The 113,214-nt window shown below is 69.4% G+C and carries 100 protein-coding genes and 11 pseudogenes (1 of these 111 only partly in view); 45 read left to right on the top strand and 66 right to left on the bottom strand.

Annotation, left to right across the window (positions count from 1 at the left end):
• Positions 1 to 112, top strand: partial view of an NADPH-dependent FMN reductase gene (locus tag ACWFR4_RS37240; protein ID WP_453656249.1) — the final stretch only. 548 nt of this gene lie to the left of the window's left edge; only the last 112 of its 660 coding nucleotides appear in the window; the start codon falls outside the window, past its left edge; the stop codon is at positions 110 to 112.
• Positions 113 to 207: 95 nt separating this feature from the next.
• Here ACWFR4_RS37240 and ACWFR4_RS37235 read toward each other — a convergent pair whose 3' ends face one another.
• Positions 208 to 2,376, bottom strand: a complete 2,169-nt coding sequence (locus tag ACWFR4_RS37235) for a zinc ribbon domain-containing protein (RefSeq protein WP_453656248.1) — start codon at positions 2,374 to 2,376, stop codon at positions 208 to 210.
• A 740-nt stretch (positions 2,377 to 3,116) separates the two neighbouring features.
• On the opposite strand from ACWFR4_RS37235, the gene ACWFR4_RS37230 reads away from it, so the two are divergent.
• Positions 3,117 to 3,458, top strand: coding sequence for an integrase core domain-containing protein (locus tag ACWFR4_RS37230; protein ID WP_453656262.1), 342 nt, complete (start codon positions 3,117 to 3,119; stop codon positions 3,456 to 3,458).
• A 335-nt stretch (positions 3,459 to 3,793) separates the two neighbouring features.
• Positions 3,794 to 4,480, top strand: coding sequence for a hypothetical protein (locus tag ACWFR4_RS37225; RefSeq protein ID WP_453656247.1), 687 nt, complete (start codon positions 3,794 to 3,796; stop codon positions 4,478 to 4,480).
• Between the two features lie 636 nt (positions 4,481 to 5,116).
• Here the strand turns inward: ACWFR4_RS37225 and ACWFR4_RS37220 are convergent.
• The 5 genes and pseudogenes from ACWFR4_RS37220 to ACWFR4_RS37200 all read right to left on the bottom strand — a co-directional run bounded on the left by ACWFR4_RS37220 (position 5,117) and on the right by ACWFR4_RS37200 (position 9,086).
• A complete protein-coding gene (locus ACWFR4_RS37220; RefSeq protein WP_453656246.1) occupies positions 5,117 to 5,578 on the bottom strand; it encodes a pyridoxamine 5'-phosphate oxidase family protein in 462 nt (153 codons plus the stop codon).
• 132 nt (positions 5,579 to 5,710) lie between these two features.
• Positions 5,711 to 6,487: pseudogene (locus tag ACWFR4_RS37215) on the bottom strand (IS701 family transposase); the annotation flags it as partial.
• Positions 6,487 to 6,852 carry a hypothetical protein gene (locus ACWFR4_RS37210; protein WP_453656245.1) on the bottom strand — a complete coding sequence of 122 codons (366 nt, stop codon included), beginning with the start codon at positions 6,850 to 6,852 and terminating at the stop codon, positions 6,487 to 6,489. The pseudogene ACWFR4_RS37215 and the gene ACWFR4_RS37210, both read right to left, overlap by 1 nt.
• Positions 6,853 to 7,287: 435 nt before the next feature.
• Positions 7,288 to 7,518 (bottom strand): hypothetical protein, encoded by a 231-nt coding sequence (locus ACWFR4_RS37205; protein ID WP_453656244.1) that lies wholly within the window; start codon positions 7,516 to 7,518, stop codon positions 7,288 to 7,290.
• 677 nt (positions 7,519 to 8,195) lie between these two features.
• Positions 8,196 to 9,086 carry an aminoglycoside phosphotransferase family protein gene (locus tag ACWFR4_RS37200; RefSeq protein ID WP_453656261.1) on the bottom strand — a complete coding sequence of 297 codons (891 nt, stop codon included), beginning with the start codon at positions 9,084 to 9,086 and terminating at the stop codon, positions 8,196 to 8,198.
• A gap of 390 nt (positions 9,087 to 9,476) precedes the next feature.
• Between ACWFR4_RS37200 and ACWFR4_RS37195 the strand changes: the two genes are divergently transcribed.
• Positions 9,477 to 9,815 carry an STAS domain-containing protein gene (locus ACWFR4_RS37195; RefSeq protein ID WP_453656243.1) on the top strand — a complete coding sequence of 113 codons (339 nt, stop codon included), beginning with the start codon at positions 9,477 to 9,479 and terminating at the stop codon, positions 9,813 to 9,815.
• A gap of 735 nt (positions 9,816 to 10,550) precedes the next feature.
• Here ACWFR4_RS37195 and ACWFR4_RS37190 read toward each other — a convergent pair.
• From ACWFR4_RS37190 to ACWFR4_RS37175, 4 genes are all read right to left on the bottom strand, one after another.
• Complete coding sequence (locus ACWFR4_RS37190) at positions 10,551 to 10,973, bottom strand: helix-turn-helix domain-containing protein (protein ID WP_453656242.1); 423 nt, start codon at positions 10,971 to 10,973, stop codon at positions 10,551 to 10,553.
• Positions 10,973 to 11,275: a hypothetical protein gene (locus ACWFR4_RS37185; protein WP_453656241.1), complete on the bottom strand. Its 303-nt coding sequence runs from the start codon at positions 11,273 to 11,275 to the stop codon at positions 10,973 to 10,975. The genes ACWFR4_RS37190 and ACWFR4_RS37185 overlap by 1 nt, the downstream gene beginning before the upstream one ends.
• A 61-nt stretch (positions 11,276 to 11,336) precedes the next feature.
• Positions 11,337 to 11,873 carry an SMI1/KNR4 family protein gene (locus ACWFR4_RS37180; protein WP_453656240.1) on the bottom strand — a complete coding sequence of 179 codons (537 nt, stop codon included), beginning with the start codon at positions 11,871 to 11,873 and terminating at the stop codon, positions 11,337 to 11,339.
• Positions 11,874 to 12,274: 401 nt separating this feature from the next.
• Positions 12,275 to 13,006 carry a helix-turn-helix domain-containing protein gene (locus ACWFR4_RS37175; RefSeq protein WP_453656239.1) on the bottom strand — a complete coding sequence of 244 codons (732 nt, stop codon included), beginning with the start codon at positions 13,004 to 13,006 and terminating at the stop codon, positions 12,275 to 12,277.
• Between the two features lie 318 nt (positions 13,007 to 13,324).
• Here ACWFR4_RS37175 and ACWFR4_RS37170 point away from each other — a divergent pair, with 318 nt between their 5' ends.
• From ACWFR4_RS37170 to ACWFR4_RS37160, 3 genes are read left to right on the top strand one after another with little or no spacing between them, the layout of a single operon-like run.
• Positions 13,325 to 13,996, top strand: coding sequence for a DUF4097 family beta strand repeat-containing protein (locus ACWFR4_RS37170; RefSeq protein ID WP_453656238.1), 672 nt, complete (start codon positions 13,325 to 13,327; stop codon positions 13,994 to 13,996).
• A gap of 31 nt (positions 13,997 to 14,027) precedes the next feature.
• Positions 14,028 to 15,008, top strand: a complete 981-nt coding sequence (locus tag ACWFR4_RS37165) for an ATP-binding cassette domain-containing protein (protein WP_453656237.1) — start codon at positions 14,028 to 14,030, stop codon at positions 15,006 to 15,008.
• Positions 15,005 to 15,796: an ABC transporter permease gene (locus tag ACWFR4_RS37160; protein ID WP_453656236.1), complete on the top strand. Its 792-nt coding sequence runs from the start codon at positions 15,005 to 15,007 to the stop codon at positions 15,794 to 15,796. The genes ACWFR4_RS37165 and ACWFR4_RS37160 overlap by 4 nt, the downstream gene beginning before the upstream one ends.
• 826 nt (positions 15,797 to 16,622) lie before the next feature.
• Here the strand turns inward: ACWFR4_RS37160 and ACWFR4_RS37155 are convergent.
• Positions 16,623 to 16,886, bottom strand: a complete 264-nt coding sequence (locus tag ACWFR4_RS37155) for a PepSY domain-containing protein (protein ID WP_453656235.1) — start codon at positions 16,884 to 16,886, stop codon at positions 16,623 to 16,625.
• A 225-nt stretch (positions 16,887 to 17,111) separates the two neighbouring features.
• Between ACWFR4_RS37155 and ACWFR4_RS37150 the strand changes: the two genes are divergently transcribed.
• The 3 genes from ACWFR4_RS37150 (at position 17,112) to ACWFR4_RS37140 (ending at position 18,334) form a co-directional block, all read left to right on the top strand.
• A complete protein-coding gene (locus ACWFR4_RS37150; protein ID WP_453656234.1) occupies positions 17,112 to 17,375 on the top strand; it encodes a hypothetical protein in 264 nt (87 codons plus the stop codon).
• Positions 17,376 to 17,560: 185 nt separating this feature from the next.
• A complete protein-coding gene (locus ACWFR4_RS37145; RefSeq protein ID WP_453656233.1) occupies positions 17,561 to 17,941 on the top strand; it encodes a helix-turn-helix domain-containing protein in 381 nt (126 codons plus the stop codon).
• A gap of 132 nt (positions 17,942 to 18,073) precedes the next feature.
• Complete coding sequence (locus ACWFR4_RS37140; RefSeq protein WP_453656232.1) at positions 18,074 to 18,334, top strand: hypothetical protein; 261 nt, start codon at positions 18,074 to 18,076, stop codon at positions 18,332 to 18,334.
• Positions 18,335 to 18,425: 91 nt separating this feature from the next.
• On the opposite strand, the gene ACWFR4_RS37135 is transcribed toward ACWFR4_RS37140, so the two are convergent.
• Together ACWFR4_RS37135 and ACWFR4_RS37130 are read right to left on the bottom strand one after the other, a co-directional pair.
• Positions 18,426 to 18,740, bottom strand: a complete 315-nt coding sequence (locus tag ACWFR4_RS37135; protein ID WP_453656231.1) for a hypothetical protein — start codon at positions 18,738 to 18,740, stop codon at positions 18,426 to 18,428.
• 397 nt (positions 18,741 to 19,137) lie between these two features.
• Positions 19,138 to 19,461, bottom strand: coding sequence for a hypothetical protein (locus tag ACWFR4_RS37130; protein WP_453656230.1), 324 nt, complete (start codon positions 19,459 to 19,461; stop codon positions 19,138 to 19,140).
• Positions 19,462 to 19,745: 284 nt separating this feature from the next.
• Here ACWFR4_RS37130 and ACWFR4_RS37125 point away from each other — a divergent pair, with 284 nt between their 5' ends.
• From ACWFR4_RS37125 to ACWFR4_RS37095, 7 genes are all read left to right on the top strand, one after another.
• On the top strand, positions 19,746 to 19,952 hold the full coding sequence (locus tag ACWFR4_RS37125) for a hypothetical protein (RefSeq protein WP_453656229.1): 207 nt from the start codon (positions 19,746 to 19,748) through the stop codon (positions 19,950 to 19,952).
• A 30-nt stretch (positions 19,953 to 19,982) separates the two neighbouring features.
• Complete coding sequence (locus tag ACWFR4_RS37120; protein ID WP_266557025.1) at positions 19,983 to 20,195, top strand: hypothetical protein; 213 nt, start codon at positions 19,983 to 19,985, stop codon at positions 20,193 to 20,195.
• 67 nt (positions 20,196 to 20,262) lie between these two features.
• Entirely contained in the window at positions 20,263 to 22,128 is a 1,866-nt protein-coding gene (locus ACWFR4_RS37115) for a hypothetical protein (protein WP_453656228.1), read from the top strand.
• A gap of 95 nt (positions 22,129 to 22,223) precedes the next feature.
• The gene (locus ACWFR4_RS37110; protein WP_453656227.1) at positions 22,224 to 22,901 is read left to right on the top strand and encodes a hypothetical protein; all 678 of its coding nucleotides are present in this window, start codon (positions 22,224 to 22,226) and stop codon (positions 22,899 to 22,901) included.
• Between the two features lie 94 nt (positions 22,902 to 22,995).
• Entirely contained in the window at positions 22,996 to 23,298 is a 303-nt protein-coding gene (locus tag ACWFR4_RS37105; RefSeq protein ID WP_453470065.1) for a helix-turn-helix domain-containing protein, read from the top strand.
• Positions 23,298 to 23,588 carry an IS3 family transposase gene (locus ACWFR4_RS37100; protein ID WP_453656226.1) on the top strand — a complete coding sequence of 97 codons (291 nt, stop codon included), beginning with the start codon at positions 23,298 to 23,300 and terminating at the stop codon, positions 23,586 to 23,588. Before ACWFR4_RS37105 ends, ACWFR4_RS37100 begins: the two co-directional genes overlap by 1 nt.
• 13 nt (positions 23,589 to 23,601) lie before the next feature.
• Complete coding sequence (locus tag ACWFR4_RS37095; protein ID WP_453656225.1) at positions 23,602 to 23,844, top strand: hypothetical protein; 243 nt, start codon at positions 23,602 to 23,604, stop codon at positions 23,842 to 23,844.
• A 17-nt stretch (positions 23,845 to 23,861) separates the two neighbouring features.
• On the opposite strand, the gene ACWFR4_RS37090 is transcribed toward ACWFR4_RS37095, so the two are convergent.
• The 6 genes and pseudogenes from ACWFR4_RS37090 to ACWFR4_RS37065 all read right to left on the bottom strand — a co-directional run bounded on the left by ACWFR4_RS37090 (position 23,862) and on the right by ACWFR4_RS37065 (position 31,489).
• The gene (locus ACWFR4_RS37090; RefSeq protein ID WP_453656224.1) at positions 23,862 to 24,272 is read right to left on the bottom strand and encodes a helix-turn-helix domain-containing protein; all 411 of its coding nucleotides are present in this window, start codon (positions 24,270 to 24,272) and stop codon (positions 23,862 to 23,864) included.
• A gap of 923 nt (positions 24,273 to 25,195) precedes the next feature.
• Positions 25,196 to 27,694 (bottom strand): SpoIIE family protein phosphatase, encoded by a 2,499-nt coding sequence (locus ACWFR4_RS37085; protein ID WP_453656223.1) that lies wholly within the window; start codon positions 27,692 to 27,694, stop codon positions 25,196 to 25,198.
• Between the two features lie 675 nt (positions 27,695 to 28,369).
• Entirely contained in the window at positions 28,370 to 29,827 is a 1,458-nt protein-coding gene (gene tnpB / locus ACWFR4_RS37080; RefSeq protein ID WP_453656222.1) for an IS607 family element RNA-guided endonuclease TnpB, read from the bottom strand.
• Complete coding sequence (locus ACWFR4_RS37075) at positions 29,824 to 30,399, bottom strand: IS607 family transposase (protein WP_453469688.1); 576 nt, start codon at positions 30,397 to 30,399, stop codon at positions 29,824 to 29,826. The genes tnpB and ACWFR4_RS37075 overlap by 4 nt, the downstream gene beginning before the upstream one ends.
• Before the next feature lie 156 nt (positions 30,400 to 30,555).
• A pseudogene (locus ACWFR4_RS37070) lies at positions 30,556 to 30,786 on the bottom strand (ISAzo13 family transposase); the annotation flags it as partial.
• Positions 30,787 to 30,943: 157 nt separating this feature from the next.
• Positions 30,944 to 31,489 carry an AAA family ATPase gene (locus tag ACWFR4_RS37065; protein WP_453656221.1) on the bottom strand — a complete coding sequence of 182 codons (546 nt, stop codon included), beginning with the start codon at positions 31,487 to 31,489 and terminating at the stop codon, positions 30,944 to 30,946.
• Positions 31,490 to 31,769: 280 nt separating this feature from the next.
• On the opposite strand from ACWFR4_RS37065, the pseudogene ACWFR4_RS37060 reads away from it, so the two are divergent.
• From ACWFR4_RS37060 to ACWFR4_RS37035, 6 genes and pseudogenes are all read left to right on the top strand, one after another.
• Positions 31,770 to 32,028: pseudogene (locus tag ACWFR4_RS37060) on the top strand (polyphosphate kinase 2); the annotation flags it as partial.
• A 509-nt stretch (positions 32,029 to 32,537) separates the two neighbouring features.
• Positions 32,538 to 33,212, top strand: coding sequence for a snapalysin (gene snpA / locus ACWFR4_RS37055; protein ID WP_453656220.1), 675 nt, complete (start codon positions 32,538 to 32,540; stop codon positions 33,210 to 33,212).
• A gap of 870 nt (positions 33,213 to 34,082) precedes the next feature.
• A pseudogene (locus tag ACWFR4_RS37050) lies at positions 34,083 to 34,389 on the top strand (cellulose binding domain-containing protein); the annotation flags it as partial.
• Between the two features lie 83 nt (positions 34,390 to 34,472).
• Positions 34,473 to 34,984, top strand: a pseudogene (locus ACWFR4_RS37045) (glycoside hydrolase family 6 protein); the annotation flags it as partial.
• A 39-nt stretch (positions 34,985 to 35,023) separates the two neighbouring features.
• Positions 35,024 to 36,259, top strand: coding sequence for an RNA-guided endonuclease InsQ/TnpB family protein (locus ACWFR4_RS37040; protein ID WP_453656219.1), 1,236 nt, complete (start codon positions 35,024 to 35,026; stop codon positions 36,257 to 36,259).
• Positions 36,260 to 36,321: 62 nt separating this feature from the next.
• Positions 36,322 to 36,646 (top strand): annotated as a pseudogene (locus ACWFR4_RS37035) (cellulose binding domain-containing protein); the annotation flags it as partial.
• Positions 36,647 to 36,913: 267 nt separating this feature from the next.
• Here ACWFR4_RS37035 and ACWFR4_RS37030 read toward each other — a convergent pair.
• Positions 36,914 to 37,165, bottom strand: a complete 252-nt coding sequence (locus tag ACWFR4_RS37030) for a hypothetical protein (RefSeq protein WP_453656218.1) — start codon at positions 37,163 to 37,165, stop codon at positions 36,914 to 36,916.
• 353 nt (positions 37,166 to 37,518) lie between these two features.
• Between ACWFR4_RS37030 and ACWFR4_RS37025 the strand changes: the two genes are divergently transcribed.
• Positions 37,519 to 38,139, top strand: coding sequence for a hypothetical protein (locus ACWFR4_RS37025; protein WP_453656217.1), 621 nt, complete (start codon positions 37,519 to 37,521; stop codon positions 38,137 to 38,139).
• A gap of 296 nt (positions 38,140 to 38,435) precedes the next feature.
• On the opposite strand, the pseudogene ACWFR4_RS37020 reads toward ACWFR4_RS37025, so the two are convergent.
• Positions 38,436 to 38,561 (bottom strand): annotated as a pseudogene (locus ACWFR4_RS37020) (IS630 family transposase); the annotation flags it as partial.
• A 197-nt stretch (positions 38,562 to 38,758) separates the two neighbouring features.
• Positions 38,759 to 39,220 carry a MarR family winged helix-turn-helix transcriptional regulator gene (locus ACWFR4_RS37015; protein WP_453656260.1) on the bottom strand — a complete coding sequence of 154 codons (462 nt, stop codon included), beginning with the start codon at positions 39,218 to 39,220 and terminating at the stop codon, positions 38,759 to 38,761.
• Between the two features lie 56 nt (positions 39,221 to 39,276).
• On the opposite strand from ACWFR4_RS37015, the gene ACWFR4_RS37010 reads away from it, so the two are divergent.
• Both ACWFR4_RS37010 and ACWFR4_RS37005 read left to right on the top strand, forming a co-directional pair.
• Positions 39,277 to 40,110: an alpha/beta fold hydrolase gene (locus tag ACWFR4_RS37010; RefSeq protein ID WP_453656216.1), complete on the top strand. Its 834-nt coding sequence runs from the start codon at positions 39,277 to 39,279 to the stop codon at positions 40,108 to 40,110.
• A 497-nt stretch (positions 40,111 to 40,607) separates the two neighbouring features.
• Positions 40,608 to 40,739 (top strand): hypothetical protein, encoded by a 132-nt coding sequence (locus ACWFR4_RS37005; protein WP_453656215.1) that lies wholly within the window; start codon positions 40,608 to 40,610, stop codon positions 40,737 to 40,739.
• 180 nt (positions 40,740 to 40,919) lie between these two features.
• Here the strand turns inward: ACWFR4_RS37005 and ACWFR4_RS37000 are convergent, their stop codons facing one another.
• On the bottom strand, positions 40,920 to 41,255 hold the full coding sequence (locus tag ACWFR4_RS37000; protein ID WP_453656214.1) for a UBP-type zinc finger domain-containing protein: 336 nt from the start codon (positions 41,253 to 41,255) through the stop codon (positions 40,920 to 40,922).
• Positions 41,256 to 41,586: 331 nt separating this feature from the next.
• On the opposite strand from ACWFR4_RS37000, the gene ACWFR4_RS36995 reads away from it, so the two are divergent.
• Entirely contained in the window at positions 41,587 to 41,766 is a 180-nt protein-coding gene (locus ACWFR4_RS36995; RefSeq protein WP_389532208.1) for a hypothetical protein, read from the top strand.
• Positions 41,767 to 42,290: 524 nt separating this feature from the next.
• On the opposite strand, the gene ACWFR4_RS36990 is transcribed toward ACWFR4_RS36995, so the two are convergent.
• Positions 42,291 to 42,629 (bottom strand): anthrone oxygenase family protein, encoded by a 339-nt coding sequence (locus tag ACWFR4_RS36990; protein ID WP_453656213.1) that lies wholly within the window; start codon positions 42,627 to 42,629, stop codon positions 42,291 to 42,293.
• 61 nt (positions 42,630 to 42,690) lie between these two features.
• On the opposite strand from ACWFR4_RS36990, the gene ACWFR4_RS36985 reads away from it, so the two are divergent.
• The 9 genes from ACWFR4_RS36985 (at position 42,691) to ACWFR4_RS36945 (ending at position 56,166) form a co-directional block, all read left to right on the top strand.
• On the top strand, positions 42,691 to 43,791 hold the full coding sequence (locus ACWFR4_RS36985; protein WP_453656212.1) for a PP2C family protein-serine/threonine phosphatase: 1,101 nt from the start codon (positions 42,691 to 42,693) through the stop codon (positions 43,789 to 43,791).
• Positions 43,792 to 44,288: 497 nt separating this feature from the next.
• The gene (locus ACWFR4_RS36980; RefSeq protein WP_453656211.1) at positions 44,289 to 45,641 is read left to right on the top strand and encodes an ABC transporter substrate-binding protein; all 1,353 of its coding nucleotides are present in this window, start codon (positions 44,289 to 44,291) and stop codon (positions 45,639 to 45,641) included.
• The gene (locus ACWFR4_RS36975; protein ID WP_453656210.1) at positions 45,638 to 46,615 is read left to right on the top strand and encodes a carbohydrate ABC transporter permease; all 978 of its coding nucleotides are present in this window, start codon (positions 45,638 to 45,640) and stop codon (positions 46,613 to 46,615) included. Before ACWFR4_RS36980 ends, ACWFR4_RS36975 begins: the two co-directional genes overlap by 4 nt.
• Before the next feature lie 30 nt (positions 46,616 to 46,645).
• A complete protein-coding gene (locus ACWFR4_RS36970; RefSeq protein ID WP_453656209.1) occupies positions 46,646 to 47,458 on the top strand; it encodes a carbohydrate ABC transporter permease in 813 nt (270 codons plus the stop codon).
• Positions 47,459 to 47,494: 36 nt separating this feature from the next.
• Entirely contained in the window at positions 47,495 to 50,662 is a 3,168-nt protein-coding gene (locus tag ACWFR4_RS36965) for a glycoside hydrolase family 38 N-terminal domain-containing protein (protein ID WP_453656208.1), read from the top strand.
• 24 nt (positions 50,663 to 50,686) lie between these two features.
• Positions 50,687 to 52,360 carry a class I mannose-6-phosphate isomerase gene (locus tag ACWFR4_RS36960; protein ID WP_453656207.1) on the top strand — a complete coding sequence of 558 codons (1,674 nt, stop codon included), beginning with the start codon at positions 50,687 to 50,689 and terminating at the stop codon, positions 52,358 to 52,360.
• Positions 52,357 to 53,253 (top strand): ROK family protein, encoded by an 897-nt coding sequence (locus tag ACWFR4_RS36955; RefSeq protein WP_453656206.1) that lies wholly within the window; start codon positions 52,357 to 52,359, stop codon positions 53,251 to 53,253. Before ACWFR4_RS36960 ends, ACWFR4_RS36955 begins: the two co-directional genes overlap by 4 nt.
• A 17-nt stretch (positions 53,254 to 53,270) precedes the next feature.
• Complete coding sequence (locus ACWFR4_RS36950; RefSeq protein WP_453656205.1) at positions 53,271 to 54,296, top strand: LacI family DNA-binding transcriptional regulator; 1,026 nt, start codon at positions 53,271 to 53,273, stop codon at positions 54,294 to 54,296.
• A gap of 427 nt (positions 54,297 to 54,723) precedes the next feature.
• Entirely contained in the window at positions 54,724 to 56,166 is a 1,443-nt protein-coding gene (locus ACWFR4_RS36945) for an outer membrane protein assembly factor BamB family protein (protein ID WP_453656259.1), read from the top strand.
• A gap of 468 nt (positions 56,167 to 56,634) precedes the next feature.
• On the opposite strand, the gene ACWFR4_RS36940 is transcribed toward ACWFR4_RS36945, so the two are convergent.
• Positions 56,635 to 57,732: a MerR family transcriptional regulator gene (locus ACWFR4_RS36940; protein WP_453656258.1), complete on the bottom strand. Its 1,098-nt coding sequence runs from the start codon at positions 57,730 to 57,732 to the stop codon at positions 56,635 to 56,637.
• Positions 57,733 to 58,277: 545 nt separating this feature from the next.
• Between ACWFR4_RS36940 and ACWFR4_RS36935 the strand changes: the two genes are divergently transcribed.
• Positions 58,278 to 58,988: a phosphatase PAP2 family protein gene (locus ACWFR4_RS36935; protein ID WP_453656204.1), complete on the top strand. Its 711-nt coding sequence runs from the start codon at positions 58,278 to 58,280 to the stop codon at positions 58,986 to 58,988.
• A 32-nt stretch (positions 58,989 to 59,020) separates the two neighbouring features.
• On the opposite strand, the gene ACWFR4_RS36930 is transcribed toward ACWFR4_RS36935, so the two are convergent.
• The 34 genes and pseudogenes from ACWFR4_RS36930 to ACWFR4_RS36765 all read right to left on the bottom strand — a co-directional run bounded on the left by ACWFR4_RS36930 (position 59,021) and on the right by ACWFR4_RS36765 (position 99,419).
• Complete coding sequence (locus tag ACWFR4_RS36930; RefSeq protein WP_453656203.1) at positions 59,021 to 60,346, bottom strand: glutamate-1-semialdehyde 2,1-aminomutase; 1,326 nt, start codon at positions 60,344 to 60,346, stop codon at positions 59,021 to 59,023.
• 7 nt (positions 60,347 to 60,353) lie between these two features.
• Positions 60,354 to 60,905 carry a dTDP-4-dehydrorhamnose 3,5-epimerase gene (gene rfbC, locus ACWFR4_RS36925; RefSeq protein WP_453656202.1) on the bottom strand — a complete coding sequence of 184 codons (552 nt, stop codon included), beginning with the start codon at positions 60,903 to 60,905 and terminating at the stop codon, positions 60,354 to 60,356.
• Complete coding sequence (locus ACWFR4_RS36920; RefSeq protein ID WP_453656201.1) at positions 60,902 to 62,128, bottom strand: polysaccharide pyruvyl transferase family protein; 1,227 nt, start codon at positions 62,126 to 62,128, stop codon at positions 60,902 to 60,904. The genes rfbC and ACWFR4_RS36920 overlap by 4 nt, the downstream gene beginning before the upstream one ends.
• Positions 62,125 to 63,084, bottom strand: coding sequence for a glycosyltransferase family 2 protein (locus ACWFR4_RS36915; RefSeq protein WP_453656200.1), 960 nt, complete (start codon positions 63,082 to 63,084; stop codon positions 62,125 to 62,127). Before ACWFR4_RS36915 ends, ACWFR4_RS36920 begins: the two co-directional genes overlap by 4 nt.
• Positions 63,081 to 64,370 carry a hypothetical protein gene (locus ACWFR4_RS36910; RefSeq protein WP_453656199.1) on the bottom strand — a complete coding sequence of 430 codons (1,290 nt, stop codon included), beginning with the start codon at positions 64,368 to 64,370 and terminating at the stop codon, positions 63,081 to 63,083. The genes ACWFR4_RS36915 and ACWFR4_RS36910 overlap by 4 nt, the downstream gene beginning before the upstream one ends.
• A 5-nt stretch (positions 64,371 to 64,375) precedes the next feature.
• Entirely contained in the window at positions 64,376 to 65,650 is a 1,275-nt protein-coding gene (locus ACWFR4_RS36905; protein ID WP_453656198.1) for a DUF4910 domain-containing protein, read from the bottom strand.
• On the bottom strand, positions 65,647 to 66,672 hold the full coding sequence (locus ACWFR4_RS36900; protein ID WP_453656197.1) for an NAD-dependent epimerase/dehydratase family protein: 1,026 nt from the start codon (positions 66,670 to 66,672) through the stop codon (positions 65,647 to 65,649). The genes ACWFR4_RS36905 and ACWFR4_RS36900 overlap by 4 nt, the downstream gene beginning before the upstream one ends.
• A 3-nt stretch (positions 66,673 to 66,675) precedes the next feature.
• Positions 66,676 to 67,326 (bottom strand): PIG-L deacetylase family protein, encoded by a 651-nt coding sequence (locus tag ACWFR4_RS36895; protein ID WP_453656196.1) that lies wholly within the window; start codon positions 67,324 to 67,326, stop codon positions 66,676 to 66,678.
• A complete protein-coding gene (locus ACWFR4_RS36890; protein ID WP_453656195.1) occupies positions 67,323 to 68,117 on the bottom strand; it encodes a glucose-1-phosphate cytidylyltransferase in 795 nt (264 codons plus the stop codon). The genes ACWFR4_RS36895 and ACWFR4_RS36890 overlap by 4 nt, the downstream gene beginning before the upstream one ends.
• Positions 68,114 to 69,349 carry a class I SAM-dependent methyltransferase gene (locus ACWFR4_RS36885; protein WP_453656194.1) on the bottom strand — a complete coding sequence of 412 codons (1,236 nt, stop codon included), beginning with the start codon at positions 69,347 to 69,349 and terminating at the stop codon, positions 68,114 to 68,116. Before ACWFR4_RS36885 ends, ACWFR4_RS36890 begins: the two co-directional genes overlap by 4 nt.
• Entirely contained in the window at positions 69,346 to 70,587 is a 1,242-nt protein-coding gene (locus ACWFR4_RS36880) for a glycosyltransferase (protein ID WP_453656193.1), read from the bottom strand. Before ACWFR4_RS36880 ends, ACWFR4_RS36885 begins: the two co-directional genes overlap by 4 nt.
• A gap of 2 nt (positions 70,588 to 70,589) precedes the next feature.
• Positions 70,590 to 71,831: an O-antigen ligase domain-containing protein gene (locus ACWFR4_RS36875; protein ID WP_453656192.1), complete on the bottom strand. Its 1,242-nt coding sequence runs from the start codon at positions 71,829 to 71,831 to the stop codon at positions 70,590 to 70,592.
• A gap of 1 nt (position 71,832) precedes the next feature.
• Complete coding sequence (locus ACWFR4_RS36870) at positions 71,833 to 73,353, bottom strand: right-handed parallel beta-helix repeat-containing protein (protein ID WP_453656191.1); 1,521 nt, start codon at positions 73,351 to 73,353, stop codon at positions 71,833 to 71,835.
• An 8-nt stretch (positions 73,354 to 73,361) separates the two neighbouring features.
• Positions 73,362 to 75,335: an alginate lyase family protein gene (locus tag ACWFR4_RS36865; protein WP_453656190.1), complete on the bottom strand. Its 1,974-nt coding sequence runs from the start codon at positions 75,333 to 75,335 to the stop codon at positions 73,362 to 73,364.
• Entirely contained in the window at positions 75,332 to 77,509 is a 2,178-nt protein-coding gene (locus ACWFR4_RS36860; RefSeq protein WP_453656189.1) for a bi-domain-containing oxidoreductase, read from the bottom strand. Before ACWFR4_RS36860 ends, ACWFR4_RS36865 begins: the two co-directional genes overlap by 4 nt.
• A gap of 29 nt (positions 77,510 to 77,538) precedes the next feature.
• Positions 77,539 to 79,473 (bottom strand): asparagine synthase (glutamine-hydrolyzing), encoded by a 1,935-nt coding sequence (asnB, locus tag ACWFR4_RS36855; RefSeq protein ID WP_453656188.1) that lies wholly within the window; start codon positions 79,471 to 79,473, stop codon positions 77,539 to 77,541.
• A gap of 3 nt (positions 79,474 to 79,476) precedes the next feature.
• The gene (locus tag ACWFR4_RS36850; protein WP_453656187.1) at positions 79,477 to 81,003 is read right to left on the bottom strand and encodes a Wzz/FepE/Etk N-terminal domain-containing protein; all 1,527 of its coding nucleotides are present in this window, start codon (positions 81,001 to 81,003) and stop codon (positions 79,477 to 79,479) included.
• The gene (locus ACWFR4_RS36845; RefSeq protein ID WP_453656186.1) at positions 81,000 to 82,364 is read right to left on the bottom strand and encodes a Wzz/FepE/Etk N-terminal domain-containing protein; all 1,365 of its coding nucleotides are present in this window, start codon (positions 82,362 to 82,364) and stop codon (positions 81,000 to 81,002) included. The genes ACWFR4_RS36850 and ACWFR4_RS36845 overlap by 4 nt, the downstream gene beginning before the upstream one ends.
• Positions 82,361 to 83,641, bottom strand: a complete 1,281-nt coding sequence (locus tag ACWFR4_RS36840) for a glycosyltransferase family 4 protein (RefSeq protein ID WP_453656185.1) — start codon at positions 83,639 to 83,641, stop codon at positions 82,361 to 82,363. Before ACWFR4_RS36840 ends, ACWFR4_RS36845 begins: the two co-directional genes overlap by 4 nt.
• Positions 83,631 to 84,947, bottom strand: coding sequence for a nucleotide sugar dehydrogenase (locus tag ACWFR4_RS36835; protein WP_453656184.1), 1,317 nt, complete (start codon positions 84,945 to 84,947; stop codon positions 83,631 to 83,633). Before ACWFR4_RS36835 ends, ACWFR4_RS36840 begins: the two co-directional genes overlap by 11 nt.
• Positions 84,948 to 85,014: 67 nt before the next feature.
• Positions 85,015 to 86,493 (bottom strand): sugar transferase, encoded by a 1,479-nt coding sequence (locus ACWFR4_RS36830; protein ID WP_453656183.1) that lies wholly within the window; start codon positions 86,491 to 86,493, stop codon positions 85,015 to 85,017.
• Positions 86,494 to 87,345: 852 nt separating this feature from the next.
• A pseudogene (locus ACWFR4_RS36825) lies at positions 87,346 to 87,711 on the bottom strand (lipid II:glycine glycyltransferase FemX); the annotation flags it as partial.
• A gap of 115 nt (positions 87,712 to 87,826) precedes the next feature.
• A complete protein-coding gene (locus tag ACWFR4_RS36820; protein ID WP_453656182.1) occupies positions 87,827 to 88,048 on the bottom strand; it encodes a hypothetical protein in 222 nt (73 codons plus the stop codon).
• A gap of 167 nt (positions 88,049 to 88,215) precedes the next feature.
• Positions 88,216 to 88,986 carry a maleate cis-trans isomerase family protein gene (locus tag ACWFR4_RS36815; protein ID WP_453656181.1) on the bottom strand — a complete coding sequence of 257 codons (771 nt, stop codon included), beginning with the start codon at positions 88,984 to 88,986 and terminating at the stop codon, positions 88,216 to 88,218.
• Between the two features lie 60 nt (positions 88,987 to 89,046).
• Positions 89,047 to 89,544, bottom strand: coding sequence for a MarR family winged helix-turn-helix transcriptional regulator (locus tag ACWFR4_RS36810; protein ID WP_453469805.1), 498 nt, complete (start codon positions 89,542 to 89,544; stop codon positions 89,047 to 89,049).
• Entirely contained in the window at positions 89,537 to 90,424 is an 888-nt protein-coding gene (locus ACWFR4_RS36805; RefSeq protein ID WP_453656180.1) for an alpha/beta fold hydrolase, read from the bottom strand. The genes ACWFR4_RS36810 and ACWFR4_RS36805 overlap by 8 nt, the downstream gene beginning before the upstream one ends.
• A gap of 11 nt (positions 90,425 to 90,435) precedes the next feature.
• Entirely contained in the window at positions 90,436 to 91,125 is a 690-nt protein-coding gene (locus ACWFR4_RS36800; protein ID WP_453656179.1) for an isochorismatase family protein, read from the bottom strand.
• Entirely contained in the window at positions 91,122 to 91,811 is a 690-nt protein-coding gene (locus ACWFR4_RS36795) for an SRPBCC family protein (protein WP_453656178.1), read from the bottom strand. The genes ACWFR4_RS36800 and ACWFR4_RS36795 overlap by 4 nt, the downstream gene beginning before the upstream one ends.
• A complete protein-coding gene (locus ACWFR4_RS36790) occupies positions 91,802 to 92,332 on the bottom strand; it encodes a (2Fe-2S)-binding protein (RefSeq protein WP_453469606.1) in 531 nt (176 codons plus the stop codon). The genes ACWFR4_RS36795 and ACWFR4_RS36790 overlap by 10 nt, the downstream gene beginning before the upstream one ends.
• Positions 92,329 to 94,695 (bottom strand): xanthine dehydrogenase family protein molybdopterin-binding subunit, encoded by a 2,367-nt coding sequence (locus ACWFR4_RS36785; RefSeq protein WP_453656177.1) that lies wholly within the window; start codon positions 94,693 to 94,695, stop codon positions 92,329 to 92,331. The genes ACWFR4_RS36790 and ACWFR4_RS36785 overlap by 4 nt, the downstream gene beginning before the upstream one ends.
• Positions 94,692 to 95,528 (bottom strand): FAD binding domain-containing protein, encoded by an 837-nt coding sequence (locus ACWFR4_RS36780; RefSeq protein ID WP_453656176.1) that lies wholly within the window; start codon positions 95,526 to 95,528, stop codon positions 94,692 to 94,694. The genes ACWFR4_RS36785 and ACWFR4_RS36780 overlap by 4 nt, the downstream gene beginning before the upstream one ends.
• A 42-nt stretch (positions 95,529 to 95,570) precedes the next feature.
• Positions 95,571 to 96,962: an MFS transporter gene (locus ACWFR4_RS36775; protein ID WP_453656175.1), complete on the bottom strand. Its 1,392-nt coding sequence runs from the start codon at positions 96,960 to 96,962 to the stop codon at positions 95,571 to 95,573.
• A 101-nt stretch (positions 96,963 to 97,063) separates the two neighbouring features.
• Positions 97,064 to 98,335, bottom strand: coding sequence for an FAD-dependent monooxygenase (locus ACWFR4_RS36770; protein ID WP_453656174.1), 1,272 nt, complete (start codon positions 98,333 to 98,335; stop codon positions 97,064 to 97,066).
• 52 nt (positions 98,336 to 98,387) lie between these two features.
• Positions 98,388 to 99,419: a hypothetical protein gene (locus ACWFR4_RS36765; RefSeq protein ID WP_453656173.1), complete on the bottom strand. Its 1,032-nt coding sequence runs from the start codon at positions 99,417 to 99,419 to the stop codon at positions 98,388 to 98,390.
• A 521-nt stretch (positions 99,420 to 99,940) separates the two neighbouring features.
• Here ACWFR4_RS36765 and ACWFR4_RS36760 point away from each other — a divergent pair.
• Positions 99,941 to 100,068 (top strand): annotated as a pseudogene (locus ACWFR4_RS36760) (LacI family transcriptional regulator); the annotation flags it as partial.
• Positions 100,069 to 100,113: 45 nt separating this feature from the next.
• Here ACWFR4_RS36760 and ACWFR4_RS36755 read toward each other — a convergent pair.
• A pseudogene (locus tag ACWFR4_RS36755) lies at positions 100,114 to 101,097 on the bottom strand (helix-turn-helix transcriptional regulator); the annotation flags it as partial.
• Positions 101,098 to 101,190: 93 nt separating this feature from the next.
• Between ACWFR4_RS36755 and ACWFR4_RS36750 the strand changes: the two are divergent.
• Entirely contained in the window at positions 101,191 to 101,589 is a 399-nt protein-coding gene (locus ACWFR4_RS36750) for a VOC family protein (RefSeq protein ID WP_453656172.1), read from the top strand.
• Positions 101,590 to 101,712: 123 nt separating this feature from the next.
• Here the strand turns inward: ACWFR4_RS36750 and ACWFR4_RS36745 are convergent, their stop codons facing one another.
• Positions 101,713 to 102,780: a hypothetical protein gene (locus ACWFR4_RS36745; RefSeq protein ID WP_453656171.1), complete on the bottom strand. Its 1,068-nt coding sequence runs from the start codon at positions 102,778 to 102,780 to the stop codon at positions 101,713 to 101,715.
• Between the two features lie 414 nt (positions 102,781 to 103,194).
• Positions 103,195 to 103,845, bottom strand: coding sequence for a hypothetical protein (locus tag ACWFR4_RS36740; protein WP_453656170.1), 651 nt, complete (start codon positions 103,843 to 103,845; stop codon positions 103,195 to 103,197).
• Positions 103,846 to 104,004: 159 nt separating this feature from the next.
• On the opposite strand from ACWFR4_RS36740, the gene ACWFR4_RS36735 reads away from it, so the two are divergent.
• Complete coding sequence (locus ACWFR4_RS36735; protein ID WP_453656169.1) at positions 104,005 to 104,367, top strand: hypothetical protein; 363 nt, start codon at positions 104,005 to 104,007, stop codon at positions 104,365 to 104,367.
• A gap of 149 nt (positions 104,368 to 104,516) precedes the next feature.
• Here the strand turns inward: ACWFR4_RS36735 and ACWFR4_RS36730 are convergent, their stop codons facing one another.
• Positions 104,517 to 104,945 carry a hypothetical protein gene (locus ACWFR4_RS36730; protein WP_453656168.1) on the bottom strand — a complete coding sequence of 143 codons (429 nt, stop codon included), beginning with the start codon at positions 104,943 to 104,945 and terminating at the stop codon, positions 104,517 to 104,519.
• A 700-nt stretch (positions 104,946 to 105,645) separates the two neighbouring features.
• Positions 105,646 to 106,257 carry an acyl-CoA-like ligand-binding transcription factor gene (locus tag ACWFR4_RS36725; RefSeq protein WP_453469260.1) on the bottom strand — a complete coding sequence of 204 codons (612 nt, stop codon included), beginning with the start codon at positions 106,255 to 106,257 and terminating at the stop codon, positions 105,646 to 105,648.
• 123 nt (positions 106,258 to 106,380) lie between these two features.
• Between ACWFR4_RS36725 and ACWFR4_RS36720 the strand changes: the two genes are divergently transcribed.
• Positions 106,381 to 107,319: a zinc-binding dehydrogenase gene (locus tag ACWFR4_RS36720; RefSeq protein ID WP_453656167.1), complete on the top strand. Its 939-nt coding sequence runs from the start codon at positions 106,381 to 106,383 to the stop codon at positions 107,317 to 107,319.
• A gap of 73 nt (positions 107,320 to 107,392) precedes the next feature.
• Entirely contained in the window at positions 107,393 to 107,767 is a 375-nt protein-coding gene (locus ACWFR4_RS36715; RefSeq protein WP_453656166.1) for a hypothetical protein, read from the top strand.
• An 83-nt stretch (positions 107,768 to 107,850) separates the two neighbouring features.
• Here the strand turns inward: ACWFR4_RS36715 and ACWFR4_RS36710 are convergent, their stop codons facing one another.
• Both ACWFR4_RS36710 and ACWFR4_RS36705 read right to left on the bottom strand, forming a co-directional pair.
• A complete protein-coding gene (locus ACWFR4_RS36710) occupies positions 107,851 to 108,618 on the bottom strand; it encodes a FadR/GntR family transcriptional regulator (protein WP_453656165.1) in 768 nt (255 codons plus the stop codon).
• Between the two features lie 23 nt (positions 108,619 to 108,641).
• On the bottom strand, positions 108,642 to 110,069 hold the full coding sequence (locus tag ACWFR4_RS36705; RefSeq protein ID WP_453656164.1) for an amidase: 1,428 nt from the start codon (positions 110,067 to 110,069) through the stop codon (positions 108,642 to 108,644).
• 125 nt (positions 110,070 to 110,194) lie between these two features.
• On the opposite strand from ACWFR4_RS36705, the pseudogene ACWFR4_RS36700 reads away from it, so the two are divergent.
• The 3 genes and pseudogenes from ACWFR4_RS36700 to ACWFR4_RS36690 all read left to right on the top strand — a co-directional run.
• Positions 110,195 to 110,266: pseudogene (locus ACWFR4_RS36700) on the top strand (hypothetical protein); the annotation flags it as partial.
• A 100-nt stretch (positions 110,267 to 110,366) separates the two neighbouring features.
• Positions 110,367 to 112,376, top strand: a complete 2,010-nt coding sequence (locus ACWFR4_RS36695) for an aldehyde dehydrogenase family protein (protein WP_453656163.1) — start codon at positions 110,367 to 110,369, stop codon at positions 112,374 to 112,376.
• Between the two features lie 5 nt (positions 112,377 to 112,381).
• Positions 112,382 to 113,179: an SDR family NAD(P)-dependent oxidoreductase gene (locus ACWFR4_RS36690; protein ID WP_453656162.1), complete on the top strand. Its 798-nt coding sequence runs from the start codon at positions 112,382 to 112,384 to the stop codon at positions 113,177 to 113,179.
• The last annotated feature ends 35 nt before the right edge of the window (positions 113,180 to 113,214 follow it).

Genomic DNA, 113,214 nt, shown 5'->3' with positions numbered 1-113,214 from the left:
GTTCATGCGGCTGGTACGCGCCGACGTGGAGTTCGTGTGCCTGCAGCGTCGCTGGTACGAGTTCCCCGGCGATCGCACCGACGCTCCGGTCACCCGCCGGAGCGAGGACTGACCCGCGTTTGCTGACCTGCCGTTCGAGAGCATCGCCCTGCCGGACACAGTTCCCAGCAAGAGCCGAACGCCCAATCGGAGTGACAACAAGCGTCTCTAGAATTCTGTGTTTGCCTGAGTGTTCCGGGCTTTTCGGGCGCGGCGTGGCCGTGTGCGGTCGCCTTGGTGGGGTCCGAACCTCGAGGTGAGGGGGTGGACCTCGGTGGCGTGCACGTGGTGGAAGCCGGTCCGCTTGGCATTGCGGGTGCGTTGCCGACAGATTCTGTGTGAGAGCCGCTGCCTTCGGCCGGCCGGAAGGAGAGTTTCTTCTTCGGGCTGGTCGGGGGTGGGCACTCCATGACCTGGCACCGGCTGGATGGCGGCTGGTGTCTGGGTGTCATGCCCCGCCGGACGCTGAACCATGGTCCCTGTGGTGGGGGTGGTGGCGGGGACCGTACGCGCTTCGGGCATACGGCGGGAAGTCTGAGGGCCCGGGCTCAGGCCCAAGCCTGGGGTGGCGGCAGCACGGGGAATGTTGCGACGTCCCTGGCTGCTGGGCCTGCTGGGGGTGGGGTGCCCCTTGCCGGGGGTGGTGTTGGGCCTGCGCGGGTGAGGCGGGGCCTGTTCGGCCTGGCGTTGTCGGCGCAGGCGGCGGGTGGTCTTCTTCGGGCGGCGCACCACGGCGACGGTGCCTTCAACGGTGGTGCGGATGGTCCGGATCCCGGTGGCACGCTCGAGGGCGGTGTGCCTCTGGGCGAGCAGGCCGCGGGAGACGATCCGGCGGGCGGAGGCGTAGTCCCGGTCCAGCGACAGCCCGCACCGGTCGCAGTGGGCCCATTTCCAGCCGCGTTCGGTGAGTCGGTCGGGGGCGGGGTGGTGGGTGAGCCGGCTCAGGCAGCCGGGACAGATCGCGGAGGTGCCCCGGGCGGGCACGGTGACCACCACGATGCCCGCCTTCGCGGCGAGGTGGCGGATCGCCTCGGCCACCGTGCCGCGGACCTGCCCGGACAGGCGGGCGTTGCCTTTGCGGTGGCCGCGAGCCTCGAGGGTGGCGAGGTCTTCGAGGTAGATGACCCACGCGCCGAGCGCGAGCGCCTGGTCGACGGCCCAGCGGGCGGCCGCCCAGGCCAGCGCGTCGTTCAGGTGCCGGATGCGGGCACACACCCGCGCGTGCTCGATGGCCAGCGCCCTTGCCCGACCGGCGTGTTCGCCCCAGCCCAGGTGCGGGGAGCCGAGCCCGTCGGCCAGGGCCTGGCAGGAATCGCGTTTGGCGGCGAGGTGCTCACGGACCCCGCGCAGTCGGTGGAGTTTCGCGCTGATACCGGTGCCATCGAAGATCAGCGGATGCCCGTCGGTGACCACACGTTTCGCGGTGCCGCGTCCGGTGAGGCGGCCCAGGGCGCCGGTGAGCAGGGTGTTGACGCCCCAGTCGAACCCGACACCCACCGTATGGCCCGTCGCCTTGAGGACGGGTGCGGGCTTCGAGTGGGGCAGGTCGACAGCGATCCGGCCGGTGCGGGTGGGACGCAAGGTCGGGGTGTGCAGTACCGCTCCGGTGTCGACGGTGCCGGGAAGGCGGACGTCCAGCACGTGCCAGGCCCACTGCCTTCCCGTGGCGGGCGCCGCGCAGAGCGGGAGTTTGACGCGCAGCCGGGCGGTGGCTGCGTCGATCCGGACCAGGGTGACCTGCTGACGGTCCATCGCCGCAAGGAGCACCAACGGCGCTACCTGGGGCGGATCTTCCAGGGTGCACAGTCCGGCGGGCAACTGCCCGTGCTCAGCCACGAAGGCGCGGATCTGCCGGGTCCGGTTACGGATCTCCGCGCCGCTCACCCGGGCGGGCAGTGCGGCCCGCAAGGCCGTCCACTCCGTCTCGGTGCGGCGACGGGGATCGGTAGGCCAGGTGCCCAGGATCGCGGCAACGATGGTGCGCCGATGCAGGGCCAGGCGCAGGGTGCGGGCCGCGTACTCCTGCGCGCCGCGCCGTACCCGGTCCGAGACATACACCCCCGCCGGGGCCGTGACCCCGCCCGTCCACTCCAGGCGCCGCCATGCCATCCAGCCCTTGGACGGCAACACCTCGCCCCGTGCGTCGAGACCGGCGGCCAGCACGTCCAGAAAGTCTTCGTCCCACCGGGACGCCACCAGGGAACCGGTCAGGTCCTGGCTCAACCGGGCCAGAAACCCCACCCGTTCCAGCAGAACCCGCTGCCCGACCCGCTCACCCGTGACCTCCAGCACACCGCAGTAGGCAGTGCATGTGGCCGTCGCCACCAACTTAGCCACGCCGCTCACCCGCAACCCCGGCTCCAGGGGCAGGGTTCTCCATGCGACTCCCGCAACCCCGAGGCGCGATCCTTGAACACCGCGATGACCGCCCCGCAAGCCGAGGCCCGCAACTCGGCCTCCTGCGCGGCCAGTGACGACTCCTGCCCGCTGGTGCCGAGACCCTTACATACAGCGCCTCGCGTCGGTCAACAGCACCCGGACCACCGGTCAGTACCTCCAACGCCGCGCTGGAGAAACGCCGTTCTCGCCCCACCCACACCACCGGAACCTTGCCCTGGTTCGCCCACAGCCGCAGCGTGCCCGGATGTACTCCCACCCGCCGCGCAGCCACCGCCAACCGAAGAAGTTCCATGACGAGGAACCTATGACCCCGCCAACACCCGCAACCCCAGCAGGCGCGAAGATCACACCATCGCAGGAAGCGGGACGAAGTCACCCACAGACGCACGCACACTCTGATAAATAGCATCCGTAAGGATCCCTAAGCCAAAACCCCACCAGTTGAAGACCCTGCCTACGTGACAACTAACGTGCTTCGGCTCAGCACGAGGTGATGCCGAATCGATGAGGTGGAAGGTCAGGCGGCGAAGCCGATGTTCATGACGTACTCGTAGGCCCCAAAATCGGACTGGCTTCGATCACTTCTTGCGGCTCTGGTCCACTTCGTGGGCTCTGTCGCTATTTTGGTGGTAGCGGCTGGTTGATCACGGTGAGAGGAGGATGCGGCGTCGTAGGAGATCGAAGTTGGCTCGGCCGTACATCTGTCTCTTCAGCAGCTTGAACCTGAGCAAGGATCCCAGGCCTTCGCCGACCTCTACGACCAACTCGGGGTCACCCGGTCGATGGGCGCGGTCGGCACCAGCGTCGACAACGCGACCTGCGAAAGTTTCCACGCCTCCCTGAAACGCGAGACCCTCCAGGGCGCCGACGACTACGGCGACTGCGACACCTGCCGCAGGACCGTCTTTGCCTGGCTGACCCGCTACAACACCCGCCGCCGGCACTCCGCCAACGGCCACCTCAGCCCCAACGAATACGAACACCGACACCACTCCGCTCAACTCACGCTCGCCGCGTGATCAATAACCGCGTGCCCACCTTCCCGGAGGAAGGCCCGCAGCGCCGTCCGCTGGCGCCTGCCAACAGCCATCAACCTGCCGGGTCCCCCCGCATCGGCCCCAGCCCCAAAGGGCCGCCCTGCACAAAGGTTCAACCCTGAATGCAGGGTGGAACCATCACTCGATGAGAACATGAGCCATCACTCGATGGGAACATGAGCTATCACTCATGCGTACTATCGCTACGCAGCCACACCACCGTTCGCCGCGGGAGTACGTGAAAAGGCGGGTGCACCTACTTCGGTTGCACTCACGGTGGTGCGCCATTGTTCCCGAATTGAAGAGAGGCCAACACCATGACTGACAACCCCGTCACCGTCACCAGCGTGACATCTCAGTACGCCACTCAGGTCGCACAGGACCTCGAGCTCAATGCCAAAGAGCAGGAACGTATCGGCGCGGAGTTCTCCGCCCTGCAGGCGCAGTTGCGCATCCTGCAGGACGACCAGAGTGTGCTGCACAGCATCCAGAAGACGCTCGGCAGCCGACCGGCATCTGCGCCGAGCACCCCGGAGCCTTCGACGTCCCTCCCGCAGCAGGCATCCGGAAAGAACACAACTGCCCGGCGTACCCCGTCCAAGACTGCAGCCAAGGCCCCCAGCGCGAAGAAGACCACTGCGCAGGCCAAGAAGGACAAGACCCAGGGCGCGGAGCCGAAGGCGGCTACGGCATCGGCGCAGCCCACCCTGATCGCGCTCATCCGCACCCACCTCGACCAGCAGAAAGAGCCCCGTTCCGCGGCGGAGGTCACCTCGGCGCTGGCTGAGGCCCACCCCCAGCGCACCATCAAGTCGACCGTCGTGCGCACCACGCTCGAGAATCTTGTCGCCAAGAGCCAGGCTCATCGCTCGAAGCAGGGTGCCTCGGTCCTCTACACGTCAGCTGCCGTGCAGGCCACGACCCAGAAGGCCCCGGCTCCCGTGCTGCCCCGAACCGAGCAGGACAGCAGCAAGCGCGAGAAGGCCGGTGCGGTCAGTTCGTAGCCGCCCGGGACATCCGAAGAAAGCTCTCGGCGAGCAACCAAACGAAGTATCCGGGCATGAGGTCGCGGCCTGTGTCGGTGCGCCGGCCCGGTGCGGGGGCGTTCAGCCAGGCGGCCACCTCGTCGCGTAGGTGGGGGTAGGGGTCAGTGTCGCGGTGCCAGGGGGACCGTGGCACGGACAACTCCCGATCTGTTGCAGGCCTGCGATCGACCCCTCGTTGGCCGGACAGGTCTTTGTGCGCATCGCTCAGCTTCAGTGAGCACGAAACGAAGGCCGGCAAGAATGTGCAGCTCAGCAACTCCCATCCTTCTCGGAACGCTGACACCCTCTCCGCCGGCGCACCAACAGGCGCCCTTATAAGGCTTGGTTGAAGTGAGAACTCGCAGCTCGGCGTTTCAAGATCTGCTCACCCGGATTGGTCCGTGACACCACCATCAGGCCATCGCCCGGCACTGCCACAACCTCCGCTGAACCGACACCCATCACAGATCCATCAAACCCGCCCCTGACGCAACATCAGGCCCCTACACCCAGAATCATGTGCCTGACCAGTAGGAATAGCGAAACGCTGCTGGAGTATCAGTACTCCAGCTGTAGACCGTGATCCGAGAGAGGCGCGTCGGCGAAGGACGGCCGTTATTCCAGCCACATCCCGTCGCGCATGATGACTCTCCCGCGCAGTTCCGGCTCGCCGCGCCAAGCGCGCACAGTCCTCGGGACCACGCGTACATACAGAAAGGAACCCTCTTCCACGCGTGGATCCCACCCGAACTTTCCGGCGAACGCCTCTGCTGCGCCTCCGGGCACCTCCTGGTCCAAGAAGCACTCCGCCTCACCCTGCAGGAGCACCACGTCGAAGGTGTTGGGTAGCGCCAGGCGCACCCGCGGCTCTTTGCGGACGTTGCGCGCAGTCACGGAAGTGGCGCTGGTGCACATCCACACTGCTCGCCCATCCCACAAGAACCACAGCGGCACCTGGTGCGGCCCGTGATCAGGGTGAGCCGTCGACACCCATACATCCCGCTCGGTAACGAGCCGCTCCAGAGCGTCGCGCATACGCTCCGCCGTCTGCCGGCGAATGACTCCCGTGGTCTCCATGAGGACCGACCCTAGCCAAGCAGGCGCGAAGCGCGCCTGAGGCGCAGGACCTACTCCCAGCGACCGATGAACCCCTCAGCATTTTGGCTCGGGGCGACCAACTTCGGTGCTCACAGTGGCCGGTGGAAGTGCTCAGTCACACTTCTCTGCGTAATGGCCGGCTCGTGATCGCGCCTGGTGGCCGCGTCGCCAGGCGGACCAGCTGAGCCGGTGGGCCGGTGGGCCGGTGGGCCGGTGGGCCGGTGGGCCGGTGGGCCGGGCTGTGAATGGGCCGGACAGCAACAGTGATGAACAGGCGCTGCATCTCGTTGCAGGTCAGCGGGATCAGGCCGCCCGGTGTGGGGCGGTGTGCGTGTTCGTCGGCGCGGACGACGGCGAGGAAGGCATGGGCCGGCATCGCGAGGGTCACCCAGCGGGCCCAGGAAGGGTAGCCGCGGACCTGGTCCTCATCCAGTCGGGCCGGCCCCTTCTCACTTCGGAAGGTTTCCTCCACCCGCCATCTGGAACCTGCGACCTTGATCGGGGTGGCCAGAGATGCCGACGTGGTGGAGTGACAGCGGCAAGAGGCGAGTTCACCAGTGGTGCGGCGGTTGCGACGGACCAGGAGCTGGTGGTGGCCCAGTGCCACCTCGACGAGGGCGATGACGACCCAGTCGTAGAACCGCTGTCTCTTTGGGCCGCGTCCAGCCGAAAGCTCCTGCCAGGCCCTCTTCGGCACCTTCTTCACCAGCACATCAGCGCGGAACGTGCCTGCGCCGGTGACCAATTCGGCTGAGCAGGCCACCGCGAGGACATATCCGATGCCGCGGTTTTCCAGGGCGGATCGCAGTATCGGGGGTTGCCGCCGTAGACCTCGTCACCCGTGACCCAGCCGACGTGGTGTCCAGTGTCCAGGAACCGTTCGGTCATCACCCGGCCAGTTCGGCGGCGACCTGCTCTTGGGGCCGTTGGCTGTCCTGGATGAGATCGGGCAGATGCCTGCGGCCCCGGTAGCCGAGGAGGCGGGCGTACCACCGCCAGGCGCGCGCATTGTTGAAGCAGGCATCGTCGATGGCGTAGTGGGTGGCCAGCAGGTGAGCGGCGAAGTGCATCGTCGGCGCCTGCGGCGCCCCCCAGAAGATCGCGCTTGTGCGCCGTCCCAGCAGATAGAGCATGCAGGCGAAGGCGAGCGCTCCGTCGCATTCGCAGAGGTCGATCTCGTCCTCTTGCACATCGCGCAGGACGGTTTCGCATACGTCAAGCAGGTGGGCGCGCGTCGCCCTGGGATCGGCCATGAAGTCTCGCTGCACTACGAGGGTGGGCCGACCGTGCCCGGCTCGGCACCCGAACGGACGCACGGCATCGTGGCGGGCGGTGGCCGGCGGCGGGGTCGGCGCCGCCTCCTCGCTTCGCTCCGCAGAGCTCTCGCCGGCAGCGCGGCGCACGCGCGGGGACTGCCCCGTCTGGTCGGCGATCCGGTGCGCCAGGCGTCGCATGAAGTCGTCGGTTCCCCACGACAGGTCCGGTCTTAATCGCACAGTTCGTCACCGCCGGGTCGGGCTTGATCTGCATCGAGCACCGCGCCCGGTAGGGGGAAGCGACGAAATGCGGCTTCGGAGGTGCCGGAAATGCGCCGAGCGGGGGCATCGGGCCGGGACGCCGCGTGTTGTGGCACGTCAGCCGGCCACTTGGAGCGTCGCAGTTGGCCGGCCCGACGAACCCGCTGCTGGTCAGCAGTTGATGGGGGGGTTACCGGAAGCGACTCGGCAGAAGTCCGAGCCGAGTCCACCGTCGACGGTGCCGGCGTTCGGGCCGACGAAGATGAAGTCGCCGTCGGAGCCGCCGAGGATCCTGCCGTTCGCCGTGGTACCGGCGTTGGCCGTGATGGAGTCGCCGCCGGCACCGCCGGCGACGGCGCCGGCAACGATGCCGTTGATGACGATGTAGTCGCTCCCGCCCAAGCCGTCGACGCTATCGCCCAAGGCAAGGGCGCCGCAGCTGATGTAGTCGGGGCCGGCAGTACCACTGACTGTCGTACCGGACACTGGACGGCCGTTGACCGTACATGAAGCCAGGGCTTGTGCAGGCGTCGCGGTCAGGGCGAGGGGAGCGGCCACGAGGGTGGCGGCGCAGAGCGTACGCATCGCGTATCTGATCATGCAATGAGTGGTTCATGACGACTTCATGATCGCAATTCTGCTCATCGCAGACTCCACCGTCCGGGGCGCTCTGCCACCCGGACGGGCCGCCGAGACCGACGGTCAGATGACCGGCTTTACGACTGGTGTCCGAGGCGGGAGTCCGGGGCCCATCCTGCAGGTTCCCGATCCGGGAACCTGCAGGAAGACGCCGACGTACGGAAGTTCACCCGGGAACCTTCACGCCCCAGCCCGGTAAGTCCACCCGGCGCGGGCCACGTTTTCGCAGGTCAGCGAATCTCGTCGGTAGCCCGGCAGCGCACCGCGGTTGGCATGTCGCAAGTCTCGAAAGCGAGTGTTCCGTCTCAGCCGATCTGTTCCCTGTCTCAAATGATCTGGCCCGATTCGCTCGTCGTGTCAGATGATCTGTTCCCGCTGGTGCTGCTGTCGGTCGGGGCGGCAAGCGATCGTCTCTATCACGGCCTACGATCGGGGCTACATCACTCCATCGACTCCAGAATGCGGTCGAGTGTCCGGCGCCCCATTCTGCTCATCGTCGGATTGCTCTCGACGTAGTACCAGACCACACCCATCGCCTGTTGGAACGCCCATGCCTTGCCTCGCTCCCACTCCAGATCGTCACAGACCAGTGTCCGCCGGAGCACGTCCCCCGGGCCTGGCTGCAACAAATGCCAGGCACCGACCAGATCCAGCGCGGGGTCGGCCGGGCCGAAGCCGCCGGTGTCGAGCACGCCGCTGAGCCGGTCTCCCGCGACCAGTACATTGCCGGGAATCAAGTCACCATGGCTCATCACGTCGGCACCCGTGCGTGGCAACTCCCGAAAATGGCTCCACACCTGGCGCAGCCGGGGCACGTCGAGCAGCCCCTTGCTCTCCTCGAAGCACTTCGTCATCCAATCGTCGTGGTGAGCGAGAACGCCGCCACGACCCCCGCCGCTGAAAAGCCGCCCCCGCGTCTTGGCCTCCCGGAGGGCTGCGATGAAGGCCGCAAGGTCCTCGGCAAAAGCGTCCGACCCACTCGGGTCGGCATCGAAGGCGACCGTTCCCGGCAGCCATGTCTGGACCGACCACGGCATGGGGTGACCCGCTCCAGGCTTTCCCAAGGCGACGGGTTCCGGGGCAGGGAACCGAGACACCTGTGCCAGCTCCGCGCTCGCCTGGGCTTCCTGTTCCAGAACCGCCAGCGCCTCGGCAGCATCGGCCAGACGCAGCGGGAAACGTGCAGACAGGTCGTTCCCGATGCGGAAGATGGCGTTGACCGTCCCGGTCGACGAGACGAGTTGGATCGCCTTGCCGCTCCACTGAGGGAACTGTTCTTGGATCAAGGTCGCAACGATTTCGGTGGTCACGTCCACTTGGTCATCGTGCATGGTCAATCTCGCAAGCTCTTCCACTAGTCCAACCGAAACGCCGGAAGCAGACCAGATCAACTGAGACGACAGCCAGTATTCATACGCCAGAGTCCAGATCAACTGAGATTTTCGACCACCCAGGCGTCTCAACCGTTCTGGTCGCCCCAGGTCACAGCCGCAACTTCGGACCAGATCACTTGAGACGGGACAGCCACTGTCTCACTCAATCCAGTCCACGCAGGTCACGAGCGTCCTCGCCGACCAACTTCGATGCGACAGGACAGCGAGGCCCTGGACGCGGGCGTGTTCATGGATGAGGTCATGGCCAGTCGTTCGTGCATATGCGGAACGAGCGTGCGGCAGGCACGACCCGAAACCCCTCCCCAGGGCATCGCCGTTAGGCGAACCATGCACCCCGAAATTGCCATCAGCCACCGAGACGAGAAGGGCTGGACCGTCGTCGAGGTCCACGGCGAGGTCGACGCCCACACCGTGCCCCAGATCAGCAAGTACGTGAGCGCCTGTATCGAAGCGGGCCGGCATCACCTCATCGTGGACCTGGCGGGGGTGCCGTTCATGGACTCGACGGGCCTTGGACTCTTCGTCCGCATCGGAAAGCGGATCCGTACACACGCCGGTGACCTGAGGCTGGTGATCACGAACCCGGGTGTACTCCAGATCTTCCACATCACGAACCTGCACCGGTCCTTGCAGATCTACGACTCGGCGGAAGCCGCGATGGAGTGACATGAAAGGCGACGACGACAGACGCCCCGCGCCCCGCCCGCAACTGCGGGGCGCCTACCGGCTGAGCAGCTTTGAGAGCGACTGCCCATGGTGCCAGCAGCTGCGACTGCCAAGCACCGAGCACCCCCAACGGGACGGGAAGACCCGGCCACCGGGAAGGAGCGATCCTCTCTGCCTGCGATACCGGACCTCCCGCCTGGCTGAGAGCATGCGGACCGTGATGGTGACGCTCGCGACCATCACCACGGTGGTCGCCGCGGTGGTAACCGTATGGCGGACCTGACTGCCTACCCCAGGGTGAAGCGAACGGCTTGACTGAACCCAGTGTCGACCGTTCATGCCCTGACCTGCCCATTCGAGGTTCAAAAACCTCAACCCACGCAGAAGCCTGAGAAAGCGCCCCAGCTCTCGTGTCGTTCCGAGCGGGTCAGAAGTCCGGCGAGCGGCACGAGGAAGCATTCCAGGAGCGCGTCGAACAACGCCTCAGGCATAGCGGGCGGATCGGCTGCGTCGGGCCGGCAGCGGTTCGGGTTCCAGTCGTTGAACACCGACTCGAGTTCGCTCGCGTGCAAGAGCGGCAGCAGTGCGACGGCGGTCTCGATCCGGTCCAGGTGGCGGGCGAGGCCGACGACCAGGCCGGGTTCGATCCGGTGGTCTTGCGGATTGCCGGCAGGCCGGCTGCCGTCACCGTGCCCTCGGTCGCGAGTTGGGCGAGCTGCCTGGCTTCGGCCTGCTTCAGGAGGCGGGCACGCAACGCGGCGTCGGTGATATGGGCCGGCACAGCGGGCATCGCCTGGGCGAGAGCCTTCGTCCGGTGAGAAGAACCGGACGAAGGGCAGGCATGGCCGGTGCAGCCGCCGCGGCCGGTGCGGCTGGCATGGCCAGTGCGGCATAGTCGGGTTCGGGTTCGGCGGGCGGTGCGAACCTCGCGGCCAGGCCGTCAAGGAGGCAGGCGTACGTCGCGCGCGTCTCCCCCGCCGGGTCACGCCCCGTTTCCCATCCGGTGACCGTGGACGAGCTCACGCCGGGCGCCCGGGCCACCTGTGCCTTCGACAGCCCGGCCTGCTCGCGCAAGGTCCGGCGCACCTCGGAGTCGAAAAGCTCCTTATGCGGGGTGAGCGAGGCGAGCAGGGAGCCGATCGCGTCGAACTCGCTCATCACTGACCCGCTCCCTTGCCCAGGCGCCTCGCCCGGCGGTGCTCGGCCAGGGCCGGGGTGGCCGTTTCCCTGACTCGCCGCTCACCCCACCTGGTGATCTGTGCCGCTCGTCCGATCCGGCCGTGCACGGGCCGGCCGGTGACCGGGTCACGGGCCAGGTATGCGCGCAGCGCGTCGGCGACGCGGTCCCCGGCATCCTTCAACACCTCGACCGCATCAGCGAGTTCACGCTTGTCTTCGTTGATCTCCAGGAACAGCGTTTGGTGACCGGTTCCGGAGACAGCGGTGATCACCCGGCTCACGGATCTCGATGAGAAACGACGGCACTGTCGTGTCCACGAACGTGGGACCGCCAGCCTCTCGTCAGAGTGGCCGGCCGTCGAAGGCGTCGCCGGAGCCGGGCTTGAAGGTCGCGCCGAGGTCGTACTGCGCGATCCCGAAAGGTTGAAAATCGGCATCGGCAAGGACGCGGTAGAGGAACTCCGAGGTGGACATGTCGTACCGGTGCCATGCGCCGACGTCATTGGACCGCGCGAGGACGGGGTACTCGCCCGGCCGCTCGGCATCGATCAACCAGAAGTACTCGTCGGCCCATTCGGTGGAACCCCACTCAACCAGCCCCTTGCCGCCCGGCGCGTAGATCGCATAGGGCTCGACGGCGGAGACGCTTCCAAGCTTGCTGTCCCGGTCGACCGACAGGTCGACCCGCCACTGTGTCAGGAAGTCGAACGCCGGGCCCTCGTCGCGCCCCAGAAAGTAGAGGGAATCACTGAAGACTCCGCCGCCGAACACCTCGTAGAGCTCCTTGTAGTCCGCCGGCAGCGGAACCCCCAGTTCTCCCTCGACCGCCGCCCAGTCGACGGAGATCCCGAGCGACTCCCACCCGGTCAGTTCGATCACTCGCTGAACCCACATACAACAATCTTTTAGCACCGGACTTCGTTCCGGTGTCCCCCACCCCCCTCGTCGCTCAGGTCAAGATCGGCAGCTATCGCACTCAGCCGACCTTGGCAGGTTCCTCAGCCCGGGCTCGGGTGCTGCCCTGGCAAGAACCTCGGTGACTCCCAGATTTCCTGCGAGAGCCAGGGCCGGACCGTAGGTGAGCGGCCTTGGCGGACGATCGGCCGGATGCTGAATCAGCCGGGCATGCTCCAGGTGGGCCTCGAGGCAAGGAGCCCACCCTCGGTGAGGTCAGGGTCGCCCGGGCAGACACCCAGACCGACATCGACGGTGCTCTCGCGCAGCAACACCACCTGCGCACCAGCGAAGACGGCGCTACATATGTGCGGTCTGAGGGTGGTTCAGGTCGCGCTGTCCTTTGGCGGTTCGGGTTGGGCGTGGAGGATGTCGCGGGCCTGTTCCGCCGCTCGCGCGATGCTTTCGGAGACGAAGTCGAGGAAACGGGCGATGTTCTCCAGGCGCGTGGCGGCCGGAGTACCTGACCCCAGGACACCGACACCCTGCCGTGCGATGTCGACGAGGTGGGCGGTTGAGCGTGCGGAGGCCATCATCGACTGGTACATGATGTCGTTGTCCACGACATAGCGCTCACGGCGACGCTCATCACGCTCCCGCCGGATCATGCCCTGACTCTCCAAAAACGCGACCGCCTTCGAGACGGACGCAGGGCTCACCTGCAGACGCTGGACGAGTTCGGCCGCGGTCAGACTGCCCGTATCGGTGAGGGTCAGGCAGGCCATCACCCGGGCCATCATCTTCGGCGTGCCGGACTGTATGAGGACGGTCGTGAACGTCTCCTCGTACGCGCGCACCGCCTCGGCGTCACGCCCGTGCAGCTGCGCAGGCGTGCCCGGATCGCGGGACACCGGCTGCTTGCGGCGGGCCCGGTGTTCCGTCGCACGGTGGGCCAGATCCGCGCGGTAGGCGCTCGGGCCGCCGTTACGCATCACCTCGCGCGTGATGGTCGACGTCGGACGCTCCAGGTTCCTGGCGATCTCGGCATAGGCCAGGCCATCGACCAACCCCAGCGCGATCTGCTGGCGTTCCTGCTGAGTGAGTCTGCCTCCCGGCATTGCGCTCCCCTTCTCCTTCACAGCCCTGCACCGGCCCGGCGCCCATGCACGGCGTCCGGCGTCCGGCGTCCATACCCGGCAACCGTGCCCAGCAGCCAGCGTTCGCGTCCGGTGCCGGGCGGGTCGACTATAGCGTTCACTTCCATTTCATTGCAACGAACAGGGGTGCGGGCTGTTGCGTTAGAGTCCAGACCATTGCAATGAAATCTCTACAAATACCTGCGCTTATAGGGTTCTTGCGCGACAAGACCGTTGCCCAATCTTTGAATGCAACGTAGCGTTTCGCCCATCAGAAACAACGGATTCAAGGAGCACGCCATGCAGAAGTTCGACACCCCCTCCCCCGTCACCGCCGTCCTGGACATCCCCGCCGGACGCATCCGGTTCATCGCCGCCGACCGCACCGACACATGCGTCGAGATCCTGCCCGCCGACAAGTCCAAGAGCCGCGACGTCAAGGCCGCCGAACAGACCACGGCCACCTACGCCGACGGCGTCCTGCGCATCGAGGCCGCCACCGCGAAGAACCGCATCCTCGGCAACTCCGGATCCGTCGAAGTGACCGTCCAGCTGCCCGCCGGCTCCCGCATCCAGGCGAAGACCGCCGCCGCCGAACTGCGCGGTGTGGGACGCCTCGGCGACGTCACCTTCGAAGGCGCACAGGGCACGGTCAAGCTCGACGAAACCGCCAGCGCCCGCCTCACCCTCCAGGCCGGCGACATCCTCGTCGGCCGCCTGAACGGCCCCGCGCAGATCAGCACGCAAAAGGGCAACCTGAGCGTCGCCGAAGCCACCAGCGGGACCGTCGAACTGCGCACCGAGTCCGGTGACATCACCATCGGCGCCGCCCGCGGCACCTCCGCCACCCTCGACGCCGGCACCACCTACGGCCGCATCCACAACACCCTGAAGAACACCGAAGGCACCGACGCCGGGCTGAACATCCACGCCACCACCGCCCACGGCGACATCACCGCCCACAGCCTCTGACCCACCCACAGGTCTCGAAGGAGCGCCTTTCATGAGTACTTTGGCCATCGCGGCGAACGGGCTGCGCAAGTCCTACGGCGACAAGACCGTCCTCGACGGCATCGACCTGGCCGTCCCCGAGGGAACGGTGTTCGCCCTGCTCGGGCCGAACGGCGCCGGCAAGACCACCGCCGTCAACATCCTGTCCACCCTCCTCTCCCCCGATCCCGCCTCAGGCGAGATCCGCGTCGGCGGCCACGACCTCGCGACCAAGGCGCACGCGGTGCGGGCCGCGATCGGTGTCACCGGCCAGTTCTCCGCCGTCGACGGCCTGATCACCGGCGAGGAGAACATGCTCCTCATGGCCGACCTGCACCACCTGCCCAAGTCCGAAGGACGGCGCGTCGCCGCCGAGTTGCTGGAGCGCTTCGACCTCACCGACGCCGCGAAGAAGCCCGCCTCCACCTACTCCGGCGGCATGAAGCGCCGCCTCGACATCGCCATGACACTGGTCGGCAACCCCCGGATCATCTTCCTCGACGAGCCGACCACCGGCCTCGACCCCCGCGCCCGGCACAACATGTGGGGCATCATCCGCGAGCTGGTCTCCGACGGCGTCACCGTCTTCCTCACCACCCAATACCTGGACGAGGCCGACGAACTCGCCGACCGTATCGCCGTCCTCAACGACGGCAAGATCGCCGCCGAGGGCACCGCCGAGGAACTCAAGCGGCTCATCCCCGGCGGACACATCCGGCTCCGGTTCACCAACCCGGACACCTACCAGTCCGCCGCCCTCTCACTGCGCGAGGCCCACCGGGACGACGAGGCCCTCGCCCTGCAGATCCCCAGCGACGGCAGCCAGCGCGAACTGCGCACCATCCTCGACCGGCTGGACTCGGCCGGCATCGAGGCGGACGAACTGACCGTGCACACCCCCGACCTCGACGACGTGTTCTTCGCCCTCACCGGCAACGCCGGCATCCCCAACCAGCCCAACCAGCCCAACCAGTCCAAGGAGGAAACCCGATGAGCTCCCTGTCCCTCGCCGTGCGCGACTCGACCACCATGCTGCGCCGCAACCTCCTGCACGCCCGCCGCTACCCCTCCCTCACCCTCAACCTGCTGCTCACCCCGATCATGCTGCTCCTGCTCTTCGTCTACATCTTCGGCGACGTCATGAGCACCGGCATCGGCGGCAGCGGCGCCGACCGCTCCGTCTACATCGCCTACATCGTCCCCGGCCTGCTCCTCATGACGATCGGCTCCACCACCATCGGCACCGCCGTGTCCGTATCCAACGACATGACCGAGGGCATCATCGCCCGCTTCCGCACCATGGCCATCCACCGCGGCTCCGTCCTCATCGGACACGTCATCGGCAGCGTCCTGCAATCCATCGCCAGCGTGGTGCTCGTCGGAGCCGTCGCCGTGGCCATCGGATTCCGGTCAACGGACGCGACCGCCCTGGAATGGCTCGCCGCGTTCGGGCTTCTCCTCCTGTTCGCGATGGCACTCACCTGGATCGCCGTCGGCATGGGGCTGTCCAGCCCCAACGCCGAAGCCGCCAGCAACAACGCCATCCCCCTCATCCTCCTCCCCCTCCTGTCCAGCGCCTTCATCCCCACCGACACCATGCCCGGCTGGTTCCAGCCCATCGCCCAATACCAGCCCTTCACCCCCGCCATCGAAACCCTCCGCGGTCTCCTCCTCGGCAGCGAGATCGGCAACAACGGCTGGCTCACCATCGCCTGGAGCCTCGGCCTGACCGTCCTCGGCTACTACTGGTCCAAGGCGAAGTTCAACAACGACCCGAAGTAGCGCGTATGACCAGGCGGACCCACCACCCGCAAAGCCCGCACGCACCACCCCGTGCCGGCAGCACAACCCCTACCGCACCACCCAGTGGCGGCGCACCCCGACACCACGTCGGAGTACGCCGCCACACCCGCATCCCCTCAACACTCCATCAGGTACACCCACAGACCACTCCCCCAACAGCCCACCACCCGCCCCACCCACCCACGCACGCACGCATGACCAGCCCCGTGACCAGACCCGTGACCAGACCCACGGCCAGGAGCATGAGATCCCTCAATCCCGATGCCCCTCGACCAGTGCCTTCAACAGCCTCTGCAGCCCATTCCCCGCCTCCTCCAACCCGACGTGAGCAGCGTCCTGCAGAGCATCACCAGCATCATCCTCATCGGTGCCGTCACCGCGGCCATCGGCTCCCGCTCCACAAAAGCCACAACCCCAAGGTCGCCGGCAGCGTTCCGTCTCCCCGCCCCGTTCACCCCGGCATTCGCCTGGATCACGGCCGGCATCACTATGACCAGCCCGAACCCCGAAACGGCCGCCAACAACACACAACCGCCGATCCCTCCCTCTCACCTCAAACACCCTCATCCCCGCCGACACGAAGCCGGGCCGGTTCCAGCCCATCACCGAGTACCAGCCCTTCAGCCGGCTCCGGGGGAATGCTCGTCGGCATGGCCGTGGGGTCGCCCTCCCCGCCCGCCAGGCCGGCAGGGATGTCTACCCCTACCCCGGGGTATCGGTGCCGGCGCAGGCGGACATGACGGGGCCCTGGTGGACTCCCTCACCCCTACGACCGCGCACCCGGCCCGGGACGGGAACCATGCCTTCACCGGTTCGCGGAGTTGTCCTCTTCGAGGATCTCGCCCGTATGGGCGTTGAGCTCGATCCACCACACGACCCCGGCGGCGTCCTCGACCTCGACAGCGAATCGGTAGCGGCCCGGCGCGCTCTCGTCCTCGCCGTACTCGAACCCAAGGACGTCCTTCCTCGCCGGGTGCCGTGCCGCGGCGATCCGCTCGAGCTCGTCGCGCGGCATGACCTGGCCGGCCTCGACGATTTGCCGCGCCTGTTCGCTGTCGATACGTCTCATGCCGCCACGGTAGGACGGCCTCCCTCGCCCGGCGACCGGTGCGCACCCCCTTGGTCCACAGGGCAGGACGGCCGTGGCCGACGTACTCGCGGTCACTGGAGAACTGGCCACGCCAATCACGCAGGAAGACGCACCAGATGGTCACGCCGGGCCCCACAGAACACGGGCACCGGCCAAGCACAGGAGGGCGCAGGCGCGGGCCAGAGGTAGTCGGCCTCGTCGTTCGTGGGGGACATACGGCGGTACGGGACCATCCGCTTCACGCATGTGGGCCGTACCGTGCAGTACCTGCCGGCGACCTTCGCCCGGCCCGACGACCGCGACAGCCCGCTCCGGGTCGGCTTCGGCGCCGAAGCGGGGGCGGTGGACGCGGCCCGATTCCCGGGCGAGCCGGCGTATCGGCGGCTGACCGGGGCGGATGCGGCGGCGCTGCGGGAGGGAATACCAAGAGCCGGGGAGGGAGGGGCTGCTGCGGGGCACCGGACGTGACGCGGCCGGCAGCGAAGCGAGGGCGCCGGGCGTGACGGAGCAGGCCGCGAAGCGTTGAACCAAGCGGTCGTGGTGCCGCCGGACAGAGTGTCCAACGACATTGGACATCAGTCCCCGTAGCACCTGATGGCAAGCCGTTCAAGAGTGTTTGCTCAACCGCCTTGCTAGCAGGAAGAATCGATCTCGTGGCCAACGCACTGCAGGAATTGGTGAAGAGCCGGCTGGAGCAGCAGGGCTGGTCCTACGGCGACGTGGCCCGGCGCGGCGGCATCCCACGATCCACCGTCCACCACCTGGCGACCGTCACGCACGTGGCCCGTATGCCGCAGCAAGCCACCCTCGAAGGCCTGGCCCGGGGACTGGAACTGCCCCTGGACTCGGTACGCAGAGCCGCCGCCGAAGCCTGCGGTATCCACCTCTACTTCGAGGACCCCGCCGACACCGCGTCCGACCCGGAGATCACCACCCTCATCGCCAGCGTCCAGCGCCTGTCCGAAGCCGACCGCCGCCACGTCACCGCACTCGTCGAGTCCCTCCTGCGCAGCACCCCCGGCGGCCCCCGCTAGGAGCTTCCCCGCACGGGCGTCCATTGCGTGGCGAAGCGTCAGATCGCCGTAAAAATCATTCCATTGAGGCTATCCTCTCGTCGCACGGGCCGCGTTGAACCGCCCGAAGCCTCCAGGGAGAGGGGGGTCTACGTGCTTGTCGTCCGTGGGGTGTCCGCGACCGCCGTCGTACGGGGCAGGACGGGGGAACCGGTGGTCCTGCTCTCCGGCGAACTCCCGGAGGCCCTCACCCCTGCCGTCCTCGACGAGTTGCTGAACCTGGCTGCCGCGGTGCTCGACGCGGAGGAGTTGCGGCTGTTCCGGAGCTGCCTGTCCGCACTGCACTGCGGCGAGAAACTCGACGAACGCCGTATCGAGGTGGGCGGAGCCGTCCTGACCGTGTACCGGAGTTGATCCCGGACATGGCCGCGGGGCTCCCGGGAGTTACTCCCGGGAGCCCCGCATCGGGTGCGCCCCACATCGGGTGTCGCCCGATCAGACCGGATCAGAAGTCGCGGTCACAGTTCCTGTAGTCGTTGTAGTCGTTGTAGTCGCGGTAGTTGACGTGGCGGTTGCCCCTCCAGTCGTTGCGGTAGCCGCAGTTGTCGTCCCACCGGCTCCAGTAGTGCCCGCGGTGGTGCCGGTTGTACCGGTAGTCCCCGCACCAGCCGTTGTTGTGGAAGGCCGCCTTGTGCAGGAGCCGGTGGGCTTGGGCCGGGGCGGCCGTCGCGGTGGAGGCCATGGCCGTGCCCGTCAGGGGGATGGCAACCGCTGCGATGGCCAGGGCGGCCGTAGCGGTGGCGCGTGCCAGTTTTCTCACCGTGTTTCTCCTTGTTTCGATGAATTGCCGGATGGCGTGCCAGACATTACTCGGCAACGGCCCTCACCCATTCATCCAACCGGCCATGGACGACTTACCGGAGCACAATCGACGTAGGGTTCCGCGGCACCCAAAACATGCTCTGAGCTTTGCTTACCGGGCATTTCCAGGTCTCGCTCCGCGACGGCCGGAAACACTCTTCAGGGTGAAGCAACTCCGGTATGTCGTGGTCGTGTTGCGAGTCACCGTGAAATACCAAAAAAGCTTCTGGACCGCCCCGGGTAATGCATTGAAGAATGGTCTGCAGTTTTCATAAGCGGGGAGTTCTGCCCTGCGGAAACGGAAATCTGCCGCAGCGTATTCGCCCCGTGTTGTGCGCAGTCCCGGTTCAGTGCGGTCAGCTTCGGTAGACGGTGAGGACGGCTCCGCTCACCTCGATACGGCGGTCCTCGAGTTTCTCGCCGCAGTGCAGTGCGGACAGGCAGCTCCGGAACAGCCGCAACTCCTCCGCGTCGAGCACCGCGGCTGCCAGGTTCAGCAACTCGTCGAGGGCGGCGGGGGTGAGGGCCTCGGGGAGTTCGCCGGAGAGCAGGACCACCGGTTCCCCCGTCCTGCCCCGTACGACGGCGGTCGCGGGCACTCCTTGGACGACAAGCACGTACACCCCTCTCGCGGAGGTTTCGGGCGGTTCACCCGTCTTGGAGGTCGAGAGGATAGTCATGATGGGGCGGCGCAACATGGGCCGAATGGCCCCGAGTTGAGCCAATCGGGTGAGAGTACGACGCGTGTCGGGCGGGGTTCGTATCCAGTCATATGCCCTCCCGCCTGCCGTTTCCCTTGATGGGCGATGTGTCCGATGGGGGGCGATGTGCGTGAAGTGGTTGTCCGAGGTTCTTGAACGGTCTACTGTCCAATCTCGTCAGACAGATCGTCCGGCATGGATGGACGTCCGAGATCGTATGTGACCCTCCATGCCCATTCAGTAAAGGAACCACCATGCTCGGCATGCGTGAGCTGGACGCGGAATCCGCAGAGCTGCTGCCCGGCCGTGAGGCCCTGGGCCGGCTGAAGTTCAACTTCGTCAAGACGACCAACGTGACGCGGCACGTCGCGTACGTCCAGGCCCAGAACAACTCGTACGCGGTGAACGCCTGCTCCCCCGAGGCCATCGCCCAGTCCGTGGGCACCCAGACCATCAACGTCCACCAGTAACCCACCCTTCATCCCGAAAGAGGTTTCACCATGAACAACGAACAGCTCAACGATGAGTCCGCGGAACTGCTGCCCGGCCGTGAGGCCCTGGGCCGGCTGAAGTTCAACTTCGTCAAGACGACGAACGTGACGCGGCACGTCGCCTACGTCGACGCCCACAACAACTCGCTCGCGGCGAACCTCAACTCCCCCGAGGCCATCGCCGCCTCCGAGGCCAACCAGACCATCAACATCAGCCAGTAGCGGCACCCGACGCGTGCGGACCGTGTTCGTGGCGACGCGGTCCGCACCGGGGAGGGAGGGCAGGACGATGGCCAAGGGTCAGGGGGCCCATGACCCCGCTCCCATGGGGACGGTGGTCCGGGACGCAGACAAAACGTTTCCCGGGGACGTGTACGAGGAACCGCGCTTCCCCGTCCCGCGACTCGGCGCAGGGCTTCAACGCCTGGGCGAGTACCAGGGATCCGGCTTCACGGAACGCAAGTATCTGGTCCGCCGGGAGGACGGACAGGTGGTCCAGCTCTCCCCGCTGCTCTATCTCGTGGTCGAGGCCATCGACGGCGTACGCGACACCGAGGGCATCTCCCACCGGGTCAGCGGCCGCTTCGGGCGCGAGCTCAGCGCGGACAACATCCACTACCTCGTAGAGCACAAGCTCCAACCACTCGGCCTCACCGTCCCGTTCGGGCAGGCGGACGAGCAGGTCGTCGCCGGTCCTCGGTCCGACCTGCTCCTGGTCCTCAAGGGCCACCGGGTGATCTTCCGCGAGCGGCAGGTCGCCCGTATCGCCAAGGCACTGGCCTGGCTGCACCGGCCCGCGGTGGTGGCCCTGGTGCTGGCGGCGGTCACCGTGCTGGACGTCTGGCTGTTCGGCTTCCACGGAGCAATGCAGCCGGTGCTCCAGGTGCTGGAGCAACCCGTCCTGATGCTGGCCGTCTTCGCGCTGATCGTAGCCTCGCTCGTGTTCCACGAGTTCGGTCACGCCTCAGCCTGCCGGTACGGGGGCGCGCGACCCGGAAGCATCGGGTTCGGCCTCTTTCTGATCTGGCCCTCCATGTACACCGACGTCACCGACGTCTACCGCATCAACCGGGCCGGCCGGATCCGCACCGACCTCGGCGGGGTCTATTTCAACGTCGTCTTCCTACTAGGGCTGGCCGGCGCCTACCTCCTCACCGGCCAGCCCTTCTTCCTCGGCGCGGTCTACCTGGTGCACTTCGAGATCCTCGAACAGCTGATGCCGGCAGTCCGACTGGACGGCTACTACATCCTCGGTGACCTCGCAGGAATCCCCGACCTCTACGGCAAGATCAAACCCATCCTCCTGAGCATGCTGCCGGGCCGGCCGGTCACCCCGGAGGTGGCCGGTCTCAAGCGCTCCGCACGGGTCATCGTGACCGTCTGGGTGCTGACCATGGTGCCGCTGATCATCGCCGAGCTCGGTTACGTCCTGTGGAACCTCCCGCGCCTGCTCGAAACCGGGCTGCGTTCGCTGGTCGAGCAGGCGACCGGAACGTGGTTCGCCTTCGCCGACGGACAGATCGCGGCCGGACTCGTCGGCGTCGTCGGAGGGTTCATGATCCTGTGCCCCCTGGCCGGCGCGGGGTATCTCACCGTGCGCCTGACCGGGCGGCTCGTGCGGGCAACCCTCCGCGCCACCGCGGGAAACCTTCGGCTGCGCTTCGTCATCTGCGCCGGCGTACTGGCCGCGGCAACCGCGCTCGGCGCGGCATGGATGGGCGGGGTGACGCCCAAGCCGCTGCCGCCGCGGCCGCCCATCATCCCCATTCTCCAGCCCGGCGTGCCCACGCTCCGCGAGGCGGCGACGCCGTCGGCCTCGGACGAGGCGCCGCAGGACGACGCCCGGCCGGAATCCCCCGACCTCACCAGCCCGTCGCCGGAGGCGAGCCTGCTCTCGCCGACGCCCGATGCCAGTCCGTCCGACGAGGCCGACACGGCGAGCGGTTCCCCCTCGGCCGAGGACGAGACCAAGACGGCCGCCCCGACACCCAAGAAGACCACTTCGAGCCCGACCCCGACCCACAGGCAGAGTCCGGCGCCGTCCGGCCCCAGCCCCTCGGCCGGTACGTCGAGCCCCTCGCCGTCGGCCCTGCCCTCGACAAGCCCCTCCCTGCCACTGCCCACCGAGGGCTTCCCCGACCCCTCCACCTGGTGATCCCGGGGGCCCAGAACCCCCCGATGAACAGCCGCGAACCCCGGTGAACCTCCCCGGCCCCGTGCCGCTCATACACCCGCAAAAGGAGAACTTCAGTGAGCCACCGTAAACCACGCACCGGCACAGTCGGCCGGACGGCCATGCGCCTGGGCATGCTGACCACCGTCTGCCTGACCGGCCTCGCCACCGTGACCCCCGCGGGCGCGACGACCGGATCCCGCATCACCGGTGGCGTCGGCATCGCCGTGGACGAGGCACGGTCCCTGGCCAACCCCAGACACCGCGTCGACCACGACGAGGAGTTCTCGATCCATCAGCTCGGCACGGTCGTGGGCGCCGGCGTACGCAACCGGGCGATCGCCCGCTCCGTCGGCTGCTCGATCGACGCGCCCTGCCGGTCGATCGCGCTGTCCTTCCAGGTCGTCACCACGAACGGGGTCGCGGGCCTCAACGCCTCGAACACCAGCAAGGCCGTCAACGACCACTGCGAGGGCTGCGAGACCTTCGCCGGCGCCTACCAGTTCATCGTCTCGACCCCGTACCGGTTCACTCTGAGCTCGTCGACCAGAAACAAACTCGCCGGGTACGAAGGGCGGCTGGCCGCGCTGGAACGCAGCCGCGAGCCGATCGACGTCGTCAAGAGCCACGCCGACGCCCTGGCCGCCGAGGTCGTGAGCCTTCTCCAGCAGGCGGTGGCGTCCGCGCCGCGCGGCGAGACCGTCAACTCGCTGGTCTTGCGGCCCACAGTCTCCCTCCGGCGTCACATCGACTAGCTCCCCGCGCTCCGTACCCACGGAGCCCACCGCCTCCCCGGGCCCGGGCCTGCTCTCCCGGACCCGGGGGCCGACCTCCCCACGGATGACACCCATGCAAACCATGCGATACCCGCCCGAACTGCGCCGCAAGGCCCTGGACCTGCTCGCCGACGGCGAGCCCGTGAAGAAGGTCGCCGTCGCTCTCGGCCTCAGCGACCAGACGGTCTACCAGTGGCGGCGCCGGTACCTGCCGCACCTCAGCAGAGGAGGGCCCAAGCCCTCCACGGGCATGGACCTCAGGGCCGCACGCCGGCGTATCGCCGAACTGGAGTCCGAGCTCGCCGCCCTCCGGCGCGCGACCGAGCTGCTGTGCGATGTGGTGTCCCCAAAAGGCGATTCGAGGCAGTTCACGTGATGGCCGACGAAGGGCTGCCCGTGCGCACCGCCACCCGGGCGCTCGGGGTGACCGAGTCCGGCTACTTCACCTGGCGCGCCCGCCGTCCCTCCGCCCGGTCGATCCGTCACATCTGGCTCACCGAACTCATCACCACCCTCCACGCAGCCTCCGGCGCCACCCACGGATACCGGCGCATCCACAGCGAACTCACCCGCACGTATGGGATCGCCGTCAGCCACGGGACGGTGGAGCTCCTCATACGCCGGGCCGGTATCCAGGGGCGCACCGGTGACGGCACTCCTTCCTGAGAGGAACCGGAACATGCCCCTGGAACACCCCACGCCCCCGCTGCCCATCTCCGCACTGCTGCGCCCCCAGATGCGCATGGAGGGGGACCTGCCGGCCACTCAGGCGCACCAGGTGATGCTGCACTGCGCCCTGGACGCGGCCTGTGTCACGGTCCGGATGACCGACCTCCACGCCGTCACCCGGATCTCCGAGCTCGACTACCAGACGGTGGCCACGGTGATCAGATGGCTGCGGATCCTCGGTGCCGGGCGGTGACGGCCCGACACCGCCTATCAGTCGCCGGAGCCGGAGCCGGAGTCTGTCGGGGCGTCGCGGTCAGGGGTGCTGCGCAGGAGGGACTCGACGAGTGCGGTGACGTGGCGGCGGTCGGCTTCGGACAGGCGCTGGACGCTGGCGATGAGGGTGGTGATCTCCGGGTCGGACGCGGTGTCGGCGGGGTCCTCGAAGTAGAGGTGGATACCGCAGGCTTCGGCGGCGGCTCTGCGTACCGAGTCCAGGGGCAGTTCCAGTCCCCGGGCCAGGCCTTCGAGGGTGGCTTGCTGCGGCATACGGGCCACGTGCGTGACGGTCGCCAGGTGGTGGACGGTGGATCGCGGGATGCCGCCGCGCCGGGCCACGTCGCCGTAGGACCAGCCCTGCTGCTCCAGCCGGCTCTTCACCAATTCCTGCAGTGCGTTGGCCACGAGATCGATTCTTCCTGCTAGCGACAAGCTGACGCGTTCGCGCGAGATCGAGTCTATGTCGGTGCGCGCGGGGACGATCACGCGAGAGAGGCTTCTCGGTGAACCGAGAAGCGATGTGAGCCGCTCCCAGGTAGCGCACCGGGCCAAGGCCACGGACCAGGGGTGGGGTGCGGCTCGCACTGTCCACAGTGAAAAGAATCAGTGACGCGGAGTCGGCCCGGATCGCCGCCCACCAACTCTACGCCTCCCCGCAGGACTTGTGGCAGCGGGCCAGACCCTCACTGCCGGTCGCCGAACGGCTCGTCCAGACGCACGCCCTCGACGAGGCCAAGCGCGCGGACGCGGCCGGACCTGCACCGGCACGCCGCAACCGCTCTACCGCCGACTGGCAACTCGCACTCGGTGACGACCTGGTGAGCGCGGAGCCGAGCGGCCTGAAAGACCTGTACGGATGGCACACCACGTGCCGCCGGAAGGACAATCGCGGTCACGCCGAGGCCCAACGGCCCCTCACCGAGCTCCTGGAAAGCGCCGGCGAGGCCGAGCCGCACATCGCCTCGACCAGGCCGCACCGATCGCTGATCAGCTGCGCCGCGCTGCCGCCAACAAGCGCCTGCCGAAGAGGCGCGCAGAGACTGCGACTGGTCTCGGCGATGACGCCAGCGGCGGTCGCGTCCATGCGGGTGTCAAGGTCACTCACGCACGGGTCCCCTCGTCGGTGGCCGAATCCACTCCCACATGGCGCGGAGCATGAACCACACTCAATCCAGCAAATCGGGGCACGGCATGACTCGATCCGCTCAGAGGCTCGAGCCTGCATCAGACTCGGAGCGCTTCAAGCGCGCCCTGTTTCCCGGCAGGCCTTTCCTCGTCGGGAAGAGATCACCAACGGTCGCCCAGTTTGGGGCAATCCCGTCCCCGTCTCACGGTGTCCTGTTGGATTCGCTGCTGGCTTCGCCCCCGTACTCGTCCTGGGGGATGGCCAGTTCGGCCCAGATGACCTTGCCTTCTGCGGTGTGCCGGGTGCCCCAACGCTGTGCGAACTGGGCTACGAGGAATAGCCCTCGGCCTCCTTCGTCGCTCACCGTGGCTCGTCGTAGGTGTGGAGAGGTACTGCTGGCGTCAGAGGCGGCGCAGATGAGTCTGTTGCCGGTGCGGATCAGGCGGAGCTCGATGGGGCCGTGGGCGTGCCGGATGGCGTTGGTGACCAGTTCGCTGACGATCAGCTCTGCGGAGAACGACAGCTCCTCAAGACGCCACTGTGTCAGGCGATCGCTGGTCATCTTGCGGGCCAGTCCTACTGAGCTCAGTTCGAAGGAAAGGTTCCAGGTGGCGACGCTCTCGGCGGTGAGCGGGCGGGGTCGGGCGACGAGGAAGGCAACGTCGTCCGCAGGGTGGTCGGGCAGCAGGACCCGCTCCATGGTGCCGCAGATTTCCTCCAGGGGGCGGTCCGGATGGGCGAGCGCGAAGGTGAGGCGTTCGAGGCCGGTGTCCACGTCGCCGTCCGAGGCCGTGATCAGTCCATCGGTGTAGAGGGCGATGAGGGAACCTTCCGGGATTTCCATCTCGGCCGACTCGAACGGCATCCCACCGATCCCCAGCGGAGGACCCGCCGGGACATCGGGGAACTCCATTGCCTTCTCAAGATGGGCCAGGGCGGGAGGCGGATGGCCGGCACGGGCGAAGGTGGCGCGGCGCGTGACGGGATCGTAAATCCCGTACAGACAGGTGGCGCCGACGACGCCCTCGACGCCGGTGGGGTGAGCCGCTTCGGCTTCGTCGGCCAGGCGGATGACGAGGTCGTCGAGGTGGGCGAGTAGCTCTTCGGGCGGCAAGTCGAGGTCGGCCAGCGTGTGCACGGCGGTGCGAAGCCGCCCCATGGTCGCTGCGGCCCGGATGCCGTGGCCGACGACGTCTCCGACGACCAGTCCCACCCGGGCACAGGCCAGGGGCAGCACGTCGAACCAGTCACCACCCACCCCCGCCTCGATGTCGGCGGGAAGATAGCGGTAGGCAGCCTCTACGGCTGTATCAGCGGGCAGCTCGTGCGGCAGCAGGCTTCGCTGCAGGGTGAGTGCGGAGCGGTGCTCGCGGTTGTAGCGGCGTGCGTTGTCGATGCAGACCGCGGCGCGGGCGGTGAGTTCCTCGACGAGGAGCAGGTCTTCGCCGGTAAAGGGATCTGGAGTGCACCAGCGCATGAGGGTGGCCACCCCCAGGGTGATTCCCCGGGCGCGGAGTGGGACCACCAGGTGGGAATGAATACCCACCATGCGCATGCGTGAGTTGCGTACTGGGTCCTGGAGCAGCCACGGGCTGGACAGGTCCAGGACGGCGTTCAGGATGGGACGGCCGGTCGCGAGGGACTGCCATTGCGGGGAGCCTGCCGGATAGCCGACCGTCCGGCCGGGCTCGACTACAGCCTCGGGCAGGCCTTCCCTGACTGAGCGGTGGACGACCCGGCGCATGTCGCCGGTCCGGTCGGAGGACCTCGCGGCGAGTTCCCCGCCGTCCAGCACGTCGCCGAGAAGGTCTACGGCGGTGAAGTCGGCGACTTGGGGCACCAGGACCTCCGCGAGCTCCTCGACCGTGCGGCTGAGGCCGAGAGTGCTGCCGATCAGCACGCTGGCCTCGTTCAGCAGGGCCAGGCGGCGTTGCGCCTGGTGTAGGTCGGTGACGTCCACCGACTCCTCGCACACCCCCAGAGGCCGGCCCTCCGCGTCCTGTAGCCGGTAGTAGGACAGCGACCACACATGCTCTCGGCCGGGATCGGCAGGGGGGCGGCCCCGGTAGTGCAGGCCCCTCACGGTCTGTCCGGTATCGAGCACCCTGCTCATGAGTTGTGTGACCGAGGACGGGTGTTGCGCGGAGAGCATCTGACTTCCCGGATACAGCTCATCCTTACTGCGCCCCAGGTACTGGGCGAACGGCCCGGGGAGTTCTTGCCGGGCGGCGGTGTTCGCCCACGCCACGCGCAGGTCGGTGCCGTAGATGGTTAGCGCCACGGTCGCTTGAGTGGCAATACCGTCCACCATGGCCTGCTGCATCTGCCGATCCTTGAACTCCTCGGCATCCTCAAGGGACAGCAACACGGTCGAGCCCTCCACCGTGTCGGAGAGCCGACAGCGAGCTGCCGTCACTCGCAGTGGACGACCCGAACGATGGCGCAAAGTGACGTGGTGAGAACGTTCGGGATTGGACAGTTGCGTGAGCCAGTCTCCAGTCCGGTCCCCATCCGTCCGCGCCGAGAGCGTGTCGAACGATTGTCCGAGCATCTCCTGCGCGCGGTAGCCGAGCAGCGCTTCGGCCTCCCGGCTCCATCCGGTCACTCGTCCTTGTTCGTCCAGCATGACGGTGGCGGCCGTCGTGGCCCTCAGCGGGTCGCCGAAATTCCTTTCTTCGGGTCCACGTGATGGTGTGGTCATCTCACGTCCGTCCTCGCTGAGCCCGGTGGCTGCCGGTCGGCTCCGGTCCGGGGCTGGAGTGACAACCGAACCCAGGCCGCAGCCTCAACGGCGGCGACTCCTTCGTGGTCCCCGACAAGGGCCCCGCACGTGGTCCCCGACAAGAGCCCCGCACGGCGGCGCAACGGAGCCCTCGCCACGCCGCGCCCCTCGCCGTCCTGGAAAGGAAGGGGCGATTCTCTTCCTTTCCATCCTCCCGCACTGCACAACAAGAGGGGTGATACGGCCCCAGCGGCAGGGCCGTAGACCCCACCGAACAGGGCCAGGTCGACCCAACGCCTCTGGCTGGTTGAGGTTTGAAACAGCTGCGAGGTGGTGGAAGTACAAGGAACTTCCGGCCCGGCACACCTGCGCACAGCACTCACACCGCCAGCCAGCTACCTTCCTGCACCGGCTGTGACTCCATCGAAGGAAGCCCTACCTCCACGTTGACCAGCACCGATTACTCACAGCGCCCTTAGGACTGCGCCTCATCACTTCAGGTCACGCAGCTCGGCAGTGTGTGCACCTGTGGCGAATCATGTCTCCGCGCGTACATGAGTTGCGAGAGGGGAGTGCGGACAGTCCGTCATCCGTTGCTCAGAGCCTCAGTAGCTCTCAGCATTCCGGGCATTGCGGCCCGGAAGGTCCGTCTCATCACCAAAGCGTGAGCGCTTCGGCTTGAGTACGGTCTCTCGTTTCCGTCTGCCGTTGATGCGGCAGGGTTGCGCCACCTGCCCGCCCGCCCGTGGCCTTTCGGCTGCGGGCGGTTGCGCGGGTCTTACGGTCGGCTCCACGAGGCTTCGACGCCGCCGGGGCGGTGTCCTGGTCTCCGGCCACTCCGGTACCAGTTACTGCGGCTGCCGCGAGGGCTGCGAGGTTGAGTGCGGCGTTCTCGTCCCGGTCGATGACCAGGCCGCAGGCGTCGCATTCGTAGGTCCGAACGTGCAGCGGCAGCTTGGCTTTCACTACGCCGCACCCGGAACAGGTCTTGGAGGATGGGTACCAGCGGTCGGCAACCACGAGGCGGGTGGCGTGGCGCTGGCGGGTCTTGTAGCCGAGCTGGCGGCGGATCTCGCCGAACCCGGCGTCGGCGATCCGGCGGGCCAGACGCCGGTTGCGGAGCATCCCGGCGACGTTGAGGTCCTCGACGACGACGGTGCCGTACTCGGCCGCAATGCTCGTGGTGAGCTTGTGCAGGGCGTCTTCGCGCAGGTTCGCCACCCGGTGGTGAACCCGATTGCGGGCGGCGTTGGCCTTCTCCCACCGCTTCGAGGGCCCTTGTCCGGTGCGCCGGTTAGGGCCCTGGCGTCGGGAGACGACGCGGCAGGCGCGGCGCAGCTGCTTGCGTGCCCGGTCGTAGTGCCCAGGGTTGGCGACAACGCGGATCTCGCCGGTGCCCTCGGCCATGACAGCGAGGGTCTTCACACCGAGATCGATCCCGACCGCCGCCTCCGGCCGGGCGACCCGGCCGAGGTCCTGCTTCACCTCTACCTGGAAGGAGACGAACCAGCGCCCCCGCTCGTGCCGCACAGTTGCGGACAGAACCCGGGCCTTTTCGGCCTGGACGCGGGTGAGGAGTTTGACGGTGGACTCACAGGTGCGGATCGTGCCCAGCCTCGGCAGCGTGACGTGCCGGCCGTCGGCATCGGCACGGATGGTGCCGGTGGTGAACCGGCAGGACAGGCGCGCTTTCCGCTTCGACTTGAACCGCGGCGCACCCATCTTCCGGCCGTGGCGCTTGCCCTGCTTGGACTTGGAGTAGTTGTCGAACGCGGCCGACGCGTTGGCCAGCCCGGTGGAGTACGCCTCCTTAGAGTTCTCTGCCCACCAGTGCGCGAATCTGGGGTCGGTGTGCTTGGCGGCGTTGAACGCCTTGCGCAGCGACGGCAACGACCACGGCCGCCACTGGGTCAACTGCTCCTGCGGGATGCCGTAGGTGGATTCGGCCTTGCGCTGCCACCACGACGCCTCGATCCAGGCAACCGCCCAGTTGTAGGCGGCCCGTGCCGCACCGCAATGCGAGTGCAGTGCCCGCTCCTGGGCACCGTTCGGGTCCAGAGCGAACCGGTACGCCTTAACCACGAACCCGGGCTGCGGCCGGAACTTCTTCACCCGGCAGCCTCACCGACCGCCACGGCCACCGAGCGGGCGGCCCGGTTCTTCGCCCCCCGCCGCCCGTACAAGCGGGCACACATCGACGTCAACACCTCGGTGACGTCGCGCACCAGGTCATCGGCGCTCTCGGCGGGGTCGAGGACAACCAGGCGCCGCCCGGACGCGGACAAGACGGCTTCGAGGTGCTCGACGCCGAATTGGGCCAGCCGGTCTCGATGCTCGACCACGATCACCACCGCCTGCGGGTCTGACAGAACCCGGTGCAGCTTGCGTCGGCGACCGGTCAGTCCCGAGCCGACCTCGGTCACGACCTCCGCGACCGGCAGGCCAAGACCAGTGGCCCCCTGGACCACGCGGGCCACCTGCCCGTCAAGGTCCGACTTCTGGTCCGCCGACGACACTCGGCAGTACGCCACGACGCGGCCAGACACCTCCGAAGCGGGCTCGTCGACCAGCCACGTGCCGGACGGCGTCTGGCGCACCGGGACCGGCATACGGCCCTCTTTCGCCCACGTCCACGCGGTCTGGTAGTGCACGCCATTGCGCGCCGCCCACTCGGAAAGCTTCACACAATCAAGATAACACATGAGAAAAGCTGAGATTCAATGATGAATCACGCAACAGTTGGTAGCCCTCACGCACATTCCGGCCTGGTCGATGTGATCGGCACAAGCCTGCGCGGTACCTCGGGTCAGCGATGCCGCACCTGTGGAAGCCGTGAAGAATCAACTTGTTGGTGTGTCGGTGTGCTCGTCCGCGGCGGCGAGGAGATCGGAGGCGGTGCGGTACCGGGTGGTAGCCGGAGACGGGAGGAGTCCCGCTCCCGCAAGCAGGGGCCGGATCTCTCGGCCGACGTTCCCGATCGAGGCCCTGCTCACGTCGCCCAGCGCATCGGCAAGGACGTCCAGGGGGCACAGTTTCCGCAGCTAGAGGATGGCGACCACGACCCGTCTCTGTCACCGAGGTTTGGGAGGCGCCCAGATCCACGGTCGGGTGATGCTCACGAGTTTCGACTGCACCCGAGCCCGAGCCGAAGCCGAGGTCGGCTGATCCTCACCGAGGCACCAGGGCCTGGCGACCTGGCGGTCACCGGGCCCTGCGCAGTTCTTCCGATCACGGGCGCGGCTCCGCGCCAACTCGCGCGAGCACAGCGTCAGCCAGCTCCTGCGGCGTCAACTGGCCATCCAATAGCGCGGTTTCCTTGGGCAAGGCATCGACTGCGGCCACACACGACGCGATCTTGGACTTGCACCAGTCACGGATCCGCTCGTCCTTCGCAGGATCATCAGGGGTGACGCTCCGCCCGTCGATCCGCCGGACCAGTACGTCCTCAGGAACCTTCAGGAAGAAGTGGTGAACCGGAATGCCCGCGTCCTTCAGGGCGCCGAAGATCTCATCCAGATAAGCCGGGTTCGCCAGTGTCATCGGCACCAGCACAGGCCGCTGGTACTCCTCTACCAGGCCCGCAGCCATGTTGACGACCTGGCGCCGCCACTGCCGCAAGTCCTGAAAATCACCGGTCGGCACCTCCACGACCTCGCGTAGAACGAATCCAACCGTCTCCGGATCGAACACCAGCGCCTCTGGCCGTCGAAGACGCAACGCCTCCACCAAGGTGGTCTTCCCGCTGCCGAATGCCCCGTTCACCCAGACGATCACAGGCTCTCCCTTCAACAGTTCTCAGACGCCAGGACCAGACCCTGAGACGCCGAGCATGCGCGGAGCCGGCCCACGGCCACTCCACCCACGCGCTCGCCAATGCCCACGCGCCGCACACGCTCGAAGGTCCAACGAATCTGAAGCCAGGAGCGTGCCTGGAGAGGGTCCGATCCTCATCACCCACACCCTGGACAGCGCTCGCGAGGCCAACAACACCCCGAGTGCCCGGCCCGGGTGTGAGTGATGAGGAACAGAGTGCCGCCGAGATTGATTTTGGTGCCGGGCCACGGACACCGCGCACGCGCCGTGGACCTCGTGAAGAACAACGACAAACGACGCGGCCGGATGGTGGCCATGCGCAGCCTGCTGGATCGGTGCGTCTACCCGACCAAGGGCTGCGCGGTCGTCGGGAAGCAGCACCCGCTCATCGTGGGTGCGACGGACACGCTGCTGGAGGCGGGCGAGGAACCCCCGACCTCGCCCCCACGCCGCTCGCAGGACTGCACGGCGGGCCCGGCCGCCATCCTGATCAGGACTGAGCGGCGGCGGCTCAGCGGTGAGGGATGCCGCCCAGGGCCGAGGGCGACTCTCTGGGGGCGACCCGGGGCCGGTGGGGCGCGAAAGGAACGAAAGTCCGTGTTCTATGACATCGGCCACAGTGCTCCGCCAACCAACCGGCGCACTTAGTAGATGCGACATGGCGGGTATTTGAGCATTTGTCCGTATTGACCCTATTTCGGATCCTGTCGCGCCTCCCGGGATTCCGCCCGGCCGACCCGCGCGCCCATTGCCCCGCGGTGCAACACTTCTGACGCCGCGACAGCTTCCCCTCCTGCCGCCATGTGCGGACCGAAGACCCGCACACCGCCCTGGCGAGGTCCCGGGACCTACGAGGCGACGTAGTGGCGGGACCCATTGTGCTCCCTGTCGAGCCGTTCTAAGAATGACGACTCACAGGACGTCGCCGCAGTTCGGAACCGGAGTTCAGTCAGAGTCGACCACGCACCGGGCGCTCGGCGTCACCGAGCGAGTAGGAGCACCCCACCATATGAAGTCGTCTCGAATGTCCGCGAGGCTCCTTGCCCTCGCTCTCGGCCTGGGTCTGGCCTCCAGCGCGCTGGGCGCGGCGGTGCCGGCGAGCGCTCAGACGGCCGCCACCCCATCCGCTGCCGCCGGTACCTCCGTGGCGCGGTACGCCGGGTCGGTCAAGGAGGCTGCGAACAACAAGGCGTTCTTCGAGGCCGTGCGCAAATCGGTCGCCGAGAAGCGCGCCACCCAGCCGAACTCGCAGGCGGTGACCGTTTACTACAACGCCTCCCAGGCACCGAGCTTCCGTTCGCAGATATCGAGCGCGGCCTCGATCTGGAACAGCTCTCAGTCCAACGTCAAGCTCCAGCCAGCGTCGAGTGGTGCCGACTTCTCCTACCGCGAGGGCAACGACCCAGAGGGGTCCTACGCCTCCACCAACGGCCACGGAAGCGGCTACGTCTTCCTCGACTACACCCAGAGCCGGCAGAACGACTCGGTCCGCGTCGCCACCCACGAGACCGGGCACGTACTGGGCCTGCCGGACGACTACAGCGGGCCGTGCAGTGAGCTGATGTCGGGCGGCGGCCCCGGCCCGTCCTGCACCAACCGCTACCCGAACGCCACCGAGCGCTCGCGTGTCGACCAGCTGTGGGCCGCTGGACTCGCGCATGCCCCGGACTCCCGCAGGCCCTGAGCACGGTGAACCAGGCCCGCGCACGGTGAACCAGGCCCGCTGACCACCTGAGCGCTGCACCGCCGGTACGGACCGTGGCGCCGGGCCGCGGTCCGTACGTGTGCTCGCCGGGCCGTGCGCCGCGCTCATCCGTGCCGCCGGCGACCTGCTGCCCGACCCGGGCCGCTCCATCAACTCGATCGCCAACCTGCTCGGTGTCTCCCCGGGCATCCCGTACAACCGCATCCCGGACCTGCGCGAAGGTGCCGTGCCCCGTCAGCCAGCGGCAACGCCCGGCGGCGAGTCCTGGGAACCTCTGAGCGTGGTCGGCTGCAGAGGTGTCGGCGAATTTCAGTACCACCGGGGATCGGCTGGGCTTCGCATCCGGCAGCGTCGTTGGCTTGGGACGCGAGATGCAGTGCTGGCTGGTCTCGCCCCGCTGCGGCCCAGCACTTTCGCTACGGCCGCCCATTCCGACTCGGTGGTGGTCACTGTTTGTCTCCAGTCATCACCTGATCTCCTCCATGGCGAGACGAAACCATGAGCAGTGCGCGTTGTTCGGGCTGCATGTACCTATGTAGGCAGAAAGCGCTTTCAATCCATCATCGGACGGCGCCTTGAGCGGTGCCCTGCGAAACAGCCGCCAGTGCCCCGCGATCAGATCGGCCGCCGACACCTGATACCGGCGGCCGCACCACGCCTACGGGGACCCGCACGACGACACCGCCTTCATTTCCAACCGCCCCTGACCTGGCGGCCCTTGATGTCGCTCACCCCCGCCCGCGCAACCGGCCTCGATGCCGCCACTGCCCGCCCGGACCGCCCTCCGGGCGGAGCCGTGCACGCCGACGGCTCGAGGATTACGGCGGGGGCGTGGGCCCGGATGGCTGCGGGGCGACCACCTACGGCACGTGGTGTGACTGGTCCCCGCTCGGCTGCTCCAGCATCACCCACCGGGTGGCCGTCGTGAGTTCACCGAAGGCCGGCGCAGACCACTACCTGGAAGTCGGCTTCGGCAGCGGCAGCCTGGCCGCGGGCGCCTCCACCGGGTGAGATCCAGCTGCGGCTGAGCAAGACCGACTGGTCGAACTTCGACGAGGCCGACGACTACAGCCGTGCCACCAACGCCACGTTCACCGACGCCTCGCACGTCGGGATCTATGTCGACGGCGACCTGGTGCGGGGCACCGAGCCGTAAGCATCGCGGAGCCCCGGAGCAACCTCTCGACCCGCCTTCGGGGAGTGCCCGAAGGAGCACGCAGGAAAGGAATACGGAGCCGCATGAGATCACGAAGTTCTACCCGGCACGAGATACACAGAAAGTTCGCCGCACTCTCCGCACTGGCGATCGCAGCGGCCCTGGCCGTGACCGTCCCCACCCCGGCCTCCGCCGCGGCCCGCCTCGACAACCCGTACACCGGAGCCAAGGCATATATGAACCCGCAGTGGTCCGCCAAGGCCACCGCGGAGCCGGGCGGCAGCGCAATCGCCGACGAACCCTCGTTCGTCTGGATGGACCGCATCGCGGCCATCGAGGGCAGGGGCGACGCGATGAGCCTGCGTGAGCACCTCGACGAGGCACTCGACCAGGGCGCGAACCTCTTCCAGGTCGTCATCTACGACCTCCCGGGACGCGACTGCGCCGCGCTGGCCTCCAACGGTGGACTCGGTCCTACCGAACTCGACCGGTACAAGACCGAGTACATCGACCCCATTGTCGACATCCTCGACCCAACGCGGGCGGCACCGCCGGATCCACCACCCAGTGCGCGACCATGAAGGCGAACGGCAACTTACCGCCCGCGTGATCTCCAGTATGTAGGGTGACGGTCATGCACCTTCGGTACAGCTTTCGCCTGTACCCGGAGCCCGGCCAACGATCCGCGCTGGCACGCGCGTTCGGGTGCGCACGCGTGGTGTTCAATGACGCGGTGCGTGCCCGCCGTGACGCACATGCCGCCAAGGAGCCCTACCCCACATCCAAGGTCCTGTCGACGTCGCTGATCACCGAGGCGAAGCAACGCCCCGAGCGCTCATGGCTCGGTGACGTGTCCGCGGTGGTACTGCAGCAGGCACTGCGGGACGCGGATACCGCCTACGCCAACTTCTTCGCCTCCCTCAAAGGGGAACGCAAGGGGCCGAAGATGGGCGAGCCGTCCTTCCGCTCCCGAAGGGATTCCCGGCAGGCGGTCCGGTTCACCGCGAACGCTCGCTGGAAGATCACCGAGGGTGGGCGGCTGTCCCTGCCGAAGATCGGCGAGGTGCGAGTGAAGTGGTCGCGGAGCCTGCCCTCGGCGCCGTCCACGGTGACCGTGATCAAGGACGCGGCCGGCCGGTACTTCGCCAGCTTCGTCATCGACACCGACCCGGTGGCCGACGCCGCCAAGATGCCCGCCGCCGACTCCTGCGCCGGTATTGATCTCGGACTCACGCACTTCGCGGTCCTGGACGACGGCACGAAGATCGACTCCCCGCGGTTTTTGCGCCGTGCGGAGAAGAAGCTGAAGAAGGCCCAGCGGGAGCTGTCCCGCAAACAGAAGGGATCGAAGAACCGTGCGAAGGCCCGGCTGAAAGTCGCCCGCGCCCACGCCCAAGTCGCTGACGCGCGCAGAGAGTTCCACCATCAACTTTCCACCCGGATCATCCGTGAGAACCAAACGGTGGTCGTGGAGAACCTGGCGGTCAACGGACTCGCGCGCACGAGGCTGGCCAAGAGCGTGCAGGACGCGGGCTGGTCCCAGTTCGTCGACATGCTGGAGTACAAGGCGAAGCGGTACGGGCGCGAGTTCGTACGGATCGGCCGGTTCACCCCGACCACCCGCACCTGCTCCGCCTGCGGACATCTCGACGGACCCAAACCGTTGTCCGTGCGGGAGTGGACCTGCCCCGCCTGCGACACCCTGCACGATCGCGACATCAACGCCGCGAAGAACGTCAAAGCCGCCGGACAAGGCGGTTCGAGTCTGCGGAGCGTCGGTAAGACCAAACCCCCAGCATCACCGGGGGCAAGGCGCGGTGTGAAGAAACAGGAAGCCACGGAATCCGGTACCGAAAACCGTGCCGCGTAGCGGCACAGCTTCCCGTACGGGACGGCCAGAATCCTCGGGCTTCAGCCCGAGGCGCATGTCAATGGTTCACCCCCGAGGCCGGTGCGAGTGCCTTCAGCACCGCCTGTGACTACGCGGTACTGGGCTGCGGCGCCCTGACCCAGAACGTGACGGCCTCCGGCAGCCCGGCCGCCGGGGCCAGCCACTACCTGGAGGTCGGCTTCGGCAGCCGGCACCCTGGCGGCGGGGGCCTCGACCGGAGAGATGCAGTTGCGCTTCAACAAGACCGACTGGTCGAACTTCAACGAGGCCGACGACTACAGCCGCTCCACGAACACGGCGTACGCAGACGCGTCGAAGATCGGCGTGTACGTGGGAGGCACCCTGAGCTGGGGCACCGCGCCCTGACCGGACCCGACCTGACCGGCCTCACGGCCCTGATGCGCCCCTGTTGGTCCCGCCGCCCCCGTCGCCGCATGCGTCTCGCGGTGGCGGGGGCGACGCCTGTCGTGCTGCGGCCGCGGCACCTGGAGCATCACGGTCAACGACCCGGGACTAAAAGTCCTGGGCTTGCACAACGGGCGCCACTGGTTGTGGTGCTGGGTTTGCGTCCTGTCCCACGCCTGGCCCGAGGCCCGGGCGTGACGCTTCGTGCCGGACCGCCCGTACCGGCCGTTACGAACGGTTCGCCTTCAAGGTGGTGTAGGTGTCGCAGGTCTTCTTGATCGCGTGCTGGGCGGCCTGCGCACCCAGCCCCCACCTGACCCGGATCTCGGCATAGGTGTGCTTACGGAGCTCCAGTACACGTCGCGCCTCCTTCTCGAACGCGACGGACGCGGCCCACGTGGCGGCCTCGTTGCAAGCACGCAGGGTGGCCTCAAGTGCCGCCGCCTGTACGGGCGTCGGCAGCAGCTTCACCCGCACCATCAGCTTCGCGATCGGCGAACCTATACACCTGGATGAAGACCCACCACACGTTCGCTCCACCTCACCCGAACGAGCGACACCCGCCCCTCCCCGCGCACACCGCCGTAGCCCGGCTCCGCCGGAACGCCTCCCGGCCGCTCCGCAGTCGGCATGGCCTGCGGCACATCACGGCGACGCTCCGCATCGCACCCCGTGGACGCGGTTTCTCCTTGGCGTGATGCTCGGGGTTCCTCGCAAGAATCCGCTGAATGCCCATGGGCCGACGGTGGGAACTGCGTCCCGCCCTCCCGATCGGGGTAGCCGTACGAGTAGCCGCCGACCGCCGATGCCTTACCGGACAAGGAGCACGCCCCATGCGCCTCTACGCCCAGACCCCGGCGCGTCGGAGCCGCCAGGTCATCGCAGACCTGATCGCGGCGGCCCTGATCTACGCCGTGGTGAAGGTGGCCTTGGCCGTGCACGACGTGATCGGGCGACTGGCCGATCCGGGCCGCAAGGCGGAAAGCGCCGGCAACAGCCTCTCCCACGGGCTCGTCGACGCGGGCGAAGCCGCCTCGAAGGTTCCGTTCGTCGGAGGCCAGTTGAAGAAGCCGCTCCGGTCCGCCGCCGAGGCCGGCACCGGGCTGGCCGACGCAGGTCGTTCGCTCCAGGACACGGTGGGCCACGTGGCGACGCTGACCACAGTCGCCTTGATCGTCATCCCGGTGGTGTTCGTGCTGTTGCTGTGGCTGCCCCCGCGCCTGCGCTGGATCCGCCGCAGCGCGGTCACCGGGCGCCTCGCCGCTGATCCGGGCGGCGCCGACCTCCTCGCGCTACGCGTCCTCGTCGGCTCGCAGCGCGAACTCGAAGCGCTGCCCACGCCACCCGGCGGTCTCGCGGAGGCTTGGCGGCGCGGAGACGAGCAGGTCATCGCCGATCTGGCGGCGATCGGCCTGCGGCAAGCGGGGCTGCGCGCCCAGCCGCCGAGTGACTGATGGCCGGCTTCCACCCGTGTCGGGCGCCCGCCTCATCAGGATCACCCGGCCGACGATGTATCCCTCGGATGGGTCGGACGCGGAACAGGCGGCCATCCGGCCGTTGCTTCCGGTGGTGGCGTGGTTCCGGGACCGGGCGGCCCGAGGGCTACTGTCACCGGCAGCTGCTGGACGCGGTGCGCTACCTGGTCGCGGGCGGGATTTCCTGGCGAGCGATGCCAGTGGACTCCCCTACCACCATGGCGCCCACGAGACTGCACGCAGCGCTGATGGTGTGACCGCCCGGAGCGTTTTGATCAGGCCGCGGCCGTGAGTGGGCGTCCGCACCAGCGGATGCCGTTCTCGCTTCGGATGCGGGCGCGTTCCTTGCGTTCGGCGGCCAGGACATCGCGGTGGCGGGCGTTGGCGATGGGCCACCACAGGACGAGTCGCTCAAAGCGTGGGGCGCGGGCCCGTGGCAGAACTGGCTCCACGGAATCGGGGTCCGGCGACCGTGTGGCTGTACTTTGCGGTGCGCCACGGCCTTGCCGTCTGGTGTCGACGCAGACGTGGAGCAGACAGGGTACTGACGCTCCGTCATGCAGCACTGGACCCGTCAGGCCGCCGCACCGAGGCTCTGTCAGGCAGAACGTGACCGTCCGGCGGACTCGAGTACCGCGGTCAGAAAGCGACGCACCGTCTCCAACTCGTCGGCCTCGAAGCCTTCCGCGGCCACCACCAACTCGCCGATCATGGGCCCGAAGAAGGTCCACCCGAGCTCCGTGGCCTTTTCCTCCACCTCCAGCAACACGCGTCGCCGATCGGTCGTGTCCCTGCTGCGCCGGACCAGTCCGAGCCGCTCCAGCCGATCCACCAAGGCGGTGGTCCCGGCGGAGTTCAGGCGCAGCTGCTCGCCAAGCCATCCAGGCGTGGCCCGGGTACCGGCCCGTGCCGCGTCCAGCAGGTGGATCAACGCTCGCACATCGGTGGGATGCAACCCATGGCGGGAGGCGAACTCCGCGCCGAGCAGGTCGAACTCCACGGTGACCGCACGTAGTAGGTGAACCAACCGCATCACCGGACTCTGATCGTCCATGCACATTCCCTCGGGCTCCTGAATAATATCTCGCTGAACGAGATTATCGCTCAACGAGAGGAATGCTGGTGTCCCGGTCCGCCTTCGACCTCGCCTACGACAACCTTCTCGCCCGCTGGCCCCAGTCCACCGAGGAGCGCGACATCGCTACGCCCTACGGCCGCACCCGGGTCCACGTGTACGGCCCGGCAGACGGCATGCCACTGGTCCTGCTGCCCGGCGGCTCTGCCACCGGCCTGGTCTGGTTCGCCAACGCACCGGCCCTCGGTGAGCGATTCCGGGTCCATGCGGTTGACCTGTTGGGGGACGCCGGCCGCACTGAACGCAGTGGCACACCGTTGAAGAGGGCCGACGATCTGATGGCCTGGCTGGACGCGCTGCTGGGCGGGCTCGAGCTCGCCCACACGCACCTGTGCGGCCATTCGTACGGCGCCTGGCTCGCCGCCAGGTACGCACTGCACGCACCGCAACGGGTCGACCGCCTCGCCCTGATCGACCCGACCCAGGTCTTCGCCGGGTTCCGCCTCGGCTACCTGCTGCGCGCCCTGCCCGCCCTGATCCGCCCGAGCCAGGCCCGCGCTCACACGTTCCTGGCCTGGGAGACGGCAGACAGCCAACCGGACGAGACCTGGCAGCGCCTCTATGCGCTGGCCACCACCGTTCCCGGCCGTAGGCTCGTCGTCGGCGGCCGTCCCCGGGCCGCCGACCTCAACATGCCGGTCCTGGTCCTCCTGGCGGAGCACAGCCGCGCCCACCGCGTCGTCACGGTCGCCGGCCGAGCCCGCCGAACGCTCAAGCTGGGCAAGGTGGCCTTGCTCCCCGCAGCCACCCACCACTCCCTGCCACTCACCGCGCCGAAACAGCTGAACGACCAGCTCCTGGACTTCCTGGGCTGACAGTGCCGAACGCCATGTCTGTCACGTCCTCAGGCGCCGCTCCATCGGCCGCTCAGAGGCAGTCGCGCGCATGACGGATCATCAGCCAGTCGCAGCGCCGAAGCGGGAGCATTCGGAGGCGTACGGCATGTACGGGCCCATTCCAGCGACTGCGGGCATCACGCATGTGTACGCCGACAACACGCCTGACACCTTCAGCCCGACAGGCTGGGTGCGCACCGAGGCCGGACGCGCGTGCCGCCCGACTCATCCCACCTCGCCTTGGCCCGCAGTCGCGCCAAAACCGTCACTGCCGCTCGACCGCGCCTGCCGGGCGCGTGATCACTTCACAGCCAGTCCGCTTGTCGGACCCGATGCAACCCGGGTCCGCGACCCGCCGGGACCTGGCGGCAGCGGCAGTGGTCGTCCTCACCCAAGACGGCCACGAGAACACGGCGTAAGAACGCAGTGGTGTCGAGGCCTGGCCCCTCGCCGACTACGCCGCCGAACTGACGCACTTGTCGGGCCGGACGGTCACCCACACGGACCTACCGGGTGACGCCTACACGGACGTCCTGCGCAGCGCGGGCCTGCCGGAAGCGGTGGCCACGCTGCTGGTCGACGTGGATGTCGCCGGTGTCGCGCGCTGACTCGCCGAAGGCAGCGAGGCGACCTGCCCCGCCCGATCGGCCGGCCTCCACTCCGCTCGCCGACGCGATGTCCCCGGTCCTCGCCTGACGGGGCGTTTCGCTCCGGCGCCGGTCAGCAGACGGCTGCCCACCTGGGTGCCCGTCGGCCGGCGCGCTTCTTGCCGGCCGAGCCTTCGCCGGTCACACGCCTGCTTCTGGCCCGGCGCCGTCCGGTGTGAGGAACAGTTCGTCCTCGTAGCACCACGCCCATGTCTCGCCCCTCTCGATCGACCGAGCCAGCGCATGCCCGGATTGCCGGGCGTGCGCCGCGGCGTGTTTCCTGCGTGAGCTGTCGCAGCAGCCCACACGGCCGCACGTCAGGCAGGCACGCAGATGAACCCAGGTGGTGCCTTCCTCTACACAGTCCACGCAGCCGGGGCTGTCCGCCACGGGCCCGTACGGCGGCGCGTCCTGTGCGTGCACGCAGGTGCGACCCTGTGGCCGCCCGGCGTCGAACGCCACTTTCCACCCAGTCATGATCCTCCAGATCGTCTGCTCGGCGCTGGGACCGGCTCCCCGCGCGCGAGGTCGGTGACGTCGTACAGGTTCCATCGATCCGGCGCGGCTCGCGAACTCGATCCGCGAGAACACCGATGCCCGTTCCGCTCCACGGGACGACAGGGCACCGTCTCAAGCCGCGGTGTGCCCGAGCACCTGCCGGTCATGGTGGACCGAGAGTGCTGGGCGCGACGTCTGACCGAGGCGCCCTCGGGCCGGCCAACACCGCGGCAACTAGGTCGAGTTGGAGGATGGGTGTGCGGAACGGGGGAACAAGGACGTTACCCAATCGAGAACAGGAGTTCCTCTCATGCTCGCGATCGTCGCAGCCGTCCTCTTCTTCATCTCGTTCCTCATCAATGCCGCAGACATCGCGACCAACGATGTGTTCTCGTCTGTGAACGTCATGCTGCTCGGCCTGACCGCGTTGGCCCTGCACGTGGCCGGAATCGGCGGCGGCTGGGGGCGTGGCAGGTCCCGCAGACGGTGATCCACGGTTCATGAGCGGCAGCGCAGGGACGCTGCACCGGCCTCGTCGACGACCGCGCCCCTCCACCGTGGCGCGGTGGGCGAGGCGGCTTTCGGTGAGCCACATGGACCACGTACTCGACCTCATCCTCGCCAAGGAGGGCAGCGGCGCGGAACTCATGATGCGTGAACACGTCCGCCGCAGGACGCGTCACGGGGTGATGCACGGGGGCAGGCCAGGTGCGGGCCGCCGTCGCGGCAATGACCCAGTTCCTGCGCCCGACATCGCAGCCCCACAAGTGATGCTCCGACACAGTCGACGAGAATCCTGGACGACCGCCCGGGACGACTCCCCCATCGTCCGACTGATCACCCGACGCAGCCCGCCCGTTCCGAAGTCCCCATACGTATGGCGTCACCGCAGCGCGTACGAGTCAGGACAGAGCGCAGCAGGCGCGTCCTTGGAACGGTCCGCCCTCACGTTCGGGCGGAATGCCATTGCCGCGGCCAGGATGAGGAAGGTAGAAATCGCGGCCATGGTGTGGTTCACGTGGGCGAGTTGCCATTGGTTCCGCTCGTGCGCCCGGTCGGCGGGGGCGTGCGGACAGACCAATCGAGTTGGTCGCTGTTGATCGGCAGATTGATGCTTGAGGTCACGGCGACCCCCAGGACCATCAGCACGAGCGCGGCCAGCGCGAGCCAACGCATCTTCGCCCGAGCCCCAAAGGCGAGAAAGACGAGAGCGAACGTGGCGACCGCCGCCGGCGCCAGGGTCACCAGCCCACCGGCATCCATAAGGAGCCCGCGCAGGCTTTTCTCGGCGCGGCGGACCTGCCGGCCCGCCGCGGCTGCGAGATCATAAATGCCGCCTCCCGGCCGGCCCACCCTCGAACAGGGAACCGGGCTTCACGACAGCAGGCAGTAACGACCTGGAGGAGAACGGCGAGTGCCGACGCGCAACGGTGCGGCCGACAGCCCGCCGACAGCAACCTGGGTGACCCCTGGCGTGACGCTGGGGACGGCCGTCCTGCTCTACGCCCTCGTGGTCGGCATGCAGATGAGCACCTCGCCGTCCTTGCACTTCCCTTCAGTCCTGGTCGCGATCCCCGCCCTCGTCGCGCTGGCTTTCTCCCCACCAATGATCATCAGTTCGGCCGTGGTGGTGACCGCAACCCGCTGGGCTTTCCTCCCGTTCGACGGGCGCATCGCCGCCGCGAGCGGCACCACTGTGGCGACCCTCGTCATCGCGACCGCGGCCTGCTTCGTGGTCCGCCAGCGCGGACGCGAATCCTCCCGGCTGCGGAAGGTCACCTCCGTCGCCGAGACTGCCCAACGCGCGGTGCTGCGCCCGCCGCCCACGGGTCTCGGCCCCTTTCGCATCGCGGCCGACTACCGCGCCGCCGCCCAGTTCGCCCGCATTGGAGGTGACCTGTACGCCGTCGTGAACACCGACTTCGGTGTCCGCGCTCTGATTGGCGATGTCCGCGGCAAGGGTCTGGGCGCTGTGGCCACAGCCGCCGTTGTCCTCGGTTCGTTCCACGAGGCCGCCTACGACTGCCCTACTCTCGACAGTCTGACCGACCGACTCGAAATCAGCCTGCGGCGCAGCCTGATCGACACCGAGGCGTTCGTCACCGCGTTCCTGGTCGAGCTCCACCCCGGCGGCCTCACGCATGCGCTGTCGTGCGGGCACCCGGCGCCGCTCATCCTGCGCAGCGACACCGTGTCCGAACTTCCCTCAGCCTGGGGACTGCCTCTGGGCCTGCGCGGCCTGGCGCCCTCGGCCGACCCGGCCGGGGCCCCCGCCACTCGTCTCCGGCCCGGCGACACCCTCCTGATGTACACGGACGGCCTTGCCGAGGCCCGCGACGCGGCTGGTGACTTCTACCCGCTCACCCGCCGCCTCACCCACTACGCGCGAACCCAACCCGGGCCCACCGGCCCGGGCCCCCTTCTCGACTGGATCCAGACAGACGCCCTCGACCACAGCGGGGACGACACACACGACGACGCGGCGCTCCTCGCGCTCACCTGGACAGGCGAGTAGGCACCCCGCGCCAGGTCGGTGCCGGGCGACAGGCAACACACCGGCCCTGCCTCCCACCCGGCCACCTTCAGCCATGACTCGGTGGCCAGGAGGGTGGTGCGGTCGCTCTCGGGCAGGGTCGGCACATCACCGACGATGCGATTGACCGGGCGTCGGGTCGTTTCGAGGTCGGTCGTCACCCACGGGTTCCTGACCGAACTCACCAACCCGTTTACCGGCTTATGGCCGGCGGATCCCCTGCGGGGATCAGGCGCCGGCTCCTTCCGCCACCCCAGCAGATGATTTCCGTTCGCATGGATGGCCAGCATTTCGGGGGATGGTAAACGCCGCTACGAGACCCGGGGTTTGACAGCCCTGGGGGGCATAACCGCAGTTCTGCGGCGTCTCGCAGAAGAGGCGCCGCACGGGCATTGACTCGGTCCCACCTCCGCACCCAGACTCCGATCAGCGCGTGTTAACGATACCACTGGCTTGAACATGCCTGAGGGAGCCGCCCCATGACAAGCCGTCACCCACCCGTTTCCGCACGGAAGTTCCCGATCCCCGCGACAGCGGCTGCTGCCGCCCGCCCGAGCCGCCGAGGGCTGCTGCGCGCCGCCGTCGCCGGTGCCGCCACGACCGCTGCCACGCCCCTGCTCGCCGCGTGCGGCACCGCCGCCGGCGAGCCGCCCGGCAAGGTGGCGCTGCACGGCGACAACCCGGGCTGGGCCGCCCCGCTCAAGGCCGCGGGCGCCGCGATGCGCTCGGTCGACGACGTCCGGCTCGTGCCCGAGGTCATCCCGTCGCTGGAGTCCTTTGAGCAGGTCGTCAAGTCCTCGCTGCGCACCAGCAAGACGCCTGACCTGCTGAAGTACTGGTCCGGTTACCGGCTCCAGGACCTCGCCCGCACCGGCGGCATCGTCGAGCTGGAGAAGGAGTGGGAGAGAGCCGAGCGCCAAGGCTGGGTCGACCCCTCGCTGCGCTCCGCGTTCACCTACCGGGGCCGCGTCCACGGCCTTCCGATGAACCTCGCCTACTGGGTCTTCTACTACAACCCGGCCGTCTTCCGGGACCACGGCCTGACCAAGCCCACCACCTGGGACGCGTTCCTGGAGGCGGCTGACCGCCTCAAGCGCGCGGGCATCACCCCGCTGCACGCCACGACGTCCGGGCGCTGGCCCTCGTTCATCTGGTTCCAGGAGATGCTCAGCCGCCAGGACCCGCAGTTCTACGACGACCTCATGAACGGCCGCGCCCGGTACACCGATCCGCGCACCGAACGCGCCATGCGCACCATCGCCTCCTTCGCCGACAAGGGCTGGTTCACCTCGCTCGACATGGACCAGGCCACCGCCGCCGCGGCCATGGTGCACGGCAAGGTCGGCATGGTGCCCGGTGCCACCTGGCTCGGCACCTCGTTCACCGGCGTCGGCGGGAAGATCGGCGAGAACGTCGACACGTTCGTGCTGCCGATGCAGAACCCGAAGGCCAAGGCGGCCATGATCTTCGAGTCGAGCGCCCTGGTCTGCACGGTCAAAGGGCCCGACCACACAGAGGCGCTGCGCGCGAGCGGGGCCTGGCTGCACCCGAAGGTGGCCAAGGCGTTCTCACACACCCTCCAGGACGGCAGCCCCAACCCGCTCGTGCCGCCCGCCAACGCGATGATCGCCGGTGTCGCCGAGACGGCCCGCCACGGCAAGCTGCGCCTGCTCAACCGCTTCTGGGAGCTGGGCCCGCCCGAACTCGTCGAGTCCACCGTCGACGACCTGGCCGGATTCCTGCTCAACCCGTCCGCGTACCGCAAGACCCTCACGACGATGCAGGGCCGGGCCGACGAGGCCTGGAAGGTGTGGAAGGAGGCCGACGCATGAGCAGCGCCGTTGGTGCCGGTGCCGCGGCCACCCCCGTGAAGCCGGGCCGGGCCCGCCGCCGCATCCCCACCCGCACACCCCACCAGGCCGCCGCGGAAACCGGTTCCGGCCGGATGGGCGGACCACTGGCCGCCGTCCCGTGGGCACTGCCCGCGGTGCTGTTCGTCGGGGTGCTGCTCGTCTATCCGTTCATCCGCAGCGTCTACGGCAGCTTCTTCGACGACAACGGCTTCACCAGCCACTACGTCGGTCTGGACAACTACACGCGGCTGATCGACGACCCGATCTTCGGCCGGTCGCTGCTCAACACCGTGCTGTGGGTGGTCGGCACCCTGCTGCTGCCCGTGCTCGTCGGACTGGCCATCGCGGTCGCCACCCACCGGATGCGCCTGGGCCGGATCGCGCAGCTCGTCGTCGTCCTGCCGTACGCGATCTCGGGAGCGGCCACCGCCGTCCTGTGGAAATTCATCCTCACCTCCGACGGCACCCTCAACCAGGTGCTGCGCTCCGTCGGCCTCGACTCGCTGGCCCGGCCCTGGCTCCTGGAGTGGCCGGCCAACACGCTCTCCATGATCGTGGCGAGCACCTGGCAGGCCACCGGCCTGAACGTCGTCCTGTTCGCCATCGGTCTGCGCGCCATCCCGCGCGACACCATCGAGGCCGCGGAACTCGACGGGGCCACCGGCTGGCGCATGTTCCGCCACATCACGCTGCCCCAACTGCGCTCCATGAGCGTCGTCGTGGTCGGCATGGCCGTCGTCAACAGTCTCAAGGCGTTCGACATGGTGTGGATCCTCACGCAGGGCGGGCCCGCCCGCTCCTCGGAGACGCTCGCGCTGACCATGTACCGCGAGGCGTTCCTCCTGTTCCACGTCGGCTATGGCTCCGCCATCGCCCTCGTCCTGTCCGTCATCGTCGTCGCCTGCTCCTGGCTGTACCTGCGGCGGCAGATGGCCGGCACGTCCCCGCGCTGACCCGAGCCGCTCGACAAGGAGTGACATCCCGTGGGAAGGACCTTCCGCAATCTCTTCGTCGCCGGCACGGTCGTGCTCTGGCTCGTCCCCGTCTATCTGCTCGTCGTCAACGCCCTCACCCCCGTGGCGTCGTACACCGGCAACGCGTCCTGGACCTCGCACGGCTTCGCGCTGTGGGACAACCTCTCGACCGCCTGGACCAAGGCCGGCATCGGCCACTCGTTCCTTCAGTCCCTGATGTACGCGGTGGTGTGCGGCGGCGCCGGCGTGCTCATCGCGGCGATGGCCGCGTTCGCGGTGGTGGTGCTGCCCCTGCCCAAGCCCGCGTTCTGGTTCTGGCTGATCTACTCCGGGACCTTGTTCCCGCTGCAGATGTTCCTGGCGCCGCTGTTCGGCATGTACGCCGACGGCAACCTCTATGACACCCGCCTCGGCCTCATGCTCGTGTACGTCGCCTACGCCGTGCCGTTCGCCTTCTTCCTCGTCCGCAACCAGATGACCACGATGCCGCCCGAGGTCACCGAGGCCGCCATGCTCGACGGGGCCTCGTTCTGGCGGATCTTCTGGCGCATCCACATCCCGCTGATGGCCTCCAGCCTCGGCGCCGCGTTCATCTTCCAGTTCACCGCCGTCTGGAACGACCTGCTGTTCGGCATCACCCTCAGCCGCAGCCCCGACGTCCAGCCGGTGATGGCCACGTTGAGCAACCTCAACAACTCGTACGCGTCCTCGGGCCCGCCCGTCATCCTGGCCGGCGCCCTCATCGTCTCCGTGCCCACCCTCGTCGTCTTCCTGACGTTCCGCGGTCTCTTCCTGCGCGGCGTCGCCGCGACCGCCCGCTGACGTTCCCCTTCCGCAGCCTCGATTTGGAGATTCGGCATGACCACACGGGCCCTCGTCCGTACCACCGACTGGGACAACGACCGCATCCGCGACAGCCTGCGCGACTCCGTGGTGAGCGCCGAGGGTGCTCTCGGCGGGGCCGAACTGCGGCTCACGGTCGAACCGTTGATGCGCCGCAGCGATGCCGGCGGCCTGCTGCAGTCGCTGCGCGTCGACGCCGTGCGCGGCTCCCGCGTCCCGGACACCCTCACCGTGCGCTTTGCCGCCGGTGCCGAACTGCCCGCCGAGCGGATCGCGGGACCCGACGGCTCCGTACGCCTCCTGCTCCCGGCCGTCGACGAGCCGCAGCGGATCACCGTCGCCCTGCCGGGCGGCGCCGACGGCATCGACGTGACGCTCACCCCGCAGCGCGAGTGGACCATCCACCTCGTCCACCACTCGCACCTCGACATCGGCTACACCGACCCGCAGGGTCATGTCCTCGCCGAGCACCTCTCCTTCCTCGACTCGTGCCTGGAGCTGACGGAGGCCACCGACGACTGGGAGCCCGAGTCGCGGTTCCGCTGGTGCGTGGAATCGCTGTGGTCGTTCAAGCAGTGGGCCGAGGCCCGCCCGCGCGAGCAGGTCGAGGCGTTCGTACGCCGGGTGCGCGAGGGCCGTATCGAACTGACCGCGATGCCCTTCAACCTGCACACCGAGACCTGCTCCACCGACGAGCTGCACGAACTCCTCGGCCTGGCCCACCAGATCCGCGACGAGTACGGCGTCGACCTCACCTCCGCCATGCAGACCGACGTGCCCGGCTCCGTCGTCGGCCTCGTCGACGCGCTCAGCGACGCGGGCGTCAAGTACCTGTCCGTGGCGCACAACTGGGCGGGGCGCTCGGTGCCGCACCTGGTCGGCGGCGAGAAGCTGCCGCGCCTGTTCCGCTGGCGCGCCCCCAGCGGCAAGAGTGTGCTCGTGTGGATGACCGACACCCCGCACGGCCTCGCCTACATGGAGGGCCCGCTCCTCGGATTCGACACCGACTACTCCAGCGTCGACGACCTGCTGCCCGCCTATCTGACCTCGCTCGCCACCCACCCCTACCCGTACCGCGGCGGCGTCTTCGGCTGGGCCATGGACGAGAACGAGATCAAGCGCGAGCCCTACCCGTGGGACGTGCTGCACCTGCGCGTGCAGGGCAAGTTCGGTGACAACGCCCCGCCCCGCCGCGTCATCGCCGACACCGTCCGGCGCTGGAACGAGACCTGGGCCTACCCTCAGCTGCGCCTGTCCCGCAACGAGGACTTCTTCACCGACGCCGAGGCCCGCCTCGGCGACCGTATCCAGACCTTCGAGGGCGACTGGACGGACTGGTGGGTGGACGGTGTCGGTTCCGGCGCCCACCCGCTGTCCATGGCCCGCACCGCCCAGTCCGCCGTCGCCGACGCCCAGACGCTCGGCACATTCGCCGGTGTCCTCGGCGCGTCCGGAGCCGCCGACGACACCCGCGACGCGGCCGGCGTGTACGAGGCGGTGTCCCTGTTCGACGAGCACACCTGGGGCGCGGGCGACCCCTGGACGCACGGCCACGACCACGGCCACTCCGGCGAGCAGCAGTGGCACTGGAAGTACGGGCAGGCGCTGCGCGGCCACGACGACGGCAACTCCCTGTTGAACCGGGCCTCGGCACGCCTGGGCCAGCGCCTGGCCCGGCCGGCCGGGGCGACGGCTGCCTACCACGTGGTCAACACCTGCTCCTGGGCGCGCACCGAGGTCGCCCGGATCTTCCTGCCCGAATCCAGCGTGCCGCTGGAGCAGGAGGTGACCGTGCACGACGCCCGTACCGGCGCACAGCTGCCGCACGAGGAGCAGGCGCAGGTCAACGACACGCACCGGGACGCGGGCCGGTTCCTCCTCGTACGCGTCGTCGACGTGCCGCCGGCCGGATCGGTCCGGCTCGACATACGCGCCGTGCCGGGCAGCGGGACCGGGCCCGAGGTGCGGGAGCGTGTCAAGGACGCCACGGGCTGGAACCCGACCGGCGGCACTGAGCGCGAGGACCCGGCCCGCACTTCCGCCGCCGCGCACGCCCTGCACGACCCGTTGCTGCTGGAGAACGACCACCTCGCCGTCCGCGTCGACCTGGCCGGCGCCTGCATCGCCTCCGTCATCGACAAGTCGACCGGCCGCGAACTGGTCCGCGCCGACGCCATCACCGGTTTCAACGCCTACATCCACGACAGCTACACCACGGCCGGGGGCTTCAACCACAACTCCAGCCGCACCACCGCGTCCGACCGTCTCGAACACCTCGGCCGCCGCTCGGTCGCCCCGCCCGCCGCGCTCATCGCCCGTCGCACCACGGTGACCGCCGAGATCCTCACGTACGAGACCCGTCCCGCCGGCGCCAACCGGGTGCGCACCACGCTGACCCTGCCGCACGGCGTCGGCCGCCTCGACATCGAGAACCTGGTGGACAAGGACGCCACGATGGGCAAGGAGAGCGCCTACTTCGCGTTCCCGTTCGCCTTTGAGGAGCCCGTCGTGCGCATGGAGGCGTCCGGCGGCGCCACCGGCACCGGGCTGCCCGTCGTTCCCGGCTCCGCCCAGCACATGCGGGCGATCCGCCGCTGGGTCACCCTCCAGGAGGACGGGCTCGCCGTGGGCTGGGCCAGCCAGGACGCGCCGCTCGTCCAGTTCGGCACCATCGCCCTGCCCTACGCCCCGTTCCCCAAGTCGATGGACCACGAGGAACCGGCCACGGTCTACTCGTGGATCCACAACAACCTGTGGGACACCAACTTCCCCAGCCGGCAAGGCTTCGAGTTCGCGTTCCGCTACAGCGTGGCGTGCGCGTCCGACGCGGCAGGACTCGGCCCGCGCACCGCCGCGGGCGGCGGCTCCCGCCCGCTGCACGCGGTGCGCGCCCGCGGCCCGGAGTCCGACCAGGCGCCCGACACGCTGGCGTTCGCGACGATCGGCGACCCGCGCGTACGGCTCGTCGGCGCCACCACCCCGTCCGAGGGCACCATGCTGCTGCGCCTGCAGTCGTTCGCCGAGGAACCCATCGCCTGCCCGGTACGCGCCCTGTTCGACGTGACCGCCGGACATGCCGCCGACTACCACGGACGCATCACCGGTGAACTGGCCGTACACGAGGGCCAGTTGACCGTCGAGGTGCCCGCGTTGGGCACCGCCGCGGTCCTCTTCCGCCGCTGACACCCTTTGCGTAAAGGAGACTTCGTGTACCGGCTCGACCCGCGCCACGCCCCCGCCCCGCAGGCCGCCCTCGCGGCCGGCTGGGCGGCGGCGGCCGCGCACCTGCCGCCCGCACCGGCGGTGCTCGCCGTCGACGGCCCCCCGACCGTCGACTGGGACCTGCTCGCCGCCCGCCTCGCCCGCACGACGGACACCTTGGTGGACGTCCGCGCCCACTACGCGCCGCCCACCGAGGCGCGCCGCATCGGCGACACGGACGACGACCCCTACTTCGGCTCGCTCGCCGGCAACCCGCTCGACGACCTGTTCGCCACCCTGCCGCACCCCACCCCGCACGACGGCGGCGGCGGCCTCGTGATCGTCTACGGGCCAGGCGCCGCGCTCGTCGACCACGACGTGCTCTGGTACGCCGACGTGCCCAAGCGGTACGCGGAGGCCGCCGCCGCCGCAGGCACCCCCGGCACCAACCTCGGCCTGCCGGCCGAAAAGCCCGACCTCAAGCGGCTGTTCTACACCGACTGGCCGATGCTCGACCGGCACCGCGACGCCCTCGCGCCCCGCCTCGGTGCCTGGCTCGACGTGCAGGACCCCCAACACCCTGTGTGGATCGACGGGCCAGGTCTGCGCGCCACGTACGCACGGCTCGCCCGCGGGCCCGTCCGCACCCGCCCCTACTTCAACTCCACTCCGTGGGGCGGCCATTGGGCCCAGAACGAACTCGGCTTCAACCCCGAAGCCCGCAACACCGCCCTCGGCTACGAGCTCATCGCCCCCGAGGCGGGCATCCTCGTCGGCACCGGACCCGACGCGCAGGCCGAGGTGCCGTTCCAGCTGATGTGCGTCCTCGAACCCGAGGCCGTGCTCGGCGCCGACGTGCACGCCCGGTTCGGCACCTCGTTCCCGATCCGCTTCGACTACCTCGACACCGTCGCCGGCGGCAACCTCTCGCTGCACTGCCACCCCAAAGAGCCGTACATGCGCGAGCGGTTCGGCTGGCCCTACACCCAGCACGAGACGTACTACATGACGCTCGGCGGCGACGAGGCGAAGGTCTTCCTCGGCCTGCGCGAGGACGCCGACGTCGACGTCTTCCGCAAGCAGGTCGAACAGGCCGCCACCCACGGCGTCCCCATGGACCCCGAGGACCACGTCCACGCCTTCCCCGCCGAGCGGGGCCAGTTGTACATGATCCCGGCGGGCACCCCCCACGCCAGCGGGGCCGGCAACCTGGTCCTGGAGATCAGCGCCACCCCGTACCTGTACAGCCTGCGCTTCTACGACTGGCTGCGCCCCGACGCCGACGGCAACCCGCGCCCGCTGCCCTACGAGCACGGCTTCGCCAACCTGGAGACCGGGCGGCGCGGCGAGGCCGTCGCCCGCGAGCTCGTCCCCCGCCCGCGCACCCTGCGCGAGGGCGAGGGTTGGCGCGAGGAGGTCGTCGGCGCCCTCGACGAAATGTTCTACGAGGTCCGGCGCTACACCCTCGACACGGGCGCCCAAGCCGACGACGACACCGCGGGGCGGTTCCACGTCCTCAACGTCGTCGAGGGCGACGGCGTCGGCGTGCTCACCGAGGCGGGTGACCGGTACGACCTCGCGTTCGCCGAGACGCTGACCGTGCCCGCCGCCGTCGGCCGCTACCGGCTGCGCGCCACGGGCGACCGGCCGGTGCGGGTGGTGAAGGCCCTCGTCCGGTGATCCCCGTCATTGAGGTCGGCGGCACCCACGTCACCGCCGCCCTCGTCGACCTCGCGAGCGGCCGGATCGCACACCGCACCGACCGGCCGCTCGACCCGGACGGGTCCGCAGGGGAGATCCTCTGCGTCGTCCGGGCCTGCGCCGACGCCGTCGACGCCCCGGCCGGGGCCCGCTGGGGCGTCGCCGTACCGGGCCCGTTCGACTACGCGAAGGGGATCGCGCTCTTCGCCGACGTCGGCAAGTTCGCGGCGCTGTACGGGACGGACGTCCGCGCCGACCTGCTCCGCGGTCTGCGCCGGCGTCCCGCCGACGTCGTCTTCCTCAACGACGCCCACGCGTTCTTGATCGGAGAATGGTTCGCGGGGGCGGCGCGCGGTCACCCCCGGGCCGTCGGCATCACCCTCGGCACGGGCGTCGGCTCCGCGTTCCTCGCCGAGGGCCGGATCCTCGACCGGGGGCCCGGGATACCGCCGGAGGGCCGCATGGACCTGACGCGGCTGGACGGGGCGCCGCTGGAGGAAACCGTGTCGCGGCGGGCCATCCTCGCCCGGTTCGGCGATCCGGCCGCCGACGTGCGCGACATCGCCGAACGGGCCAGGGCCGGGCAGCAGCGGGCCCGGCACGTCCTCGACGAGGCGTTCGGGGCGCTCGGCCGGGTCCTCGGACCCCGGCTCGCCGCGTTCGGGGCGTCGGCCGTCGTCGTCGGCGGTTCGATGGCCCGCTCCTGGGACCTGGTCGCGCCCGCCCTGAACGCGGGCCTCGCAGACAGCGGTTGGCCGGTACCGGACCAGGCCGGCGCGGAAGGGAGGCATACTCGTGCGGTGCGGCCGGCCGGGCTCGCCGGGGACGCCGCACTGGTCGGCGCGGCGCGCGCCGTCGCCGCCCGCGAGTGAAGGAGAGCACGGGGCAGATGTCCGAAACCCGCGGGGCGAAGGACCCGCACCCGACGCTCCGGGACGTCGCGCGGCAGGCCAAGGTCAGCGCCATGACCGTCTCACGGGTCCTGCGCGACGACCCGAAGGTGGCGCCCGACACCGCCGCCCGGGTGCGGGCCGTCGCCGACGAACTCGGCTACCGGCGCAACGAGATAGCACGCAGCCTGCGCCTGGGCGGCGGCACCGGCCTCGTGGGACTGGTCGTCACCAACCTCGCCAACCCTTTCTACTCGCGGCTCGCGCTCGGCGTCGACGCCGTCGTCAGCGGGCACGGCCTCAAGACCGTCATCGGCAACACCGGCCACGACCTCGCGAGCGAACGCTCCCTCGTGGAGGGCCTCGTCGCCCGCCGCGTCGACGGCATCATCGTGGTGCCCGCCGGCGACGACCAGCGCCACCTGGCCGCCGCCGCGGCCGGCGGGGTGCCGGTTGTCGTCGCCAGCCGCCCGCCGCACGGCTTCAGTGCCGACTGCGTCCTCGTCGACGACCACGGCGGGGCCTGCGCGGCCACCCGCAGCCTGCTCGCCGCGGGGCACCGGCGGATCGGCTTCGTCGGCTCTGCGCCCTCCGTCTACACCGGCGCCGAACGCCTGCGCGGCTACACCGACGCGCTCGCCGACGCGGGGATCGCACGCGACGAGACCCATATACGCCTCGGCCCGCAGGACACCGACGAAGCGACGCGCGCGACCGCCGAACTGCTCGCCCTGCCCGAGCCGCCGACCGCGCTGTTCTGCTCCAACAACCGCAACACCATCGGCGCGTTCAGGGCGATTCGCGCGGCCGGCACCGACATCGCGCTCGCCGGGTTCGATGACTTCGAGCTCGCCGACGTGCTCGGGCTGCCACTGGTCATCGCCGCGTACGACAGCGACGAACTGGGTCGGCAGGCGGGCCGTCTACTGGTACGCCGGCTCGGCGAGGACGTCGCCGGCCGGGGCCCGGCGCCCACCCACCACGCGGTGATCCCCACGTCGCTCGTCCGCTACGGGCTGCCCTGACGGTCTTGCTCTGATCACCGTGGCCGACCGCAGGACGTGAACGGGCCGTGGCAGGCGAGGACCGTCGATCGGCGGCAGGCATCGTCCTGCTCAGGCCATACCTCTCTTCTCACGATTGCCGTCGTTCAGCGTCACGCAGCCCCCCTGACAAAATGCGAGCGCGAATTTGTTCAGGTGGTACTGCGAGGCGGGCTCCTTGCCCGTCGACCGACTCGTGGCACTGGTGGATGCCGAGTCCTGACCCTGGGGCGACCCGGGCGCCCCGCTGTCCCTCGCCTCGGGCCGCTCCACCGTTCGGGGGGTTAGGATCAACCGCCGCATCTCTGGGGAGAGACAAGGCAGTTGACGCCTGGGGGGCGACGTGGTGGAGGACAGCAGACCTGCGCGCGGAACATGGGGAGCTGTATGGGGGAAGGCGTTGCTCGTCGTGGTGGCCGGGCTGGTCGCCGGACTCGCGGTGGCCTTCCACTGGTTCGGCTGGACCTCGATACCGGGCAACGCGTGCGGCGGCAGGTTCAGCCCCTGCCCCGACGGCACCACCCCCACCATCCTGCTGGCGTTCCTGTGCACCTTCGCGGGTACGGTCCTGGTCAACTGGCGGGTCGCCGAACTGACCAGGATCCGGCCCGGCAAGGCCCTGCCCGCCGTGCTCGTCGTCACGGGCATGATCCTCGCCCTCTGGCCGGGATGGCAGGCGTACGCGTGGATGCGCGGCCCCGTCCTCGACCGGGCCTGGGTCGCGCCGGTCGACCGGCCAGGCACCGTCAAGGGCGTGGGCAACTGGGCCCTGGACAGCGCCGTCGTCCGCGCCCGCACCGACGGTCTGACCAGCTACGACCTCGCCGACGGGCATGAGCACTGGAGCCTTGACGCACCCATGCGCGGATCGGCGTGCGCGATGAGCGACACCGTGGTCGACGGCATCGGTGTCATCGCCTTCGGCCGCGAGGATGAACCGTGCGACACAGTGTGGGGCGTGGACACCACGAGCGGCCGCAAGCTATGGGATCGGAAGATCAAGGGCGGCGCCGGGTTCGGGCTGCCCACCGACGGTCGGGTGGCCGCCGACAGCGGCGTCGCCGTCGCCCTGGAGGCCACCGCCGTACGGGGCTTCGCCCTGCGCGCAGGCGTCCCGCGCTGGAAACTGGACCTCGACGAGGACTGCTCGCCGGTCGTCGCCTCGGCCGCGGCGGGCCGCACCCGAGTGGTCGTCCAGTGCATGAGCGGCTCCGCGTTCCGCTCGCTGGAACTGGTCTCGCTCGACACCGCGACCGGCACGCACGTACGCCGTACCGCGCTGCCGGCGGAGAGCCGCTGGGAGACGGTCATGGTCCTCTCGGCCCGGCCGTTCACGCTCTGGCTCAAGGAGAAGGACGACCGCGGGACCGACGCTGTGCTCGCCTTCGGCGACCAGGACCGCCTGCGCGCGTCGGTGAAGGTCTCGGGGCACGAGGAAGACCTGCGCATGACCGTGGACACCGGACAGGGCTTCGACGCCCGGCCCGCGCTCCGCGCCGTGGTCGTCGGAGACGTTCTGGTGACCGCAGTGACGAAGCCGGGCGAGGCCGTCCCCGGCGCCGTGTCCGGCTACGGGCTCGGCAGCGGACGGCGACTGTGGCACGCCGGGGCGGGCGGGCCGGTCACGGCCCTCACCCGGCTGCCCCGGAACCGGCTCGCCGTCCTCGCGGGCGGGCGGATCGGCTCCCTCGACCCGCGCACCGGACACCTCACCGAGGGGCCGTTGATCCGCGAGGGCACCGACGACGTCGCCGAGGCCGCCCAACTTGTGCCCGGCCGCGACGGCGACTGGCTCCTCGTCAACCCCGACGGGACCGGCGTCACGCCGCCCCTCCTCAGGGTCAGCCGCTGACCTTTTCCGTACGTGCCGACCGGGTGCATGCCCACGGGAAATCGCGCGCCGAGCGACGTGATCAGCCGCCGAGCGGCATGGAGCCGGCGGCGGACCGGTGAGGCGACCCCGGCTGGATCTGGGGGACCGGTGATCCCTCTCCCGGCGGGGACCCCGGCGTGGACGTGACGGGTCCGGCAGGAAAGGGCGATGCGACATCGAACTGGGCCCCGCGCCCGGGGTGTTCGGTGACGTCGACCAACGTTCCCTCTCGCCCGTTCGAATAGGCGGACTACGCTACACGGCTCCCCCAGTCCCCCGACTTGACGGCATAGCAAGGTGAGATGTCCACCGCCTCGCCGCCACCCGCGCCCAAGCCGAACAAGCCCAGGCCGACTGACCGGGCACCACACGGGAGGAGCCGCCTGACAGCCAGCCGAACCAGCGGGCCGTCCAGAAGCCGCCATGGCGCTGAACCCGCGACGCGGGTCAAGCTACGAGTAGGCGGAGGCCAAGATCTGCCGCGTCGAGGTCCGCGAGGTCGCTGTTGCGCTTGGCCCATCGGCCGGAGTCGAGGTCGTCGCCAAGGCTTCGCACCGCCCGCTGCTCGGCCTCCGGCCCGACCCTCGTCCACACCGACATCGCACGGCGCACATGATCCTCCAGATACGCCCCCGGCCGGCGCCAGTACGCCTCGAACAAGCCGTCAGCGCAGTCCCACGGGACGGGCACCGGCTCGGCGCGGGCACCGATCGCGTCGGCCATCCCGGCAAGCGAGGGAAACTCCGCGAGGACGGCAGCGAACTCGGGCAGGTAATCGCGGGTGAGCCAGAATCGGTCCTGCCATCCGGGCTCGTCGGTGTCGAACGTGAGCACCACCACGCGTCGTGCCACGCGCTGCATCTCGCGCAGCCCCGCTACCGGGTCCCCCCAGTGGTGCACGGTGGAGACAGCCATCGCGACGTCGAAGGACTGGTCCTCAAATGGCAGACTCTCCGCGGCGGCGGCCACGCACGGCGCCGAACCAGCAGGCCGCTGTCCCCGCATGACCGCCGATGGCTCCACCGCGGTCACGTTCCGATCAGCAGGCTCGTAGGAGCCGGTGCCCGCCCCGACGTTCAGCACCGTCTGCGCGTCGCCGAGAGCGTCCCAGATCTGCGCGGCGATCCGCGGCTCGGTACGACGTGTCGCGGTGTAAGCGCCGCCGATCGCGTCGTACAGCCGTGCACCGAGCATCTCCAGTTGCTCCTCCGGTGTCACCATCAGTCCCTTCGCCCGTGCCTCAAGTTCTCTGTCGATGGCCGCCACCATGGCGTCGGCGCGATCACGCCGCTCCAGCAGCAGGCCGCGCAGTCGGCGCAGGTGCGCGACCGCGTCGGTGGACGAGTCGCCGACCAACTCCGCAACCTCCCGCAGCCCGAAGCCCAACCGCCGATAGGCCAACACCTCCCGCAGCCGCTCCACGTCGCCCGCCGAATAGGCCCGGTACCCGGCCGCGGTCCGCGCCGACGGCCGAACGAGCCTGATCTCGTCGTAGTGATGCAGCGTGCGGACGCTCACGCCGGCCAGCTCGGCCACACGTCCCACAGTCCAGTGATCCTTCACGGCACTGACTATGCAGCCTGACGTCACGTGAGGGTCAAGAGCCTCACTCACGACAGCAAGAGCCGAACGAAGCAGCGGTCCGAAGCGACTCCTGCGAGCCAAAGCGATGGTCTGGTTCAGCTTGATCCAGCACGGAAACCCCGGGTGTTCACGCCTGGGAGGAATCGCTTTTCTGGATTGCTCTGACACGCAGGTGCCCACGTGCCGGGCAAGTGACTTCAGGCGTCCATCGACGAGCCTGCCGGCCTTCGGCGCCAGGCGCCAACACCGGTCATTTCAACTGAGTTGCCGGCAGACAGACCGTAAATGACTGTTTGGCACATCTCGTGCGCATCCGTATGCCAAAGCGACAGATCGAACAGGGAACGGTTGGTTAGGGTGACACGGAGCGGCTGATCGGTGCCCCCATGGGCAGTTGTGGTCGCTGGAGGGTGGTTCGCACACGAGGGAGGGCTCGCGTTGGATCGCCTGGCCGGAGCTGAAGTGGAAGTCGATCCAGTCCAGTTCGTGCCTGACTTGGTGGGCGTATGACTCGCCGTCAGGTGCCCACGGTGCTGCCCCCGTCGCTGCGCGTGCGGCTCGGGCTAGTCGGGGGCCTCGCCGCGCTGGTGGTCGTCGTGCTCGGGGTCCTGTACGCCGGGGACGGTCAGCCCAGCCGGGTGGACGGGCGGGTCTGGTCGGCGGTGGAGGGTGTGGGGCCGCTGTGGCGGCACGTCGCTCTGGCCACCGACTTCTTGGGCGAGCCCGCGGGATCGGCGATGCTGATCGTGGCGGTCGTGACGGGCTGCCTGCTGCTGCTTCGCAGTCCTCGCGCAGCGGTGCTCGTCGTCGCCAGCGCCGCCCTCACCGTAGGAACGACGACGCTGCTCAAGCACGTGGTGGGGCGCACCATCCACGGCGACGACAACCTGTCCTACCCGAGCGGGCACACCGCCTTCGCCACCGCGCTCGCCCTCGTGGTGGCGCTGCTCGCGACGGGCCGGCTCGGCCTGGGCGGAACGGCCGGCACCTCACTCGTGCTCGGCGCGGCGCTGGTCGCCGGCGCCGCCATGGGCTGGGCGCAGGTCGTCCTGGGCGCGCACTACCCGACGGACGCCCTCGGCGGCTGGTGCACCGCGCTGGTGGTGATACCGGCGACCGCCTGGCTGGTCGACCGGATGGCCGACCGGCTGAGCGAGAGGGCCGCCGACCGGCTGGAGCACCGAATGTCCGACGCCCGTCGGCGGAAGCTTCCCTGACGTCACGTGACGTGACGGCGCAGCGCGTCTCGTCACGCCAAGCGCCGGAAGACCGGCTTCACCGGCCGCCCGCCCATCCAGGAAGTGGGGTCAGCGGCGTCCAGCGCCTTCCGGTACACCGCACACGCCTGGGCCACCACCTCGACGGTGCGGTCGATGTCGGCGTCGTCGAGCGCGCTGCTCACCACGAACGACGGGGCAAGGACTCCGCCCGCGAGGAGCCGGCGCAGGAACAGGGTGCGGTACTCCTGCGACGGCTGCAGGTTCTCGTCGAGGGTGGCGAAGACCAGGTTGCTGGCCCGGCCCCGGACGACGATGTGGTCGCCTACGCCCATGCCGGCCGCGGCCTCGCGGACCCCGGCGGCCAACCGCTCGCCGAGGTCGTGCAGGCGCGCGGTGATGCCCTCCTCGGTGTACGTGGTGAGCACGGCCATCGCGGCGGCCAGCGAGTGCGTCTCCGCACCGTGCGTCGTGGACAGCAGGAACACCCGGTCTCCGGAGTGGCGCAGGCCGCCCCGCTCCATCAGGTCGCGGCGCCCGGCCAGCGCGGAGACGGCGAACCCGTTGCCCAGCGCTTTGCCGAACGTGGAGAGGTCGGGGGTGACGCCGTACAGGCCCTGGGCGCCCGCCTCGGACCAGCGCAGACCAGTGATCATCTCGTCGAAGATCAGTACGCAGCCGTGCCGGTCGGCCAGTTCACGCAGGCCTTCGAGATACCCGGGCGGCGGCTCCGTGTGGCCGGCGGGTTCGAGGATCAGGCATGCGACCTCGTCCTCGTACCGGGTGAGCAGCTCCTCCGTGGCGGCCAGGTCTCCGTAGGGGAACGCGACGGTGAGCTCGGTGGTCTGGGCCGGGATGCCGGCGGACATCGGCGTGGTGCCGATGAACCAGTCGTCGACGGAGAAGAACGGATGGTCGCCGCAGAGGGCCACCCGTGGGCGCCCGGTGGCGGCGCGGGCCAAGCGGACCGCGGCGGTGGTGACGTCGGAGCCGTTCTTCGCGAACTTGACCATCTCGGCGGTCGGCACCGTGGCCAGGAAGCGTTCGGCGGCCTCGACCTCAACGATGGACGGCCGTACGAAATTGTTGCCGCGGTCGATTTCGCGCCGCACCGCCTCGAGCACGCGCGGGTGGGCATGTCCGAGGCTGACCGATCGCAGTCCGGAGCCGTACTCGATGTAGCGGTTGTCGTCGATGTCCCACACGTGGGCGCCGTGGCCGTGGCTGATGACCGGGGCCAGGTGCTCGGGGTACTGGTCGTCGCCCTTGGCGTAGGTGTGCGCGCCCCCGGGGATCAGGGTGTGCAGCCGCTCGTTCGCCTGCTGCGACCGGGGCAGGAGGAACTCTTCGGTGTCCACGCTGTCTTCAGCTCTCTTTCTGTTTCAGGGCCTCGGCAAGGCTCGGCGCCTCCCGGTCCCGCTGGGACATCGACACGGGCGACAGCGGCCAGGGGAGGGCGAGTTCCGGGTCGTCGAAGGCGATCGTCACGTCCTCGGTCGGATCGTGCGGGCGGTCGATCCGGTACGAGGTGTCGGCGGTCTCGGTCAGCGCCTGGAAGCCGTGCGCGCAGCCCGCCGGGATGTAGAGCGTCACCTGCGTGTCGCCGGACAGTTCGAAGAAGGCCCGGTTGCGGTAGGTCGGTGAGCCGGGCCGCAGATCTACGACGACGTCGAAGATCTTCCCGTACGAGCAGCGCACGAGCTTGGCCTCGCCGGCACCGGAACGCAGGTGCAGGCCTCGCAGTACGCCCCGGACCGAGCGGGACACGCTGTCCTGGACGAAGGCGTCCGGGTCGAGGCCCACCGAGCGGATCACGTCGGCGTCGAAGGTGCGGCAGAAGAAGCCGCGTTCGTCGGCGTACGGCGTCGGCTCGAACAGGAACGCGCCGTCGATCTCCGGGACTTCTCTGGCTTTCACGGTGCCTCCCGTAGGGCATGGGCGTGGGTGTGGTCGGCCACCGGGAAGAGGGCCGTGGTCAAGGCGGTGAACTGGTGCTCAAGTTGCCGAGCGGCGAGCAGGTTCCGCTCGGTGAGGGTCCGCCGGAGTTCCACCGCTCGCTGTTCCAGCGTCCGGAACTGGCCGAGCAGCCGCTCGGCGTCGACCTCGCGGGCGGGGTGGGAGTACGCGGCGAGACCCATCCGGTCCATGAGCGCGTCGCTCTTGGCCGCGTAGCTGAGCGCGAGCGTCGGCACGCCGACCTTCAGCGCGCAGATCAGGTTGTGGTAGCGGGTCGCCACCACGGTGTCGGCGGCCGCCATCTCCTTCATCAGGTCCGCGAGCGAGGTCGCCTCGGCGGCGGTGACCAGCGGCGAGTCGACCGCGTCGCGGATCGCGGCGACCACCGGTGCGTCGCACTCGTCGCCGGTGAGCAGTCGGACCGGCCTGCCGTCCTCGACCAGCGCGCGGACAAACCGGATGGTCCCGTGGAGGTAGCGCCGGTGGATCTCCTCGGCGCGGGCGCGGTCGCCGTCATTGCCGTGGAAGGCCATGACGCCGACGCAGACCGGGCCGCTCGGCGGATCCGAGGGCACGCTCGCCGGCGGCGCCGGCAGGGAGAAGGCGAGGTCCGGGTAGACCTTGTCGCGCGTGGTGTCCACGCCCATGGCCCGCATGGCTTCGCGGGACAGGTCGTCGCGGTAGGAGCGGTAGGTGGCGAGCCGCGCCGACCAGCGCACCAGGGCCCGGGTCGACCGGTTGGCGATCGTGTCCGCGCCGACGCTGACCAGCGCGACCCGGGTGCCGAGCAGCCGGCCGGACGCGCAGAGCAGGAACAGCGCGTACGGGAAGCCCCACGGCCTCAGCGGCAGCGTGGCCTCCAGGACGCCCATGCCCGGCACGATCACCACGTCGTGCCGGCGCACCCAGGCAGCGGTGCGGAAGACGTCGACGAGTTTTCCCAGACCCTTCCTCACGATCGCGCCCACCCGCGAAGCGGTCAGGTACTCCCCGCGGTACCAATGCAGCCGCGTCGCAGGGATGTTGTACCGGGTCGCGACGATCTCGGGTCCGCCGCACAGCGCGTCCACAACCGCCCCTGGGTGCTCGGCGCGCAGGTAGCCGAGCACGGCTTCGAGGGACCCGTCGTTGCCGAGGTTGCCGGAGCCGAGCAGGCCGAACACCCCGACGCGCACGGGCGTCAAGCCTGCCTCCCTTCACGACTTTCACGCCCGGCGACGAGGGCGTCGACGCAGACGGTGAGCCCGGCGGGGTCGATCGGTGCGCGGTCCTCGACCCGCTCGCCGGCGCCGGGCCGGGCGCGGCTGGTCATCCAGGCGGCGAGGTGGCGGTAGCAGGCGCGCCGGTCGGCCGGGGACAGCGGCGCCCGCCGGATCGCCGAGGCGAAGCCCCAGACGTACTCGGCGAGCAGCCGGGGCGTCGGGTGCAGCAGGCCTGCGCGGCGCGGGTCCAGGTTGACGCAGCGGGAGCGCTTGGAAGGGTTCGCCCGCTCGGCGCGGGTGGGGTGGTCGCGGCGGAAGTACAGCAGCTCCGGCACCTGGTGGAAGGGGCCGTTCAGGACGATCTCGGCGACGAACGTGCGGTCCGCGTGGTGGTAGCTGTCGTGCGGCTTCACCCGGCGTAGCATGTCGGCCCGCATCACTCCGTAGAAGTCGTCGCCTCCGGGCTCGAAGAGGAAACTGCGGAAGCGCTCCGGCGCGCGGGACGAGTCGGTGTCGATCCCGTACTCGTACGGGACCTTCACCTGGCCGTCGCCGTCGATGACCGCCTGGCCGGAGTGCGCGAGGACCACGTCCGGCCGCTCGTCCAGCGCCTCGACACACCGCTTCAGCAGGTCCCGGGCGTACAGGTCGTCGTGCGAGGCCCACTTGAACAGTTCGCCGCGGCACTGGGTGAACACGTAGTTGTGGTTCGGCGCGGCGCCGATGTTCCGGGGCAGCCGGATGTAGCGGATGCGCGAGTCCCTCGCGGCGTACTTGCCACAGATGTCCCGGGTCCCGTCGGTGGAGGCGTTGTCGGTGACGACCAGTTCGAAGTCTTCATAGGTCTGGCCGAGCAGGGCGTCGAGCGACTCGGCGAGGTACTCCTCGCCGTTGTACACGGGCAGGCCGATGCTGAGCCGGGGGCGGTGGGGGGTCATGACGTCCTCACTTCACGGATGTGGTTCTGGTGGTGCTCACGCAGGGCGGTCCGCAGTTGCAGCCACCACACGGCCGAGCCGCAGAGGGTCGCGACGGCGACGCCCCAGGCCGAGCCGACCGTGCCGGCGACGGCCGCCCCGCCGAGACCGCCGCTGACGTAGCAGGCGGAGGCGAACAACTGGCTGCGCAGGCTGCGCCGGGCCGCGGCGAGCGCGCGCAGCCCGGCCGCCGCCCCGGTGCCCAGGCCGGCGCCCGCGACACCGAGCACGGCCGGCACGATGAGCTGGGAGGCGGAGTGCCAGACGTCGCCGAGTACGAACGCGCCGATCCGGTCCGGCATCAGCAGCAGTGCCGTGCCCCAGAGCAGCGCGGCGACGGCCTGTCCGCCGCCGAGGAGGAGGCAGAACGGGCCGAGGCGGTGCGGGGCCTGCCGCAGTACCCGTGCCGCCTCGGCGACGGTGACCAGGGACAGCCCCATCAGCACTGCGAGGAACGGGCCGAGCAGGAGCTCCGCGCCCCGGACCGCTCCCACCGCGCCGACCCCGACGATCGCACCGAGCCCGTACGCCCGCAGCTGGCTCGCACCGCTGAGGCAGGTGTTCTCGACCAGGTACCGGGAGCCGAGATCGCGGTGCGTGCGCAGCCACTGGCGCGCTCCGGTCAACTGGGGCCGGATGCCTGACTGGAGACAGCCGTACAGCGCGGCCACCGCGGCGGACGCGCCCCAGGCCAGCACGAACGCGGCCACGCTGCCCACGCGGGCGGCCACCACCATCGCCGGGACGAGCGCGACGCCCCACACGAGGTCGTTGACGAACGCCTTACGCCCGGTCCCGGCGGCGAAGAACGCGTACCGCCAGGCGTCCTGCAGCAGCAGTCCCGGCAGCATGACGCCGAGGCAGGCGAACGCGATCCCCACGCTGCCGCCGAGCGCGAGGCCGACCGCCAGGCACACCGTGCCGATGGCGGCACCGACACCGAGCGCGGTACCCGACGACCGGGCCACCGCCGCACGCCAGGACGCGTCCGGCACGCCGCTGAAGCGCACCACCAGCGGGTCGGTGCCCACGCCGCGCGAGACGCTGAGCACCACGCCGTACGTCACCCAGGCCAGGCTGAACACGCCGAACGCGGTCACCCCGAGCGAGCGGGCCACGTAGATCCCCACCGCGAAGTTGGACAGGCTGGAGGCCGCCTGGTCGGCCAGCCCCCAGGACAGCCGGCCGACGACGCCCCGCCTGGCGGTCGCAGCCGTCGGCCTCGTCTTCTCCCCCTCGATGGTCATCGTCGTCAAGCCTTGATCAGCCCGGCGCCGCGCAGGGCGTCGGCCGCGTCGGCGACGGTGTCGAACGGCAGGCAGGACCGCTCGGCGACCTCCATCAGACTGTGCTCGCCGTCGGAGAGGCTGAGCACCCAGAGCATCGCCATCTGGGCCTGCTTCGCGTCGCTGCGCCCACCGAGCGAGTCGTACAACCCACGGCGCCCCAACTGGGGTTCGCCGTACGGGCTGAGGTTGACGTACTGCCGGTTGCGGTCGAGGACGGCGAACGCCTCGCGGCAGACGGCGAGGGTGTCCGCCATCGCCTCCGGGGAGACGAAGTCCGGGTTGTCCGCCGAGGTGTGGTACTCGGGATACCCGGCGTACGGGGTCCGGCTGAGCGAGCCCACGCCGAGGTCGAACCCGGGCGAGCAGTACTGCCGCTCGTCGTAGCCGTACGGGGTGAACTCGGTGACGTGGTGCGGGCGTTCGGAGGCGGCCAGCACATGCCGCATCACCCGGTCGATCTCCGCGTCGCCGCGCCTGCTCTGTTTGTACGTCAGTCGGCCTGCGTCGCCGGCGCAGGCCAGCACGAGGCCGTGCTTGACCCGCTCGATCCGCTCCGCGTTGCGGGCCAGCCAGGTGATCGCCCCGATGGTGCCGGGCGCGTAGATGAACCGGTAGGTGTAGTACGGCGTCTCCTGCGCAAGGGCGCGGGCCAGGAACGTCGCCACCGCGATGCCGGCCAGGTTGTCGTTGGCCAGCGACGGGTGGCAGGTGTGGCAGGAGACGATCACCTCGTCGGGGATCTGGCCGGGGACCACGTGCTCGGCGTAGGTGAGGTGGCCGTCCGCGAGCGTGGAGTCGATGCGTACCTCGTACTCGCCGTCCGGCAGCGCGTCCAAGGTCTCCTGGGCCAGGCAGAACCCCCATTCCGGCTTGTAGTAGCTCGTGCGGTATGGGACCCAGTTCGGGTGGTCCGGCAGGGTGTGCAGGTGGGCGCGCAGCTCGGTCAGCGGCATCGTCTTCGTCACCGGCACGCTGTAGCCGAGCACGTGCAGGCTGGAGGCGGCGAAGTCGACGACCCGGTTGCCGGCGGGGTCGGCGACGTACGCGTCCCGGATGTTCCACTCCTGCGGCACCGTCCAGTCGAGGACCTGAGTCCCCGTCGGTACCTCGTGCACCTGCAGCGGGACGTACTCGTTGACGATGTCCAGGGTGGCGCGCACACTGTCGCCGGTGATGCTCCGGCACAGGGGGTACAACCGCTCCACCAGCTCGTGCATCTGCGCGCCGGCCGAGGTCATCGGCTCCACCGCAGGGTGTCGTCGACGGCGCCGGCCTCGGACGCCGCGCGCAGCACGGCGAGGCGGGTGAAGCGTCGCTCGAAGTCCTCCCGGGTCAGGTCGAACTTCCGGTAGGCGTCGGCGAGTTCGAGCGCGCCCTGCTTCACCGTCCACTCGCAGTCGAAGCCGGGGATCGCGGCGCGGAACCGGGAGCAGTCCACCCGGTAGGAGCGCGGATCGGCACCGGTCTCCCCCGTGATCACCACCTTCGAGCCGGACACCGCCTCGGCGACCTGATCGGCGATCTCGGCGACCGTGACGTTGTTGACCTCGCTGCCGATGTTGAACGCCCGGTCGTGCACCGCCTCGCGCGGCGCGGTCAGCGCGGCCGTGAAGGCCTTCGCGATGTCGGCGGCGTGCACGAGCGGGCGCCACGGGGTGCCGTCGGACATCACCAGGACTTCGCCGGACAGGAGTGCGTGGCCCACCAGATTGTTCAGGACGATGTCGGCGCGCAGCCGGGGCGAGAAACCGAAGGCAGTGGCGTTGCGCATGTACACCGGGCTGAAGTCGTCGTCGGCGAGCGCGTGCAGGTCGTCCTCCACCCGCACCTTGGACTCCGCGTACGGCGTCACCGGGCGCAGCGGGGCGTCCTCGGCCACCAGGTCGTCACCGCCCGCGGCGCCGTAGACCGAGCAGGTGGACGCGTACAGGAAGCGTCGCGCTCCGGCCTCGCGGGCCAGCCGGGCAAGGCGGACGGAGGCGTGGTGGTTGATGTCGTAGGTGAGCTCGGGCGCCAGGGAACCCAGCGGGTCGTTGGAGAGCGCGGCCAGGTGGATCACGGCGTCCACCCCGGCCACGTGTTCGGCCGTGACGTCGCGCAGGTCCACCCGGTGCCCTGGAGGGTCCGCGGGCTGCGGGCCGAGAACGCAGTCGGTGAACAGGCCGGCGTCGAGGCCGACGACCTCGTGTCCGGCGGCCGTGAGGACCGGAGCCATGACGGTGCCGAGATAGCCCTGGTGTCCGGTGAGCAGTACGCGCAACTTTCAGTCCCCCAGATTGAGCGTGAATTTGGTGACGGCGAACGCCTCGGCGTAACGCGCGTGGCATTCGATGCCGCGGATCCGGGCGAGGCCGAGGAATGCCTCCCGGTCGTACCAGGGCCGGTGGCGCTGCGAGGGATAGTGCTCCTGCAGCAGTCGCACCTTCTGTTCGGCGGTCTCCGGCGACAGCGGCTGGTACGCCGCCGGACGGCCGAGATCGCCGTCCCACTTGACGATCTCGTAACCGAGCACGAGGTGGTCGCGGAACGCGGTGGTCATCAGCTGCGCCAGGCCGCGGTGGTCCTGGTGCGCATCATCGGTACGCGGCGCGAGGACCAGGTCAGGATCGGTCTGCGCGCGCAGCTCCTCGACCGCGGCCTTGGCCTCCTCCCAGTGCGCGGGCATCCGGCCGTCCGGCAACTTGAGTACGGTCGGGCGAAGTTCGGCGCCCGGGCAGAAGGCGGCGAGGGCGGCCCGCTCCTCGTCCTCCCGCTCGCTGCCGCCGCCGGAGAGCACCAGCGCGTCGACACGGACCCCGGGCTGTGCTCGGCACATCGCCAGCAGGGTGCCGCCCGCGCCGATGGCGATGTCGTCGCAGTGCGCGCCCACCGCGACGATCCGGTCCAGGCGGCGCCCGGCCCCGAGCCGGATCATGCGCCCACCCCCGCCCCGTCGCGCTCCCACACGGCCCACGGGCGGTCGCCGCGGGCGTAGGCGGCGTCGAGCGCGGCCCGCTCCTTCACGGTGTCGGTCGGCTTCCAGAAGCCGCGGTGCTGATGCGCCACCAACCGCCCCCGCTTGGCCAGTTGAGCACATCCGTCGGCGACCAGGTCGCCGTTCTCGGGTATGTGGTCGAAGACCTCCTGGCGGAGCACGAAGTAGCCGCCGTTCTCCCACAGCGGCATGTCGCTCACCGCGGTGATGCCCCCCACCAGGCCGTCCTCGCCCAGGTCCACGCAGTGGAACGACGACTGCGGCGGCACCACCGTCATCGAGGCACCGGCGTCGCGCCGGGCGAACTTCTCGATCATCTCCGGCAGCGGAGCGTCGGTGAGCACGTCGGCGTAGTTGGCGAGGAACATCTCGTCGCCGTCCAGGTGGTGGCGCACCCGGCGCAGCCGCTCACCGATCGGCGACTCGATGCCGGTCTGCGCGAACGTGATCGTCCAGTCGGCTATGTCGGTCGACAGCAGCTCGGTCCTGCCGCCCCGCAGCACGAAGTCGTTGGACGTCGTCTCCTCGTAGTTGAGGAAGAAGTTCTTGATGTGGTGCGCCCCGTACCCGAGGCACAGGATGAACTCCGTGTGCCCGAAGTGCGCGTAGTAGCGCATGACGTGCCAGATCAGCGGCCTGGGGCCGACCATCGCCATCGGCTTGGGCACATCGTCGGCGGCGCCGCTGCGCATACGCATCCCGTATCCGCCGCAGAAGAGGACGACCTTCATGACTTGACCTCGGCAATGCTCAGTTCCGGGATGGGGAAGACCAGGCGGCCTCCCCACTCGTGGATGAAGGACAGCTGCTCGACCAGCTCGTCCCGCAGATTCCATGGGAGGACGAGGACGTAGTCGGGCCTGTCGGTGCTGATCTGCTCGGGCGGCAGGATCGGGATGCGGGTGCCGGGGGTGAACCTGCCGTGCTTGTAGGGGTTGCGGTCGACCGTGTACGCGAGCAGGTCGGGCCGGATTCCGCAGTGGTTGAGCAGGGTGTTGCCCTTGCCCGGGGCGCCGTAGCCGACGACCGTCTCGCCGCGTTCGGCCGCCTCGATGAGGAACTTCAGGAGGTCCCGGCGCACCTTGGCCACCCGGGCGGAGAACTCGGTGTACCCGGACAGCTCCTGCAGCCCGGCGGCCTTCTCCCGGTCCAGTACGTCGGTCACCCGCTCGGTCGGCTCGCCGGCGACCTCGGCCGGCCGGGCCCACAGCCGGATGGAGCCGCCGTGCGTGGGCAGCAACTCGACGTCCACGAGCGTGAGTCCACCGCCGGCAAGGGCTCGGATCGCGGACGCGACCGTGTAGTACTGGAAGTGCTCGTGGTAGATCGTGTCGTACTGGTTCTCCTCGATCAGGGTCAGCAGGTGCTGCACCTCGATGGAGACCCAGCCGTCGTCGGCGACCAGGGCGCGCAGGCCCTCGGTGAACCCGACCACGTCGGGGATGTGCGCGTACACGTTGTTGGCGACGACCAGGTCCGCCGGGCCGTGCTCGGCGCGGACGGCCGAACCGGTGTCCGGGGACAGGAACTCCGTGAGCGTGGGCACCCCCGCGTCGCGCGCCGCAGCGCCGACGTTCACCGACGGCTCGATGCCGAGGCAGCGGATCCCCCGGTCCGCCACGTGCTTCAGCAGGTACCCGTCGTTGCTCGCGACCTCGACGACGAAAGCGTCGGGGCCGAGGTCCAGGCGCTGTACGGCGTCGGCGACGAACGTGCGCGCGTGCTCCACCCAGGAGGTCGAGAAGGAGGAGAAGTACGCGTACTCGCTGAACGTCTCCTCCGGCGTGATCAGCGGCGGTATCTGTGCGAGCCAGCAGTCGGTGCAGACCCGCAGGTGCAGCGGGTACGCGGGCTCCGCTCGGTCGAGTTGGTCCGCGGCGAGAAAGCTCTCGCACGGCGGGGTCGCCCCCAGGTCGACGACGCTGGCCAGCGTCGCCGAGCCGCACAGTCGGCATCGTGTCATCTTCTGTCCCCATCCCCCCTGCTCGCAGGGGTGTCCCCGCCGCGAGCCAGTGCTGACCGCCCCGCGATCGCGGTGCGGTACTCCTCCACCAGGCGCTCCAGGCCGACGGCCGGGCTGAAGCCCTGCTCGTAACGGCGCCGGGCCGCCTGGCCCATCTCCCGGTTTCGGGCCGTGTCGGCCGCGATCCGGCGTATGCGGTCCGCGAGCGAGGCAGCCTCGCCCGGCCGGTGCAGCAGCCCGGTCACCCCGTCCTCGACGAGTTCGACGAAGGCGCCGTGTCCGGCGGCGACGGTCGGGACCCCCGCCGCCATCGCCTCCACGACCACCAGGCCGAACGCCTCCAGCCACGTCGAGGGAGCCACCACGGCGACCGACCGCGCGACGGCCTCCCGGCACTGGTCCGTGTCGTACAGGCCGACGTACCGGACGTCCTTCCGGCCCGCCGCCCAGGCGGTGAGCTCTGGCTCCAGCGGTCCCGTGCCGGCGATCACCAGCGGTACGCCCACCCCGCCGTCCGCGGCGATCTCGTCCCACGCGGCCATGAGCAGCCGTACGCCCTTGGCCTCCGCGAGCCGGCCGAGATAGAGCAGATGCTCGCCGTCGCCCGTGCGGCGAACGCCCGGCTCCGGCACGAAGTTGTGCTTCACCGCCAGCCGTTCGGTCGGCATGCCGGCCCGTACCAGGGTGTCGCGCTGCGCCGCGGAGATGCAGAAGAACCGCTCCACGCCGGACCACCAGCGCCGCCGGTTGACCGACAGGCTCACCGCGAGCGGCACCGTCGCAAGGCGGGAGTCGCGGTAGCAGCCGTGCCGGACCGCGGGAAGCGGTCCCTTCCCGACGCACTCGGTGCAGGGCCGGCCGTCCCGCTGCAGCGTGCCGGGCGGGCAGACCTGCGTGTAGTTGTGCAGCGTGGCCACGGCGGGGACGCCCGCGTCGGCGCAGGCGGCAAGGACCGCGGGCGACAGCAGCGGAAAGACGTTGTGGACGTGGACCACGTCCGGCCGCTCCGCGCGAAGACGGGCGGCAAGTTCCTTACGCACCGCCGGGTTCCACGGAACCAGCAGCGGCACCGCGACCTTGCCGGGCAGGGACCGGGCGGCGATGGTGTCGCTGCGCCGCTCGAACACCTCGGCCCGGTGACCGGCCGCGCGCAGCAGCTCCACCTCCTGGTCGACGACCTTGTTCTCCCCGCTCGGCTGCGCCGAGGCGTAGCGGTTGTGCACTACGAGGACGTGCATGCTCAGGTCATCTCCGATCTCCGGGCCCATCGCGGGATGTGCCGTCGAGGGGCTGGAAGCGTCGGCAGGAGCGCGGTCTGGGCAGGTGCCGCCAACAGCGAGGCGGCCACGGCCAGATGGAGCAGATACGGCGAGGCGTCGCCCAGGCCTGCCTCGGTGTACGAGGCGATCGCGCAGTAGCTGATCAGGAAGATCGCGCAGGCCCGCTGCAGCGACGGCGGCCGCAGCAACGCGACACCGCCGAGGACCAGGATGATCGCCGCCACGACGGCGGCGCCGACCAGTCCCTGCTCCTGGTAGACGGCCAGCCAGCTGTTGTCGATGGGCAGCCCGTCGAACGACTTGTCGCCCAGGCCCATGCCGAACAGCTGCTTCGTGGTCGTCCGGGGCGCCGCGAGGAGGGCGTCCCAGACCTTGGCCCGGCCGGTGAGGTTGGCGAAGTTCTCCTGGCTCTGCCCGCGCAGGAACCACGCCTGGAGCGCGGAGCTGAACCCGACCGCGGCCACCGTGGCGCACACCACGGTCCAGGTGAAGAACCGGCGGGCGGCGGCGCTGGTCAGGAGGAGCGAGCCGATCCCCAGCACAAGCCCGATGAACAGGCCGAGCGTGGCCGTCCGGGTATGGGTCAACACCAGCAGGACGAACGATGGCACGATGATCACCGCCGCGGCGGTCCTGTCGGTCCGGCGCCCCAGGACGAGCAGCACGGTGAGCCCGATGATCACCGCGGCGTACTGTCCGATCTGCGGCGGCGTGAGCGGCCACAGCGCGCCGACGAGGCGGCCGCCGTAGAGGTCCGGCAGGGCCGCGCCCGGTGAGATGACCAGGCCGGCGGCCACCGACCCGAGCACCACGAAGTACATCCGGATGTGGTGCCGGACGAACGTCAGGCCGCCGTCCCACCAGCGGGTGAGCAGCCACAGCGTGCCGATGAAGAGCGCGAGGCGGGCGCAGCGGAACAGCGCACCGAACCCGGACTCCAGATCCACGCTGGAGATCACGCTCGGCACCAGGAGCAGGGTGAGCAGCAGCACAAAGGCGCTGGATCGGATGCGCAGCCGGAGATTGACCGCGAGCGCCAGTGCGAACGCGGCGACCAGCGCGCCCATGGTGGCCATCTGGATGAGGGAGCGGGGCAGCGGGACGATGGTCTCCGCCCCGGCGGAGCCGAGCGTGTTGAGGACCAGCAGCCCCCAGATGACCCCGACGATCCTCGGTGTGCCCGCAGCGCCTGCTTCGGCCACCTCAACCACCGTCCCGTGAGCGGAACGTACTGCCCATGTCCTGCCGGTAGGGCGCACCCTGCCACTCCCCGAAGTCGAGCACCTGACTCTGATCCTTGGCGACGAAATTCCACGGTCCGACGTAGACGTTGTCGTACCAGCGGTTGTGCTGCTTGGCGGTGATCGCCTCGGCCACCCGCTCGCCCTTGTACGGCGACCAGTCCGGATAGGTGCCGTAATTGGCGAGGAGCGCCATGCGGTCACACTTCGCCGTGCACTTGACGACGGACTTGTCCAGCACGAAGCGGTTGTCGTGGATGTCCACCCGCTGGGTCTTCCACCGGCAGTCGGCGTAGAGCGGTGCGGTGACGATCGCCGGCTTCGCGCAGCGCTTCGCCTTCTTCACGAGCAACGTGCAGTCACCGGACGAGGTGTTGGCCGGGCTGTTGCAGAACCGGTCGGCGTTCTCCCACAGGGTGATCCCGGACCAGTTGTTCTCCAGGACGTTCCCGTTGATCTCGATCTTGTCGGTGCGGGCCGGGATCCGTGGCTCGCCACCGGACTCGGACAGGTAGACGGTCGCGTACGGGAAGCTGTCGCCCTTCTTGGCCTCCCTGCGGCCCTCGACCCAGTTGTTCCGCCGGATCGTGTTCTTCCGGATGACCGCGTTGTAACTGGTCTCATAGATCAGCGCGGCACCGTCGTTGTCCTCGAGCACGTTGTTCTCGATGCGGAAGTCGTTGTTGTTGGTGTCCGCCCACAACCCGGTCCCGCGGTTGTCGTGCACCCAGTTGCCGCGGATGTCGGCGCCGTCGACGGCCCAGAACTTGATGCCGCCGGTGCAGCCGCAGCCCTCGCGCCGCCGCTCCCAGTCGCCGGTGTTGTTGCCCACGATCTCGTTGCCCTCGACCACCAGACCGCTGATACGGCCGTTGGCCTTGTACGCGTTCATGCCGTACTGGCCGTTCTCGCGCAGGCAGCTGGAGCGGACCTTCTGGCGGGCGCCCGCCATCAGCCCGGCGCCGGAGTTGCGCTGGATCGTCGCGTGCTCGATCACCCATCCGTCGGCCGAGTCGTGATTGACCACGCCCTCGTCCGGCGGTGCCACGAAACGCTGCACGGTCAGATAGCGGATGGCCACATTGCGGGCGCCGCCGCCGAACGCGTACTGGTTCTTCTTCCCGCCATCGAGCACCGCGCCCGGCGCACCGACGTAGCGGTCCCCCTCCTTCGGGATGACCTGGGCGTAGCGGTCCGCTTCGAGCCTGTGCTTGCCGGGCCGAAGCCAGAACGTGGTGTGCGGCGGGCTGCTCTTGGTCTTCGCCGCCAGGTCACCGACCACCGCGGGGTCGACGGTCACCGCGCCCGCCGGCGCCTTCGCCGGCCCGGCCGCGGGCTTGGCGCACACCCGGGCCATGGGCGTGGACGGCGCAGCCGTGGTCGGCACGGTGGCCGGCTTCGCCTCCGTGCCGCCCGTGCTCTCACAGCCGGTCGTCGCCAGCAGGGCCAGCGCCAGCGCCCAGTGCCGCCTCTTGATCCCCACGCGCCCCCCTAGCCGAACCTGAGCGCGGTGGTGAACTCCTCCGCGCCGTCGGCGAAGCCGGTGCCGATCAGCGTGGTGGTGGGTTCCTTGCGCCCGAATCCGGCGGAGTACCAGCCCAGCGGCGGTTCGGTCTCGCCGTGGTGCACGCGCCAGGACAGCTGTCCGGGCAGGTCGAGCACGGCGGAGCGGTCCTCGCCGTCCCGGGTCCAGGTGAGCACGGCGCGGTTGCCCGCCAGGTCCGCGGCGATCACCGGGCCGAGGTGGAACGCCAGGCGCACCTCGGCCCTGCGCGAGCCGCGCACCTCGTCGACAACCTTCAACTCCTGTCTCACGTAGGTCAGTTCGACCCGTCGTCGGTGGACCGAGCCCTGGTAGCCGTCGTGCTCGGCGCACCAGCGGGCCACGCCCCGCTGGGAGGTGTCCGCGGTCAGGACGCGGCTTCGGGCATGCCGGGTCCACAGGAAGGGGCCGCCGGAGACGGACTGGTCGGTGCCGTCGAGTTGCAGGGTGTTGTGGCCGAGGGTCGACCGGAAGTACTGCCGCCACCGGGGCTGCCCGTGGTAGCAGTACGTACCCGGATCGGCGAGCACCTCGACCCCGTCGTGGCGGACCTCGACGGACAGCGCGTCCGCGTGGGCGTGTGCGGCGATGGACAGGAAACCGTGCGGGCCGCCGTCGCAGCGGCACCAGATCTCCTCCGGCGCGCTCTCTGCCGGACTGCGCAGGATGGTCATGCCCGCGTCGGCGAAGTGGGCCGGTCGACTTGCCGGGCGGGTCATGGCCGGTGCGGTCTCATTCTTTGCGTACGGCCGAATGAGCGCGGCGAGGAGCGGGGTGCGTACGTCGCTTCTGGTCACTGCCGGCCACCAGTCGAGCCGGCCGAACACGGCGTCTCCGGTGGCAAGGAGCGAGGCCCAGCGGTCGGTGCCCGCGCCGTCGACGATGAGACCGTGCCCGTCGTCGGCGTCGCCCTGGCGTGGCGGACGTAAGCGGCTGTCCACGACGGCCGCGAGCGCGTCGGTCATCCGCAGCAGCACCAGCCGGGTCGACGCGGGGACCGGCACGTCGGCGGCATCGGCCTCGGCCACCGCGGCCAGGCCGAGCTCCAGGACGAGTCCGTGATATTCGGTGGCCAGCTCGCGGTTGAGGCCGGAGCCGAAGGTGTTGCTCCGCAGGTGCTGATCCAGCGACTTGAGCGCGCCGGCCCGCCAACGCGCCGAGGCGGGGAACCAGTCGAACGCGCAGGCCCCGGCCAACTGCCCGGCGGCCTCGGCGATGACGTGGTTGTTCGCCGAAGAACCCCGGCTGGGGAACGCGGCCAGCCAGCGCTGGTGGTGCCAGATCTGGTTCACCGCCACCGGGTTGTTCTCGAACAGCTCGCCCACGCCCGGCCAGCCGTCGAGCAGCCGGCGGATCCACACCCAGGAAAGGAGACGGATGCCCAGCTCGATGCCGCTGATCCAATGCACGCCGCGCAGCGGCGGGTTGGCCTTCCACCACGAGCGCAGATGCTCGGCCACGCGCTCGGCGTACCGCTCGTTCCCGGTGACCGCGTAGGCGGCGGCGAGCACGGTGAGGTACTGGTGCCGGGACAGCTCCCAGATCTGCTTGATGTCCCCGACCGCGTCCTCGTTCCGGTACGGCACGTCGAAGGCGTAGCCCCACGGAGCCCGGCGCCCGGTCTTCGGGTCGCTCCACCAGTCCGGGTCGTCCAGGTCGTCGCGGACCACCCCGAAGTACTCGACGTGCCCGTACATCAGCCGGTCCGCCTCGGCGACGAGACGCTTCGCGGCGTCCGCGGGGATCCCGGCGATCGTCCCGGCCGGCAGGACCGCGGTGAACCGGGCGCCGGTCACGCTCGGGCAGTCGGGCCGTGCCGATCGCCAACGCCGCCTGCGCACCGTGTCGCCCACCCGGCCGCCGACCTCGCGCGGCGCCATCCGGGAAAGGCGTCGCAGGTACCAGCCCGCGCTCATGGTCATCGCGGCCTCGCCAGCGTCACCGGCGCGCCGGCGGCCAGGCCTGCCTGCACGGCGAGGGTGGCCGACGTGGTGGCGACCAGCGACTCCAGCGGCACCGGCATCGGTCCGCCGGTCCGCACGGCCTTGATGAACGCGGCGAGCTCGGCGTTCTGGCCCTTGTCCCGGGCTTTGGGAAGCCGCGAACTGACCCACCGCTTACGGCGGCCATCGTAAACAGCGGCACGGACGAAGTCGTCGAGTCGCAGTACCTTGCCGTCCGCGACGAGATCCAGCGTCTCCTTGGGGAAGCTGGGCGCGCCGGTGGTGACGTAGCTGATGGTGGCGGTGGATCCGTCCGGGTAGTGCAGTACTACCTGCAGGTCCTCGTTGCCGGACGGGGCGGTCGCGTACACGGAGACCGGGTCGGACTCGAGCAGCCAGCTCGCCGTGTCGATGAAGTGTCCGCCCTCGCCGGCGAAGCGCGAGCCCTCGGTGCCCTGTTGGAGGTACCAGCTGCCGTGCTGCAGTCGGCCCGCGTTGACCAGGTAGCGCAGGCTCGCCGGTCCTGTCCGGGCGCCGAACCGGTTCCTGGCGTCCTGCAGCAGCGGCGCGAAGCGGCGGTTGAAGCCGACCTGCAGCCGGTCGTTGCCGGACTCCTCCACTGCCGTGAGCACGCCGGCCAGCTCGTCCTCGGTCAGGGCCAGGGGCTTCTCCACGAACACCGTCTTGCCCGCGAGGAGCGCTCGGCGGGTCAGTTCGGCGTGCGAGCTGTGCCGGGTGACCACGAAGACCGCGTCGATGGACTTGTCGCCGAGCACGGCGTCGAGGTCGGTGGTCGCCTCGGCGAAGCCGAACTTCCGCTGTGCGTTGGTCGCGGACAGCGCCGTCGTGGTGACAACGGTCGACAGCGTGACGCCGTCGCGCTGGGCCAGGTGCGGGAGCAGCATCGACGTCGCGTAGTTCCCCGCGCCGACGAATGCGAGGCGCACCGGCGCATGGGCGACCCGAGCCGGAACCCGCTTCACGTTCACCGTGGGCACGGCCACCGCCGGGGCCTGAGGCTCAGCCGTGTGTTCGGGGTACCGGAACAGCACGGCCACGGCCTTGAGTTCGCCGTCCTTCAGGCGCTGGTACGTCTCGACGGCGTCGTCGAGGTCGGCGACGTGGGAGACCAGGGGCTCCACGTCGACGCTGCCGCGGGCGAGGAGATCGAGGAAGCACGCGAGGTTGCGGCGCTCGGTCCAGCGCACATAGCCGATCGGGTAGTCCCGTCCCCCGAGTTCGTACTCCGGGTCGTAGCGTCCGGGACCGTAGGAGCGGGAGAACCGGACGTCGAGCTCCTTCTCGTAGTACGCGTTCCACGGCAGGTCGAGGCGGCACTTGCCGATGTCGACGACCCGGCCGCGGTCCCGGCACAGCCGGGCGGCCAGCTCGACGGGCTGGTTGCTGCCGCCACCGGCGGCCAGGTACACCTGGTCCACGCCGTGCCCGTCGGTGAGTTCGGCGACGGCGGCTTCCACGGCCGCGGACTCGGGATCGCCGCAGGCCGCGGCGCCCAGGCGCTCGGCGAGTTCGCAGCGCGCCGGGTCGGGGTCGACCCCGACGACGCGGGCCCCCGAGGCGGCGAGCAGTTGCACCACCAGCTGCCCGATCAGGCCGAGGCCGATGACCAGGGCCACGTCGCCCAGTTGGGGCTCGCCGCGGCGGACGCCCTGCATCGCGATCGACCCGACGGTGCCGAAGGCCGCGTGCCGCGACGCGAGGCCGTCGGGCACCGGGGCGTAGAGGTTCTTCGGCACCCAGTTCAGCTCGGCGTGCAGGGCGTGCTCGTTGCCGGCGCAGGCCACGAGGTCGCCGACCTTCACGTCGTCGATCCCGGGGCCGACCTGCTCGACCACGCCGCACAGCGAGTAGCCCAGCGGGGTGTAGGAGTCCAGCTTGCCCATCACCTTCTGATAGGTGGGGCCCACGCCGTTGGTGGCCACGCTCTGCATGACCTTGGCCACCTGGTCGGGCCGGGAGCGGGCCTTGCCCAGCATCGACATGCCGGCCTCGGACACCTTCATGAGTTCGGTCCCGGTGGATATCAGCGAGTAGGCGGTGCGGACCAGCACACCGCCCGGCTTGCATCCCGGCACCGGCACGTCGAGCACCGCGAGCTCGCCGCTCTTGTAGTTCTGAACTACCTGTTTCACCCGAAGTCCCCTTGTTTCTAAGCCGTCTTCTACGCTGCCGAGCGAGTGCTCCGGCCGGACCCGGAGGTCGCGTCGCGGTACCAGTACTCGAGGGTCAGCACATGCCACAGATGCTTGGAGAAGTCCCGCTGCCCGGCCGCGTCCTCGGCGACCATGCGCGCCAGCGCGTCGCGGCGCAGCAGCCCGGAGTTGACGAGCACGCCGTCGTTGACCACCTCGCGCACCAGCGGTGCCAGGTCCCGGCTCATCCAGGCCCGCAGCGGGGCGCTGAACAGGCCCTTGGGCCGGTACACGATCTCCCGGGGCAGGATCGAGGTGGCCGCCTCCTTGAGGACGGCCTTGCCCTGCCGTCCGACGATCTTGCGGTCGCCGGGCACGGCGAACGCCGCCTTGACCACCTCGACGTCCACGTACGGCACCCGCACCTCGGTCGAGGCGGCCATGCTGGAGCGGTCCGTGTAAGCGAGGTTGAGGCCCGGCAGGAACATCCGGGAGTCACCCAGGCACATGCGGTTGACGAAGTCGTCGAGCTCGTTGTCCTGGTAGATGTCCGCGTGCTCGGTCAGTACGTCGTCGACCGTGCCGGCCAGGTCCGGATCGACCAGGGCGAGCAGCTCGTCCTGGTCGTACATGGTGTAGCTGCGCCGGAACGCGGTCTCCTCCGGCAGGTCGGCGAAGGAGAGGAACCGCTTCGCGAAGCGCACCGACCGGTACCCCCGGCGGGCCGTGGCGACCGGCAGCCGGTCCACCGCCCTGGACAGCCCGCGCCGCAGAGGCCGCGGGATGCGCTGGTAGCGCAGTGCGATCAGGTTGGCCAGGTGCTTGCGGTACCCGGCGAACAGTTCGTCGGCGCCCATCCCCGAGAGCATCACCTTGACCCCGGCCTCGCGGGCGGCCGAGCAGATGAGGAACGTGTTGATCGCGGCGGGGTCGCCGATCGGCTCGTCCAGGTGGTACGTCATCTGCGGCAGCAGGTCGAGCACGTTCGGCGCGATCTCGATCTCGTGCAGGTCGACGCCGAACCGCGCGGCCACCTGCCGGGCGTAGCGCAGGTCGTCGGGCATCGCCTCGAACTTGGCGTCCTCGGCGCGGAACCCGATCGTGTAGGCGGAGATCCCGGGCTGGTGGCGGGACGCGAGGGCGGTCAGGTAGCTGGAGTCGAGGCCGCCGGAGAGGAAGGTCGCCACCGGTACGTCGGAGAGCAGGTGCCGCCGGGTCGACTCCTCGACGATGGCGGCCAGGTCCGGTTGTTCACCGCTACGGGCACGCTCCTGGCCCTCGGCGGCGACATCCTTCAGGTTCCAGTAACGGCCGCGCTCCACCCGGCCGTCGGGCCGGCACCGCAGCCAGCTCCCCGGCGGCAGCTTCTCCGCCTCGCGGAACGAGCACCGCGAGTCGGGCACCCAGTAGTAGAGGAGCGAGGCCACCAGGGCCGCGTGATCCACCTCCAGCGATCCGCCGGTGGCGGCGGCGAGCGCCTTGAGCTCGGAGGCGAACATCAGGCCCTGGCCGCGCCGGAGCAGGAACAGCGGCTTGATGCCCAACTGGTCGCGGGCGAGCACCAGTTCGCCGGTGCGCTCGTCGAAGACCCCGAACGCGAACATGCCGCGCAGCCGGGGCAGGCAGTCGGTGCCCCAGCGCCGCCAGGCCTCCAGGACCACCTCGGTGTCGGAGGTGCCGCGAAAGCGCACCCCGGTGGCCGCCAATTCGGCGCGCAGCTCAGGCGCGTTGTACAGCTCTCCGTTGTACGTGAGGACGAGGCCCCCCGAGACCATCGGCTGGGCGCCGGTCTCGGACAGGTCGATGATGGACAGCCGGCGGTGCCCGAGGTGCACTTCCCCGTCACCGGCGGGGTGGCTGTAGCGGCCCGCCCCGTCCGGACCGCGGTGGGCGAGGGTCTCGGTGAGCCGGTCGGTCACGGCCTTTCCGTCCGGCCACCGGTAAGTGCCTGCGATGCCACACATGTACTACCGCGCCTCCTGGTCGCTGTCCGGGACTCGAACCGCCCATGACGGCCGCTCCGTCGGCCGTCGGCCCGTCACTTTCTCCCGGGCCAGCCGCTCGTTGTGGCCGCGCAGCGCGGTGTCCAGGCCGTCCCACAGGGTGCCGTCGGTCCGGTCCCGCGGGTCGGGATCGATCAGCACCACACCGATCACCGGAATGAGCAGATCCGCGAGCTGCCGCGCCACCGTGTGCAACCATGCGGCGCTCGCGTGCCCGGCACGCACGACGAGCACCGTCTGGGTACCGAGGTCCGGCAGGCCCGTCCACGCCGTACCGGGCGCGACCGAGCCGACACCGAGCCGGCGCACCTCGTGCGGCACGGTCGCGGCACCCTCGACGCCGACCACGTCCGGGCCTCCTGGTTTCTGGCCCCGGTGGGCGCGCCGCAGGCCCGGCAGACCGTCGACGACGACCACCGGTCCGTCCACCGCCATGGCTCTGGCGAGGTCGAGGGCGATCACGCTCGTGCTGCCCGCACAGCCCAGTTCCAGCAGCGACAACGGTTCCGTGGAGCCACGAACCGTTCGGGCCAGGGTCGCCGTGAGCCGTTCGCGTGCCGTCCGGGTCCGTCTGCGCTGCCACAGCCTGACCCGCCGACGGCGCACACGGCGCAGTTCCGCGATGACCGAGGCGCCCAGGTTCGCCGCGATGTCCCGGCGCAGCACGGGACGGTCCGCCACCACCGTGCTGACCGCGGCCACCGCGAGCCCGAGAACGAGTCCGAGGACGAGCCCGATCGCGGCGTCGGTTGCGGCGGACTTGGGCAGGGAGTGCCGCACCGCGCGCGGGGCGTCCACGATCTGCGTACCGGCGACGATCTGGGGCGTACCCATGCGCGCCTCCTCGGCGCGCTGGTCGAAGTCGGCGATCCGCGAGTTGAGCTCCGCCCGGCGGGCGAAGAGCGACTCGATACTCGCCGACGCCTTCGGGTCGCTGTCCGGCGACCTGTCCCCGATCTCCTTGTTGACGCCCGCGAGTTCGTGCCGCATGCGGTCACCCTGGTCGCTCAGGGCCTTGGCCTCCGCCTGCGCGGATGCCTTCATCCGCCGCACATGGTCCGCGATGAACGCGTCCGCCAATGCCTTGGCCCGGGCCACCGCCTGCGCGTCGCTGTCACCTGTCACCTCGATCTGCAGCACGTTGTTGGTCAGCCCGGTCACCCGGTAGTCCTTCATGAAGTCCTCCGGCCGTTCCGGGGACTTGAGGGACTGCAGGGCCTTGTCGGCGATCCGTGTGGTCCGCAGCAGCTCCACGTCGGTGCGGATCAGCGTCCCGGTGTCGTTCGGCTGGTCCGCCTGATGCGCAACCAGCACCTTGGTCGCCGCGGCCGGCTCCGGCGGTCGCAGGACTGCCACCGCCGCGCCGATCAGCAGCCCCACCAGCGCCAGGGAGCACCACAGGCGACGGCGCCTGCGCACCGCCACCACCAGTGCCTGCAGGTCCAGCAGGTGAACGGATGCCGACGACTCCGAAGTCGTGCTCGTCGTCACGCGGAACCTCCCCTCACGTGGCCGCCCACCGCGAGCGCCAAGGTGGCGTCGTCCGGGGACTGCTCGGCGGACCGCGTCGGACGGCCCCGGACCGCACCGGCGACGACGATGCCGACGACCTGATGTCTACCGTCCGCACAGGCCTCGGCGATGCCCGCGAGTTCCCTCGCGGTCCAGCTGCCCGCGCTGAGGACGACGAGCGCACCGGACTCGCTGCCGCGGTCCGGCACCATCGGCCGGTCCACCGAGACTTCCACCACGCGCAGGACCGGATCGCTCGTGGCCTCGGTCACGAGGTGCCCGGCGGCTCGGCGGGCGATCTCGTCGCCGCCCGGTACGACAACCAACAGCTCGCGGGGGGCGGGTAGTTGGTCGCGGAGGCGTGTGCACACGCGCCGGTAGCGGATGCGCATGCCGGCCTCGTCGCCGGACCGCTGCGGGGTCGGCAGGTCCCATGGGATGTCGACACCGAGCAGCCGGCGGATCCGGTCGCGCGGGGCACGGTCTTCCGGCCGGTGCGCGCGCCGTTCACCCGCCACGTCGACGGTGCCGATGAGCGTCGACCCCAGCGCCGCGGCGATCTCCGGTTCGGAGCGCAGTCGGCGATTGCGCCGTACGGCGGCGAGATGGCCGATGACCGCGAACAGGAAGAACAGCAGCGCCCCGGCGGCGATGAGCTGCGTCCTCGTCGGTGGCGCCTCGCCGGTCGGCCGGGCAGCCGACCCCATGACGACCATGCCGCCCTTGTTGTTCGCGGGGTCGGCCTGGTCCAGCTTCGTCATGGCCTCCTCCAGTGAGGTGCGCAGCTTCTCGAGCTCGGTGCGGGCCTGCACGCTCTCCACGCTCTGCCCGGGATCGGCCGCATCGGCCAGCTCGGTGATGCGGCGGTTGGTCTCCACGACCTGCTTCCGCAGCGTCTCGGGCACCGTGGCCGCGTCCGTGTTGCCGCCGGCGATCCGCGTGGCGAACCTGACGAACTGCTGGGCCAACCGGTCCGAGAGCTGCTGTGCGTGCTTCGGGGTGTCGGCCGTTCCGGAGATCTTGATGATGTTCCCGTCGGCGGCTTTGGCGGTCACTCGATCCCGCAGGTCGGCGCCGCTGACACCGCTCCACCCAAGCTGGGAGGCCACGGGGTCGACCACCGACGAACTGGTCGCGATGTCGACCTGGGTCAGCAGCTCGCGCTCTTCCCACTGGCCCGGCAGCAGTACCGACGTCGACGCCGTGTAGCGCGGCGGGAACAGCACCACCGAGGTGCCGTAACCGACCAGCGCGCCCACCAGGGTGAGGACGGCCAGCAGCCGCCAGCGCCGACGGAGGATCTGCCCGATCATGGCCAGGCGAATCGTGTCATCGCTCAAGGACGCCGCCTCCCCCGTGCCCGGACCGGGCCGCCCGCCGAGACCGGAGTGTGGTCACGGCAGGCGGCGGCGTAGGCGGCGAGCAGCGACGCTTGCGAGTTCCGCCAGGAGAGCTGCCCGTTGATCCGTTCCTGGCCGATCTTGCCCATACGGGCCCGCTGCTCCGGATCGTCGAGGAGCACCGTGATGAGTTCGGCGAACTCGGCCTCGTCGTTGGCGGGCGCGTAGACGGCAGCGTCACCGGCGGAGACTCTCGCCTCCCGGAGGTCGAACGAGACGATCGGCCGGCCCATCACCATGTACTCCAGGACCTTGTTCATGGTCGACACGTCGTTGAGAGGGTTGCGCGGGTCGGGGGAAAGGCACACGTCCGCGGTGGACAGGTAGCGCACCAGATCGGCGTCCGGGATGCGTCCGGTGAACTGCACCTGCTCCGAGAGCCCGAACTGCCGGGAAAGGTCCACCATCGCGTCGAACGCGTCGCCTGCGCCGACGAACACCGCATGCCAGTCGCTCCGTCCGAGTTCGTCTCGCAGCTTCGCGAGAGCGCGCAACGCGTAGTCGACGCCGTCCTGCGGGCCCATGACGCCGAGGTAGCACAGCAGATGGGGCTTGCCGCGCTTCAGCTCCGGCTCGGCCGGCACCGGATGGAACCGGTCGATGTCGGGTGCGCTGCGCACCACGAACACGTCCTCCGGCCGCCGGCCGCCACGGCGCACCGCCACGTCCCGGTAGCTCTCGTTCGTGGCGAGCACGACGTCCGCGGCCCGGTAGGTCCGCCGCTCCAGCGCGCACACGGCGCGGTAGAGCAGGTCCTTGCCGCGGTCGAACCGGGAGAGGTACAGCTCCGGCACCAGGTCGTGCTGGTCGAACACGAACCGTGCGCCCTGCCGCTTCATCATCAGCGCCGGCAGGAACAACAGGTCCGGCGGGTTGCAGGCGTGCACCACGTCGACCGGGCCGACCTTGCGGGCCAGCCGGACGGTGTGCCACAACGCCGATCCGTACTCCCGCAGATAGCCGGCCGGTCCACCGGTGGCCGCGCGCAGCGGGTAGCGGTGGATGCGCACCCCGTCGATCACCGCCTCCGGCTCTGTGTCCCGCTTCTCCCCCCGGGGACAGATGACGTGCACTTCCCAGCCCGCGTCGCGCAGCGTCGTGCACTCCTGCCACACCCGCCGGTCGAACGGCACCGACAGGTTCTCCACCAGAATCAGCGCGCGCCGGTCCGCCCGGTCGCCGCTGGCTGTGTCTTCAAACGACGTGTCACCAAGCAAGGCCCACGTACCCCGGTTCGGTCCGGCGCGCCTCGGCGTCGGGAAGGCGGATGAGGTCGACGATCACGGGTCCTTCGCCATGGGGCAGCACCGACACCACGGCCGGGTCCTTGGTCCCGACCAGGCATACCTCGGCATGCTCGAGCACCTCGTCGACGGAGTCGGCGAGCAGCTGCGCGAGGTGCGGCAGCCGGGTCTCGATGTAGTCGCGGTTCGCGCCGAGCAGCCGGGACAGGCTCACGTTGGCGTCGTAGATCTTCAGGTCGTACCCCTTGCCGAAGAGCCTCTCCGCCAGCTCGACGAGCGGGCTCTCGCGGAGGTCGTCGGTGCCGGGTTTGAAGGAGAGACCGAACAGGCCCACCCGGCGCTTGCCGGTGCGCTCGACCAGGTCCACGGCGCGCTGCAGGTGTTCGGAGTTGGAGGCCAGCACGTGGGCGAGGATGGGCACCGAGACGTCGGCCCGCTGCGCCGCGTACACCAGGCTGCGCAGATCCTTGGGCAGGCAGGAGCCGCCGAAGGCGAAGCCGGGCCGCAGGTAGGCGGGGCTGATGTTCAGCTTGCGGTCGGCCAGGAACACGTCCATCACCTGGTGCGAGTCCACTCCGAGTGCCTGGCACACCGCGCCCAGCTCGTTCGCGAAGCCGACCTTGAGGCCGTGGAACGCGTTGTCCGCGTACTTGATCGCCTCGGCCGCCGGGATCGGCACCCGGAACACCTCGCCGGGCAGGCCCTCGTACAGGGACGCCACCACGTCGCCGCTCGCCGCATCGAGTTCGCCGATGACGGTCTTGGGCGGGTCGAAGAAGTCCCGCACGCTCGTGCCCTCGCGCAGGAACTCCGGGTTGACCGCGACCCCGAAGTCCACGCCGGCCGTGCCGCCGACGAACTTCTCCAGGATCGGCACCAGCAGGTTCAGGCAGGTGCCCGGAAGCATGGTGCTGCGGAACACGACGGTCTGCCGCCCACCCCGCTCGGCCACCGCGGCACCGATCTGCTCGGTGACCCGCTCCAGATACGTGGTGCACAGGCTGCCGTTGGGCTCCGACGGCGTGCCCACACAGACCAGCGACACGTCGCTGCCCATGATCGCCTCACGGACGTCGGTGGTGGCGCGCAATGCGCCCGTCCGCACGACCTCGGCGGTGAGCTCGCCGATCCGCTCCTCGACGACCGGCGCCTTGCCGCCGTTGACCATGTCGACCTTCACCTGGTTCACGTCCACACCGATGACCTCGTGGCCCAGGCTGGCCAGGCACGCGGCCGATACGCAGCCCACGTAGCCGAGCCCTAAAACGCTGATTCTCATTACCCGTCCCTCCCCCCAGGCCCTTGCGGCCTGCCTTCCGTTCGCTACTGGACGGCGCCCCCGCGCCTCAGTAAGCCCCCTGCCCCTGGAGCACCGCACGCAGTGTCTTCCACAAGATCACCGTGTCCAGGGCGAGCGACCAGTCCTCCACGTACCGCAGGTCGAGCCGGACGGCCTCCTGCCACGGCAGGTCGCTGCGCCCGCTGATCTGCCACAGTCCGGTGAGCCCGGGCTTGACAAGGAGACGCCGCCGAATGTCCGGCCCGTACGCAGCGGACTCCTCCGGTAACGGAGGCCGTGGCCCGACGAGCGACATCGATCCGGTCAGTACGTTGAACAGCTGCGGGAGTTCGTCGATCGAGTACCTGCGCAGCACCGCTCCGACCCGGGTCACCCGCGGATCCCGGTGGAGCTTGAACAGCAGGCCCGCACCCTCGTTGCGGTCGGCCAGCTGGGCCCGTGCGCCATGGGCACCAGCGACCATGGTGCGGAACTTGAAGATGGTGAACTCGCGGCCGTCCTTGCCGACTCTGCGCTGGCGGTACAGGGCACCGCCGCGACTGTCCACGGCCACGAACAGCCCGACGAGCACCATCAGCGGCGCGAACAGGATCAGCAGGAGCGTCGCGCCCATCCGGTCGACGACTCCCTTGACCGCCCGCCGGCCCCCGGTGAAGGTCGGCATGCTGACCCGCAGCAATGGGATCCCGAGCACCGCGTCGACGTGCAGCCGCGGGCCGGCCACCTCCATCAGCACGGGGGCCACGACCATCTCGGCGTCGCTGCCTTCGAGGTTCCAGGCCAGCCGCTGCAGTCGGTCCGGTGACCAGTGCGGGTCCGGTGTGACGGCGACGACGCGGTAGCCGTCGCGGTGGACATGGCTTGCGACGTCCGTCAGTTGACCGACGACCGGCACTCCGTCCAGTTGGTCACCGTCGAGCCCCAGTCCGTCCACCGTGCACACCGCGTCCACCCGCCAGCCGAGATGCGGGAACTTGCGGGTTCGGGTGATCAGGTCGCGGACGGTGGCCGGGCTCCCGGCGGCGAGCACCGGTCGCAGGCACTGTCCTTCCTTGCGCTGCTTGTGCAGCCAGAGGCGGAGCACATACCGCTCGGTCATGGTCACGAACGCAATGGCGGGTATGGCGACGAAGATCCAGAGCTTGATGTTGCGCGAGGTGAGAGCGATCCCGCCGAGCGCCAGGACGACGGTCGCCGTGAACAGTGCGCGCCCGAGTCTGCGGAACTCCTCGGCGCCCTGGCCGAGTACGGCCGGAGCCCACGACCGGATCACCGCAAGCGCTCCGAGCACCAGCAGCTCGGTGCCGAATGCGAGGATTCCCCACTTCTCGTGCCAGTTGGCCGCGTCCCGGGCCCCGAAGAAGTTTCCGATCGAAGCCACCACCAAGGCGGTGGCCACGGTGTCGCTGGTGATCACGGTACGGCGATAGCGCTGCTCCCAGTCGCTCGCCGGCTGTCTCAAGGCCCCGTTCGCCAGATGACCCCGCGCCGACGGAAAAGGGCCGACCAATCCCCCCTGCCGCACAGAACCCCCCCGGTCCAGTGGTTCGACATGCTCGCCCAACACTTGTCCCTCCCCCCAGAAGGCCCCCGCCTCCTCACAGTTCTTCACCTCGGGAGGCCCCGCCCCCCGCGCCGCGCTGTTCGTCCCCCCGGGAGGCCCCCGCCTCCCGCGCATGGCATTCCTGCTGTTTCAGCGCTACTCGAACAACCCACCCCGGCGACAGCAGACCCACCTGGCCTGCCAGAAACCCGCCGAAACCTCCGATGCTGCCCGCATCCAAAGCCCCCCGCGGGCTCCAAAAGTTGATCACCCCCAGGTCCGACGCCGAAGGCACAGTCACTGCCGTCCGTAGCGCCAGGCCAATAGATCATCATTTGTCGCCTGGTGTCCCACCATGTGAAGCACGGTCAATCTAGACCATCGAGGCTCACCTGCAGAGAGGGATGTGTGGAATTGGTGGACAAGATTTGAAGGAGGGTCCACGAACCGGTCGCCACCTGCGGGTGCCTTGATGAAGACGACATTCCGCGTGACCTGTGATGACGGAAGTTTCCCGGGCTGCCGACACCGGCAACGCGGGTCCGTTCTGACACTGCCGACTGGCCGCGCTCAGGGCCTGCCCGGTGGATCGTGTTGGTGAGCATGGCGCGTTGGATGCTGGTGGGGCGGGCGATCGACGGCACCGCCCGCGGAAGCGGATCTTCACCGCTTTGCTCGCGCAAGAATGCCTCGAGGGAAATCCCCGCCTGTACTGGCGAGAAATAGGCCGTCAAGGCGAACCAGGAATGCCGAGCGGTCGAAGCGGCGGCCGGCTCATCGATCGGCCTGGAACCGCCCTTGACGGACCGTCACTGATCGGCGGAACCGACACAGCCAGACGTGCTCGCCGACGGTCAGCATCGTGGCGGGCCGCGAGTACCTCTCCCTCGTGGTGGGCGAGGTAGAGGCGCATGCGGTTGTTGTCCTCGGCCTGCAACGCGGTCCACATGCGCTGGAAGTAGGCCAGTGGGCGCGGGATGAACCGGTCCCGTTCGGCGGTCTCGACGTAGATTGCGTTGAAGGCGGGGCAGGTCGCCGTAGCCGCCTTGGACCACTTTGACGCCGGCCTTCTCTGCCTTTTTTGATGTTGCGTCGCCACTGCTGGTTGAGATCGCCCTCGATTTCTTCCAGCGACCGTCCCTTGAAAGGAACTTGGCATACGTAGCGTGGCTGGCCTGCGGCGAAGCCGTCCTCGCCTTCAGCCCCTGCGTGGCGAGAACCCCAGCGGGGACGGCTACGGCCAAGCGGTCTGACCCCACCCCTCCCGAAGGCCCCAGGATGCACCACACCGCTTCGTTGACAGGGCTGCGTCTCTTCAGCCGCCCGTGCACGTACGTCGACGGTGCACGGCATCGTGCACCCGTACGCCGCTGGGCACACCGCCTCCGGTGTGCCCAGCGGAAGCTCTTGGTCCCACGAGGTCACCGACGACCGAGAGGGCGTCGGCGTTGCCGCCGGTGGTCTTCGTCACGCCACCGCTGACGGAGCGCGCCGTGAACAGGATGGACGGGGAGCTGTAGTCGGTCCACATGACCATGTTGCCGTCGGTGTCGGCGTGCCGGGTGTAGTCGCCGTGGACGTAAGTGGTTCAAAGCGCGAGGCCAGGACCACTCGCCGGGCCGGCCCTGGGCACCCCGTACCGCCGACGCAGAGGCCGACCGTCCTCCGGGAGTTGCATGACCCGTCCCGGCTCGCGCTCCCGCCTCAGCGTGCAGCGGGAACTGCCGACCGACCGTCCAGCAGGCTTCCGGCTCCCGGTGCGACCGGGGGCAGGCCGAGCTCCTGCAGGATGCGGTACGCCGTTGCCGTCGCCGCGGAGAGCACAGGTAGTCCGGCTTCGTCCTCGACTGCCTGGATGGAGTCGAGCGACGGCATCTGCACGCACGCCGACAGCACCAGCGCGTCGGCCCTGCTCAGGTCGAGCCGGCGCCGGTGCTCACGCAGATCCGCGGGGTCCAGGCGGGCAACGGCCAGGTTGTCGGGAACCTCGAGGCTCAGGGCATCCACGACCTCGATCCCGGCGTCCTCGAGGTAGGCCACGACCTGGGCGGTGAGCGGCTTCATGTACGGCGTGATGATCGCGACCCGCTTGGCTCCGAGTGCCTCGACGCCGCTCAGCAGAGCGCCCGCGCTGGAGACGACGGGCGCCTTGGCTCCTTCGGCACGCAGCGCGTTCGTGATCTCCGCTTCGGCGGTGCAGTGATACCCGGGCCCCTGGGCCATGATGGCGACCAGGCAGGCGGTGGCGACGACGTCGGGCCTGGCGTCGGCGAGCTCGCCGGCGGCCCGCTCGGTCTGCGCGTTCATCCCGCGCAGTTCCTCGGGGGTGACGTGCTTCATCCGCATCCTGCTGCTGTGGAACACGAACCGGTCGCCAGGTTCGACAACCTCCCGGGCGTTGAGCATCCGGGGCAGTTCGGTCTCCATGGTCAGGTTGGAACTGGGCACGATGAGACCGATGTGATGGTCCGTCATGGGTTTGTCTCCTCCGGTTGCGGGGCTCTCGCCTCCCCGCCCGGAGCACAGAGGGACCGGCTATCGGGAGGGAGTCGTGTTCGGCCCCTCGGCCAGTCCCACCCAGTGATCGGCGAGGGACGTGAGCATGTGCAGATAAGTGGTGCGCTCGGCTTCGCTCAACGCCTCCAGCAGGAGCTCGTCCAGCGCCCGTGCGCGTTGTTCGGCCTCGCGGAGGACGTTCTCGCCGTCCTCGGTGAGGTAGAGCAGTTTGCGTCGCCCGTCGTCAACCGCGGTCTGACGCATGATCAGCCGACGGTTTTCCAGGCGCTTGGCGACGTCGGCCATCGTCGAGGTGTCCAGCGCCACCGCCGAGGCGAGGGAACGCTGATCACGCCCGGGGTATGCCTGGACCGTCTGGAGCACCGCGAACTGTGGTCCCGTCAGGACGGGGTCCACCTCCCGCAACCACACGGCGAGGTAGGCCTGGTACAGACGGCGTACCTGGTAGCCAGGAGCGGCAGTCAGCGCGGCGGGGGGCCTGGGGGCGGTCTCGGCAGCTGGGGTCTCATCAGGCATGTCCACACTTAACCACGGCGTCAGAGCCGGGTTCGACGCCGGTGAGTATTCCGCGCAGGGCCGTGCGCAGCGCGGCGACGGCGGTCTCCGGCTCGTCCCAGAAGATCATGTGCCCGGCACCGGGAATCCTCGCCATGGAGGCCGCGGGGTTCGTTTCAGCGGCCTCGGCCGCTCCGGCGGACGTCACGACCGGGCTGTCGGCGCCGTAGAGCAGGGCGACCGGGGCGGACACCTGCGGCCACCAGGTGAAGAAGTCCTCGTGCTCGAAGCCGTGATGGGTGCCCGCGATCGCGTCCCGTGTGCAGCTGGACAGCCAGTGCGCCCGCAGTTCCCGCTCGCGGCGCGGCCACGTGGGCCAGTGGCCGGCGACTTCGTCGGCGTCCGTGCCGCGGTGCGCCTCGGCAAGTTGTTGGAGGAAGGCGTCGAGGCTCGTGGGATAGGTGCCTCGGCCTGGGCCGCTCATCGGCGGGTCGGCCAGGACGGCGCCTTCCACGGGCACCTTGGCTCGTGCAGCGGTGGCGGCTGCGATACGAGCCCCCATGGAGTGCCCGAACAACAGCGGGCGTTGAAGTCCGAGCCCGGTGATGAGCGCCTCGACGTCCTCGGCATAGGCCTCCAGGGTGTGTCCGGGAGCGTCGTCGGACAGTCCACGGCCGCGTACGTCGAGGACCACCGGCCGGACCAGGTCCGTCAGTTCACGGGCGATGAAGTCCATGGTGATCGCTGGGCTGGTGATGCCGGGGAGAACGACGAGTGGGGGCAAGTCTCCGCCGTAGTCCAGGGCATGCAGGCGTACGGGGCCGGAGTGGACCCAGCGGCTGGTGGCGGGCACGTCGGCGAGTTCGGCGAGCGCGGATTGCGGGATCGATCGCTGCGACATGGGGTTCATCCTCAAAGGCTCAGGTCTCTGGTGTGGTCTCGCCGGGACGCCGGCAGGGAGGCGAGATAGCCCACCGCGTCATCGACATCGACGACGTCGCCGTACTTCGCCTGGAGGTCGAAGAGCGCGGCCTGCGCCGGGCCGTCGGCCCGGTCGCCGACGCAGTCGCGCGGCACAAGGACCGGGAAACCGGACTGGACGGCGTCCACGGCGCTGGCCCGGACACAGCCACTGGTCGTCGCTCCGCACACGAGGACGGTGTCGCAGCCCAGGCCGGTCAGGGTGGCAGCGAGGCTGGTTCCGAAGAAGGCGGAGGCGCCCTTCTTGACGACGAGGTGGTCCTGGTCCGGATGCCAGGGCAGGCGCGGGTCCAGGGCCACTGCCTCACTGCCGTCCACCAGTGAGCGCAGTCCGGGGGCCTTGCGCAGCCAGGTGACCGCATCGCCGGCCGCTTCCGCCTGCGTGTAGGAGATAGCGGTGAAGACGACCGGGACGTCAGCGGGGCGACCGGCCTCGATCAGCCGCGTGGTCGACTTGACCACGTCGGTGAGGTCGGCGCCCGTGGGGTAGGTGCTCTCGGTGAAGCCGCGGGTGAGGTCGACCACGAGGATCGCGGGGCGTGTGCCGCGCCGGACCGCGGCGCCGAAGCCGGCCTGCTGGTAGGTGTCGTCGGTCGTACGGCCGTACAGTCCGTTGCTCATGAGGGCCTCCGCAGGTCGCGCAGCTGCACGGACTGGGCCCTCAACTTGCCCAGTAGCCAGCCCTGGAGGAGGCCGGCCGCGAAAACGGCAGCGACCGGGCCGTATTTGTTCAGGAGCGGTCCCGCGACCAGGGACAGGCCGTCGAGTTCCGCAGCGGCGGTCGGGGAAGCCGACTGGTTGGGGGTCGGCGTCGCGGGGATGGCGGAAGCCACCGGCGCTGTTACGGCGACGGCGTCGGCCGCGGGGGCGTCCAGCAGGTTCCCCAGGTTCAGCGCGAACTGCTGCAGGATGCGCTCCGACACGGTGGCGATGGCGCCCTTGCCGAACTGAGCGATCTTGCCGCGGATGACGAGGTCGGTGGCGAGGTTGAGTTGTGCGCCTCCGGGGGACTCGACGACCTCCAGGGCGACCTCGGCCTCCGCGTCGCCGCTGCCGTGGGTGTCGGCGCCGGTGGCGTGAACCCGCAGTCGCCGTTTGTCGCTGTCGACCTCCAGGAAGCGGACGGTGCCGGCGTAGGCGGCGGTGATCGGGCCCACCTTCACCTTGACCGCACCGCGCCACAGGTCGCCGTCCTGGCCTTCCAGCGCGGCGCCGGGCATGCACGAGGCGACCCGCTGGATGTCGCTGATCAGGGCGAACACCTCGTCGGGCGGCGCCTTCACGGGAACGGTGTTGGTCAGTTGCATCCGGTCGTCTCCTTGCAGCCCTGGGCGCACTCGGTGCGGCGGGCGGTTGCGCAGGCGTCGATGGCCTCGACGATGGTCTGGTAGCCGGTGCATCGGCAGAGGTTGGCGGCGACCACATCCCTGATCTCTTCCTTGGTCGCCTCGGGGCGTTCGGTGAGGAACCCTTCGGCGAGCATCAGGAAGCCGGGTGTGCAGAAACCGCACTGCAGGGCGTGGTGATCCCGGAATGCCTCTTGCAGGTCCGTGAGGTTGCCGCCACTGCCCAGCGACTCCACGGTCCGGATCTGCGCGGTCTCCGCCTGGGCCGCGAACATCAGGCAGGCGCGGGCCGGACGGCCGTCGACCAGGACAGTGCAGGCCCCGCAGATGCCGTGCTCGCAACCCACGTGTGTGCCGGTGAGGTGCAGGTCGTGGCGGAGCACATCGACGAGGGTGCGGCGGGACTCGGTGATCACCTCGTGCCGTTCGCCGTTGACGTCCAGGGTCAGCAACTGCAGGTCCCGGGTGCTGGGTTCGGTCATGCGGGGATCTCCTGGTTCAGGGCACGGTGGACCGTCTGGGGCGTGATCGGGGTGTTGTCGAGTTCCACACCGGTGGGGCGCAGGGCGTCGTTGACTGCGTTGAGGACAGCGGCGGGGGCGCCGATGGTGCCGCCTTCGCCCGCTCCCTTGGCTCCGGTCTCGGTGAACGCGCAGGGGGTTTCGAGGTGGTGGATGGCCACGTCGGGGATCTCATGGGCGGTGGGCACCTTGTAGTCCATGAACCCGGTTGCCGACGGCTCGCCCTGGGCGTCGTAGGTGATCTGCTCGAAGAGCGCGCCCGCGATGCCCTGGGCGATGCCGCCGCGGCACTGTCCCTCGACGACCTGGGGGTTGATGGCGACACCGCAGTCCTCGACACACACGTAGCGCAGAATCTCCACCTGTCCGGTGCCCTGGTGGAGTTCGACGACGACGCCGTGGGTGGCATTGGAGAAGGTGCCGTCGTTGAAGACGTCGAACGTGGCGGTCGCGCTCAGCCCGGGCTCGATGTCCTTGGGCAGCAGGTGTGCCTTCAGGTACGCGATGTCGGCGAGTTCCGTGTACGGCAGGAAGTCCCGGTCCGGGCCACAACGCTGGGCTCCCCCGCCGGTCAGCCCGACGTCGTCGGGGTCGATGTTCCAGTGGGCGGCTGCGATGCGGCGCAGTTTGTCGCCGAGGCGGCCGGCCGCGATCCGAACCGCGCTGCCACCTATGGCGATCGAGCGACTGGCGAACGTGCCCCAGCCGTAGGTGATGCGGTCGGTATCGCCCTGGTGGAGCTTGACCTTGGCGAGGTCGAGGCCGAGTTCGTCGGCGACGATCTGGGCCATGGTCGTCTCGTGGCTCTGTCCATGGCTGAGCGTGCCGGTGGTCACGGTGACGGCTCCGCTGGTGTCCATGCGCACTTCGGAGATGTCGAAGCCGGGTACGACCTGCATCTTGCGCTGGGCGAAGGCGGCGGAGCCGTAGCCGGTGCGTTCGCTGAAGCAGGAGTAGCCGATGCCGATGTGACGGCCCTGCTGTGCCGCCTCGGCCTGCTTCTCGTACCAGCCCTCGTTCACGAGCTGCTGCTCGCACAGGTTGAGGGATTCCAGGTAGGAGCCGGGGTCGTAGGTGATGTTGTTGACTCCGGTGTACGGGAATTCGGTGATCACGTTTCGGCGTCTCACCTCGACCGCGTCCAGGCCGAGTTCGCGGGCGGCACGCTCAAAGAGACGCTCGACGACCATGACGTACTGCGGGCGGCTCACTCCACGATACGGGCCGGTGGGCGCCTTGTTCGTGGTGATTGCGCGGCCGCGTACCCGGTAGGCGGGGACCCGGTAGACGCCGGGCATCTCGGCGGAGGCCATGAGCGGCTCGATGCCCGCGGTGAACGGGTAGCAGGAGTAGGCGCCCATGTCGCACACGACGTCGGCGTCGAGGGCCAGGATGTGGCCGTCGGCGTCGAAGGCGGCACGGGCCCGGTAGTGCTGCTCGCGAGCCAGGAACGAGGCGGTCAGAGCGTCCCTTCGGTCCTCGGTCCACTTCACGGGGCGGCGCAGACGCAGCGCCGCGGCTGCCGCGGCAATCTCCTCACGGCCCACGACACACTTCTGGCCGAAGCCTCCGCCCATGTCGGGGACGATCACACGGACAGCCCGCTCGTCCAGGCGCAGACAGCGTGAGGCCACCGTCCTTACCTGGTGCGGGACTTGGGTACAGGTGTGCAGGACGAGCTGCTCCTCGCGCTCGTCCCAGTGAGCGACAGCGCCGCGGGTCTCCAGGGGCAGCGCGTTCTGCCGGCCGGTGCGGGTCTCGACGTCCACGACGCAATGGGCGCCGGCGAAAATGTCGTCGATGCCGTCCGTGGCGAAGAGCGATACGTCGACGAGTGTGTTGTTCAACGCCTCCTCGTGCAACCGCGTGGCGTCCGGGGCAAGGGCCTGCTCCTCGCTGGTAATGGCCGGCAGAGTGGAGTATCTGACCTTGGCGGCCTCCAGACCGTCCTCCGCCGCGTAGGGATCACGGGCCACCACCACGGCAACGGGTTCGCCGACGTAGCGGACGCGGTCACGGGCGAGGACGGGCATCGCGGTGGGCACGTACTCGCTCCGCGGGCGCCCCAATTCGGCGACGATGTCGCCGAGCTGAAGGTCGTCGGCGGTGAACGCGGCAACGACGCCCGGGACTTGGAGCACCGGGGTCAGATCCACGGACGCGATCTCGCCATGCGCGACGGTGCTGCGCACGAACTGGGCGTGGAGCATCCCGGGCAGTGCGATGTCGTCGACGAAGCGTCCGCGCCCGGTCAGCAGCCGGGGGTCCTCGCGGCGCGGGACTGAACGCCCCACCAGTTTACGGGAGTTCGGTGTTGAGCTCATGCGGTGATGGCCTCCTCGCAGGCGCGCTGTACAAGGGTGCGGACAAGGCCCTTGCGGTATGCGGTGTCTTCGGGCGGGTCGACGGCTGCGGCCGCTGCCGCGGCGCAGTCGGCGAACGAGCCGCCCGTGGCCAGGACTTCTTCGGCCTCCGGTACACGGACGACGGAGGCTGCGACACCGCCGAGTCCGACCCGGCCCCCGCACACGGTCCCGTCGACCACGTCCAGGTCCACGGCAGTGGCGACCAGGGCGAAGTCTCCTCGTCGTTCTGCAAATTCGGTGAGCGCCGCGTGGGGTGCGGGGCGTGGGAAGACGACTTCGACGAGGAGTTCGTCCGGCGCCAGTGCGCTGGTGTAGTAGCCGTGGAAGAAGTCCGAGGCGGGGATGGTGCGCTCGGCGCGAGGGCCTCGGACCACGAACCGGGCGCGCAGCACCATCGCGAGCAGGCACCACTCAGCGGTGGCGTCGGCGTGCGCGAGGCTTCCGCCGACCGTGCCGCGGGTCCTGATGGGCAGGTGTCCCACCCACTCCATGGACCGGCTCAGCACGGCGAAGTCCCGCCCGAGCACACCCTGCGGATCGCGCTCCACGGTGTGGTGCGTGGTGAGGGCCCCGATCCGCAGGGCACCGCTGGAGTCCCGCTCCATCCGGTCAAGTTCCCGCAAGCGCGCGATGTCGACCAGATGGCGCGGGCGCGCCAGTCGGTAGTTCATCATCGCGACGAGACTCTGTCCGCCGGCGACAACCTTGGCGTCGTCACCTAGGTCGGCGAGCAGACGGAGTGCGCCGTCGACATCTCGCGCCCGGTGATAGGCGAACGGGGCGGGCTTCATCGGATTCCTCCGGTCTGGGTACGTAACGGGGCCTGGGGCAGGTCAGGTTGCGGCAGCTTCCGGCACGGCACGGGTCTCCGGCGCCGGTTCGTCGAAGGCGTCCAGTACCGCTCCCTTGGTCTCGGGTGCGGCGATCGCCATCCAGACCACGGCGGCCAGCACGGCCGCCCCGAGCACCGTGAACGTGACGGGCAGCCCCAGCAGCGGCCACATGACCGAGCCGAAGAGCAGCGGGGCGAAGCCGGTCAGCGCGCGGCTGACCGATGAGGCCCAGCCGAAGCCGCTGGCCCGCAGATGGGTGGGGTAGAGCTCGGCGGTGTAGGCGTACAGGGCGGGGATGGCCAGTTGGGCGAACAGGCCGAAAACGGCGATGGCGAAAACGGCCGGCGTCGCCATGTGCCGCACCACCGCGAAGGCGACCAGGGCTGCGGCGGCGAGCGGCGCCGAGACACCGATCAGCCACTTGCGGCCGACGATGTCGACGAGGGCGGTGGAGAGCAGGACACCGGCGATCCCGACGGCGCTCATGATCGTGGTGCTCATGAAGGCGGCGGTGTCGCCCTGGCCTTCCTCCTTGAGGATGGACGGCAGCCAGCTGAGCGCCGCGTAGTACACCAGCATGATCGTCGCGAAGAGCAGCCAGGCCACCGACGTGATCCGCGGATTGAACCGCCAGATACCGACGAGCTGTTGCACTGCGGCGGCGACGCCGCGCGGGCCGGTCTCGTGCTGCGGTGCGGGGATGCTGTAGGGCTCGACGGGTGCTCCCGTGCGGGCCACCAGGTCGTCGATGACCTCTCTGGCCTCCGTATCGCGGCCCTTCTTGGTGAGGTAGACGGGCGACTCCGGGATGCCGCGCCGCACCCAGAACAGCAGGAGTGCGGGCAGCACCATCGTGGCGAGCATCCACCGCCAGTCCCCCGCTACCCCGACGAAGCCGGTAGCCACCAGACCGCACAGGGTCACGCCGATCGGCCACCACAGGTCAAGCGCGGTGAGGACCCGGCCCCGGTACTTGCGGGGCGAGAACTCCCCTACCAGCGCGTAGTCGACGGGAATGCAGCCGCCGAGGCCGACGCCCGCGAGGAAGCGCAGGAGCAGGAAGACGGAGTAGATCGGAGCGAGGGCGCCGAGGACCGAGAACAAGGCGAAGATCAGCAGAGTGACGCTGAATGCCTGCTTGCGTCCGATCCGGTCGGCGACCGCTCCCCAGACGACGGCGCCGACGGCCATGCCGACCAGGTTCGCGGTCGCGACCAGACCGCGCTCAGCGAGGGTGAGATCGAAGTGGTCGCCGAGCAGCGGCATGAGGAAACCGTTGAGGGCGATGTCGTAGGCATCGAAGAGGTAGCCGAGGCCGCCGATGATGAAGATTCTTCCCTGGACTGACCATCTCCAGGGCAGGTCCTGCACGATCTGATCGCCTGTTTTCACGTTCGCTCCATAGGGGGCGTCGGGGAGGGTGAGTGGGCGGTGCGGCTGCGGCTCGGCGGTTGTGAGGGGACGGATTCGGCTGGGCGCCGGGCGTCCGGCGGTCAGCGTGCGAACGGGTAGGCGATCGCCTCCAGGTCAGGGTCGTTGAGGGGTGTCCCGCCCCAGAGCCACTGGTAGGAGACATCCGACTCTCCGTCGAAGGAGCGCCCCAACTCGGCGTCCCTGGCCCGCTGCAGAGGGCCGTCGGGGAAGTGGTAGAAGGTCTTGTTCTGCAGCGACGCGTCCTGGACCATCCCGGCGTGCTTGGCGCGGCGGTCGGTGTAGCGGTGCAGGGCTCCCGCAATGCCGTCGGCGTCGACCCGGCCCAACTCCTCGGCGAGCACGGCAGCGTCCTCCATCGCCTGCGAGGCACCCTGCGCCTGGTAGGGCAGCATGGCGTGGCAGGCGTCGCCGAGCAGTGACAGGTGACCATCGGTCCAGACCGGGTCGCGACGCCTCCGGTAGAGGGCGAAGCAGGAGACGTCCTCCTTCGCCTTGGACAGCATCGCGGCGACGCGGTCGTCCCAGCCGGGGAAAGCGTCCACGAGCGCGTTGGCGTCGGAGGAGACGTTCCACTTCTCGGCGACCTCGTCGGTGCACGGGACGCAGGCCACAATGTTGAGGTACTCGCCGCCACGGATCATGTAGTGCACGAGGTGGCGGTCGGGGCCGTACCAGATGGTGCTCTGGAAGCGGTCGAAGAGGAAGCGGGTGGCCGGGTCTGCGGCGATGAGGTCGCCGGGGATCAGCGCCCGGAAGGCCATCTCGCCTGAGAACTCAAGGGTGTCGGGCAGCCCCATGAGGTCACGGACCCGTGATCGTATGCCATCGGCGCCGATCACGACGTCACCCTCGAAGCGCCGACCGTCTTCGGTGATGGCCGCCGGACGGCGAGGGTTGCTCCGGTCCAGGCCGTCCACGCGGCTGTCGGTGTGCAGTTCGACGATGGGTCCGGGGCCGTTCGGGTCGACGCAGGCGTCCAGGATGACGCGGTGCAGATCGGCACGGTGATAGTGCCAGTACGGGGCGTTGAATTCCCGCTTGCAGCGCTCGCCGAGCTGGGTGAGCCCGATGACGCTGCCATCCTTCCACCTGCGCCGCACCTGATCCTGAGGCTCGGTGTGGATGGCTTCGAGCTGCTTGCGCAGGCCGAGGCCGAGCAGGACGCGACTGGCGTTGGGGGCCGTCTGGATGCCCGCCCCGATCTCGCCGAACTGCGCAGCCTGTTCCAGCACGGTGACCCTGATACCTCGGTGCCGCAGGGCCAGCGCTGCGGTGACCCCGCCGAGCCCGCCACCGGCGATGACGACTTCGAACGATTGGGAAGGTGCCATGAATTCTCCAGAAGAGGGTTGCGGCGGGTGGTGGCGGGGGCGGAGCGGAGTGTCAGGCCTCGACGAGCCGTCCGGCGGTGACGACGTCCATGCCGTCGACGGAGACGGTGCAGCCCCGCATGGCGACGTCGATGTGGGCGTACGACTCACGGCCGAGTACAGGGTGAGGGCCGGTGGACCACAGGAAGTTGCCGGCGAAGGCCCGGGCGTCCATGCCCATCAGCTCTTCCTTGCCGTACAGAGCTGTGGCGAACCAGTCGGCGGTCTTCATGAGGCCCCAGCCCATGTGGGAAAGGCTGCGGGCCCACTGGTCGTCGGCGTCCTCGAAGTAGGTGTTGAGCAGCTGTGCCTCGGCACCGCCGGACACCTTCTCGATGGTGCCGCCGGCGATCTCCAGAGTGACCGGCTGGCGCACGTACTCCTTGAACGGCAGGAGGATGTCGCCCTCCGTCAGCACGATCCGGCCGTCGGAAAGCTGCGGCCAGCACAGCACCATGGTGCTCGGCCAGTGGTCCCAGCGGCCCGGGTCGTCGGCGAAGCCCACCTGGAACTCCGGCTTGGAGCCCGGCAGTTCGACGGTGAGTTCAGTCCCTGCCTCGGACGTCACCCGCATCACCGAGGCGGACTTGAGCAGCTCGACGCCATTGAGGACGCGGACCTTGTCGTCCTCCTTCGGCAGGTTGCGAATGAGGACGTCAGGGGCGTCACAGACGAAGATGATGCGCGTGCCGGCGCGCAGGATCTCCTGCTGGAGGGGCGCGTGGATGAAGCCTTCACGGGTCAGGTCGACGACCAGGTCGGCAGCCTTGAGCATCTCCTGGGCGGTGGTGTCGTTCAGCACCGAGGTCAGCCCCGGACCCGCGCCGGTGCGAGTGCTGTCGGCGGGGGCCGGGTTGCCGCCGGGCACGGTTGCGGAGATGACGTGGGCGTCGCAGGCCTTCGCCGCTCCGAAGGCCGCCGCGATGTAGTCGCCGCGACTCGTCGGCTCGGACAGGACGACCACATGCTCGCCCGGCTGGAGCTTGCACAGCCTGAGTTCACGAGTGAACGCGTCGAGCAGGTCTACGGATGCGAGATCGTGCATGTCTCTGCTCCAAAGAAAGAGGGTGGTGGGAGACGTCCGCTCCTTGGTACGGCGATGAAGGAGGGCGCGCATCGGACCACGGCCCGAGACCACCGCGTCAGAACCGATGACGTGGAGCCCGGCCGGCGGAATTAATCCGAACACGTACTATCTCTGCCTGGCAAGAGACCGTCGTGAAATTATGAGAGGTTTACTTCCAGGAACCACGGTCGAAATCCGCACGACTCCGCACCGAAGGAAGGCGAGCCTGGCGGCGATCACGGCCTGACCAACCGCCTTGACCAGCCCAGGGGTTGCAACCACTGCGTGCAGCGACCAGGCGAAACTCCTGGCCGCCGACTGTGTGATCTTGGTCGTGAACCCGTCTACCAGGAACTTCGTCGATTCGTACAGCCCGCCAACGCCTCACGTCGTCATCGGGTTGGAAAAGACTCCCTACGCCTTCCTGCGGATGCGGTGAGCCCTTCGTATGGTTGACCCGCCCAGGGGTGCCGGGTGTGGTTCAAAAGGTTCTGCCGTTCGGGTACGCGGTCACACTGCTCCCCGTCGCCGTGCCCACGCAGGACGAGGTCCGCGGCGCCTTCTCCCGGCTCGGGAACTCGCCGTCGACGCCGTCGTGGAGGTCCACCTCCTCGACACGGCCCGCCTGCCGGCTACCGCGCCGGCCTCCGACTCGCCGAACAGGACGACTGCCCGCTTGACGGGCGCAGGACGCGAGGCGGTCGGCGAGGGCGGTGACGAGGTTGCGCAGTTCATCCGGGCGCTCGATGACGAACGGCCGGTCAAGTGAGGCGAGTACCGGCGGCAACCAGTCGAGCGTTTCCGCCCGCAGCTCGACTCGCAGCCAACGCTCGGTCCCCGGATCCACGCGTGCCGTGGGCGCAGTCTCCTCCACGCTCGCCACGCTGGCCGGAAGGCGGGCGCGGATCTGATCGACCGTCCCATGGATCCGCAAGGTCACCGCATACCGGTACTCAGCCGTGGCGAACCCTGACAACACGCGCTGCGCCGGATCAAGTCCGGCGGGGGCCTCGAACGAGCCGGGCAGGGTCCTCGCGGCCGCGATGCGATCGAGCCGGAACGTCCGGTCCTCGCCGATCTCGGGGTCCGTGCCCGTGACGTACCACCGGCCCGAATGGGCGACGATCCCGTACGCGTGCAGCGGGCGTTCGCTGCGTCGGCCGTCGCGGTCCGTGTATCTGATCGAAAGCGGTCGTCGGTGGCGTACCGCATCGGCGACGGTGAGCAGGACCTCGGCGTCCGGGATTGCGAACTGGCCGGGCGAAGCTGTGAATGCGAGGGATTCCAGGACCGTGTCGAGCCTGCGGGCCAAGCGCTCGGGGAGCACCCTGCGGATCTTGGCCGCTGCCGTCTCGTTCGCCGTATCCGCCGTCGTCAGCCCGCCTCGGCGCCCCGCGACCAAGCCGAGCAGGACGGCGAGTGCCTCGTCGTCGCTGAGCATGAGCGGAGGCAAGCGGTATCCGGGGGCGAGCCGGTACCCGCCGTAGCGGCCCCGCACCGCCTCCACCGGCACGTCGAGGTCGTTCAGCTGGTCCACATACCGCCGCACGGTCCGCCCGTCGACGCCGAGCCGGTCGGCGAGTTCAGCCACTGTCCGGACGCCGCCCGACTGCAGCAGTTCCAGGAGAGTCAGCACGCGCACGGTAGGTCGAGACATGGTTCAGAACCTAGCGCGAATACCGGGCCGATTCTGTCCTCTATTCGTCCTAGCCTGCGAAGGACAGCGGCTCCACCAACCTGGGAGAACACCATGGACTTCGTCTCGATCCGCATCATCACCAGCAACGTCGCGCGCCTCGTCGAGTTCTACGAGAAGGCCACAGGGGTGCCGGCGACCTGGGCCACCAAGGACTTCGCCGAACTCAAATCCCCCAGCGCCACCCTCGCGATCGCCGGAACCCGCACCGTCCCGCTGTTCGTTCCGGGTTCCGCCCGCCCGGCGGACAACCACAGCGTGATCATCGAGTTCCTCGTCGACGACGTGGACCGCGTGCACGGGAACCTGACCGGCCTTGTCTCCGACTTCGTCAACGAGCCCACCACGATGCCCTGGGGCAACCGCGCACTGCTCTTCCGCGACCCTGACGGCAACCTCGTCAACTTCTTCACCCCGGTCACCCCGGCCGCCATCGCGAAGTTCGCTCGTTGACGCCGGACACAGCTGCCGGCGTGGGAGCCCTGGGACCCCTGGAGCGACTGCACGGCATCACCATGGCGCCGTCCACCGAATCCTCGTCCGCCGCGGGCTCAACCGGCTGCGTGAGGTCATCCGCTACGAGCACGAGCACCCCGGGGGCCCGCGCCGGATCCCGGTTCCGGGCCGGCTTGAGACGTCGGGGGTGGAATCCGGTGTTCCCGGCACGTCGGAGGTACGGCGCGAGAGCAGGCGATTGTGGAGGACCGCGAAAGCCGTGCTCGCGAGGGGGAGGGTCACGGCCGCGGTGACCAGGGTGCCGACGATGACGGGGGCGAGGATGCCGGCGTAGTAGGCGGCGAAGAAGTTTCCCGTGGCCTGTTCGAGGACGTTTCGCACGAGGGGGCGCAGCGGCAGGGCGAGCTGCACCACGAGCCGGAGCGTCCCAGCAGCGAGCACGGCCAGCGGCAGCGCGAGGGCGAGGACGCGGGGCCCTCCGGCGCGCGTCCACGTCAGCGACCAGGAACGGCGCAGGGCCGCGCAGGGTCCGAGCCCGTCGGCCGCGGCGGCCGGGGCAAGGGTGAGGGCGAGGCGCAGCAGCACAGCGGCGAACGCCGCCGCCGTCGGGGAGCTGGCGACGAGTGTGTGGGGCCACGATCCGGGGGCCAGGGGCTGCGGGGTGTCGAGTTGACTGCCGGTGAGACTCTGTGCCGCGACGACTGCGAGTAGCGGCAGGGGCCATACGACCAGGCCGCGCAGCATGTACACGGCGAGCACCGGTCGCAGCCGCGTGGCGAGCGCGGCACGCGACCCGTCTCTCTCCGAGGGCACTTGAGTCCCCGCTTTGACGGCCCCGGAGCACACACTCTGCAGGGCCGCGCTGCCTGTGCCGAGGAGGAGCAGGAAGAGCGGGAACGTACCGAGGGCGACCAGTGCCAGATCGGTGTGGTCGTGCAGGTAGGGGTCCTCGACGTGGTGGTACCAGATGCGTTGGTTCCGCATCCGGGTGAAGACAGGCCAGGCGAGCGCGAATATCGCGGCCGTCGTCAGCAGCCCGGTCAGTCCGGACAGGCCGACGACGCGTGCCGTCGCACTCGCCAGAGTCCCCCGGTGCCGCCGCAGGACGGCGAACACCGTGGCGGTGACGCCGCGTTGTGCATCCGCGCTGGTCAGCGGCGGCGTGCGATCGTGCTCCGTGGTGCGCATCGTGGGGCGAGCCTTCTGTACGTTCCGGTCCGTTCCCGGTGGGGACGCGCGGCGGACGGGGCGCGGTTCTCCGGACCCGCGGCATCACGGCACCACAATGGCGCCCGGCCGGCGCAGAGGCCGTCCCGCTGGCGACCGGGACCGCTGAACGGCCTGTGACGGGCCCGCGAGGCGTCGCAGTCGACGGCTCCTCCGCCCCGGGCAGACGGCACCCGCACGGGAGCCGCGGTCCCGGGGCGGTTCGGAGGAAGCCGCCTGCTGGCAAAGGGGCGTGGCCCACGCCGCCACATGTCCGGCCCGGGCGACGGGGGCCCCGGCCGCAGCGGCGATGGAGACCTTGTACCGGCAGTCACGCGCGGCTCTGCTCATCGCCCTGGACATGGCCGCCAGGCGGACCGCCCTGCGGCTGAGTGGCTACCTCGTCCTGTGCCCCGTCACCTTGGCGATCCACGTGATGAAGTCGGCGGCGTCGATGTTCGCGCCGTGGCCCTCGTCCCCGAGGCGGATCCACCAGTGCCTGGCGCGGCCCGCGTTCTTCTTCGCGAGGTGGTACATCGGGTTCATCAGGTCGAGCTTCTCGGGGATGTCGCTCTCAAGCCGCTTGCTGGTGACGCCTGTTGTGTCGTTCTTGAGGCTGTACTCCGTGAAGTGGCGGGACTGGGTGGCGCCCGCGCCGAACTCGTTGTTCTCCCCCGCCGACAGGTCGAAGGCATCGAAAGCCGGGGCGGACTTCTTGCGTGCGCCGACGTGGGTGAGGAAGTCGTCCCAGGCGAAGGTGGCCTTGCCGGCGGACCAGGTGATGAACGTGTTGGCGGCCAGATACGTCGTACGGTCGGCGTCGGAGAGGTCCGCCAGGTAAGCGGTGGCGGACGGCTGGAGGTACTGCTTGAGCAGGTACTCGTCGTAGTTGCGCGCCGTGAGCCTGCCGAAGCCGTTCAGGCCGCGCAGCTTGAGTGAGGCCTGGTACTCCGCGTACTGGGCCTGGAGCGTCTTGGACACTGTCCGGTCGACCTGTGAGCCCGAGCTCGTGGCGTTGGTGCCCCAGTCCTCGGTCGGCAATCTCATTGCCAAGTCCACTGAACAACATCCACTGAACAACACAGCCCGGAAGCGTCGCTCTTCCTCGTCGGCCAGTCTGTGCATCCAGGTCACCGAATCAGTACCGGCCGATCCAGCGCCGTGACATCGTCCGACGGTGGCTGTCATCGCTACTTGGGGGGAATTTTGGAACGACCGGACGACCGCATTGCGTCAGCCCTGCGCTTTTCCACGGAGCTCATCGCCTGGGTGGCCACCCCATGGGCGCTGTGGGGACAGTCCTGGCTGCTCGCTGTCCTGGCTGTGACGATTCTGATCGGCCTTCCCACCGTCTTCTCAACCCCCGGCGACAAGGCGCAGGTACTCATCCCGGTGCCGGGCTCGGTCACGATCCTGCTGGTACTGCTTCAGTTTGGCGCGGCCGTAATTTCCGCATGGCTGGCATGGCCCGTCTGGGCAGCAGTCCTCGTTTCGCTGCTGGCCACGGCGAGCCTCGTCGCGGAACGTCTGCGCTGGCGGTGGCTGGTTTCGACGGATCACAAGGAATGAGGACCTGCTCGGCGTACGTCTGGCCACATCAAAAGAGCCCTGTGCAACACGAGGCCGCACCCGATACAGCGAGACTCGCGACTACTGCGATGAGCTGAGCGTCGACGAGCTCATCGGCGACGTCTCTCCGGCAACCTGCCGTCCGCTGCTCAGGCAGAGTTCTCCTCGGGGACCGGAAGCGGCTGCCGCCAGGGCGTGGATGTGTCGATCTCCGGTGCCTTTCCGCAGATCGCCTGTGCCGTGTTGGTGGCTTCCGCACGGGTGGGAACAGAGACGCCGAGGAGGCTGAAGGGGGAAGGGGAAGAGGTCCGCAGTTCGACGCACACGACAGGCCTGCCGGACCGTATGGCCACGAAATCCATCCCGCCTTGGTGGCTGCGCGTGCCGATGCACCAGGTCCCTGGAATCCAAACGCCTTTATGTGGGACACCGCGCAGGGCCCGCCACCAGTCGGGTTCGACCGTCACCCGGCTCACCGCGGTCAGCGGTGCGCGCACATTGCGGTGACGAGCGGCTGCCTTTTCCCGCCATGACAGACGCACAACCAAGTCATCGCCATCAACGAAGATCCGCGCCATCGTTTGAATCCACCTTCCCATCCGGGGCTCCGGAGGCCGCTCGATACTGCGCGGGCATTGCTCTCGTAGCCCGAGAGGCTGAGGCCGGACGCAATCGGGCCGGCCCAGCCGAGGAGATCACCCACCGCGATCACGGCAGACCGCCAACGACGGGGACAGGGACTGGGTTAAACGGTTGATCTCGGGGACGGCCTTCCTCACCGGAATCGAGGATCACCTTGTACGCCGCCGGGCGACCCTCTGCCTCACCACCATTAACGTGCACCCCGAGTACCCGGCCTTCATACCGCCAACCACTACACAGGCAGTGCCCATGATTCACCCTGCAGAACTGCAGAAACAGGGGCAACGACGCCGCCCGCTGCCGTGCGCTGACCTGGCTCATCCGGCGCTGCAAGCATCGACGGGTACCGCGGCTACGCCGTCACTGGCCGAACCCTCCCACCGCACGTGAGGTTCCGTCGGAGGTGTGGGCCACCGCCTGCCCGGCTGAGTCCAGCACCTTCTATGGCTCCGTCGGCTCCCGGAGCCGACCCGTCGGTCAGTGCCCCGAGAGCCGGCGCGCTGTGCCGTTCACCGCTCTGCTCGTCCTTTGGTCTCGCGCTCATCGCGGAGCGGACAGTGGGATCCGGCCCGGCGCTGCAGGAGCCGGATCTGTGGGCTGAGTGTGCGTGCGGAGGTGGAGGGCCGCCGCCCCGGCCTACTCCTGATCAAGCCATGCCTGCAGGACCTCGCACAGAGGGACGAGGTTCTCGTCGAGACTGCGCAGAAGTTCAGGAGCCGGCGTCGACGACGTCTTCCAGCTGCGCAGAACGGCGAGGAACCCCGCCTGGACCGCGCCTCCGATGCTGGCCGGTTTGAAGTCGGCGCCCTCCGCGCCCGTGCGCGCGGCCACATACTCGGCGATTGCCTCGGCCCAGCTGATCCACTGCGCCGACTCCTCGGCACGGAGTTCCGGTGATTCGTCGAGGATGACGAACCGCTTCATCCAGATTCCCCGCTCGTCGACCGAGGTGCGCAATGCCTCGACGACGCACGACCGGACCACCGTCATGGCCGGCGTATCGGGCTCCGCCTCCGTCAGCAGCCGGCGCAGGGCATGTGTGTGCTCGTCGAACGCGGACCAGATGATCTCCGACTTCGCCGCGAAGTAGCGGAAGAACGTCGTCTTGCTGACTCCGCACGCCTCGATGATCGCCGCGATGCTCGTACCGGCGTAGCCGTGCTCAAGGAACAGGGCGATGGCCACCTCTTCGACCTTCTGCCGCGACGACGCCGGTGGCCGCCCCCGCCCCCGCTTGACTGCACACATACGGGCTCGTCCTCCTCTGGCCGTATTTTCGGAACCGAGTACCATTATTGTGGACGCGGCTACCGCACCGCGACCGACCAGGCGCGGATTGCGCCACACGCAGCACCAAAGGAACGAAGCACTATGAAGGCATGGCAGTTCACCGAGGTCGGGAAGCCCCTCACCTGCAACGAGATCCCTGAACCGGACGTGGCCCCGGGCGAGATCCTCATCGACGTCAAGGCGGCGGGCCTCTGCCACAGTGACGTCGGTTTCCTGGACGGCACCCTGACGCCCCTGCTCCCCTTCCGGCCGATCACCCTGGGACACGAGATCGCGGGGGTCGTCACCACCACCGGCCCCGGCGTGACGCGCTTCTCCGTCGGCGACCGGGTCGCGATCCCGGCCGCGATCGAGGGCCCGGGCACCTCCTCGAACGGCGGGTTCCAACGGAAGGTCGCCGTCCGCGAGGACCTCGTGGTCCCCCTGCCCGACGGCATCGGCTGGGACCAGGCCGCCGCGGCCACCGACGCCGGCCTCACCTCGTACCACGCGGTGATCGTCCAGGGCGGCGTGACTGCCGGTACCAAGGTCGGCGTCATCGGTCTCGGCGGCCTCGGCTCGCTCGGCGCACAGGTAGCGCTCGGCGTGGGTGCCGAGGTGTACGTCGCGGAGAAGAACGAGAAGGTGCACGCCTTTGCCCAGGAGCTCGGGGTGACGGATGTCGCGACGGACATCTCCGCATTCGCCGACAAGAAGCTCGACGTCGTCGTGGACTTCGCCGGATTCGGCACCACGACCGCAGCGGCAGTGGAGACTGTGCGCCGTGACGGAAAGGTCGTCCAGGTAGGCCTCGGGGTCAGCGAGGGCACCATCAACCTCCAGACGCTCACCCTCAACCAGGTGACCCTCATCGGCTCGCAGGCGGGCACCGCCGAGGACTGTCAGGCCGTCCTCGACCTCATCGCCGCAGGCAAGGTCTCCTCCCGCATCACCCCCATCGGCTTCGACGAGATCGGCGAAGGCATCGGCAGGCTCGAACGCGGCGAAGTCATCGGCCGGCTGGTGGCCGTCTACGAGTGACAGTCGGACCGAGTGCATCAGGCGCGACGGCCGCTGCGCCGCCTGCGCCGTCCACACCTGGCTGACGTTGCCCATGTCGGTCGAACCGCCGCCCAGGCGGACACCCGAGGTGGTGTCCCGCCCGAACCTCTCCATGGCAGCAGTCCAGTTTGCGGCCAGTGCGTCGTCCTGCACGAGCGGCTCGTACGGGCGGCTCTGGGGCCTCGACGGTCAGTTCGGTGCCGGTGGCCAGCGCCGCTCCTTCGAAGCAGTGACGAACGCGTTCCAGCAGTGTCTACTACTCGGGCAGGGTCAACGCCCGGCACTCGAAGTCGACGACGGCCCGCTCCGGGATGATGTGGTGGGGAAGAAGGTGGCGAATCGCCTGCGCCGCAAAGGTGTTGGCGTGCTGCAGACGAAGAAGCTGATCATCATCGCCTCGTGGCATCTGGGAACTCCCGTGCCCTGAGCCAGTCTGACTGCATCTCATATCCAGAGGCAGAAGACGCCGCCCCCCGGAGAACACCTCCGGGGGGCGGGACAAAGGAAAACTCAGGCGTCTTCGTCGTCCACGAGCGCGATCAGCAGCCCCTGTTCGTCCTCGGGGACGTAGCCCGCGTAGTAGTCGTAGAGCGAGCGCCGTGAGAGGCGTGCCGCCGCCAGGCCGTCCCGTACGCGGATCGCCTCCAGCACCTCCTGATGGTGATGGAGCGACTCCCGCATGAGCGCCTTGCTGTTGCTCGCGTGAGAGACCTTGTCCGAGATCAGCGAGAGGACGGCGCCCCTGACGACCTGGTTGCACACCTCGATGAGAGAGTTGCGGCTGGCCACGGCCACCGCCTCGTGGAAGGCGACATCGGCCTTGCTGAACTCCTCGTAGCTTTCTTCGATCGCGTCCGACATGACGGCGAGCGTCCGCTCCATGGCGGACAGTTCCTCCTCGGACCGCAGCCGCGCCGCCAGCGAGCTCGCCGTTCCGTCGAGCATCATGCGGAAGGAGATCAACTCGGCCATCGACACGTTGTCGAACTGGACGAGCCGGGTCATCTCCTTGGTCAGGCCGGCCGGCGAGAACGGCAGGATCTCCGGGCCGTTCGGGTCACCCGGGCGCGAGCGGACGAGTCCGTTGCTCTCCAGCACCCGCAAGGCCTCCCGCACGGTGGGCCGGCTCGCCCCGAACTGTGTCACCAACTCGCGCTCGCTCGGCAGCCGTTGACCGGGTTTGAGGTCACCTTGGGTGATCGCCTGCTCGATCTGCTCAACGATGCGCTGGTAGAGCCGTACCGGCGCTACCTGCCGGAACTGTGCCCCGTTGCTCACGGCTGATTTCCCTTGAGCGTGGTTCATGTCGTCCTCTCCCCCGTGGGCGTCCCGGGGACGCTGTCCGGCCAGTGCGGAACCGCCCCGGCAGGACGGTTCCGTTCGTACCACGCCGCCGCCCTCAGAACTCCGAGATCGTCGAAGCGGCGACCCGAGATCTGCACCCCGATGGGCCGACGGTCCTTCGTGAAGCCGCAGTTGACGGTCGCGGCAGGCTGCCCCGACATGTTGTACGGCGCGGTGAATCCGATGTGGTGCATGGTCTTGCCGTCCCCCATGAACGGCATCGGCTGATCAGCGGGGAACGCCGCCACCGGAGCGGTCGGCGAGAGCACCAGATCGTACGGGAGCGTCGCCGCCACGGTCTGCTCCTGGATCCGCATGATCTGCTGGTAGCACCGAAGCACCTTCGTGCCCGGCACGTCCGCGCCTTCCTGGCACCACTGGACGATGTAGGGCAGGACACGCCGGCGGGCTGCGGGCGTCAGCGCACGGAAGTCGTTCCAGGACCGCACCCGCCAGAACAGATCCAGGTCGTCCAGGAGATCCTGGGTCATGAACGGCCCGAGCGGCTCCACGACGGCTCCCGCGGCCTCGAAGGCCTCGGCGGCACGCCGCACCGCGGCGACGGTCTCCGCGTCGGCCGGCTCCCCGCACCCGGCGTCGAGCTGCACCCCCACGCGCAGTCCGCGGACCTCGACGTCCAGGGCCGACCAGTCGATGTCCTGCGGCGGCAGGCTCGACCAGTCCCGGGGATCCGGTTGGCTCAGGACCCGCATGAGCAGGGCGGCGTCCGCCACGGTGCGCGTCAGGGGGCCTGCGCAGCGCCCCTGGTACGGGGCGTCCAGCGGGATGCGCCCGTAGCTGGGCTTGAGCGTGGCAAGGCCCAGCCAGGTGCCCGGCAGCCGGATCGATCCGCCGATGTCGGTGCCGACGTGCAGCGGCCCGTACCCCCCGGCGGCCGCGGCGCCCGCGCCGGAGCTCGAACCGCCCGTCGTCCAGCCGGAGTTCCAGGGGCTGCGGGTGATGCCGTGCCGGCTGGAGACTCCCGAGGAGAGCATGCCCCAGTCGGGCATCACGGTCGATCCGAGGACCACTCCGCCGGATTCGAGGACCCGAGCGGTGATGGGCGCGTCCGCATCGGGGACGACCGGCTCGGCCCCCGCGTTGCCCGCGGACATGGGTACGCCCCTACGCGCGACGTTCTCCTTCAGCGTCACGGGCACGCCATCGATCGGCCCGAACGGTTCGCCCGCCGCCCATCGGGCCTCGCTGGCCTGAGCCGCCTTGCGGGACTCGTCCGGGTCCCGCACCCAGAACGCGTTGAGCACACCCTCACGTGCCTCGATAACCGACTGGACGGCGTCGTGGACGTCGACCGGCGACAACGTGCGGTCTGCGAATCCGGCCACCATTTCGACGGCCGACATGGCGGCCAGGCTCTGTTCCATGAGCACCCGCACTCTCCTTCGCTCGCGATGCCTGAGGTAGGCGCCCCTTGACAGCGACAGTTTCAGTCGTCACGGTACCTGGCAAGTGAGCTTACTGGTCAGGCCAGTTACGGCGAAAGGGTGGCGTGCATGACCCCGAGTCGGGCTGCGGCAAGTCGGCCCTGCTGCGGATCCTGGCCTGGCTCGACCGTCCCTCCAGCGGCAGCGTCGAGATCGACGGCCGGGACATCACCAAGCTCCGGGGAGAGACAGCTCCGGTTCGTCCGCGAGCGGCTCCGACTCGTCCTCCAGGACCCGATGAGCGCGCTCGACCCACGGATGCGCGTGGGCGACATCGTGGCCGAGCCGCTCGTCGCGCAGGGGCACGAGAACCCCCGGGAGCGGGTGGCCGAACTCCTCGAGGCGGTCGGCCTGCGGGCAGACGCGACGAACCGGTATCCGCACCAGTTCTCCGGCGGCCGGCGCCAACGCATCTCGATCGCGCGCGCCCCCGCCCCCCACCCGAAGATCATCGTGGCCGACGAGCCCGTGAGCGCCCTCGACGTGTCTGTACGGGCACAGGTGCTCAACCTCATCGCCGACCTCGTCGACGAGCTGTCCCTGACGCTGGTCTTCGTCTCCCACGACCTGTCCGTGGTACGTCATGTGTGCGACCGGGTCGCACACATGCACGACGGGCAGATCGTGGAGTCCGGAGCCACGCAGGAGGTCTACGAGGATCCCCCACACACGCAGGCTGATCGCCGCCGTGCCGACTCTGGGCAAGGCACTGTCCGGAGTGACGGCGGCCGACCTCAACCGGGAGTACAGACTGTGACTACGCACGTCAAACCCACCAGCGACGAAGGCCCGTTGGTGAAGGAGTTCCCCGAGGGCCTTCCCATCGGCGACACCTGGGTGGCGGCCCCCGCCGCCGAGGACGTCCGCTTCCCCTACGACGGGACCCTCGTCGCCTCGGCGCCGGTCGGGGACACCGACCTCGCGCGCCAGGCCCTGGACGCGGCGGTCGCGGTCCGCCACCAGGTCGGCCGACTCCCCTCGCACACCCGCCGAGCGGCGCTGCTCGCGACGCACGAAGCGGTCACCGCCCGCCGCGACGACTTCGAGCAGCTCCTGGTCCTGGAGACCGGCAAGCCGCAGATCGACTGCCGTGTCGAGGTGGACCGCACCCTGCTGACCCTGCTGACCGCGGCCGAAGAAGTGGCCCGGCTGCACGGGGAGACGGTGCCGCTCGACCTGCTGCCGTCGGGCGAGGGGCTGCTCGGCTTCTGGACCCGCAAGCCGATCGGCGTCGTGGTGGGCATCGCGGGCTTCAACTACCCGCTGCTGCTCGCCACGCACAAGATCGCGCCCGCCCTTGCCGCGGGCTGCCCGATCATCGCAAAGCCCGCGCCGCAGACACCGCTGGCCACCCTTTGGCTGGTGCACCTCCTCCGCGAGGCCCTGCTCGCCTGCGGCGCGCCGCAGGCCGCGGTGCAGCTGGTGACCGGCGGCCCTGAGGTCGGCGCCGCGCTGACCACCGACCGCCGGATCGGAGCGGTGTCCTTCACCGGCTCAGCCGCCGTGGGTCACCGGATCGCCAAGGACGCGGCCCCCACCAAGGTGCTGCTCGAACTCGGCTCCAACGCCGCCCTGGTGGTGGCCGCCGACGCCGACCTCGACGCCGCCGCCGACGCGGTGGTGCGCGGCGGTTTCTACGCGTCGGGCCAGGCCTGCATCAGCGTGCAGCGGGTCGTCGTGGTGGACGCCGTGCGCGAGGAGTTCGTGGCCCGCGTGAAGGAGCGGGTGGCCGAGGTGACCGTGGGCGATCCCCGCGATCCGCAGACACGTGTCTCGGCCCTCATCGACGAACGGTCGACCGAGCGGGTGTGCGCGTGGCTGGAGGAGGCGGTGGCGGCGGGCGCGTCGCTGCTGGCCGGGGGCAAGGTCACCGACGGGGTGATCCAGCCCGCCGTGCTGCTCGACGTGGACCGCGGCCTCCCCCTGTGGGACGAGGAGGTCTTCGGCCCTGTCGTCGCGATCCGCTCGGTCCCCGATCTGGAGACGGCCTTCGACCTGGTCAACGACTCGCGCTACGGACTGCACGCGAGCGTCTACACCAGCGCCCTCGACACCGCGTTCGCCGCTCTCGACCGCCTGGAGGTGGGCGGAGTGGTCGTCAACGAAGTTCCCGGCTTCCGCTCCGACGTCATGCCGTACGGCGGTGTGAAGGACTCCGGGGCCGGACGGGAAGGCCCGAGGTTCGCCATCGAAGAGCTCACCGTGACCCGTATGGCAGTGATCCGCCCGACGACGAAGAAGCCGTGAGGACCATGCAAGAGAACGACCACACCGATGCGGTGGGCAGCTACTCTCGTCTGTTCCGGCTCGACGGCCGCAAGGCCGTCGTGGTGGGCGCCGGCAGCGGAATCGGCCGCGAGAGCGCCCTGGCGCTCGCCGCGCACGGCGCCACGGTGGTGTGCGCCGACCGTGACCTGAAGGCCGCCGCGGAGACGGCGTCGATGGGCAAGGAGATGTCGGCGTACGCCCTCGACGTGCTGGACGGCGAGGCGGTCGCGCGCGCCGCCGAGGAGCTCGGCGCCGTCGACGTGCTCGTCTTCACCGCCGCGACGAACGTGCGCAAGCATCTGCTCGACTACACGACGGACGAGTTCGACCGAGTCGTGTCGCTCAATCTGCGCGCCTCCTTCGACCTCGTGCGGGCGTTCGGCCGCGGCATGGCCGAACGCGGCCGCGGGAGCATCATCGGCTTCAGCTCGATCCGTTCGGTGGCGGTCGAGCCGGGCCAGGGCGTGTACGCGGCCACGAAGGCCGGCCTCGTCCAACTGCTGCGCACCGCGGCGGCCGAGCTGGGCCCGTCGGGCGTGCGGGTCAACGCCGTCGCTCCGGGGGTCGTGGACACACCGCTGACAGCGCAGATCAGGTCCGTGCCGGAGTGGTCGGATGCCTACGCGTCCAAGAGCGCCCTGGGCCGCTGGTCCCGGCCCGACGAACTGGCCGGCGCCGTCGTCTATCTGGCGTCGGACGCGTCGTCCTTCGTGACGGGGAGCCAGCTCTTCGTGGACGGAGGCTGGACGGCGATCGACGGACGCTATACGCCCCCCAGCTGACAGTTCGCCATGCGAAGGCCCGCCACCCATTCGGT

Source organism: Streptomyces sp. NPDC055140 (genome assembly GCF_053607285.1).
Note: the sequence above shows the minus strand (reverse complement) of the source record. Positions and strands in the feature narration are given on the sequence as shown.

Bases quoted from the DNA above. Each gene is read 5' to 3' on its own strand.
- ACWFR4_RS37225 (WP_453656247.1), top strand. From the start codon at position 3,794: ATGACTGACAACCCCGTCACCGTCACCAGCGTGACATCTCAGTACGCC.
- ACWFR4_RS37220 (WP_453656246.1), bottom strand. From the start codon at position 5,578: ATGGAGACCACGGGAGTCATTCGCCGGCAGACGGCGGAGCGTATGCGC.
- ACWFR4_RS37210 (WP_453656245.1), bottom strand. From the start codon at position 6,852: ATGGCCGATCCCAGGGCGACGCGCGCCCACCTGCTTGACGTATGCGAA.
- ACWFR4_RS37200 (WP_453656261.1), bottom strand. From the start codon at position 9,086: ATGCACGATGACCAAGTGGACGTGACCACCGAAATCGTTGCGACCTTG.
- ACWFR4_RS37195 (WP_453656243.1), top strand. From the start codon at position 9,477: ATGCACCCCGAAATTGCCATCAGCCACCGAGACGAGAAGGGCTGGACC.
- ACWFR4_RS37190 (WP_453656242.1), bottom strand. From the start codon at position 10,973: ATGAGCGAGTTCGACGCGATCGGCTCCCTGCTCGCCTCGCTCACCCCG.
- ACWFR4_RS37175 (WP_453656239.1), bottom strand. From the start codon at position 13,006: ATGCCGGGAGGCAGACTCACTCAGCAGGAACGCCAGCAGATCGCGCTG.
- ACWFR4_RS37170 (WP_453656238.1), top strand. From the start codon at position 13,325: ATGCAGAAGTTCGACACCCCCTCCCCCGTCACCGCCGTCCTGGACATC.
- ACWFR4_RS37165 (WP_453656237.1), top strand. From the start codon at position 14,028: ATGAGTACTTTGGCCATCGCGGCGAACGGGCTGCGCAAGTCCTACGGC.
- ACWFR4_RS37160 (WP_453656236.1), top strand. From the start codon at position 15,005: ATGAGCTCCCTGTCCCTCGCCGTGCGCGACTCGACCACCATGCTGCGC.
- ACWFR4_RS37155 (WP_453656235.1), bottom strand. From the start codon at position 16,886: ATGAGACGTATCGACAGCGAACAGGCGCGGCAAATCGTCGAGGCCGGC.
- ACWFR4_RS37130 (WP_453656230.1), bottom strand. From the start codon at position 19,461: ATGACTATCCTCTCGACCTCCAAGACGGGTGAACCGCCCGAAACCTCC.
- ACWFR4_RS37125 (WP_453656229.1), top strand. From the start codon at position 19,746: ATGCGTGAGCTGGACGCGGAATCCGCAGAGCTGCTGCCCGGCCGTGAG.
- ACWFR4_RS37120 (WP_266557025.1), top strand. From the start codon at position 19,983: ATGAACAACGAACAGCTCAACGATGAGTCCGCGGAACTGCTGCCCGGC.
- ACWFR4_RS37115 (WP_453656228.1), top strand. From the start codon at position 20,263: ATGGCCAAGGGTCAGGGGGCCCATGACCCCGCTCCCATGGGGACGGTG.
- ACWFR4_RS37105 (WP_453470065.1), top strand. From the start codon at position 22,996: ATGCAAACCATGCGATACCCGCCCGAACTGCGCCGCAAGGCCCTGGAC.
- ACWFR4_RS37100 (WP_453656226.1), top strand. From the start codon at position 23,298: ATGGCCGACGAAGGGCTGCCCGTGCGCACCGCCACCCGGGCGCTCGGG.
- ACWFR4_RS37095 (WP_453656225.1), top strand. From the start codon at position 23,602: ATGCCCCTGGAACACCCCACGCCCCCGCTGCCCATCTCCGCACTGCTG.
- ACWFR4_RS37085 (WP_453656223.1), bottom strand. From the start codon at position 27,694: ATGACCACACCATCACGTGGACCCGAAGAAAGGAATTTCGGCGACCCG.
- snpA (WP_453656220.1), top strand. From the start codon at position 32,538: ATGAAGTCGTCTCGAATGTCCGCGAGGCTCCTTGCCCTCGCTCTCGGC.
- ACWFR4_RS37040 (WP_453656219.1), top strand. From the start codon at position 35,024: ATGCACCTTCGGTACAGCTTTCGCCTGTACCCGGAGCCCGGCCAACGA.
- ACWFR4_RS37030 (WP_453656218.1), bottom strand. From the start codon at position 37,165: ATGGTGCGGGTGAAGCTGCTGCCGACGCCCGTACAGGCGGCGGCACTT.
- ACWFR4_RS37025 (WP_453656217.1), top strand. From the start codon at position 37,519: ATGCGCCTCTACGCCCAGACCCCGGCGCGTCGGAGCCGCCAGGTCATC.
- ACWFR4_RS37015 (WP_453656260.1), bottom strand. From the start codon at position 39,220: ATGTGCATGGACGATCAGAGTCCGGTGATGCGGTTGGTTCACCTACTA.
- ACWFR4_RS37010 (WP_453656216.1), top strand. From the start codon at position 39,277: ATGCTGGTGTCCCGGTCCGCCTTCGACCTCGCCTACGACAACCTTCTC.
- ACWFR4_RS37000 (WP_453656214.1), bottom strand. From the start codon at position 41,255: ATGACTGGGTGGAAAGTGGCGTTCGACGCCGGGCGGCCACAGGGTCGC.
- ACWFR4_RS36995 (WP_389532208.1), top strand. From the start codon at position 41,587: ATGCTCGCGATCGTCGCAGCCGTCCTCTTCTTCATCTCGTTCCTCATC.
- ACWFR4_RS36980 (WP_453656211.1), top strand. From the start codon at position 44,289: ATGACAAGCCGTCACCCACCCGTTTCCGCACGGAAGTTCCCGATCCCC.
- ACWFR4_RS36975 (WP_453656210.1), top strand. From the start codon at position 45,638: ATGAGCAGCGCCGTTGGTGCCGGTGCCGCGGCCACCCCCGTGAAGCCG.
- ACWFR4_RS36965 (WP_453656208.1), top strand. From the start codon at position 47,495: ATGACCACACGGGCCCTCGTCCGTACCACCGACTGGGACAACGACCGC.
- ACWFR4_RS36950 (WP_453656205.1), top strand. From the start codon at position 53,271: ATGTCCGAAACCCGCGGGGCGAAGGACCCGCACCCGACGCTCCGGGAC.
- ACWFR4_RS36935 (WP_453656204.1), top strand. From the start codon at position 58,278: ATGACTCGCCGTCAGGTGCCCACGGTGCTGCCCCCGTCGCTGCGCGTG.
- ACWFR4_RS36915 (WP_453656200.1), bottom strand. From the start codon at position 63,084: ATGACCCCCCACCGCCCCCGGCTCAGCATCGGCCTGCCCGTGTACAAC.
- ACWFR4_RS36910 (WP_453656199.1), bottom strand. From the start codon at position 64,370: ATGACCATCGAGGGGGAGAAGACGAGGCCGACGGCTGCGACCGCCAGG.
- ACWFR4_RS36905 (WP_453656198.1), bottom strand. From the start codon at position 65,650: ATGACCTCGGCCGGCGCGCAGATGCACGAGCTGGTGGAGCGGTTGTAC.
- ACWFR4_RS36895 (WP_453656196.1), bottom strand. From the start codon at position 67,326: ATGATCCGGCTCGGGGCCGGGCGCCGCCTGGACCGGATCGTCGCGGTG.
- ACWFR4_RS36890 (WP_453656195.1), bottom strand. From the start codon at position 68,117: ATGAAGGTCGTCCTCTTCTGCGGCGGATACGGGATGCGTATGCGCAGC.
- ACWFR4_RS36885 (WP_453656194.1), bottom strand. From the start codon at position 69,349: ATGACACGATGCCGACTGTGCGGCTCGGCGACGCTGGCCAGCGTCGTC.
- ACWFR4_RS36880 (WP_453656193.1), bottom strand. From the start codon at position 70,587: ATGCACGTCCTCGTAGTGCACAACCGCTACGCCTCGGCGCAGCCGAGC.
- ACWFR4_RS36865 (WP_453656190.1), bottom strand. From the start codon at position 75,335: ATGACCATGAGCGCGGGCTGGTACCTGCGACGCCTTTCCCGGATGGCG.
- asnB (WP_453656188.1), bottom strand. From the start codon at position 79,473: ATGTGTGGCATCGCAGGCACTTACCGGTGGCCGGACGGAAAGGCCGTG.
- ACWFR4_RS36835 (WP_453656184.1), bottom strand. From the start codon at position 84,947: ATGAGAATCAGCGTTTTAGGGCTCGGCTACGTGGGCTGCGTATCGGCC.
- ACWFR4_RS36820 (WP_453656182.1), bottom strand. From the start codon at position 88,048: ATGGTCATGTGGACCGACTACAGCTCCCCGTCCATCCTGTTCACGGCG.
- ACWFR4_RS36815 (WP_453656181.1), bottom strand. From the start codon at position 88,986: ATGACGGACCATCACATCGGTCTCATCGTGCCCAGTTCCAACCTGACC.
- ACWFR4_RS36810 (WP_453469805.1), bottom strand. From the start codon at position 89,544: ATGCCTGATGAGACCCCAGCTGCCGAGACCGCCCCCAGGCCCCCCGCC.
- ACWFR4_RS36805 (WP_453656180.1), bottom strand. From the start codon at position 90,424: ATGTCGCAGCGATCGATCCCGCAATCCGCGCTCGCCGAACTCGCCGAC.
- ACWFR4_RS36800 (WP_453656179.1), bottom strand. From the start codon at position 91,125: ATGAGCAACGGACTGTACGGCCGTACGACCGACGACACCTACCAGCAG.
- ACWFR4_RS36795 (WP_453656178.1), bottom strand. From the start codon at position 91,811: ATGCAACTGACCAACACCGTTCCCGTGAAGGCGCCGCCCGACGAGGTG.
- ACWFR4_RS36790 (WP_453469606.1), bottom strand. From the start codon at position 92,332: ATGACCGAACCCAGCACCCGGGACCTGCAGTTGCTGACCCTGGACGTC.
- ACWFR4_RS36785 (WP_453656177.1), bottom strand. From the start codon at position 94,695: ATGAGCTCAACACCGAACTCCCGTAAACTGGTGGGGCGTTCAGTCCCG.
- ACWFR4_RS36780 (WP_453656176.1), bottom strand. From the start codon at position 95,528: ATGAAGCCCGCCCCGTTCGCCTATCACCGGGCGCGAGATGTCGACGGC.
- ACWFR4_RS36770 (WP_453656174.1), bottom strand. From the start codon at position 98,335: ATGGCACCTTCCCAATCGTTCGAAGTCGTCATCGCCGGTGGCGGGCTC.
- ACWFR4_RS36765 (WP_453656173.1), bottom strand. From the start codon at position 99,419: ATGCACGATCTCGCATCCGTAGACCTGCTCGACGCGTTCACTCGTGAA.
- ACWFR4_RS36750 (WP_453656172.1), top strand. From the start codon at position 101,191: ATGGACTTCGTCTCGATCCGCATCATCACCAGCAACGTCGCGCGCCTC.
- ACWFR4_RS36745 (WP_453656171.1), bottom strand. From the start codon at position 102,780: ATGCGCACCACGGAGCACGATCGCACGCCGCCGCTGACCAGCGCGGAT.
- ACWFR4_RS36740 (WP_453656170.1), bottom strand. From the start codon at position 103,845: ATGAGATTGCCGACCGAGGACTGGGGCACCAACGCCACGAGCTCGGGC.
- ACWFR4_RS36730 (WP_453656168.1), bottom strand. From the start codon at position 104,945: ATGGCGCGGATCTTCGTTGATGGCGATGACTTGGTTGTGCGTCTGTCA.
- ACWFR4_RS36725 (WP_453469260.1), bottom strand. From the start codon at position 106,257: ATGTGTGCAGTCAAGCGGGGGCGGGGGCGGCCACCGGCGTCGTCGCGG.
- ACWFR4_RS36720 (WP_453656167.1), top strand. From the start codon at position 106,381: ATGAAGGCATGGCAGTTCACCGAGGTCGGGAAGCCCCTCACCTGCAAC.
- ACWFR4_RS36715 (WP_453656166.1), top strand. From the start codon at position 107,393: ATGTCGGTCGAACCGCCGCCCAGGCGGACACCCGAGGTGGTGTCCCGC.
- ACWFR4_RS36705 (WP_453656164.1), bottom strand. From the start codon at position 110,069: ATGGAACAGAGCCTGGCCGCCATGTCGGCCGTCGAAATGGTGGCCGGA.
- ACWFR4_RS36695 (WP_453656163.1), top strand. From the start codon at position 110,367: ATGAGCGCGCTCGACCCACGGATGCGCGTGGGCGACATCGTGGCCGAG.
- ACWFR4_RS36690 (WP_453656162.1), top strand. From the start codon at position 112,382: ATGCAAGAGAACGACCACACCGATGCGGTGGGCAGCTACTCTCGTCTG.